Consider the following 108797-nt stretch of genomic DNA (forward strand, 5'->3'; position numbering starts at 1 on the left):
AGCAGCAACCTTGCTGGTCTTGTCTGCCCAGGCTCGTCGTATTGTTGAGCTACTAGCAGCCTTGCCAGAAGACGAGCTCGGTTATCTCGAATTAGAACGCATCGTTCGTACCATTTATGAGCCGGCCCCTTTGGAGTACCAGGCTGCCCAGGCCCATCATTTGCCTCTCGTCCATCAGGCCGGTGCTGTCGTAGGCCCCGTGGACAAGCTTGTCTGGTGGGACTTTTTTGAAAGAGAGCCTGACTATTTTTTCTCGCGCTGGTACCCCGCAGAGCTTAAGGAGCTGGCTAAATTTGGCGTTCAGCTAGAAGGACCTGACCAACAGAACCAACGTTTGGTGGCTCAGCGAAAACGGCCCTTGCTATGGACCAAAAAGCAACTTATCCTCTGCCAGCCTGATTTTTGCGAAGGCCAGGCAGTAACACCTCATCCTCTCTTAGGTGACCTCATGGCTGCTTTTGGGGAAGATCTTTCCGCCATCAGCATTCATCTCGACAAAGATACCACCGCCACCGCCTGGTCAGCAGCCTTTCAATTGCCCGCCTTCACCACATTACAACCACAACCACTGGCCAAGCCCCAGCCCTTCTTGCGGGTAAAAGACAGCCTACGCGGGCGAGAAGCTGAAACCCCAACCAGCCTTGAGCGCTTGCTGTACTATCCTTACCAGTGGGTATTCCGCCATCATATCAAACTGCGGCAATCCAGTATACTGAGTGTTGTACAAGACAACCGCCTGTTGGGAAATTTAGCTCATCGCTTGCTGGAAAAGCTATTGGCACAATCGTTTAAGCAATGGTCAAAAAATGACCTTGATACTTGGATTCAGCGAGAAATACCGCCGCTTCTCGAAAAAGAAGGTGCTACGCTACTGCTTTATGGGCGCGAACCTGAGCGCATTGCATTTACCAAGCAGATGAAATACGCCGCTTGGAGCCTGATCAATCTTATCAAAGAAAACAAATGAGAGGTACTGGCAACAGAAGCCGTCGTTCAAGGAACCATTAACGATTTACCCATCAATGGTCGTGCTGACTTGGTATTAAAAAGAGGTGAAGAACGAGCGATTATAGACCTCAAGTGGCGGGGAAAGGCTCGACATACCAATCTCTTGAGCAGCGGGGAAGATATTCAATTAGCATTGTACGCAAAGCTTTTGGAACCAGCTTCTACCTGGGCACACACCGCCTATTTTATCATTGAAAAAGGACAACTACTAGTACGTAACACGCGTGCTTTCAGCGGTGTACAGCCAGTACTCGACGAATTAGATCACGAAGGAGTATACGAAGCATTACTGGAAAAAATCAACGCTACCTACCAGTGGAGATTACAGCAACTCGAAAACGGGGAGGTAGAAATCCGTTGTGAATACACCCACCAAGACTTGGAGGATCACTATGGCGAAGTCCTTTTGGAATTATTGGAAATGAAAACGACGGACGCCTTTTTTGATGACTACCAGGTCTTGATCGGTGCGCTTTCTTAGAATACTAAACAGCCCTTGCCAGAAAAGTGGTTTGTTCTCTCAAAAAGTCCTCGTAATAATACAAATAGGTCTCGTAATATTGCTTATTGTTATTTAAATAGTGCAATCTCTCCAGCGTCGATGATTGATGGAAGGTCGTCTTGTCACGCCCTTTTGTACGATTTTCCTCTGCAAACATCTCTTGAGCCTCTACAATCATTTTCGAAGTTTCAAAAGAAACTTCAATAATATCGATCAAACTCCAATTTGCATAAACAGCATGTGCTGTTCTTGAGGCTTCTATGTTATTAGACTTGGTATTTGTCCAGGTTTCGAGTGCTCTTTTGGTAATCTCCAACTCCCTAAGCAGGTTATCCGAAAATGCTTTGAAATGAGTATTGCATACAAGTTGGAGCAAAGGACTTAGCTTATCGAGTTCTTCTATACTATTCGCCAGTGTCTGAGTAATTTGGCAAGATTGATCAGAAGACAATTTTCTTACCGCGCCTAAACGCACCCATTTTTTGGTGGCAACAATTTTTACGATTGCAGTGGACAAAAAAGTTATTCCAGGAAAAAGATCACTAACGTTAATATCTATTTCGATGCTTTGAGAAACATCCTGAAAATCTAATAACTGAGTGATTTGAACGGCTCCGAAGTCTTTTAATAGCGGAGGGTGGCTTGTTGTAAACTGATAAGTGAGCATGTGTGTAGGTCTGTATGTGTTGTTACTAAGGCATTTACAATATAGCAACTTTAGCTTAAATGGCGCTTTAGTGTGCTTTGTAAAGGAACTATACCAAAACAAATTCCTACTGTTAATGTCATCCTATCCCTAAAAGGTAAGTGATTAGTAATTTTTTTTCCACTTATTTATCTCTACAATAAAAAAGGCAACTGGTAAAGTACCAACTGCCTGCATAAAGCCTTGGCAGCCGTAAGCTTTATAGAAAGCATACTACCTCAAAGGCCACGGCTTCCCCGCCGTTCTTTTTCTTCTGGCACGGTCAGGAAAGTTAGTTCTTTGTCCAACCAACCATCCAGATTTCCATACCAATCCATATGTGGAGAAACACTATTGCAACCTCCGGCCTTGGGAGCACACTGGGTTTTTTCCCAGTGATAAAGACAAGCCGGACAACGTCCGCCGGTCGAAAAAACATCCCAAGTATGACCACAATGGCATTTCCAATGTTCTTTTCCATCAGGGTGCCATCCACAGCTTGGACAGCTGACCTCTTGATCAACGTTTTTCATGTGATATCGTATTTCGTTTCTGCTCTGCTTGGGTACCTGGTTGCCTATCAAAGAGATAGGCTAACGGTTTCTTAGTATTAATTTACGGGAATCCTCAGAAATAGTTCCAAAAACGAATAACGATTTTCTGAAAAACCTTTTAAAGAGGATGTAGTGCTGCATAATAGATCAGGTACCACTCTTGTCCTCCCAGGCGAGAAAAACGGCGTTCCATACCGTACTGTCCGTTTTGATGAATAATCCTTTCAATAACCAGATCATCTCCTAATCTTGTAAACTCCGACCGAAAACTGCTGCTCGCGTCGAAGCTGCGATGTATTTGCCAATCTTCTTTTTCCCAACGAAAATTAATGCTGTGATCTTCAGGTCGGGAGGACACTCCCTGCAGAGGAAACTGGATATGCACCAACTGGTACTCGCTATCCGAATGAAACAATTGATAAAACACCTCAAAGTCGGGTAACTCCTCTCTTGTCTCTTCCTCTTCCGATTGCGGCTGTGTATCTTGGCAAGCAGTATGCAGCAAACCAAGAACTGTTAACAAAAGTAGTACGCGGAAATAGTTCATAAAAACAAATCACTTCAATGTTAGGAATGGCGATTAAATAAATAGTGTTTTTGATGAGAATGAATTTTGGTACTGAACGAGGCAAAAAACGTAGGCGATGCAGCGCATCAGCGAGGCTTTTTAACGAAGTGCAGTGTCAAAATTCATTCATTAAGAATGCTGATTTATTTATTCAACATTCCTTAGAGGATATTCTTGCTCCCATTCCAGTAAACATTCCAACAAGGATGCTTCGCTAGGTTGGCGGGCAATTCTATACTCTTTAACGGCTGCCTCTGAAAAAGTTACAGCAGTGGTGTTTCCTATCCCTATTAATCGTTGAGTAGGCTGTATGGCATAGCATTGCCTATAAGCCTCAAAATTGAGTGGACTGGTGAAGATCAAATAATCTGCCGGCCCTAACTCAAAGTCCTTAAGTGGCTGATTATCATAAACAATGAGCGCTTGACATGACGTATTTTCACCAAGCAATTTCTCTACAGAAGCCCGCGATTTGCGTGCTTGTACAAAGACGACACTTTCTTGTTGAATAATTTTTCGGAATTCTTTGGCTGTAGCTATTGGATCTCCATTTCCGCTAAAATCAGGAGAGTATCCATGCGCTTTTAAACTTCGCGCTGCACTAGCTCCTAAACAGGCTAGCAACTGGCCTTTTCGGAGTGACTGCTGTTGTAGAAACATCTCTACTCCTTTAGCACTATAAAAAAAAAGCCAGGAAGCCACGGGTACGTCTTCCACTTTGACTGGTGTAAATTGAAGCAAGGATTGCGCTTCCAATGTCCACCCTTCTTCTGACCGAAGTTGGTGAAATGGACTCGCTGGCTTTAATTTTCGTGAAAGAAATACCCGTGGCACTGATTATGCTGTTTATTCTTCTTCCAATGAAGCTATCGCATCTTCTGCTTCTATGAGCTGAACATTAGTAGCAATAAACTGCTTGTCTTCATTTTTATCGAGGGTGAATTCTACTTTATCTCCCACAAGTAGATCATTAAAATCTAATTCCTTTACACTTGTATAGTGAAAGAAAAGATTATTCGGTGGGAATTTAATGAAGCCATAACCATTTTTCAAGCTTAGAATTTCACTATTATGAACCTCGCCTACATCACCATCGTACTCTTCTTCCCTTGGCTCGGGAGCATCATCGTTTTCTGATTCAAATACCGGATGATTGCGCCTTTTGCTCTCCCCTGGTACAAAAATATTAGTAATTAATGGGTCATTACGCCGCAGGCGATTATCAATAATTTCGTGCATCGGTACTGGGTACGACGACTCTTCGAGTAAGTCCTGTGAGGTTCTCGTCACCATAGTTTTACCCATATCGTTTGTAAACTCAAAATCCCATGAAAGAATCATTACCCGAGTTCCTAACGTATTGAGCTTGCGTACCAGTGGTAAAAAATCCCCATCACTGGCAATTAAAACAACTACATCAAAGTGCTTGTAAACAGCATTTTCATAAGCCTCCAAAGCTAACCAAACGTCGATACCTTTTTCTTCCCGACGGCCATTTGTGTTTTTTAACGGCAGGTAGTGTGTTGTTACACCTGCGGACATTAAAATATCGTCAAAAACCCGATCCCAATAAAGTACCGCTCCACGTTGATGGGCTTCCTGAGCACTCAGCCGACCTCGGAAATAGTGAGCATCTACAATGTGGCAAACCTCCGCTGAGCTTTGCTCTCTATCCGCTACTTCTTGCTTTATAAACTTATGCAACCCAGTGATACTCAGTCGTCTTTGTCGAGGATGATCGTAGTTATAGTAATTACTTACATGTAAAAAATAATTCCCGTCATAGAAGACGCCGATTTTAGTCATTTTACTTTGCATACCTTAGTTACTAACTTTTATATTTTTATTAAAATATAGGTTTTCCATTACTCCTTTGCAAAAAGCAATTAGCCTTTCAGTGACTTTATCGCTTCTTCAGCCAACTCAAAACGAGTACTTGAAGACAACCGAACTTGTTTGAGCGGAGCCGTCGCCGTTTCTGCATAAGCTGCCCAAAGATGATAATTTCCTTCGTGATCCTTCGTGCAATATGCCCCTAATGGCAAATGGCAACCACCATCTAGTAATTTCAACACTCTCCGCTCCACATTCGTACAATCCGCTACCTCTTGCTTGTGCAACGCCCGTAATTGGCGGCGTAATTCTTTATCACTCTCCCGAACCTGGAAGGCCAAAACCCCTTGGGCAGGTGCAGGAATAAATTCTTTAGGGTCAAATTTTATCACATCAAATTCACTTAAATCCAGTTCCAGCCGAGTAATACCAGCACCAGCAAGAATAATCGCATCAAATTGCCCCTGACGAAGCTTATCGATACGCGTCGGAACGTTACCTCTAATATCTTTAAGCACCAAGTCCGAACGAAAATGCAATAATTGTGCCTTACGCCGAGCCGAAGATGTGCCAACCACAGCTCCTGTCTCCAGTTGTAATAATTTATTCGTGACACTCACCTCCTTACGAATGAGCAGCCAATCCGTAGGGTCTTCCCGGTAGGAAACGGCTGTAATAACCAAGCCTTCAGGTGAAGTTGTAGGAAGATCTTTCATAGAATGAACCGCAAGATCAACCTCTTCGCTTAGCAGTGCGTCCTCAATTTCCTTGGTAAAAAAGCCTTTACCTTCAATTTTATCAAAACTTAAGTCCTGAATTTTATCTCCTTTTGTTTTGATAATATTAATACTAGCACTCAATCCTATTTTTGCTAATTCGGCCTGTAGATAATTGGCCTGCCACAGTGCTAGCTTACTTCCTCTGGTACCTATCCTTACTTCCCTTTTCAATTTTTTGCGGCAAATATACATAAAACAAACCTTCTTAGGTGATTTTCTATTGGTAACAAAGCAAAGCCTTTATACCTTTGCACCCATGCAATTATCAGCAAAAGAACTAGCCGGCATTCTCGGTGCCGAAATAGAAGGAGACGCAACCGTACAGGTAAACCGTCCCGCAAAGATCGAAGAGGGGGAACCCGGGTCTATCAGCTTTTTGGCTAATCCCAAATACGAAGCTTATCTCTACAGCACGGAAGCCTCCATTGTAGTAGTTAGCAAAGATTTCGTTGCTCGCGAATCTTACACCCCTACCCTACTACGAGTAGAAAAGGTTTACGAGTCATTTGCTCGCTTATTGTCTTTTTACGACCAAGCGGTACAAGCACGCCCGGAAGGAATAGCCCCCGAAGCCTATATCGACCCTACTGCCGAAGTAGCTGACTCTGCTGTCATTGGTCGGTTTACAACCATTGAACGAGGAGCAGTTATTGGTCCCAATGTGGTTATTTTCGACCAGGTCTTCGTAGGAGCAAATGCGCGTATTGGAGCAGGGAGTATCCTGTTTCCAGGTGTACGGGTCTTGCATCAATGTGAATTAGGGGAGCACTGTGTACTGCACGCTAATGTCGTCATCGGCAGTGACGGCTTTGGCTTTGCGCCTGATGAACAAGGGGTTTATCAAAAAGTCCCTCAAGTAGGCAAGGTGATCCTTGACGACCGGGTAGATGTAGGTGCCAATACCTCTATCGATCGCGCAACGATGGGTGTCACAAGAATTGGAGAGGGCGTAAAACTCGACAATCTCGTACAAATTGGACATAATGTTGAGATCGGTGCGCATACCGTCATCGCAGCTCAAACAGGTGTAGCTGGCAGTACTAAAATCGGCAAACACTGTCGAATTGGTGGCCAGGTAGGCTTTGTGGGCCACGTCAATATTGCTGACGGCACCCAAATCCAGGCACAAAGCGGAATCGCTGGTCCCATTGAAGAACCCAACCAAGCTTGGTTCGGCTCACCCGCCATTCCCTACCGTGATTATATCCGCTCTTATGCCGTTTTCAAGAAGTTGCCAGGCCTCTATAGACAACTGCATCGACTAGAGCAAGAGGTAGAAGCCTTGCGTAATCGCGATAAATAAGTAATAAAAAGTTATCTTTGCGCGATATTTTCAGCGGAGAAACTTTTATGAAGCAACAAACAATACAGCAGGCCACTAGCCTTGAAGGCGTTGGACTGCATTCCGGATCAGCCGTAAAACTTACCTTTCAACCCGCAGGTGCCGACCATGGCATCAAATTTCAGCGGATGGATTTAGAAGGTGAGCCTGTCGTCCATGCCGATATCAGCCGGGTCGTGAGCACCGACCGTAGTACCACGATTAAATCGGGGGAAGCCAGCATCAGTACTGTCGAGCACGTCCTTTCGGCGCTCGCCGGTTTATCAATTGACAATGTCCTTATTCAGATCAACGGACCTGAAGTGCCTATCCTCGACGGAAGTGCAATTCAATTCGTCAATGCGCTGAAAGAGGCCGGTGTTGTTGAACAGGATGCTGATCGCGAGTATTTTGTTGTTGAAGAACCCATCGTTTATCGCGACGAAGCGACTGGCACCGAGCTTATGGCTTTACCTCATGATGGTTTTGAAGTGGTTACTTTGATTGATTTTGGTTCGCCTGTCCTCGGGCAGCAATACGCCACGCTTCAAGACATTACTGCTTTTGAAACTGATATTGCTCCTTGCCGTACGTTTGTATTTCTCCGCGAATTAGAGATGCTTTTTGAGCACAACCTTATCAAGGGTGGAGATTTGGACAATGCTATTGTCATTGCAGACAACGAGGTTCCTCAAGAACAGCTCGACAAACTTGCCCAAAAGCTGGGTCGCCCTCGTGTAGCCTTTGATGGCAAGGGTATCCTCAACAACCTAGAGCTACACTTCCAGAATGAACCGGCTCGTCACAAGTTACTGGATGTTTTAGGTGACACCACTTTGCTGGGCCGCCCCATTAAAGGAAGGATTCTAGCCACAAAACCCGGCCACAAAGCCAATGTTGCTTTTACTAAACTGCTTAAGCAAAGCTTCCTTAAGCAACGAAAATTGCGAGGCAAACCCAAGTACGATCCTAATGCTGAACCAGTATTTGATTCTGTGAAAATTGCAGAATGGTTGCCTCATCGCTACCCTTTCCTGTTAGTAGACAAAGTCATTGAGCTGGATGAAAAAAAGGTCGTTGGTGTAAAAAATATTACCTTTAACGAACAGTTTTTTCAAGGACATTTCCCGCAGAATCCAGTAATGCCTGGTGTGCTTCAAATTGAAGCTATGGCACAAACAGGAGGAATACTGGCCTTGTCAACAGTAGAGGACCCTGGTAACTGGGACACTTACTTTATGAAAATTGAAAATGCAAAATTCAAGCATAAAGTGGTTCCCGGAGACACCATACTCTTTAAGATGGAGCTTATGGCTCCCATTCGTCGTGGTATTTGCCAAATGCAGGGAACAGCTTACGTAGGCGACAAGATCGTGTCTGAAGCTGAATTGACTGCTCAAATCGTTAAGCGCCCTGGAGATGAATAGTAGCTACAAACAACATACCATTGTGCACCCTGATGCACAGGTGGGTAAAAATGTCACCATTGGGCCTTTTACCTTTATTGATAAAGATGTCGTCATTGGTGATGATACCTGGATAGGCCCTAACGTGACCATCTTTTCCGGAGCTCGCATCGGCAAAGGTGTACAGATTCATCCCGGAGCCGTCGTATCTGGCACTCCGCAGGATCTGAAATTCAATGGAGAGGTTACCACTGCTGAAATCGGCGATGGAACCATTGTCCGGGAATATGTCACCATCAATCGAGGAACTTCTTATGCCAACAAAACGGTCGTTGGCAAAAATTGCCTCCTGATGGCCTATGCTCATATTGCCCACGACTGTATCCTCGGTGATCACGTTATTTTAGCCAATAATGTAACCCTCGCCGGACACGTGGAGATTCAAGACTGGGCCATTTTAGAAGGGTTAGCAGCTGTACAGCAGTTTACCCGTATTGGACAGCATAGCTTCATTGCAGGTGGCTCTCTCGTTCGCAAGAGCGTCCCCCCTTATGTGCGGGCTGCCCGCGAGCCATTGAGCTACGTTGGCGTAAACAAAGTCGGCTTATCGCGCCGCAACTTCTCACAAGAGCAAATCAATAACATTCACGATATCTATCGGATAATGTTCGTCAAGGGCTACAACCTTTCCAATGCACTGGACGAGGTCGAGTCCACCATCGGACCTAGTGTAGAAAAGGACAATATCCTCGATTTTATCCGCTCTTCCCAAAAAACGGGTATCCTCCGTGGCTTTAACCAGATCAACGGCAGCGAATTGTATGAAGATTGAGTTAGCTGGCGTCGGAAAACGCTACCGACGCGAATGGATTCTACGTCAAATTGACCTTCAACTCACCTCCGGTGGCCGCTATGCTGTCACCGGCCCAAATGGGTCAGGAAAGTCTACCCTGCTAAAAATGCTATCCGGCCACTTGACGCCGAGTAAGGGTACTATCCGCTTCAGCCATCAGGATAAACCTGTCCCCGTCGCAGAAGTCTACGAACATCTGGCTTTCGCGGCTCCCTATATTGAGCTTATCGAGGAATTTTCACTACTGGAGGCCATCCATTTTCACGAGCGCTTTCGACCACTCTTACCTGGCCTTACTATCGATGGTCTAATAGAACGCCTGGGATTGGAACGCGCTCGCAACCGCCCCGTAGCACAGTTTTCTAGTGGCATGAAACAGCGTCTTAAGCTCGCGCTCGCATGCTGTACCCGCGCTAATTTCCTCCTCCTTGACGAACCTACCACCAACCTTGATGCGCAAGGCATTGCCTGGTATCATTCACTATTAGAAGAATACGTTGGTGACCGCCTCCTGATCATTGCCTCCAATGTAGCCGATGATTACCGGATGTGTACGGGGGAGATTGATATTTTGGCGTATAAGGGTCGAATGAAAGCATAAATAGAAGATCTGCTACTAAAGGTTTTCTTATTGAAAACAAAGGTAAAATGAAACATTTATCATTAATTATCACCTTACCTTTTCTCTTTCTAAGTTTATTAGATGCCCAAGGTCTATCTTCTGTAATCGTTGAGTTTCCCGAACAACCTGAATTTCTTATAGCCGAAAGCAGTATTCAATATCAAAATGCTCAAATAGGCTTTCTTTCTTTTGATTTTTACTTTTCTATAAACAACCCCAATCGTAATCCGATTTTCTTAGGTAAAACTGATAGTAATGGTACGCCCATTGCAGCCTATCGTTTTCAAGTAGAGGACGATGAAGTTGGTTTCTTTGAAGCCACAGATTATAGATATAAGAATGCGCTACATGTATTCCAAGCTAAACGCAATGACCAACCCGGTGAAACAGTGGGTAATGTGCTCATTATGTTTAATGAAAACACCAATCAATTGTGGGCAAAAACATTGAGCCCACCTGCGGGGTTCAATTTAATTCATGGCTTATACGCCGATGGGGATAATGGAGATATCCTTACAGCCAGAGAAGACCCCGAACCCACTGACCGAGGATTTTTACGCCTGAGCAAATTAGATTTTTTCACGCAGACCGATCACTGGAATTTCAAATACCGCACACTCTCCAACCAGGGTATAAATTTGGATTATAGTTGCATTGATATTGAAGCTACGGGAAACAACTATCATGTTCTCGCATCAGAAAAGCTCCTGACTGTTACCAAAGGTATCTTACTAAAGTTAGATCAAGAAGGAAATATACAAACTACACTCCGATCACCCGAACTTCATCGTTTTAACAATATTGCCACAGACCCTAACACCGGAGATTTATACCTCATCGGCGACTTGAATATCGAAAACACTAATGGTGTTTTTGAAGATGGCTTCCTGGTCAAACTATCGCTAAACTATGAAGTAATTTGGGCTAAACGAATAGCCGATGAATCGGCCAGCAACAGTAGAACCCTGGATTTGGAAGTCTTTCCTAATGGCGAAATCGCTGTCTTATTTTTAGCAAGCGATCGTGGCTACAGTTTTTTGCGCTTTGCCTCAGATGGAACCGAACTAGAGCAACTGACACTGCCTCTTCCTACCTCAGATTTTGCAATTGCTGATAATGATAATTTATTTTACGTAGACAATGACACCCTACGTAGAACCCCTGATGAATTGGTGAATCGCCCTACTATTACCCGTCTTACTCAAAATCCAACTGCTGACAACTGTATGCTGACTCCTTCTTGTCTCATTATTGAGGATGTTAATATAGCTTTTGAATCGGTACAGTGGTTTCAGGAAGTTATTCCTTCTTTACCCGACTACCAAATCTCGGCCACTCCTATTCCCATCGTCACTTACCCCAAGTGTATCTCTACACCTCTAAATCCTAGTCTTTTCACTTTACCAGATACGATCTGTATAGGAACAGAAGTTACTCCAGGTGGATTACAAAATCATCTGGCTCTGGAAGTCGTTTGGCGTATTATTGGTCCACAAACAGACACGACCATTACTGCCTTCACTTTCAATTATGAGTTCAATATTTCTGGTACTTTCACAGTAAGGCAAATCTTGAGTCAACTTGGTTGCCAAGAAAGTTCGGAGTTATCACTTACGGTCATTACCAATAATTTAAGCCTTGATTTAGGCGATGATTTGCTGGTCTGTGATGATGACATAACACTACGCCCTAACACTCCAGACAACTTAACTTACCAATGGTCAACAGGTGCCAATACCCCTTATCTTGAAACCAGCACCGGCGATAGCTACCAGCTCCAGATTAGTGATGGCTACTGTTTCACCACTGACACTATCGATATTTCTTTTCTAAAAGATAGCCTTCCTCCTCCCTACCTTACTTTACCCTTCAGCGAGGCTGCTATTTGTCCGAGCCAACTACCTTATGCTTTGCAGCCAGCGAGTGATTACAGTTCGACTTTTTGGTTTCAGGATATTTCTGCTGCGGATAGTATTCTTTATTTGCCGCAGCTGGGCAACTATACGATTAGCACACAAGTAGAAAACTGTGTTTTTACTGCTAATTTCAGTCTTATTGCTCAGGACTGTGCGGCACCTGTCTATTTGCCCAACGTATTCAGTCCAAACAACGATGGCATTAATGATAGCATCACCCCACAAGGAAAGGATTTTACTGGCTTACGTTTTGAAATCTATGCCCGTTGGGGTGGCTTATTGCATGTAGCCAAAGCAGCCCCTTTTAATTGGGATGGAACATCCAACGGCCAAGCTTTAGCAACCGGTATTTATTTACAAGTCTTCACCTTCATCAACCAGCGTACAGGACAAGAAGAGCAGCTTGCTCAAGAAATAATTTTGCTACGCTAAAAAAGTATTCTTGCTTTTTTCAACCTCAAACAAAATCTCCGTTAACAAGCGAAAAAATTCCGTTTTTTTCCGAAAGTCTACAGTTTCCGTTACGGCCCCACCAGATACTTACAAATAGCCATTTTCTTTTATTTGATTTGTAAAATTCTTAATATCAGCAGATTAAGAGCACCCACCTCCTTTCTTCGAAAGTTTAGGCATAAATATGGTAGTAATATTAGCGAATAGAAAACTGTAGAGAACCCTCTAGCTTATTTAAACACTACGGTGAGATTTACCCAAAAACAGTATGAACAGAGGCACAGTTGTATTGCGCAGAAAATAAACTGCAATTTCTCTCAAGTTTTCCAAATAGCTAAAACGCTTAAAATGAAGCGCTTATTTAACTATTTGAAAAACAAAATTGCTTTTTATTTTCGTGCTGTTCTATACAAACCAAGCACTCCAGAACTAACACTTAGTCCATTCAAGAAGGGATTTCGCACCAAAATTTGTTGAGAAGCTCAAAATGAGTTTTTTGACCTTAACCGTATTTCTGCTTCGGCATTAATCAAACCTTTTTGAATGATATGGCAGTGGACAGGTACAAAGATATGTATCGTACAATCGATCTGGTAAGGAAAGAGTTTGTCAGCTTTCAACAGCTGGGAGCAGGGTTATCCTCAAGTTCTTGGGTAACGGATTTGCTGCACCAAAAGCTTGAAGGAACGCCTATTCGGGCTTATTTCCTTGCTAAAACGGCAGCATGGTTGAAAACCATCAACCCGGTAGGTCCGGCATTTCATTATGCTCGTCATGAACGGCTGTTCACAGCTCAACTCCCTTTTATTTTCGAAGTTGTCATTACCATCCAGTATCTCCACAATCAGATTCTTGATGGCAAATCTGGCGTCACCAACCGGGAAAAAATTTCCGAAAATATGCTGGCCGCCAACTTGCTCAAGGAGCAACTCTATCGGTATATTGCTACGCAACTACCTCGGCCTGCCCGCCAGTTAACCCACGAAGCCGTTCGCAAATGCTTTGAGCAGGTTGATCAAGGGCAGTACCTCGAACAACAATTCAATACCTACCAGGCTTTTGCTCAAGGGCAAGATGATTGGAAAAAAACGCTGCCTGCCGCCTGGGCCAAGGATTTAGATTTATCGGCTGTTGCTCCTTTTATAAACAAACTAAAAGCAGACTTACCAGCTATTCTACACGTACAGTTAGATATCTACTTTGCTCGAATCTACCTTACCTGTGCCAGCCTCTTTGTGGAAGCGAGCCGTTTGGTCGGACAACTTCTTCGTGTTTCGGCGACTAAAATGAAAGCGGTATTGAATTTCAGTGTCTGCTATGGCTTGATGCGGCAACTTGTCAATGACAATAGTGATTGGATCCCCAGTCATTTTGGCCTGGCTACCAAAACAAAGACAGCAGAGGATCATTTCAGCGATTTACGTAACGGGACGCTTACCCTCCCCGTTTTGTTTCTTCTTCCCGAAAGAAAGGACAGTTCTTTACTTCAGTTTTTAAATAAAAAAATGCGCTGGTCAGCAGCTTTCGAAGAAGCTGCCTTTACCGAAATATTGTCGTCGAATGCTATCTATAAGTCTATTCAGAACACCCGTATTCTGGCAGAATTAGCACTAGCCTATCTTCCCTTAAACAATCAAGCCGCAGCTTATTTGGCAGATTCTTGTGAAATTGTCCACTGGAACAAATTCCTCGCTCCCTGCCTGAATCACCCAGCGTACCAAGTCTATCGCAAAGGATATTATCGTCAGCGTACCCGCCGTTTGATTTTGCAGCTCCGCAAAGAACGTACAAGTGCTCAACAAGTACCTGGTTCCACATGGTGGCAAAAAGCGTGGAAATTTACGCCAGAAACGCCCTTGGCGGTTACTCGATTGGCGGCCGTTTTGCAACGACACCCGTCTAGTGAAATTGGTTAAATAGAAAATTAAATCTTGATAATTTTAGATTTTACATTTTATACTGAAGGTTCTGAAAGAAAAATCTGTATATATTTTCGCCACTCACTGCCGTTTTACTACCGTTTTCTCATACAGATTACTTAAATTTGTTTGTAGGGATAGTAATTGGAATACATAATAGCTAGGCAGTTTAGCATTTCTAAACCTGTTTTGGGCTACACATTTATGAGCAATGAGAGTGATCTTTATTACCACTCATCATTGCTCAGTATAGATATGCTTTGTTATGTCATTCGTATGCTATTACCCCCCCATAGTGTGAATCAGTAAATACATCCTTATGACTCAAGCGCCTACTATTCGCCCTGAACAGTTGGCCCCGCGGGAGGTCATCGCGTTCCCTCAGGTTGATGAGTTCTACGATATGCTACAATATCGTCTGAACATGATATCAAGTGGCTTCATCTTTCAGGGTCCATTCACTATTTTCATTAACGCCTTACCTCGTGAACGGACTACTTTCATTGATCGCTACTCCAATGTACCGCTGATTTATGCTGGCGTTCAACGGCAGCGAGATTTACTCTGTGAGTTAACGCTTAAGGAACAAATTCCTCACCTTGATGAACATTGGGATCACTTGGATCACACGGCACTGGATAGTGATACAGCCGTAGTGAGTTCACAGCTATACCAAGCCTTTAGCTCAGGTTCCTACGGTTTTGCAGATATTCCTAAGGTAGGAATGGGAACACTAAAGTCCTATTTTGCATCAATTCTGGAAGAAGACAACCCTAAGGTGCCTACTACCCGGCAACAGGCAGAATACCATATCCTCAAAGAGTTCTTCAATCTTGAAGAAGACCTTTACGTCTCTATCCCCCTTATTATGTTTGGGGAATTTGATGGAATCATGCACTTTGTTTACACGAAGAAGGATGATCTATTAAAACGTACTCGTTCCTTGGGGGGACTTATCCGTTCAGCCAGTGCTATGATCGAGACACAGGTTTTGGAATGGGATTTAGTGGGGCGTAACCCCGAGAAGTCAAAGGCAATCCTCATGCCGCTGGAAGAAGATTTCTACGAACACGTAAACAGGAATCCAATTCTAAGGGATTTACAATTCAAAGAATACTACCGAAAATACCTTGGTTTTTACCAAAAGCGTATTCGTTTTAATGATGACGTTATCCACAGTAAGGTTTATAGACCTTACCTAAAAGCGGCCATCACAGCCATCATGATCGACTCCTTTGCTCACAATGTTAGTGCGCATAGTTTGGTGGCCCTCAACTGGTGGTTTAAACAGCGTGCAGAAAACATTCGCTCTTTTCAGAAAACCCACCGCGATGAAGTAGCCGAAGTAGAAGATTTAGTTAGCACCTATTTACCCGAAGGCTATGATCGAGACCGCGTATTTGAGCTTATAAAACCTTGGGTAAAAGGTTCCTTTGTCCGCAATGCCGATCCAGATTACGACTTGGTAAATTTTTCGGGGCCGCTCGCACGCGAAATTCAGCCCCTCCTTAAGTTCCTAATGCAAAAAGGAGCCTTCTGGAGTGGTATCGCCCGTGACAATAACTTTGGTGGAGAATCAGCTACTGCCTTTGATGTATTGTGGAACGACTTTATCAACAACCCCCTTTATTTAGGAACAATCGCGAAATCGGAAGATATTCACCGCTTGCGATTTAGGGTCATTGTTTATGAACCTTTACAGCCCGGTGATATTCATCCTGCGCAGCCTGAAAATATCAAGAAAAAACCGCTGGTTGACGGTATCTTTGTAGAAGTCGATCTTAAGTACAAGCGCCCGGATATAAAAACCTACCCAACGGGTAAGAGTGGCTATCCAATTACACCGGAAGAATGCCTTTGTATAGAAACTTATCCAGAATTGGAAGAAATGAGCGACTTTGTTGCTCCCGGAGAGGATTATGTGAGAATTAAGGAGGCGCTAACAAATTGTCATTTATTTTTCCCTGGCGAAGTCGTCGGGCGTCATGCATTCTTTACACTTTTAGAAAACAAGATTAGAAATGTCAAGCACTTCAAAGGCGATGCCCTTAGGCAAATGCAGAACGGAGGCTTGGAGTTGTGCATCAGTTTCCAGGAAAAGCCTGTACGAAAAGGCCAACCAAATGATAAATCGCTCTATTCTGTAGGTATTTGGCTCAATGGCTTGGTGAATTTCCACACAAAAAGCGATCAACTTTTACCAGAAACTCGTCATGCTAACTTGAGTAAAGGCATCATGGACGAAGATTCGTTTGCACCACGGTTAGGAGGTAGCTCGCAGGACAAACTCTGTGCAGGTATGCTTTTTAACAACTTCTTCCTTCATGTCCAAAATGGTGATGGTAATGAACTACGGGACCGTAGTGAAGATACGGAACGAGACGAAGCTTTCTACCCCTGGATTATCCCCGTGGTCAGCCCCGTTGACAATATGCACGCTGATGTAGAATTCAACGCTAAAGCTCCCGACGAATGGGCCGGAATTAGAAACCGTTTCTCCATAAAAGAAGGTTACCTGAAAAAGTATTTCCACATTTGGAAAGCCGCCGATATTCACTGGGTGCATGGCCCCGAGGATACTGATTTTGTGTGGGACAACCTTGCGCGGTTTAAATTTGTAGGCTTACTTGCTCAAGGCAAAAAATTACAAGAACTTCTTTTCGACAAAGTACGCTCCAAGGGAGTATTAAGGGTCATTAATCGCCAGCTAAGTCCAGATTTAACAGGTGATCATGCTATCGTTGATGCCTACCAGTGTTGGATTAAAGCATGGATGGGTGAAGAAGCAGGCATCGTCAGACTTTTCGTTGACAATGCGGTCGTGGGTAAGTTTATTTACCAGCCTGAACAAGAAAACAGCCTAACGTATTACCCGGTATGGCAACTCCCCATAAAGGAGCAGACCACAGAGATTCTTAATGTACAGGATTTGCATATTGCCCACGGAGGAGATTCCGACAACAAACAATTACTGCGCTACCGTAGCCACGGTATATACGTCAAATATTTCCAATCAGAACTGGTCCCTAATCAACCACTCTCTATCAAAGCCCAGGCTCGTATGGCCGAGTTTTTTGAGGTATTAGCAAGCCGCATCTGTATTTTTGACAGCCGAGTTTACTACCGATTAGGCGATCCGGAGAAGCGTAAAACACTAGCTGATCAACTTCTGCTCCACGTTTTTGACGAGAGCAACCTGGAAGCAGGCAACAATGACTGGTTGGGCCATTGGGAAGGTCACAAAGAATGGATTATTAAAAGAAGTCATTTTCTCGTACTCCACCTTTCATTTATTGAGAAAATACTCCTTACCAAATACTCAGACAACCCCGATTTCAGAGACGAAAATATCGGGCTATTTATTCAAGAAGAAATCATGCCATTTGCCACTAATGAAGATGGGCAAGTACGTGACAACTTCATGCTCGTCATCACTACTGNCCGAGGTCGGACAAAGTGGTGGACACGTTTATCAGAAGAGGAAAGCTATAGCGCATATAGACGCTTTACTAACTTCAGGCCTGTAGAATCAATTATCTCCGCTATTGAAGATGCGATAAACCGCAAGGATGATATTGAAATAAAGCACAACCTGGTGAAGGTAATGTTCGGGTCGTAAATTGTTGCGTTGCTAGGAAATCATACTATGGGAATTACAAGAACAATCATTATCGTTTGGTCGTGGAAAGCTGCGGGCATTGGTGAAGGCGTCTGGCAAGTCGCCGGTTCTGCCAATGCTAACGACCTTGTCGTTTGCCGCGACTGGCCTGTATCACAGGAAGGAGATACACAAAACCTAGCTGTTCTAATCCGACAATACCTTCAGCAAGACGGAGAAGTAATGCTTTTCCTCCATCGCTACCATGGTTATTCACAAGAACACCTTAAGCAAATAATTCAGCAAGCTCCCGAAGGCCAGCAGGAACGTCTTCGGTGTTTCCTCTTTGGCGAAGGTGCTGATGCAATTTACCTGACCAGTAACTCCAAAGGGCTGCTAGGCACTTCGGGCACCTTCTCTGCTCAACTCAATCGTGATGGACAGCCTCTTGATGTTTCGGCCATTGCAGATGCAGAACGCCGCCTTCTTAAGAGTGCCCATTTTGACTATATCTGGGACATTTACCAGCTTGCTCTCCGTCGGAGAATCTTTGAATTCAAAGAAGACCTCTTCAATTGCCTTGGGCAATACTTGCCTCAAATGACCTTTGAGCCCGGGGAGTTATATCCCCTTCTACGCCTCCCGGAAAACAGGATGCTATTCCTACGTCTATTAAGTTTTGTTGGCCGTATTCGGAAAGGTTCGGATTTAGCTAATGAAATTCGTATATTTGAACGGAACAACAACAGAACACTCACCTTTGACGATTGCGGCATCCAGTTGGAAACTTCCTACGGGGCGTCAGCAGCGGAACAGTATGCACTACTCGCAGCCTATGTACTTCGTAATGTACTGGCTAAAGGTAATGCTGTATCATTACTGGAACTTCGTGAAAGGTTTGAAGAACTGTTAGAACAGATATCAGGATTAACTTATCATTCATGAAGATCGTGCTGTTGGTAGATGGTGGACGCCCTGCTCCTCAAGCTTTGACAGCTTATTGTGAAGCAGTAGGTTTTCGACTCATCAAAATCACCCCTACCGAGGGCGGTTGGCAAAAGCTGCTCCCCGAAGCCTTTGGAGTAATGTTATTACTACCCGCTTGGGGTAGTGGAGCTTATCTTGATTCGAGCTGTTTATGGCAGCATTTTCTGGCTGATCAATATCCGCACCTTCGTCTTCTGATGACTAGCTATGAACAAGTTGACTACGTTAATCACCTGGATTTACTCCGGCTAGCAGATTACGATGCAGCTTGGTGGCAACAAACCCAGGAAACACATATCACAGAAGAATTACCTTATTTTACGGGCATTGACCTTAGTGAAAAGCTAAAACGCTTTTTTGCAGGGCATGGAGACGACAGTGTTGTAGCTGTCTTGTCACGTATTCGCTTGGTTGTACAAATGGCCAGCAGAGAATTACAGAAAATGCAAACGCCTTATTCTGAAATTTATGCTGACCTGGTGAAACCAGCACAGTTAGCCAATAAATGGAGGGAATGGCGTAATCGTTGGATTAATTATTACCCTCTTTTTGAACACACTCCTTTGGCAGGAAAATTAGAGCAGATTGCTCTCTTAACGGAAGGAATGGAGCATTGGATGTTGGCAGGAGGGAAAGAACAAGAACCTTTAGCAAACGGAATGATTTTGCAAGTCTTAAACGACATGCGTGAACAGCTCCAGCAGATTGAAAAACAGTATGTCGTCCAAAAATTATCACATACTTATCGTTGATGACGATGCCGAATTTCACCAACAAATTCGGTATGCATTCCGGCGCCAGTTTTTATTCTCCGGAGCCATCAACGAAAAGCAACTTTTTGAAAAACTTAGCGGAGAAGGTCATTTTGATTTAATCCTGCTGGATCTTGTCTTGGATGATTCCGAAACTAAGAAGGGTTTAGATATTATTCCCCAGATAGCCCAACGCTATCCAAACATTCCTGTCATCATTGTCACCGCTGACCGGTCTATAGACACCGTCGTTCAGGCAATGAAGCAGGGAGCACGTAACTTTCTCGTTAAAGATGACTTTGATTACGACTATTGGGAGCAACAGTTCTCCGCTGTAATTGACGGTAGTAAGCTCAAACAAGAGAACCTGGTACTAAGGGCAGAAGTAGACCGCCGCCGAGCCCAGGAAAACGAAGCTTACCCCTTCATTGGGGAATCTACTCAGATTAAAGAAATTAAGCGCATTCTAAAACTGGTTTCAGAAGAACCTGATGTCACAGTACTGATTACTGGTGAAACAGGAACAGGTAAGGAGGTCGCTGCACGTTACCTACATGCCCACGGAGCTCGCAGTAAACAGCCTTTTCAGGCCGTCAACTTATCCGCTATACAGGATTCGCTCCTCGAGAGCACACTATTTGGCCATAAAAAGGGTGCCTTTACAGGTGCCTCCCGCGACATGGAGGGCTACTTTAGTCAAGCCAATACAGGAATTCTCATGTTGGATGAGATTGGCGATATTGACCAAAATATTCAAATCAAGCTTTTACGCTTCCTGGAAACAAAGCTGATCCGTCCGGTAGGCTCAGACCAGGATGTTCAGCTTGACGTACAAGTTGTTACTGCTACTCACCGTAACTTAACAGCGGCAGTAGCAGAAAGCCGGTTTCGAGCCGATTTATTCCAGCGCCTCAAAGCAATGGTGATAGAGCTTCCGCCACTTCGTTCACGTCGAGATGATATCCCTCTTCTGCTTTCTCATTATTTCGAGGTCGATGATCTACAGAAAGTCCTGACTACAGCAGCATTGGATGCTATGCTAAATTACAACTGGGTAGGTAACATCCGGGAGTTAAAAAACACTGTTAATTATGCCCAGTTGAGGGCTCGAATCCAAGATAAAAAACGAATCGACGAGCATTGTTTGCCTACAGAAATCACCAGTGAACAACCGGTCATTCCAGTAAGCTTTACGCAAAACAACAACACCTCCGGATCTGCACCTACAGACAATGCAGGAGAAACCCCTCACGCTGGACCTAAGAACATCGACGAAGAGCACGCACTAATAGATCTCGATCGTATCGAAAAACTGTTGATCCAGAAAAACAAGGTAAAAAAAGACGTCGCCATTGCCATTGGTTTGGAAAACACAGACAATTTGCGCTACCGGATTAAGAAACATTTTGAAAAACATCCCCATCTTTTTACTAACTTCCCTACGATAAGCCAAAGTTACCGGCGCATTGTCAAATAGAAGCTATCTAAGGTTTAGCTTCATGTAGAAATCTAGTGAAGTGGATACGGAATTGCAAAATCTCAAGCGGAAAGTTGACCGCTATCAGGAAGTATTAACCAACACTACTGCATATCGCAAAGTATGGGTGGAGGAATTAAGTCAAAAAATCCTGGATCAACTCAATTACATCATGGGGCAGGTAGAACTCGATGCTAAGGTTGAAGTACGCTCAGGGCTCGAAAACCTGGAAGCTATCGACCTCAGCCTGGGCACTGTCCGCTCAGGTATGTCTCAGCGAGTAAACGATGCCATTCAGCGCGATCTAATCAAGCACAACGGCTCCCTGGTCTATCAACAACTGTTTAATGGTAAGGTGATGGTGCTTATTCAGTACCCTCACATCGAAGGTTATGGTGAACCAAAGCCACCAAAAACCATTGCGATCTATCGACCTGAAGAATTAAAAGACCCTTATTTTATTCGTCACGTGGAAGAGTTCATGCAGGAAATCACCTTATGGGAAGATTACGACGACGAAGAGCCCTATCAACGTATCGGATTCCAGCTCAATTTTGGGCAAACAGAGGATGAGTAGGGGCAAAAAAAAGAGGACACTTTGCGGTGTCCTCACTAGCTAATCTTATTAGCTTTTGACTTCAAACGGGATAGTGATTTAGTCTTTGCGGACTAAATCAAAAAACTGAAAAGTACACTGGGATAGATTGGATTCTATGTTTTCTCAAAGCATGTCAATGCATGCATAAAAAAGGCAATTATTCTTATTACTACACTTCTGTAGTATACTATACTATATGTAAAAACCAGACCAACTTTTTACACGAAGCACCAATACGCTTACGCAAAAACACAACCATTTGACAATTAGGTGTTTACAAAATATTTTTATTCTAGAGAGGAGAACAAGAAAAGCACCAATAGACAAACAACCTATTCGTTTTTCGTTTATAAACGAAAAAAATTCGTTTGCGCAAGAAAACAGGGTGAGCATTAGGCAATAGCAGCTGTTCATTCCTTAGTCAAATATCATCATTCACTTTATCTTTCTAACGCTAGTACAATACCGCATCCAGTTCAACATCATGTTCTTCAACTGGAGCGGTCTCCACTATTTGGAAGGGAAAGGAAACTCCAATCTTCTTTGCAGACAGGTGCTCTGCAAGAAAGGTGTCATAATAACCGCCGCCATAGCCAACCCGGTATCCTTTTTTGTCAAACGCCAAACCTGCAACAACAATAAGGTCATAATTCCCCGTATACTCCTGAGCGTCTTTGGGATGATAAGTACCAAATACACCCGATTCCATGTTTTTCAAGTCGGTCAAAACCAAATTTTGCATTTGTCGCTTTTTGAGCGTCTTAGGCACTACGACAGTCAATCCGGCGTCTAATGCTCTTTGTAATAATGGGAGTACATTTATTTCTGAGCCCATCGTCAGGTAACTGTGAATAACCCGTGCTTTATTACTCAAAATGACTTCCCATAATTGCTCACATATGTTCTCGGAGTGAGCCTTGCGTACACTACGAGGTATTCCATCCCGCTGTTTGAGCATTTTTTTCCGGAGGTATTTTTTCTCTTCTTTCGCAACATCCATTTTTCAATTATTTCTTAGCCGTGCTATTTACATAAGCGGTTTCGTCTGAGTATTTTGATAGTAGCTAATTTTCATCTGAAACATTTCTGCCATTTTCCCTGCCCGCCACTTGGCTTCCGTTGCCTTTTCGCCAACAAAATATTCGTCCACTGTTTCAAAAAACAACTGTTTCCAACGGTCAAAATGAGCAGCCTCCACAGGTAGTTGAGCATGAGGAGGAAAGGGGCTACCATAGTAGGTGTGTTCCTTCAAAAGAACTGTTTGCCAAAAGCGGTACATCTTTTCTAGGTGTTCTCCCCAGCGGTCCTGAATGACCCTATTGAAAACCTCCCCCAGTAAGTCGTCCTGGCGAATCTTCTCGTAAAATGTATCTACAAGCATCCGTATGTCTTCTATGCTTGAAATATCTTTTATATCCTTCATTTATATTGGATGTTTTTGTCTGATTTATTGTTAAATAAGGATCAGGAAACAAGCAATCTCCGCAAAGGGAGTAGCAATATGTGTATATATTTTTTTGTAAACTCCCTAAACTACCTCTTCAAAAAAGCCAGCCCGCTGTGGAGTTCATTGGCCAAATCTTGCACTGTAGTTTCTTCAAGCATTTGTTTCAGATCATCCCTAATTGCTTTGAACTGGAAGTGCATTGGGCAAGGCTTGGATTCATTACAATTCTTCAGTCCCAAGCCACAGCCTCTGTAAATATCGCCACCATCAATGGCATCTACAATTTCACTTAATGTAATTATAGAAAGCTTGGATTTAGAGATTTCATACCCCCCCGTTGGCCCCTTTATTGAAAGGATTATTCCGTTTCGGGCTAATGATTGTAAGATTTTTCCCGTGAATGCCACAGGTGAATCAATTGCTTCAGCTACTTCCTTCAAGCTACTCCGCTGATCTTTTTCCGACAAGCGAGCAAGATGAATAGTTGCCCTTATACCGTATTCACACGCTTTTGAAAACATGTACTAAATTTTCGTAAAAGTAAAGAGAAAATACTTTTCGGACAAAAGTGTCTGCTATATTTTTTTTAGACGAACTCTTAACAGAAGTACACCCCTCAAAATAAAGTGATCGTCAGGTTAAGAAATTATCTCCCAAATTTTATCTTCACTATTGAGAGCCTCTTGGAGCTCTTCCATATTTTGGCAACCAATAAAGTACAGACCTCCATCTTTGGTCTCGATCATCAAGCCATTACGACCATCCAAAGAATAGAACTCCTCGTCAGTGAGCGTAGCTTTAGGCCTTTGCCACTTGGCGGAATTTGGCGTTTTGACTAAAGTACAGGATTCAATATCATCCCAGGCAATTTTCTTAGACGTCTCTGTGATGCTCTTAAATTGAAACTTGATCTTTTTATCTGTTATCTTAAGTTTATAGCGCAGGCTGGTTAGTAGCCACCAAATAGTGTATCCTATTCCGGCTGCCAGTATCAGGCACGCTATACTATAAACGACGGTAACATCAGACCTCCAGAAAATAGAAGCTGATCCATACAGAAGGCCAACTGTAGCCAAAGAGAGAAAACCAATAACGAACCAATCATGGAATTGCTGTTTTTCCTGATATAATTTCTTTGCCATTTTCATTGATTTTGGGTGCCCATTATTTCTCAGGCTATTTTATAAAAATAAACATTATCTAGAGGACAAACAAAAGGCGAGGGCAAATTAATAACAATTCCAAGAAGCTTAATATTTACTACTTTCTTCGATATTTTCCTGAAAGTATAATTTTCTATTTGTCCAATCGAATGCACAAAGATGGCCTAAGCCATTTTCTTTTTGCTGTGCTAAAAATGCTCCCCCATCAATATTGAGGACTTGCTTTTCGTCCAACTCCTCAAGTTGCTTTTCGATTTCATTCCTGGTTTGGGGGGTATGGCCATGAATGATTACCCTTTGCCCCAACCACTGATAATCAATATTCTTATACCAATCTCTGATCCAGATCAAATTCTCCTTGGAGTGAAACGGATTTTCATTACTAAAATCTAACCCGGCATGCACAGCAATAAAATCATCCTCTTCATGATAAAAAGGCAATTCATTACAGAAATCAAAGTATGATCTAGATAATTGTTCTAAACGTTCTATACCAAAGCTCATCTTCAAGACTTCGTCTGCCATATCTTTCCAACCTTTGACCGTCTCTGACAAGTAATCATGAATCAACATTTGCTCGTGATTACCCCGCAATGTCGTCAATGTAAACTCAGCACTTCCAAGTTTGATAACTCTATCAATAACGCCTTTTGAATGTGGGCCTCGATCAATATAGTCACCCAGTAAAATGAGATGATCGCCCTTTTTTAACGACAATTGTTCAAGCAGTTCATTAAGGGTATTTAGACAGCCGTGAATGTCACTAATGAATATCTTCCGAGGCATTTTACAAAGTGGTTAAGGGTTCACACTAATAAAGATTCAACAATCCTCTATTGCTTTACCCCCACCAACCGCGATAGGCTTAAAAAAAATCCCTACAGGCGTTTTTTATTGAGATTTCTTTAGCCTTAGGCTCTTGCTTAAAACACAAAAGCCCGATAATCTAACGATTATCAGGCTTCTGATTCTGTAGCGGAGGCAGGACTTGAACCTGCGACCTTCGGGTTATGAGCCCGACGAGCTACCAACTGCTCCACTCCGCGATATTAGACCTACAAAGCGCAGTTTTTGTACATTTACAAGTCTGCTGTTCCTCTGTGGGTTTGCAAATATAGGGGGATTTTAATTACTGCGCAAGCCCCTTCTTGAAAAAACCGTCTCTACAAACTGACATCAATCAACAAACAAGGCTCTAAACCACTACTAGACAGCCTATTGCTTAAAATTAAAAAATGCAATTATTTTATTTAACTACTACAATTTTACGTGTTGGAATAAGGTACTCCCCTACTTGAGCTTTTAGCCAATAGATTCCCGCAGGTAATTGTTCCATCTCTAAATCTACTTCTCCATAACCAGTTGGTAAAGAAAGTACGCCGGTTTGTAGCAGCTGGCCACCTGCCTGAAACAGTTGCCATTGCCCCTTTGCAGCAACAGGATGAGGAAGGCGAAACTGCAATTGCGTGCGTCCGAAATTAGGGTTTGGAACAACTCGTAGAGAGAATGCCTCTGCCCCTAGCGGCATTTCTGTACTTACGGGCTTCATATTCCGCTCCTGAAAAACAAGATCGTCCATATAAAACCCATCTGGATTAATATAGGTATCACTAACCATCAAAAAACGTAAACGCAGTTGATCGCCGTTTATTAAAAACGGTGTCAGATCTACTGATTCCTCTACCCATTCGTTTTGCTGTCCTTCCCAGAGGGGGCCATCGGTAGCTTGCGTATTCGACGCCGTTACCGTATAACGGCCACAAGCTGGAATCCATGAGCCTTCATTGACTTGAAACTGGAGTTGTGCCCAATCGTAAGAAGGTTCAATATTCCATTTCGCCCAAAAGTTCAGGCGGTATTCTTCAGCTTCTCCTACCGAAATTGGTTCATTTAAGGTAATTTGTGCATAGTGGCTGTTTGGGTAATTCGAATAAGGAGAATCAGTCAAGGAATTAGGGCCAGAAACAAAATCTTCGTTCGTTAAGCCCCAGTCCTCCTCTGTCGTCCACTGATCCAGCCCTGAAAAGTCTTCTTCATATACCACCGTATTTATATAGCCACCATAAACTTTACTCACGGTATCCCTCCGTACAAAGGAGCCATTGTCAATGGCCAGTTCAAACTGCAATTCGGTACCAGGAGCAATACTGCCAGTAATGTTTAGCGCAAAGCTATCTATGACAGCCTGGTTTTCTGCCAGATCAAAACTCAAAGGTTCTTCTACAACCTGGATTAAATCATTTTGCAAACTGGTCAGGCTCACGCTTAACGGACCATTTTCACGTCCAAATCGTTGTACTTCAAAACGCAAGAATTGGTAATCATCCTTTATTTCAATCTGGGTTGGATCAATTTGGGCGACACCCGCTACATGAGGGGTGTTTGCGGCCATAAGGTTCATCCACAAAGACGCTCTACTGTTGGGAATTATCGCTTCACGCACAGGCCAAAAACCACCATCGATGCCTTCGCCGCCGATTTCCGGAGTCATTGAAAAGATACGAGGCTTCTCTGTGGTTTCTCCGTACATCCAGTCATCAGAATCGCCATTAACGACGTAGCCTACTGTTTCTGAGCCTGTCCCTTTTATATAATCGTTCTGTATGGTCATTACCTTGCCCAGCGTGTTAAAGGTTGGTGCATCAACGGTAGGCGAATCACTGTACCCCCAGGGGTAAATCAGTAAATCCCCATAGGTGTGATAATTAAGCGCTACTATAAATTCATGCTCTTGGCAAAATGCTCTAACAGCCTGTGTCTCTGGTTCCGAAAACGCTTCCGTACCCCGATAAGTAGAAGAACTAGGGTTTGGCGACGACCCTTCATCATCGAATCCCCACTGATAGCCATAATTCCGATTGAGGTCCACCCCGGTAGAGCCATCATCATTATCGCGAAAATTCTTCCGCCACATCCCACCTCCATCTGGCTCAGTGGTTTCATTAAAAATATAACCATCAGGGTTTATACAAGGTAAAAAATACAACTCCGTATTGTCAACGAGGTAACGTACCTCTTGGTCACTTTCGTAGTTCTCCAACAAGTACCACATATAAAAGACCATTTGTGTCAAACTATTGGGTTCCCGGGCGTGATGCAATGCCGTGTACAGTACTTCAGGCTCTACAGATTCATCCGTATCCGGGTTATCACTAATACGCATCCAGTAGATTGGCCGCCCCTGATGAGAAACAATTGATGGCGAAACGATTCGTCGAGAAGTAATCAGATTAGGATAAAGCAAGCGCATCGAGTCCAGAATGTCCAACATTTCCTGGTAGCGGTAAAATCCAGCCATATCTCCCAGACGAAAATTACTTGGAATGGGATATTCCGTTACAGAACTATTGGAAACATCCGGACAACTAAGGTCTCCACCGCGAGCGTTATCCTGATAAACCTGACGGCGAACAGGGTCGCTGTAAAAGTCCTGCACATCTCGAATGAGTACTTCGTAAATGAATCCTGCCTCTGCTAGTCTGTTTAAATCCGCGCTGGAAAAATCATTGGTAAGATGCCGATGAGGGACGTATTCGCCGTGATCGGTTTCCACCCCTAGCGCACTCAATTCTTGGATGGTATGCCCTTCAAGGCGTACTCTCACCCGGTGGTAAGTATCCGTATTTTGGGCAAATAACAATTGTGTACTCAGGATGCAGAGCAAAAGAAGTAAGCTGCTATTATTCATGGCTTTGAAGTAGGATCTTAAAAATTCCGGCGACGAAACTACTACTTATTTTATTCGATTGCGAATGCTATCCGGGAGAATGTCGTATTCGCTGCGGTACTCCCCCGGAAAGCCGGAGTCGTGGTAGTGCTCATTCCGATGTATCGGAACTCACGGGAGTGCTCGCTACGCTCGCGGGGGGTCGATGCGCGAATGGTGGTGCTCGCTGCGCTCACGGGTTAGGCACTCAACTTCAACAAATAGCCTCTGGTAATCCCGTTTAAACCGCGAGCGCAGCGAGCACTAACACGAGGCGAAGCCGAGTACGCACCGTGAATCCCGAGTATCGGGATGAACACTAACCACGAGTGAAACGAGCACTCCCCACGAGGCTACGCCGAGTACCTTAAACCTCCTCGTCCTCTGGTGCCAGCTTGACTTTAAGGCCATCCATCTCATCTACCAATTTAAGTTGACAGCCCAAACGCGAATTATCCTCTACGAAGAAGGCCTGATCCAGCATATCTTCTTCGTCTTCCGACATCTTGTGGAGTTCATGATCCGTTAAGACGTAGCAATGACAAGTAGAACAGAGTGCCATCCCTCCACAAGTTCCCTTTACGGGGAGTTCATAAGCCTTACACAATTCCATGAGATTCATGTTCATGTCAGTAGGAGCTTCTAAAACATGCTCTTGATCAGCGCGGTCAATAACGGTTATCTTGATCATTATTATTACTTTGGGGCTGCAAAAATAAGGAAACCTATGAATAAAAGATATTTAGGGATGAGGAAACAAATACGCTACGCAAAGGGCGTAGCAAATTTTTCTTTAGACAAATCGGATTTTCCGCAGCATAGCGGGCTACGCAAGGAAAATCGGATGATGAATAAAGGAAGATTTGTAGTAAGGTGTGTAGCGTATTTTTTGCGAACTCCCTTAGTTCCTCTCTACCTTTTGGGGCTTTTACTTCTAACCAGCTGCCAAACCCACGGTGTACTCTCCAGTCCGTTGATTAAGGGCAGCACCTACCCAGCAGTGTCGCCGGAGAAGGTAGCTGTTTATGCTACCCCTAAAGCTCCAAAATCTTACGAAATAATTGCAGAACTGGTGGCCATGTGCGATGCGGGGCAGGACGCAGAAGTACCCATACGCATACTGAGGGAAGAAGCCGCAAAAATAGGCGCAGATGCAATCGTAAACCTCCGTTTGAATTTCGGCATGGGCTTCTGGATTACCGGCCTCAAGGCTACTGCAACAGCTGTAAAATATAATGACTAAAGCCAAACTTGTGAAAAACACTTCCACCTTTCCAGCAAAAATCCTATCACTGGGATCACTTTTTCTGCTTCCTTTCCTGTTTTCTGCCTGCAATCTTTATACCTGTTATCTCGAAACCGGAGCACAGGTTTATCCTCCTACCCAAGCGACAGACATCGAGCTCTACCTGACGACCCCAGACAAAGCGTATCTGGTAATCGGTACGGTAACAGCAAATGGCGCAGACGATAAAAGTGCCATCAACTATCTTAAGAAACGCGTTACTGAAATTGGTGCTGACGCGGTGATTCTCTTAAAGTTTGACAAGATGGCTTCCTATTCTCCCAGGGTAGATATTTCGGGAGTAGCGGTGAAGTTTGTGGGCAATCAATAACCCTGTCTTATTCTCCATCACCTACAATATCCAGTGGACGGTCAATACTCTCATCCAGTGAAATAAACGTCTCCGTACGCTGGATGCCCTGGATAGGCTGCACCTTGTCGTGGAGAACATCCCGCAAGTGGCCCGTATCCCGACAAACGATCTTAACAAAAATACTATAGACACCTGTCGTATAATGCGCACTCACTACTTCAGGAATTCGAGCAAGCTCTTTAGCAACCTGATCATAGAGTGAACTTTTATCAAGATATACCCCCAGAAAAGCAACTACATCATAACCTAGTTGTTCGTAGTTAACGGTCAGGTTATAACCTCGAACGATGCCAGCGTCTTCTAGCTTTTTCATCCTTACGTGAATGGTTCCACCCGAGACATAGAGCTCTTTGGCAATTTCAGTGTAAGGTTTCTTGGAATTCTGCATCAACAAGGAGAGAATTTTGCGGTCCAGATCGTCAATTTCCTTTTCTTTGCTCATTATAAAGTAAATTCTTCTTTAGAAAGGCGATGTCCTTAAGTCTTTAGGAGAAACAATATTCGTAATTTTTTGTATAAATTACATTACTTGCCCGATAACGTGATAAACGGGTAATTCAATTTTTACGCATGGATCCACAGGACAATTCCTTTTTTCGCAAAGTTAGCATTTGGTTGCCTCTTTTATTGGCAGGTGTATTAGCGCTAGGTATGTTTATAGGTTTGCGCTACCAAGCCGCTAGCGCTGCCAGTCAGGGTAGTGTCGAACTAGCCAAACTTCAACGTAATTTAGGGGGGCAAGGCAAGGTAGAAGAATTGCTCCGTTATATCGATGCAAAATACGTGGAGGAAGCAGATAAAGACGCTATTACCCGCAAAGCTATTGATGCAGTTATCAAGGAGCTTGACCCGCACTCCAATTATATCTCCTCTGAAGATTTAATTGCTATCAACGAGCAGCTGGAAGGCAACTTCGATGGCATTGGTGTAGAATTCATGATTCTGGATGATACGATTGTGGTCGTCAGTCCATTAGCCGGAGGGCCATCTGAAGCTGTGGGGATACGGGCTGGCGATAAAATCGTTACCATCGAAGATTCTATTGTAGCAGGAGTGGAACTCGCTACGCAAGATATATTTTCGCTCCTTCGCGGAGAAAAAGGCACCGAAGTCAATGTAGGCATCAAACGAGCAGGGCAAAAAGAATTGCTCAGTTTCAATATCACACGAGACAAAATCCCTGTACATAGCGTCGACGTTGCCGTAATGCTGGATGAAAAAACCGGCTTCATTAAAGTCAATCGTTTCAGTGCAACTACCTACGATGAATTTGTCCAGTCTTTGGAAAAACTGGTGGAAAAGAACGAGATGGTCGACTTGGTTATCGACCTTCGACACAATCCTGGTGGTTATTTGACGCAAGCGACCAACATGCTGAGCCAGCTGTTCCCTGAAAAAGGGAAACTTCTGGTATACACGGAGGGCCGTACCGTAAAAAGAACCGAATACAACACCAATGGCCGCCCTTTCTATAACATTGGCAAAGTGGTTATTTTGATTGACGAAGGCTCAGCCTCGGCCAGTGAAATTATGGCGGGAGCTGTTCAGGACCATGATCGCGGTGTGCTGGTGGGTCGCCGCTCTTTTGGGAAAGGTCTCGTTCAGGAACAATACCCTTTACGCGACGGCTCTGCTTTACGGCTTACCGTTGCTCGGTACTACACACCTTCTGGCAGATGCATCCAAAAAGATTATGAGGAAGAAGGCGCAGCTGCCTACGACCGGGATATGGAAGACCGTTTTACGAACGGCGAATTATCCGAGAAAGGAAACATAGAGATCGCTGATACAACTAAATTTTTCACCGACAATGGTTATATTGTTTATGGTGGTGGTGGCATTACACCCGATGTTTTCGTTCCTCTTGACACCTTCACCCTAAGGGAAGACTACCTCCGCTGGAGACAGTATACCGCAGGCTTTGTGTTCCGCTTCGTTGAACAAGAAGCAGGCTTAGCTGATCGCTATCAACTAAACGACTTTGTAAGTAGCTACCAGGTTCCTAACAACGTCTTCCAGGAATACATCCAGTATGCGCGTGAACAAGGCGAAGAATCCGCTATTCCGACCAACAATCGAGTTCTAAAAGAGCTTAATCGTTTCCTCAAGGCTCGGATCGCACGCCAGTTATATGGTAACGAAGGTTTCTTTGCCGTCTGGAACAAGGACGATGATATGATCCTGGAGGCGCTAAAGGTTTTAAAAACAGATGATCCGTTGGCTGCGGCGAGGAAAGAGTAGGTCTTGGTTGTTGGTTGTTAGATGGTTCTGGTCATCTTGAAAGAGAGACAAGCCAATTTCCGACTTCCGACTTTATAAAGGGTTAGATTCCGGTATTAGTTACCCTGTAAATATCGCCCATTCCATTGCCGGGGGTGTTCGCCATTTCCTGTAAAGTATTGATATTACTAATACTCAGCGTATCACGCTTTGTCATACGTTCGCTCGTAAAGTAGAAGGTATTCCTAGCTACATCTACAAATGGGCAATAATCAAGCTTTTCAGAATTGATCGACGGTCCCATGTTTTTGGCGGGCAGCCAAGCCCCATCTGTATTCTTTCTGGCAATATACAAGTCGCCACCACCAAGGTCATCCGGTCGACCATAGGAGCTAAAAATCAGCAAATCTTCGTCAGGACTCACATAGGCATTGAATTCGTAATAAAGGGAATTGATGGTACTATCTAAAACTTCGGCCCTTTGGTATTCACCATCAACAAACCTGGCAATATAAATATCTTCTCTACCAATACCCTCTTCTTTCGTGGCCGTAAAATACAGATTGCCACTCTTTGCCACAGAGGGGTAGAATTCGTCTCCAGCTGTATTGACATTTCCATTGAGAGGCACTGGCTCAGTCCAACCCTCTCCTTCTCGGTCGCTGTACCATATATTATAATCAGCCGCCGCTGAATCTTTCTGCAAGGGTCTATTGGAAGCAAAAAACAAGCGCTGGCCTTCATTCGCAAAGAAAGGTTCAATATCCTGGTAACGGCCCGAAATATTCAACACCTCAGCAGGCTGCCAATGCCCTTTTACCATTCCAATGCTTACCAAACAACGCTTACTTTGCTTGTAATCACCAAGGGTATAAATGATTTCTTCGCCAGAAGGGGAAATCGCAATATCCCGTTCATATAAGCCTGTAGATACCAGACCGCTAGCAAACAACTCCGGATTTTCTGGTGTGGCTGCCAACTGAATATTATCTATTTTCGGTTTGGAACAGCTACTGTTTAACAAACAAAACAGACTAACAATAAAGAAAGGATATTGCTTCATTTTCTTTAGTATAATTTTAAAAATCTACTCGACTTCTACCTCCTCCAATTCAATTCTTGAAAGAGTGTCCATTTGGCCAGCAGCAAAGAGTTCATCAAATGCCAACACATCTCTACGGGCTTCATCCAGCGGTTTGTAGTTGATGTAATCCTGAAAAATGACACCCTCTATCCGGCGGGAGTTATAGGCCTCACGGAACCGCGCACCACCGCCATTTACCAAGAAATTGTAAGCCAGGTAATTCAGCGTAAAATCATCGGTAGAAAACCAGTAAGCGTATTCATCCTCGAAATCTTCACCGCCGCCTTCTTCGCCAAAGGTCACCTTCAGCTCGTGATGTGGCCTCCCAAAAGCTTCCGTGACTCCGTGATATTCCACTTGTACAGCCGGATCTGTTAGAAAATAGGGCAGGAAAGCGAAATACATGACCGAGTTTAGAGAATTTGCATAAGCTGAGCTGTCTTTCGCTGTTAGCTCAGCAGGTTCCCCGTTAATCGTCCGCGTAAAAGTCTGTGAGCTTAGGGCATCTTTAATATCCTGTTCTTCTTTATCAACATAGCTTCTTTCATATAAAAATTCATGCCCTACTCGCGCTGCGGTATAAACTCTTTCGCGAAAAAAGAAGTGAACCAAGCTCGTATCCAATTCACCCCCTCCATGCTGAACAATAGATTGCTCCACGACCCAACGCGCAGTGTCTGTGATGACCGGATCAGCGGCTTTCATACTCGAAGCATCTTCGGCATTTGAACTACAAGCAGTCAGAAAAAGAAGCAAAGCAAAAAGGCTAAGGTATCGCATAATCATTTTTTTTAAAACCTATATCAGGATTAGGAATGATGTTGGAAATTAACCCGTGATGGTTTCTCAATCTCTATACCCTATACTAAAGGGCACAAAGCGTCCCGTATCCCTCTACTGGCTTTACTCCCCCCCAGAGAAATTGCCACACCAAGGTCCAAGTTACGCATTAAAGTTCGAGCAGACTTCTACTTCGCCTGCGGGATCGTTCGCTCCCACAGCGGTTCACCGTCTTTATCAAATATCTGTATCTGTAATTGGCGCTCTCCGTAAGGACCACTAAAATTGAGTAAGCCAAAATTTCGCGCCACGACCAAGGTCCCTTCATCACGAAACTGATTATGTTCTCCATCGCGGTTACTCCCAGAACCAGAGGTAAGTGGTGAAGCCGTCAAATCATAAACCGCATTGCCTTTTGCATTTACATAAGAGCTGAGTTCGGTATGGTGCCGGTCGCCTGTAAGAAAGATCACACCTTTGATGTTTTCTTCTTCAATTCGCGACAGCAAGTAAGACCGCTCTTCTGGTGCCAAGCGAATATAATTCTCATAAACGGGTTCCGTATTCAAAATCTGCCCGCCAGTAGCCACAAATTTAAAAGGAGCATTGCTGGCCACCAAGGCATCAATAAGCCATTCCAATTGGATTTCCCCGAAGTAAATCTGCTGACCATTCTGCATGTGGTTGGGTGTACGAAAATAGCGATTATCCATCAAGAAAAAATCCATATCTGCCCATTGAAATGCAGTAGTTATACCACCATGTGCATCTGGTAAACCCACACTTGGGTTACCCCAAAACAAGCGAAAAGCTTCAAGGGTCTTGTCCTTGTGAATATAACTGCGATCACTATCATTAGGCCCATAATCATGGTCATCCCAGATGGCATAATGGTGCGTACTAGCCAGCAATGGCTGAAGCTCTTTTACAGAACGGGTATGGGTATAACGCTTCATGATACCGGTGCGCGAATTCCAATCCACTTCTCGCAAATAGGTATTATCTCCCAGCCACAGCATCGCGTCTGGCTGGCGCTCATGGATGCGATTAAAGATGTCATAATCCCCACCATAAGCATTATCAGGTCGGTCGTATTTCGGTTCATTGATATAACTACAACTCCCCACAGCCACCGTAAAATCAGGCGGATCAGTACGCCACTGCCAAAGTTTCTGGGTCTGAAACTGCGTAGGATAAGGCAATGTAACGGCCTTCCCATTCAGGCGCAGTTCATAGGTGTAGTTGGTGCCAGGCTCTACAATATCAGCAATTAGCTTGGCTGTAAAAGCATCGGCCTTAGTAGTTGTTATCTTATCCGTCAGGCTCAATGCAGCCTTATTATCTTCCGTCCAGTAGGCAAATTGCACCTCGGCGGCCTCGGTCGTCTGCACCCATAGTACAACTTCCCGCATCTCAGAATAGCCCAGCATCGGGCCAGATTGCAACAGTGAATTTTGCGCCGTCAGCGGCAATACTATTACAATACTTAGCAAGAGTAAATAGCTTCTCATTCTTTTTTCTGTCAAGGTAAGTTTTTCGCTCCTTTTGGCCTATTGGTGAGGGTTAAATATCTATTAAGCTAATGGCCATGCCATCGTTTCTCGGTATCATTACCGGTGGACCTACTTCGTCTTGCTCTACCTGTGGTTCGGGATGCGCCGCGCTTCCGGATACGCCATGCGAACTGATTTTTGCCCCATTCGTATAAATACATTTGTAGCACAATACATTTATGCTTTTACATAAATAGAGGTCGACCACAGCCCAACAACACCTCTACTCTACCACCAAAGTCTGCACTGCCCCCGTAGCTACTTCCTCCAGCCAGTAGGTTCCTTTAAAGAGATTCGGTAACTGTAGGATTACCTCTCCCACATATAGCTCTGCCTGCATACGAAACACGGTCTGCCCTTGTGCATTATGCAGTTGCCACAGACCGTCAGTGACGGTGACATTCTTCAGACTTAAACTTGCCCCTGATCGGGCCGGATTCGGATACACCGACCATCCGGCTGTTGCTGTTCCCCAAAAAACAGTAGCCAGCCGCGAGTAGGAACGACTACCATCATAGTCCTCCTGTACTATTCGATAGGTATTCCATCCCGCACGGGGCGCATCATCGTAACTCCGATAGGTTTGTTTTGCTTCTGGCAACACCTGACCAAGGTCTACCCACCCCTTGCCTTCAGCGCGTTGCACCGTAAAACCAGCATTATTTTCCTCCTTGGTCGTCGACCAATCCAGGCGTATCCCGTCAGCTTCTTTCTGGGCAGTAAAGCTGGCCCACTCTACCGGAAGAGCAGTATTGTACTCCAATACAAAAAGTCCATCCAGTACATCCGTACCGATGATTCTGCCCGATGGTAAAAACGGATAAACACCCCAGCACCCTTTGTAACCATTATAGTTGGTACTCACTAAATCTGTATCATAATAACCTACCTGGACTACGTTTTCAGGGTTACTGATGTCAAAAATAGAGATACCATCATGATAATAGGACGCGATACACAAATCACCTACAATAAAAGGGTTATGAGGAATTGGGCCCCGAGGAGATGTCGTACTGTAGGGGTTGGCAACATTTAATAAATTAGAATAAAAATGACTGGTTGGTTCCAGGTCCTCCAAGTCACTAATATCCACAATCCCCAATGGACTACCATGTTTTTCGTCGGCATATACCAGCGTATTTCCGCTCACCCAACTGCTATGGTTAAAAACTTGAAAAGGATAATCTGTCAACACCCCTAGTTCTACAGGTGTCCCTGGGCCTTGGCCTTCAGGAGGGTCGGTGACAGGAGACATATCATAAATGTGTAGCCCATTCCCAAGATGGGAGCAATAGGCAATATTGTTATCGACGTAGACATCGTGAATATACCCGGCGGCAAAGTTGAGGTCAGCTATTAAAGAAGGACTAGCTGGATCTGCATTGAGGTCGTAAACAAGTAGATTATCCCCTGAATTAATACCTGCTACATAGAGAATCCCTTGCCCCTCGTCTACAAAAACATTATGGGCACGAGTGAATACGTCCGTTTGTTGATCAACTAGCGTCACCCTATTTGATCCTGTTCCGGTAATGCTAGCAAGGTCAAAGACAAGCAGACCTTCACTTGATGTCGATTCATCCGCAACACTATAAGCATTCGTGCCATAGGTTTTCATATCCCTCCATCGAGAGCTTCCTCCACCAGCAATAGCAGCAACTTCTACAATATTGCTAGGATCAGTGATTTCATAAAAATGTACCTTTTCTATAGATCCTACAATCGCAAACTCCCTCCCACTTACAGTATAACCCCAAATGTCATTATAAACCACCCCACCTAGATTTGGTAGAGAATTATCGTCCCATTGCCCCAACAAAGACATATTCACGGATTGTTGGGCCATCATGCTCATAAACATTCCTAAAAAAACAAATAATGTGCCTATCGTCCTCATTGTAGTAATTTTTTCCTGTGATGAAAAGATAAAAGGGATAGGTGATTGCGAATTTTATATTCTTTAAAGATAAAAAAGAAAAAATATTCCAAGAGTCGCTCTAGTCTAAACCGTATCTAGACCCGGCACTAAGTGGTTTGGGAATATTATCGCAACGTCATTTTCTGTTCTGATAAGGCGAAACCTCGAAGAAGCCGCGAAGCGAAACGTAGGCGAAGCCTAAGCTTCGGCGAGGCGTTTTCAACGCAGTCAGAGCTGAAAAGGACAAGTAAAAATGTCCCAAATCACTTAGTAACGGGTATATACTGATACTCTGGGCGTACCTCCGCCTAAGCGGCGGCGGCGCTACGTTACAGGGCTCACTACTCGTTCGGCCAGCTCTCCCGATTAAATCGGATCGCTGTCTGGCCTGCTGATAGCAGCCACCCTTCCACATCGCTTACGCGGGCCTCCCTAAAAGGTCATTCCCATCCCCAGATAAAACGGTAGATCAATGTCATTTTCATAGGTATAATACAGCTTAGGGTTATATCCTAACAGAAACAATATCCCCTCGTTTGACTGATAGCGAATCCCTAGTACTCCATTAATATCTGTATAGCTAATCTTGCCGAAAAAATTGATCGATGCCTCTACACCTACCTCTACAAGAATATTTTTACGCCCGATTAACTGCCCGATTTGGGGCATGATTTTATTGGTTCGAGGCGTACCATATTCGTGCTCGCCCAATACACCTCCATACCCAATGTTTACGATTGTTCTCCCCCAGCCTTTATCAAAAACAGACCGTTCATACTTCACATACAATATGCCTTGTCGCACAAAGCCACCATATACAGTATGCTTCGCCCCGGCGGTATCTGATTGACCATTAAGCGGCCCGATTGATACAAGGAGTAGCATCCAGATGATCGTTGTCTTCATTTGTTCTATCTATTTTGCAATAAAGATCATTGTACCTCTTCACCGACCCCTAAAGCACAGACAGAAGCCTCCAACTTTGATAGGGGCTTAATTGTTTCTCCAAAAAATCTGCGCCTAGAGCGATGGTGGATTAACGCCACAACCTTGCTTAAGCCAAAATTACTAAGCTATGACTGTTTACAATAAGATCAAATGGACACTGGGTATTTTATCCGTCTTTTTCATTATTCTGGCAACAAATCTAATCGACAGAAAGAATTTCAATATCGTAAAAAACTCCGTAGAAACGATCTACGCAGACCGCCTTTTAGCGCAAGACATACTATTGGATTTATCCAAACTGACTTGGGAAAAAGAATTGGCTCAAATAAAATACGAGCGTTCTCAATTTGAAAACAAAAATATTATCATCAATACGCGTATTGACGAATTGATAAACTTATTCGCTGTAACAAAACTAACGCCGAAGGAAAAGGTCATTTTTGAACAGCTAAAAAAGAATTTTATAAGCCTAAAAGAGTACGAACTTAACGAGATTGAACTGCCAAGTCCAAAATTTTCCGAGTACCTCGCTTTGGTCAAAGACAACCTTGACGACCTGTCAGAAATCCAGATAGAAGAAGGGAAAAGAGAATTATTTCAGAGTAAACGAGCCATAGCGTCAGTAGATTTATTCACCCATTTAGAGATATACGCTTTGATTATCATTGCCATCTTTATTCAAATAGTCGTCATGTACAACCCTAAAAAGGAAGGCAATAGTTAAAAAAACGAAGTGTTTTACAACACAATCAATAGCATTGTAAAACACTTCGCATCCAGGATATATACTTTACTTCTTCGCCATGAAGATACCATCCAGTGTGTCGCCATCAAAGGCTTCCGGGGTATTGCCATTGGTGTGTTCGTAGGCGGCGGTAAGGAATACGTTGCGAGCTGCACCATTCACCACCAGCGTAAGTATGAAGGTAAGGATACCTGCAAAAACACCTACACCAGGATGTATTACAAAACCTAGTAAAAATCCGGTAATGATGGCAATCACAATGCCCAGTAAAACGAAAAGTCCCAGGCTAAAACCAGCACCAATGGATTCGCCCCATCTCTCGCGGATCGTCCGGGAAGATCTTTTCAGTGCTTCGACCGGGCCAATATCTTCCGCAGCCAGGGTCGGGATCACAAAATAGGTAGCCAACGACCAGGCAAAGCCTAAAATACTAGAGGCAAAACTACCTATCCGTTCTTCAATGGCTTGAAGTACCAAGCCCACCGTAGCAGCCAATGCCGCCCAAGCCAGTATCTGTGGCGCGCGCGAAGCACTAAACGATATGCCATCACGAATGCTAGGTTCTTCACCAGCAAAAATGCGCCGCACGTTGAATACCAAAGCAACGTTGAAGAAGACGATTACAAAATAAGTAACCAGATAAAACACGAAAGCAACAATCCAAAAGACAACTTCCCCAACTTGTTCCATTCTATTAAAGATGGCTTCCATGGCTTCGAAGTTAAATGCAGCGAGACCTAGAAATGCGCCACCAAAAGAAAGTAGTACAGCAAGTAAAGCCGCACCGGAAAGTACAGGAAAGAGTAACAACTTGGGATGGGCACCAATTACTTCCAGGCTTTTAAGCCCTAATGTCCAACCACGGCCTAATCGATCAAAGATTCTCATGTTAGTGTTTTGCTAGGTGAATTTAAACAGGTTATCAATTTCTCTTAGAGCATATTTAGCGTCGCTGATCATGCTCTTACCCACTAAAGATAAGGAAAACCGCCTCACTCTCACCTTCATAAATCGATCAGCACAAATAGATTAACGACAAAGTCAATAAATCAAGGTAATACGACGATTGGTAGCCGTTGCTGATACAGCCCTTGGTCTGTTACCTGCCGGAGTTCACAAAACCAAAAACCGTTGCCCGGGAAGCTTAGAGGCAAACTGACTTCTCCTGTGCCTACTTCTATCTCCTGCTGTTGGAATATACGGCCCAATGGATCGTAATACCGTACCTGTAACAACCCTGCCTCGGCAGTCTGCAAACGCAGCTGTCCACTACCATGATTAGGATTAGGGAAAAAGGTTGCCGACAAATCACCAATCACTACCTCGCGGGTATTCACAATGCAATTTGCATCAGGTATCTCCTCGCAGTACAACCGCGAAGGCAAAGTACAATCGACAACAAAAGGATTGGGCTTACCATCTTGGTGCTGGGCAATCGCGAAAGTACGGGCCCATTCTACTGCATCCACGGGGTCTTGCTCGTGCCACTGGCAGAGCGTTGCCCGTTGGATATTGAAAAAATCAGGGGCATTGGCATTGGCTTCATCCCGATAGATGGTGTAGAAGTACATCAGAGCTCTTGCAATATTGCCCTTGAAAGATTCGCGAGGCTCAAAAGCTATATTCTGACGATATTCACTATAGGCATCCCTATTGTTAGCGGGCGGATTGCTAACTTCCTGGTTGAGGTAATACCAACTATCTGCCAGGGCATCAGAAACTTCTCCAAAAGGCAGACTCCCTCTATCTTGATTGACATCCACCCTGGTGGGGAAAAGGTGATGCATATCTGATTTAGCAGGCTCAGATGCTGCGCCGTTTGATTGGGGCCAGCTATGCTCTGTATTAATGCCTTGCCCATCTTGGTAGGCCGCCACCGTAGGGTCCGCACCAGGTGTAATGTACACCGGCCAGTCTGTGTAGACACAATATAAGCTGTCGTTTACCTTATCAATACTTCCAAAAAGAATATCACGAGCAGCACCATAACTTTGCACCGAACCCGGTGTAAAATTATCGATTACTGCTTCCAATAAATCCTGCCCCTCCAAATCCGAAAAGATCACCTCGTGATCCTGGGCTTCAACCTGCGTATTCAACAAAAGCAATAGCCCCAAAAGGCTCAGTAGATTTCTCATCTTATGATTTTGATTATCAGAAGAGCGTTATTTTTTCAACCGGTCTTCTGCAAATAATTCTACAGTAAATTCCAGCAGCTCAGGCCCACCTGCATGACCATGGCCTGGAATAACATGAATTGCTTCGGGGAATTTCTTTTGCACCCTTTCCACCGTATCTGACCATTTGCTCACAACAGCATCGTTTGTATTACCACGACCTGCACCAAGTGACTTTATCAAGCATCCACCAAAAAGTACTCCTTCCGTAGGTAAATAACTAACAATATTATCTACCGTGTGCCCAGGACCTGGTGCGTAATTAACGATTTGCTGATCACCTAACTTTATGACCTTCTTTCGGCGAAATTTCTTTTCTGGTGCGGTTGTCCCTTCAGCTTCGCACAAGGCTACTGTCTTTTTGCTGCCGTAGGTCAAAATACCTCGGGCTTGTACACTATCCAGGCCAGCAGTACAGTCTTCATGAAAATGATTGACCACCACTGCCTGCACCGTAATCCCTTGCTCTTTAGTCAAATAATCAAGGAGGCGGACAGTCGTTTTGGTGGTAACAGGGGTATCAAAAATAACACAAGTACTATCCACCATGTAAATCAACCCATTGGAACCAATTCTTCCATAACCTTCGAAAACTTTGAAAGAACGATGGATAAAAGTATTGTCGGTGAGGCGAATAAGCTGAATATCTTCCCCAATTTGTTGTACGGCAGGCTGTTGAGCATGCAATGCAGCACTACATCCAACAAGTACAAGTAAGAGCGTAAATAACTTATGCATTGGTCCCTTCGGTTTTGTAAGAAAAGAAAACAGAAAATGCCCTATTTTTTAGCGATGCAAAGTTAGGGATAAATACATCAACCTTACAGCTTCCTCCCATAATAGACCTGCCCACATATTTGCCCATTAATCTCTGCCACCTCTGGTAAGTGCGCCCAGCGATCAAATCCTTTCTTCTCCAACAAACGAATACTGGCAATATTGGTATCCATCGTAACGGCAAAGAGGTGACGAAAACCACGCCTGTGAGCCTCCTCCATTAAAAAATCTACCGTCGCACCACCTAATCCGCGTCGCTGCCAACGATTATCCAGGTAATAAGTAATCTCCACCAAACCTGCTAACGATTTCCGTTCAGGACGGTAAGCACTGAAGCAGCACCAGCCCACCACCGTTTGGTTATCCTCTATCATAAACACCGGCCATTTGGTGGGCGGATGTTTCGCCAACCAAGTAGTTCTTTCTGCAAGGTCTACAGGCTCAGTGTAAGCGTTCTGACCGCCCGATAGGATCGACTGATTCAAAATATCAGTGATGGCTGGCAAATCCGCTGTCTTAGCAAGTCGAAATAAAGGAGTGGACATTATTCTGAAGTTTTCAGCGCGGCGCGAATCTGCTTTAGATGATGTTCGCTGTGCCACGCAACTTTATCAAACTCTTCCTTCACGGTACGCAACCCTGTCTCGTTGTGAACATATTGCCGAGTACCCGCCAGCTCATAATGAGACGTTGCTAAATCAATAACCCCGCGACGCACCGAATGATAGATCGCCTGCTGTATACCCAAATCACGGTTAACATAATCCAGCTGATCAGCCCAGCAATCAGGGTCAAAACCCCATACCACTTGGCCCGGACGAGCGATACCTCGCCGAATTCGTTCGTACAAAACGGTTTCGGCATCTGTCAGATGGTGAAGCAATTGGCACACCGTCCATTTTCCCGGCGCATAAGTCTTCGCTAAATCAACTTCAGGAAATAAGAAGTAAGTTGCTACCTCTTCCGCCTGCGCCTCTAGAACAGCTAGGAGTTCCAACGTATTTTTATAACTAACTTCCATATATTAACGGCAGATAAGTGTTAGCACCGAATCATACCAGTTCACAAGTGCGATACGCTTTGCTAGTGATAAATCTACACAAGCTTCGGCGAGCTGGCTATTATTGAGGTAAGCTTGCCCACGCATAATGCGTAATTGAGCATCATTAGGAAAAGCAGTTACTGCTTCTGTCATTTTTGCGATGCCTTCTTCTATTTTTCCATCATTAAAAAGCACGGCACCAGCATCTGCTACTTCCCGGGCAGTGATAAAATCATCTACCTTTTGTGTACAAGTCGCTATTGTAGGTAAAAAGGATAAACTCAAATCGAAAGCAGCATTTACCTTACGTCCCTGGTAGGTAGCTGGCTCCCAATCTCCATAAGTTGAAGTAGCAGCATCTATAGCCGAATACCAGAAATCAAAACCGAGGTCATTAAAATCCGTCACATCTAGAATTCTTACATCTCCATCCGCTTCCACTAAGACTTGAATATCAATTTGGCCCATTTGGCAACTATCGTTCCCAGAGGTAGGGTAATCCAATGCGGTATCCAAATAAGTCTGAAGCGCTTCTGCACCTCCGTTAAAGTCGAGGGCTTTCTCAAATTCAGTATATACTGTATCTCGCCCAATAAGAATAAACGGGTCAGGGTCTTTGATTTTGAACCTTACGGGCAAATTGAATTGTACTCTTACTGCTTTTCCTTGCTGCTTGCCAGGGATCCAACGTAAGCTTTCTTCTTTCATTTGCAAAACAACGCCTAAGGCTGCGATACCAGTACCTCCTCCCAGATCACGCACTATTTGAGGCTGACTGATTCGCCCATCTGTTTCCACTACAAAAGTGACAACAGCTGTGCCTTGAATATTTTCATCAATAGCCTCTTGTGGATAAATCACTCTCTGGTAAACATATTCCAACATGGCCTGATTGGCACATTTTTGTTTGTAGACCAAGGTCGTATCTAATGCTTCGCAAGCTGCGGGGAAACGTGGCATCTGCTCTACTACTTTATAAATAGTGGTATCGGTTTGTGCATTTAGCAAACCGACCATCAACAGAAAACCAAACAAGAAGATATATTTGTACATAACAGTAAACAGCTTTTTATTTAGCTCAGCCACAAAGGTAGAAATAAGAACAATAAAAAAGCGGGGAGTACTGACGTTATCGCTAACGACTTACTTCCCGCTTTAGAGCTTGTTCAGCTGTAATAGTTAGGGCTATTTCTTAATAACCTTAAAGTCCCGCAAAATATAGTTCGGTGCCAATTGCGAAACGTTCCCTTCCCAGCGCTTGCTTACGACTAGCCGCTCCATCGGAGAGAACAAAAAGATAAGGGGCTGCTCATCGTAGACAATACGCTGAAACTCTTGATAAAGCTGATGTCTTTCCACAGGGTCAATGGTGACATTGATTTTCTCTATCAGCGCATCTGTTTCTGCATTACCAAACTGCCAGCGATTGCTACCCCGTGGCGTATTACTGGAGGTGTGCCAAAGTTGCATGAAGTCATCTAACAAATGGTTCCCCCCCGCACCATAACCATAAAGGGCATAGTTGCGACTGGCTAAATCTTCACCTACCATTACTCGCGGCTCGCGTGGTACAATTGTAATAGCAACACCCACCTGGCTCGCACCATCTTTCATAACTTCCGACAGCGTAGAAGCAAATATACTTCCCGGGTTCACCAAGTACTCCATCTCCATTTCTACCAACTCTCCGTTAATCATTTTATCACGAATACCATTGTCGTTAGTATCTTCCCATCCGGCCTCTGTGAGCAAAGCTTTGGCTTTTTCGATGTCCTTTCCTACCAACGACAAATCCTTATTGGCGTGTGCTTTCGATGGAGCCACTGGCCCGGGTACTGGTACTGCTAGCCCGGCAAAAGCGGCATCAATAATTATCTGTACATCTAATACATGCGCCAGCGCTCTACGTACGCGCTTGTCTTCTAGCAAAGGATTTTTATTATTCATCGCGACAAAGTAAAAATTGAAGGTCTCTGTCGTCAGGAAATCATAACGCTCCTTTAAAAATTCGTTTTCACGTAATTCTACAAAGGTGTTTGCGTCAAGCGTAGGTGCTACATCTATCAGTTCGTTTTTAAGCGCATTGGCAGCCGTTGTCTGATCTGGAATAATCCGAAAAACTACACTATCCGGATAAGCATGGAGGTAAGCGTGGCCGCCAGGTACTTTGTCCCCCCACCAATTCGGGTCACGAACCATACTTATATAATCACCATCTACCCATTCGCTGAACAAGTAGGGGCCTGTGCCTATCAACTTGCTAGCATCACGTGAAAAAGGTGCAGAACGAAATTGCTCTGCAAATTGCTGCATTGGAGCTTCTTCGGCCAGTGCCTCTCCATTGGCAATAAGGTCAGCGATCTGATAATCAGCCATCAAACCTTCGGGGTCGAAAATATGCTCTGGATAAATATTGGTTCCACTATAAGAGTCCTCTGCCAGAATGTACTTCTCTTTAGCAAAAACGGTAAACTTGCGAGGGTTCTCAGCATCAGGTACAACATCAGCCACAGCCAGGTAACTGTTCCGATGTGGTCCAGCCTCGGCAATATTAAGGTTAAAAAGGAGCTTAAAAGAGAAGATAACATCCTCTACCCGTAGTGGTTTCCCATCACTAAACGTCGCATATTCATTGAGCTCATAGGTATACTTCATACCTCCGGCATAAGCTCCATCTGTGATTTCCTCTATCACTGGCCGGCCAATAGCCAAGGCTGGCGTAGGCTCAAATGTTTCATGGTTATACTCTAGTAAAGGGAGGAATATTTCTTGGTAAACAGGTCTTGCGTAACCACTTACCGTCAAGTAAGGGTTTAGACGATCTGGCTCGGAAGCCAATCGCACGCGCAAGGTATTGTCATTGTTTTTAAATACTGGACCTGTTGGAGCTTCGTCAGAGCTGCCGCAACCATAGGTCAACGCTCCTGCCAATAGAAGAAACATTAGACTACTAAGGATATTCAGAAATCTGTTCATGTCTGGATGTTGTTGTGATTCGCCCCGAAAATACGAACTTTTTTTTTCGCAAGCCTGACAAATTAGCCAACCGACCGGATTAGGCAGCAAACAAGATTGTTAGACAGATGAACACACCACGGTAGTTGTTGTTTCACTTGCACCACATAACAACAAGAAATATGGCTATTGTTTTAATTGCCGGAGGTAGCGGACTAATAGGAATGCAGCTAAGTGAACTCCTCAGCCAGGAAGGGCATGAAGTGCGTCATTTTAGCCGATCTACCAAGCGTGATTCCCGCTATCCCACTTATCAGTGGAACGTACAGCAAGCAACCTACGACGAGGCTGCTTTTCGTGGAGTTACCCATGTCATCAATCTTGCCGGAGCAGGTATTGCTGATGCTCGTTGGACCGATCAGCGTAAACAACTAATTATTGATAGTCGTACCAAATCTACCCGTTTATTAAAAACAGGTATCGCGGCACATGGCCAAACTGTCAAGGCTTACTTAGCAGGAAGCGCTATTGGTTATTACGGAGACCGTAAGGGAATGCTCATTACAGAAGGTGACCCAGCAGGAAATGGTTTTCTTTCAAAATCAGTGTCTATTTGGGAGCAAGCTATTCAGGAAATACCCGACGAATTGAACATGCCAACCCTGATCGTTCGCACTGGTATTGTGCTTTCGCCAAAAGGGGGAGCACTCCAGAAAATGTTACTCCCACTAAACCTCTTTGTTTCTACTTATTTTGGCGACGGACAGCAATGGTACTCTTGGATACATATTGATGACATCTGCCGTATTTTTGTAAAAGGCGTAAACGACAACCAATTCAGAGGCGTGTACAATGGCGTAGCTCCCAACCCCGTAAGTAACAAAAAACTGGCGAAAGCGATAATTACGGCAAGTAAAAAGCCGGCTTTATTACTTCCAGCCCCAGCTTTCATACTACGCTTGGTCTTGGGTGAAATGTCGCACACTATCCTTGACAGCTGCAAAGTTTCTGCTGCAAAATTGGCTAAAAGCGGCTTCACTTTTAAGCACCCAGGCATTATCCCTGCTTTGCAAGACTTATTGGCGAAACGGTAGCCGCAATCGTATAATCGTACTGGTACGATTAGGCCATTACCTAACAAAAATCCCGAATCTCACGCTAGGCACGAAACTCGGGATCTTACTTTTGCTTTAAGCTGCGTAATTATTTACGAGCGAAAAACTTCTACTTCTTTGTTTTCTACAACCAGGTCGGTAAACTTCCCCTTAAAGCGGGTCGCCCGCACAATATGGTTATCAATCCAATGGTAGTTACCTCCTCTTGGTTTGCCCATTAATAGTCCGTGGTACCTAAAATCGTGCTTCTTGAGCCATTCTTCAGTAATAGCACGGTGCTCTTCTGTACGGGAAGTGAAAAAGGTAATAAAATGACCTTCCTCATACCACTTGTTACAGATTTTCAAAGCATCGGGATAAGGCAAGCAGGTGCCCATTCTTTCCGGCTCTTCGTTTGGGATATCATCACAAACGGTACCATCTATATCAATCAAGAAATTCTTTACGCCTTCTGGTAAAACTGGACTAATCGTGTCTCCTTTTTCGTTAAACGCTACTTCCAGTTCCTGTTTTTGATCAGCCATGATCTAAATTGTTTTCCTTTGGTTCAAAATGCAAAACTAGCAATTATTCAACGACTTAACTCTATGTAATGGTGCAAAATAAGTGTCGTTTTACGGCATCTAAGTGTATTTTTTACACACTCACGGCTCAGGAAGCACCATAAGTCAAAAAATCAGATCTGCTTTACGCCCCTCACTGCTGGTTTGGGAATGTTATTGCGCAAGAGGTTCTGTAAAGCCGTATTTATCTTTTCAGACGCTGGATTCAACTGTGTATTCACCTTACTGATGGCCGTATTATAAGCATCAACATCTTCCTGGGTCAACTGATCTCCTTTAGTTTTTACCCTCACCAAAGCGGGGTAATCTTCCCTCGCCAAAACCTGCAATACTTCAAGCTGTTCTACAGCAGCATCACGGTAACCGGTATCTCCATTATATGCACCAACTCTCTTCAACTCAGCAATTTCTTCCGTCGCTGCCTTTAATAACTGCTGGCGTAGTTGATCAATATTATCCGGGCTGTCTTTTTCCATTTCCAGGAGAAACCGGGCATTTAGCTTACCTACCCGAAAACTCCGAAGAAAAATATTCCGTTGGTATTCATTTAAGGCATTCAACTGCTGCGCTTCGGTTACGGAACCAGGTTCCATTTGCAATAAAATATTATTGGCTTGGGCAAACTGCTGCTGTGCCTCTAGCAGTTTAGCGCTGGCATCCGCCATTTTTCGCTCTGCTGCCGTCTGAGCTACCAAGTACTTTTCCATTTGTAAAAAACCATCCTGAGCATTTAGTTTAAGTGCTTCTACCTCTTGGAACCCTACCTCAAACAACTCTTCATAAGTCTTCAGGACCTCGACCATGGTTGATTTTAACCCCGCATCGGATTCAAAATCAGGCAATTGATCCATTTTCATCTGCGACTGCTGAACCTGTTCTAATAGTGCTAATCGTTTTTGAGCAATCACTTGTAGATCATCGCTGTGTACTGCGTACTGCAGGTATTCCATATTTTTTTGAGCCAGGCCACTATGTTCCTGATTGAAAAAATCGAAATAAACAGCAGGATTATCAATCTTCTGTTGAGCGTTTGCGCTAAAACTCCCTAGGCCGAATAGGCAAAGCATAAAAATTCGAAACATACACGAGTATTTTAACATGACATTTTTCTGTTTTATTAAACGAATTTAGTCCCTTTCAGTTGCGCCCCAGCTTTGATCTTTTCGATACACAACCCCTTTAAAAAGAGCGACAAGCTCTTCCGCTTCCCTTCTGATCTCTACTTGATAGTGGCCCAATCGCCTACCCAAGTGTTGCTCTTTAGCCGTAGCAACAAGAACGTCCCCTACCTGTACAGGCGCGAGGTGGTTAATCGCCGTATCAATGGAAACAGCATGCTGTCCTCGGCTGTTCGAAGCAAAAGCAAAAGCACTATCAGCAAAACTAAAACTAATTCCCCCATGTCCAATCCCAAAGCCATTAACCATTTCAGGGCGAACGACCATCTGAATACGACTAAACCCTGGCGCTATTTCTAACACCTCAATTCCCAACCAATTACTAAATGCATCTTTAGACAACATTTGCCTCACAATTTCTTCGGCTGACATTTTATGTTCCATGGCTGTTTTTACTTTTTCAGTCTTCAGAAAGAAGAAATAGTTTCTTCTCCGTTAACAAGTAGCTAAATGGTTTTTTAGGTTTTAATGCCTATTTTTAAAGGAAAGTCCTTAAATTAGATGACCCTGGCCTGTTTTTATCTCAAAGTACAGGCAGCGTCGGTGGTGTTTAAGGTATCTCTAACTAAAATGGTGTTTGTTCACCAAGACGTCAAATGACGGAAAAAGAGTTGATTAAAGGTTGCGTACGTGAGGACGTCCATTGCCAGAAGCAGTTATTTGAGCTGTACGCTGGCAAGATGATGGCCGTGTGCAAGCGCTATTCCCGACATCGACTCGAAGCCGAAGATATGCTTCAGGAAGCTTTTGTCAAAGTTTTTGACAATCTTGACAAATTTGCTTTTAAAGGTTCTTTCGAAGGTTGGATTCGCCGCATTGTAGTTAATACTGCACTAAAGCACAATCAACGAAAGTATTTTACAAATGAACAAATCGCCGTTGAGCATTTTCCAGAAACACCAATTCAACCCGTTGCTTACGCACAACTGGGGGAAGAAGAGCTTCTGAAAATGATCTCCCACTTACCTGAGGGTTATCGGGTAGTATTTAATCTGTATGCTATTGAAGGTTATAGCCACAAAGAAATTGCTGAGATGCTTGAAATTAAAGAAAGCACCTCTCGATCACAGCTGGTAAAAGCTCGGAAAATGCTACAAAACCAATTGGAAAAATTGCAACGCCTTGCCGTATGAGTAAGCGACATCCGCTAGACGAACTATTCAAGAATAACCTCCGGGATGCTTCCGCACCCGTGCCTGACAATATGTGGGAACGCATTGCCAAAGCACGTCAGCAGAAACGTCGCCGGATGATGGTCATCTGGAGTGCTACAGGTACTACTACATTAGGCTTGTTGGCTATCCTCCTAATGCCACTTTCTGCACCAGAACTTGGCCATTTCCCGCTGGAAGACACCAGCCTGTCTGCTAGCCCAACCTTGGCTAATCAGCTTTCTGACCAAGCTTCAGCGCCAATTCCCAACAGCGAGAATGCCGACGAACAGGTAAACACATCATTGGTTGTACCGGCAACAACGCCTACAATCAATCGTGGTCAAAATCAACAACGAACGACTACACCAGTAGTATCTAAAGTTGCTCATGTTCAAAAAGTCAACAAGGTAACTCCAGAAAACCAAGTAGCTAATGCCCTAGAACTACCTGCTACCAGTCAGGAACAGACGGTAGAGGTACTAGAAGAAAGCACCACCGACTTACAAGAAGACAACTCACTTCGTATTGCTGGACCTCACCAACGTCTTCGCAGCCAAGTGGTCGATATTCTGCCTGCTAAAAACTTAGCTTTTGCACAACAAACAGAACTAAAGCTTTTCACCAATCATGCCCCTCGATGTGCCCGCTTTGCTAATCCTTATTTCCGGTTAGACCTTGAAGTACTAGGTGGGCCAGCTTACGCTCAACAAACACTTCAGGCCAAGACGCCCGAAAGTATCAGCCACCTCAACAAACGCAAGGAAAGTGAGTCTTCTAGCATCTCCTATAGTGGTGGCTTCCGTTTAGCCGCAGTGTCTAATGTAGGGCTTAGTATGCGAACTGGCTTAATGTATACGGAGATCAATGATCGCTTTACATTTGAAGTAGGTAGCAGGATGGATGTCTCTACTATTTTTGGCCCTAATGGAGAAGTCATTGGTGTAGATACTATCTATACCGAAGCTTATAACGAACAGCATCGCAATCGTCTGCGCTTCATCGAAGTTCCCCTCCTCATCGGTTATGAAGAACAATGGGGTAAATTCCGGGTAGGTGTAAATGCGGGAGCATACCTTAATCTATATTTCGGGGCAAAAGGAGCAATCTACTCTCCTGCAACACAAGAACCAATTCAATTTGGCCAGCAAGGTGACCGGGATGTCTTACCTATCTTTGATCGGCGTGCTACAGCCGCTTGGTATGCAGGGATAAGTATCGCTTATAATCTGCACAGCCGCTATAGTTTAGTTGCTGAGCCTTATTTCAAATCCTATCCAAGAGCGCTAAGCAGCTCAGAATATGATTTACAACAAAACTACTGGATGACTGGCCTACAGCTGGGAATGAGAATGCGTTTGTAGGTTTACATTGGCCTGCTTAAATTACGTTGCAATTAGGTCTAGTTCCTATTTTTATGTTAAAGTGGCATCAATTCTGCCACCTTACACTTGCTATCCTGTATTCTTAGTAATTTGCGCAGCACAATCCAATCCAGTATGAAAATCAACCTTAGTCCTTTCTGGCGAGTACTACTTTTACTAAGTAGTACTCCGATATTCCTTATTGCTCAACCTACTATCCAGGATTGCCTAGGAGCCGTACCTGTCTGCCAGGATCTGTATTCAGAGAGCCAGTCTCCTTCTGGAGATGGTAATATCGGCAATGAAATTATTAATGGCGAAACCTGTACCGCTGGAGAGTTAAATTCCATTTGGTACGTTTTTACCGCCAATGAGGATGGAATGCTAGGCTTCTTAATTACGCCTAATAATTTCAATGATGATTACGACTGGGCACTTTTTGACCTTACCAATGGCGATTGTGATGACCTCACCGCATCTAATCTCGTAAGCTGTAATGCTGCTGGCGGCACAGGCTGCCATGGCCCAACCGGTTGTGCGGCTAGTGGTATTGGCAATTGGGTGCCAGGGGGATGTGGGGGTACTGGCCCCATCAATGCATTGGTGCCTATGAGTGCTGGTAACACCTACGTTCTCATGGTCAGCAACTGGACAGGATCTAATGATGGTTATAGCCTTGATTTTAGTGAAAGTACGGGTTTAGGTGTATTTGATCAAACTCCTCCGCTAGTCGAAGACATTACCCAACTGCCCGAAAGCTGTGGAGACGCTACCATTGATATCTCTTTCAATGAATTTTTACTCTGCAACAGTATCAATGATAATGCTTTCCAATTAGACGGCCCGGGAGGCCCCTATACGCTTGATGCCAGTTCTCCAGACTGTATTTCGGGGAGTAATCAGGCCAAGTCTTTTAGGCTAGCTATTTCTCCCCCCATACAGTCTATGGGCGATTACACGCTCACCATTGATCCGACTGGCCCTGGGGATTTACTCGACCTTTGCGACAATCAGGCAGAATCTTTTACTTTCAATTTTACCGTTGATGTACCTTTACCGGTAATAATTGACATAGGCCAAGACACTAGTCTGGTTTGCGCTGGCGACGAGCTCGTACTTGATGCCTCTTCCGGCGGCAATACCTTTCTTTGGGAGGATGGCTCCACCGACCCCACACTCATTGTCACCAACGAGGGAGTCTATAGTGTGACCGTTACCGATGATTGCGGTTTTGGAGAAGATGCCATTGAGGTTTTTGTACAACAATTTCCTCCTACCGTTAACTTTGGTGCTGATCAAATTATTTGCCCCGGAACTTCTCCATTGTTGGATGCCGATAATGGTGTAGCTTTCTACAACTGGCAAGACGGCAGTAGTGCTACTAACTATACCGTCACGACAACAGGCGATTATGCTGTTACTGTTGAAAATGGATGTGGTGTTGTGGAAGAAGCGATTAACATTACCTATGTACCGCCACTCAATCTAAATCTAGCGAATGAGTATGTACTCTGCCTTGGCGATACCCTCACGATTAATATAGAGCGCCCATTTGCAACCTATCAATGGTCAGATGGAAGCACACTACCTCAACGAGATATTACTGCCGACAATAATTTTTCGCTCACGGTGACAACCATTTGTGAAGTCTACGAAGCGGATTTTGCGGCCATTTTCCTTGTTGACCCAATGCTTGATCTGGGAGAAGATTTAATACTATGTCCCAATGACAGCCTCATCCTTGAGCCAGGTATTCCTGGTGCTACTTATTTATGGCAGGATGGAAGTACACAGGATCGTTTTGTTGTTACAACTCCCAATACCTACGGAGTAACCATTTCCACCGCCTGCAATGATCTCGTAGACTCGGTTGTTATCGATTACTTACTCCCCATTACCACAGAACTAGGGAGAGACACCTTCCTCTGCCCTGAGGATCCTTTCTTATTGGACGCGAGCACCGAAGTCCTCGCTGATTACCAATGGGAAAATGGCGCAAAAGAAGCACGCCGTCTGATCTTTGGGCCCGGAGATTACAGTATCACTGTCAGCTCTATTTGTGAAACCGTTATCGACACCATACAGATTGCCGAATGCGAGATATGTACCGTTTACATGCCCAATGTATTTAGCCCGAATAATGATGGTGTCAATGACCGACTGTTCCCTCAGAGTCACTGCTCTCTAGAAGCCTATGAGATGCAGGTATTTGATCGTTGGGGGAGTCAGGTTTACCAATCCTCCAACCCCAACGATGGTTGGAACGGTAAAATAAGAGGAGACTTGGCACGGCAAGGCACCTACGTTTGGATGATTCAATACACTGTGAGTGAAAATGGAATAGCAAGGAGCACAAGCCAACGCGGAGATGTTGTACTACTTCGTTAAGTAGACGATATTCTTAATTAGCATAAAGTAGAAAGGCAGCGGTTTCCGGAATGGAAGCGCTGCCTTTGTGTTTTAAATACTGGGCTGAATCAACGTTCTTCTCGTCTCAGAGGTTGAAAATTGAACATCAGCAATACCAGCAAAAGTATTCCTAAGATGATCATGGGGATAAAGATTATGAAGCACCTCTATCGAGAGCTACTTCGTTTTCAATGGATTATATTTCAGGGGGTAAATACATAACTAAAATAGCACATTTTTAGTTCCTTATCAATAGAAAAACTTTATTTAACTAGACAATAACAGGCCTTTAAACAACGAACCCCGAAACCTTCTGAGAAAGGCCTCGGGGCTTGCTGTCAATTAATCAACCTTGCTTACAAATCAGAAGCACCTTTGTTGGCTGCATTGAAACGCTCTGTAACTTCCTGCCAATTGATGACATTAAAGAAAGCGTTTACGTAGTCCGGACGACGATTCTGATAATTGAGGTAGTAGGCATGTTCCCAAACATCCAAGCCCAGGATTGGCGTCCCCTGCTGTTCAACGACATCCATCAAGGGATTATCCTGATTAGGGGTGGAAGTGATAAACAAGTGATCTGAACCACTCACACACAGCCATGCCCAACCAGAACCAAAACGAGTACCAGCTGCTGCCGAAAATTCTTCCTTAAATTTCGCAAAGCTGCCAAAATCACGGACAATAGCTTTATGAATATTCGTGCGGTCACTGGGCTCGCCTCCGCCATCGGGTGACATCACCTCCCAGAAGAGTTTGTGATTATAATAACCGCCACCGTTATTGCGCACAGCCATACTGTGTTTAGAAACGTGCACTAAAATTTCTTCAATCTTCATACCATCCAAGTCTGTACCTTCGATAGCTGCATTGAGCTTATTGGTATAACCGGCATGGTGCTTGGAGTAATGAATTTCCATTGTACGCGCATCAACATGTGGCTCTAATGCGTCGTAAGCGTAAGATAAATCTGGGAGCTGAAAGGCCATAGTGTACCTTTAATTTTGGTGTATAAAATTAGTTTCTTCTTTTCAAACAGTCATCTTAAGGTAATTGTTTAGTAGAACCTACGGCTAATGACACCCTTTGGTCTGTTCCCCGTTTTTCTGTAAACTAATTACTAAGACTAATCGTTTGTCCAGTAAAGATATTTCGCTTTTGGCATTCCTCCTTACTATTTGCAAGCTATAAGACGGCAACTATGTATAGAATTGCTTAAATTGCTAAGTAACATACTAAAGCTCCAAAATAGTTTTGTCCTCATCCACGCAATACCGCGACCTATGAAGAGAACGATAATCCGCTTACTCTCCCTGACTCTACTCCTTTTTTGTGTACCACCATCTGCTTGGGCTACTCACAATCGCGCTGGAGAAATCATTGTGGAGACCATCCCTGATGCTAACGGCAATTGTGGCCTAACCGTGAAGGCTACTATTATTACCTACACCAAAACCTCTAGTGTAGATGCTGATCGCGATTCTCTTACCATCTGCTGGGGCGATGACAACTGTGAACGAGTAGCAAGGATGAATGGCGCTGGCACCCCTCCTGAAGGCGAGCGACTCGAAAATGACATTAAGTTCAACATATACATGGCTACCCATACCTATACGGGGCCATCAAGATATACCATCAGTTTTGAGGACCCTAACCGAAATGCTGGGGTACTTAATGTAAACTTCCCTAATTCGGTTAGTATTCCGTTTTATGTCGAGAACGTTTTTTCTCTTTTCAACCCCGTCTTTTCGGGATGCAACAACTCTCCTGTCTTACAGGTCCCTCCTATAGACTTTGCCTGTACTGGCGAGGTTTTCACCCATAATCCTGGTGCTTACGACATTGACGGAGACAGTCTTTCTTACGAATTAGCGGTGCCCAAACAAGGGCCCAATGATCCCGTTCCCAATTTTTTCTTCCCCAATGGCATGTCCATTAATTCCTTAACGGGAGATTTAGTATGGGACACCCCTACTCAGGCTGGTGAATACAATATCGCTATCAATATTTATTCGTACCGTAATGGTCAGATCATCGACACCATGGTGCGGGATATGCAAATCATCGTCGAGGATTGTAGTAATGAACCGCCTTTGGTAGTTACCGAATTTGATGAAATATGCGTCATCGCTGGCACCACTATTGACTTCGATGTTATTGCTACTGCTCCTTTTACCGATACGGATCAAAGGGTAAGGCTTCTGGCTTACGGAGCTCCATTAAACACGAGTATTAGCCCTGCACAATTCACACCTCCATCCGAAGCGTATTTTGATGATCCATTGGTCAAAAACTTCCGCTGGGAAACCACCTGCGAGCATATCTCCAGTCAACCTTACAATGTGGTATTTAGGGCTGTAGACGATTTCCTCGGTGATACAACCGGGCTCGCCACCCTTAAAACAGTGAGAATAAAAGTTGTCGGACCACCTCCTGAAGATGTACAGGCTATTGCGGAAGGACCAGTCATCAACGTCAGTTGGGAGTCACCTTACATTTGTGAAGATGCCCAAGACGACTACTTCAGAGGATTCTCCGTCTGGCGGCGGATCAACTCAGATCAATCACCACTAGACACTTGTGTGACAGGCTTAGCTGGGCGTGGCTATACCAAAATATCCTCAGATACGATCCAGCAGATTGTGGATGGACGTTATTTCTTTGAAGACCGTAATGTAGAAAGAGGAAAGACGTATTGTTATCGGATACTCGCTAATTTTGCCCGACGCACTGCTAACGGTTTATTCTTCTATAACCCTGTAGAAAGTTTACCTTCCGAAGAATCTTGCGTGCAATTGGGAAGGGATGTCCCTCTACTGATCAAGGCAGATGTAGTAACCACTGACCTTAACAATGGTGTCATTGATGTTTGCTGGACCAAACCTGATCCTGCAGATTTGGATACCACCCTCAACATGGGCCCCTATACTTACGAATTATTACGCGCTCCTGGCCATACAGAGGATATCAATAACTTCACACCAATCAACAGTGTTACCGCTCCTACTTTTGCGCTGGCCACTGATACTTGTTTTACAGATATCAGCCTGAACACAGTAGATCAGCCGTACACTTACGTCATCAATTTTTATGTCAATGGAGAAACGATGCCTTTAGGAGCTAGTACCGTAGGAGGTTCGATCTATCTAAATGCGACACCGTCGGATAGAGTTAACACCCTTTTCTGGGATGAATTTGTCCCTTGGGAAAACTTCGAGTATACTATCTTCCGCGAAAACACGAGTGGTGGTTTGGATTCGTTGACTACCGTATCTGATCCGATATACCGCGACGAAGGCTTAATGAACTTGGTAGAATACTGTTATGTCATCAGAAGTGCTGGCACTTATAATATTGATGGTGTTCCATCTCCACTAATTAACCGTTCGCAACGGGTATGCAGTACACCATTCGATAATGTTCCTCCTTGTCCACCAGCCTTAACGGTTACAAACCTGTGTGATTTCAGCGAAAGCTGTGATGACATAGAAGTATTGGAAAACAACCTCGTTTGGGAAAGCGCCCTAACCCTTTGTCCGGAATTTGAAGATGTAGACAGTTATAACATCTACTATGCTCCTGTCGTCAATGCTCCTTTCAGTTTGATCGCTACAGTTGATGATCCTAACATCCTTGAGTTTATCCACCAACCTGGTGGTACAATAGCAGGTTGTTATGCAGTCACAGCCGTGGATACGGTGGGTAATGAAAGCGCGCAAAGCAACATCGTTTGCGTGGACAATTGTCCCGTTTACGAACTGCCCAATGCTTTCACCCCAAATTCCGATGGCCAGAATGACTTATTTGTCCCTACACGTTCCTGCTTTATCGCTGAGGTAGAATTCCAAGTATACAACCGCTGGGGTGGCCTCGTTTTTGAAACCAAAGATCCGGCACTCAACTGGGATGGTACCAATATGAAGGGCGATGCCCTCGAATCAGGGACTTACTTCTATCGATGTCGAATATTCGAGCAACGCGTGGAAGGTATACTCCCTGTCCCCGAGCTATTGAGTGGCTATATTGAGTTATTGAAAGGGGCGCCGTAGGATACTAATATAAGTTGAACCTTCTCCTCAGGGGAGGGATAGCGGACACTTTTCAATGTGCGAGGTGCGAGGTGCGAGGTGCGAGGTGCGAGGTGCGAAAGGTCTATTCCTCAAAGAAGACTGACATAGAATTTTATTTTTCTTAAAAAAACTGTGTTAATCCGTCTCATCCGCTTGATCTGTGTTCTATCTTAATTAACTGCTAGGAGTTAGTTGTTAGTGGTAATCGACTACCATAAACAGCAATCAAATATTGAGCTAACAAGTAGGTAAACATAATGGCAAAACGGGCACCAGCAATCGGTTCACCAAACTTATTCAGCGCAATCAAAGTATCTGATAACACGAAGAGCAACACACCTCCAAAGAAACCCCAGAAGATATTTGACGAAGTACGTCCATAAAGGTTTGCTGCCGCGATAGCCATAGCAACGATGGCTGTGGCATATACTCCCACAGGCAGGCGCATTGGCCCAGGAATACCTGCCCATAAGGTCGTCAAAATCCAAACGAGGTAGCCTAAAAAGAGTATAGCAATCCAGGGTTTGCGGAATATTATTCCTTCTCTCACCTTTGGGTACGTCCATAGTGCGTAAGTATAGCACAATTGGGCTAGCAGAAAACTGCCCAACCCTAATAAAAAGAAGACTTCCAATCGCGGACCGTGCTCTACGAACATCAAAAGGGTATCTCCTCCTACAGAAAAGGCTAAGCCCAGCAACAAGAATTTAGAAAAGCGGGAAGTATTATTCCCTGTCGTTCTCCAAAACCAAAAAGCCAATATGCTAACCAACAATGGCTTGGTAAGTAGGATCAGCCACTCTATTTGCAGTTCTTCCACTCCCAAATGAACTACACTAAGCAAAACATAAAATAAAAGTAGGATACGATTTGGCATATTACTCCAGTTTGATTCTTATGGGCAAATTAAATTGTACCCGAACAGCTTCGCCTTTTTGCTTACCGGGAATAAAGTTAGGCATGGTTTTCACTAACTCCAGTGCAACCAAATCTATTCTTTCTTCCAAAGGCCTTACAACTCTAGCGTTGGTAATTACGCCATCAGTTTCAACGACAAAAGTAACAACAATGACCCCTTCCGGACCAGTGTATCCCTGAGGCAACCTTATACGGCTGTAAATATTTCTCAACAAGGCTGTTTGGGCGCATTGTTTACGTTCATTTAAACTCTGCTCTGCTTCGCAGCCAGGAAACCGGGGCATTTCTTCAGCGACCTTAAAAATAGGCTTTTCATCTTCGGAGGCATTTGATACATCAGCACTCTCCGCTTTTTGAGTATAACCTCGAACATTGGCCGGAGGCACTTCTGAAATCACCTCTACTTGTTCCAATTCACATTCCTCTACACCATCTGTAAAAATACAGGTTTTCCAAAGTTCTCCATTTTCGCGATAGTAATACCAACGGCCAGCCTCCTGCCCTTCGGTATAGCGGCCAGTGATTTCAACTTGTCCATTCGCGTAAAAAGTCTTCCAAGTTCCTTCTAATACCTTCTTGCGGCGATCGGCATAGGTAATCATTTCTCGGAGTGGGTGCTCGGAATTATCATAAAACTTTTCGATGTATAAATCGTAAGCTGTTCGTTCAAAGGTATATCCTTCCTTTGCTACCAAAACGGTGCTTCCCCGCTTAATGTATTCCTTGTAAGTGGTCGCCCAGTAGGCTGTTTGGGCATTAAGAGAAAAAGCCAATACCAGAATAAAGAGCGTCGTTAAAAAGCGCATTTTTTATTTTTTTTTCAGAAAGAATATTAAAGTCGGCTCAAAATAAAGAAATTAGGGAAACCTATAGATAAAAATGCAACACCTAAAAGAAGTTGGCGACTACTACGAGGCGCTCGCACCAGTGTATGACCAGGATCGTTTTGGCAATACTTACGGTCAATTTATTCATCAACAGGAAGAGGAAATACTCCAGCAATTCATTGGTAAACCACAGGGTAACGAGCTCCGACTTGACCTGGGTTGTGGTACTGGTCGATTATTACATTTTGGCACACACGGCCTGGATTATAGTCAAGCCATGATTGATGAAGCTCGCAAAAAACATCCTACCAAAGTACTTCAGCAGGGCAGCGCGCTGGCTATCCCTCATTTTACGAAAAAGTTCTCCAGCGTATTTTCTTTTCACCTGTTAATGCATCTCGCCGAGAGGGATATTCCGAAAGTATTTACAGAAGTAGATCGTATTCTAGATACAAAAGGAGTCTTTGTTTTTGACATCCCTTCTGCCAAACGTAGGCAACTCACTAGTTATCAAGCACAAAATTGGCATGCAGCACAATCATTATCCATTAATGACCTAAAACGTATCCTCGGAGGTCGTTGGCAGGTCGTTGATTCTCAAGGTGTGCTTTTCCTTCCCATCCACCGTTTTCCAAATTGGTTACGCCAGCCTGTCCGCTGGTTAGACAGCCTCCTTTGCCGGTCTCCATGGAAAGAATATGCATCCTACCTCGTGATCAAAATTCAAAAAGTATGAGATGGCTCAAAGATCAGATACCCCGCAATTGGCGATTAGCTGCGCAATTACTAAAACGGCAAGTCCTAGATCAGCAAGCAGAACGAGAAGGGTTGTTTGCAACAGCGACCGACCAACATCCCAGCTATTCTTATGCTCTTGAACAACAACAATCCATTCGCCCAGGGAAGCATTTAGCGAATAAGCTGCATAACCTCCGCCTTGGAAGTGCTGCGATTAGCCCTATCCTGATCCAGCCTGGCCAGGTATTTTCTTTTTGGCGAAGCGTAGGGGCCCCAACATTAGAAAGAGGGTTTCTTGCAAGTAGAAATCTAGTCCAAGGAAAATTAGTCCCCGAAGCAGGCGGCGGCCTTTGTCAGCTTTCAGGTATCCTTTACCTATTGGCACTAAGAGCTGGCATACAAATCATCGAACGCCACCATCATTCCGTAGACATTTACGCCGAACCTGAACGGTTTTGCCCTTTGGGTGCTGATGCGACCGTTGTTTATGGTTATAAAGATTTGCGACTCAAAAACAACCTTACAACTCCCTTAACTTTCCAGTTGACGGTTTCCGATGAAAAATTGACCGCAAAACTGGTGGCAACCTCAAGGTTAACAGACTACCCTCTTGATTTTGTACGAAAACAAGAAGGAGAAAAAACAGTCGTAAACACCGTGAGAAAGGAAGGCAACCAAAATAAGGTCATCGCTACCTCCTATTACCTGTAACCTTCCCTGTTAATTTCCTTAACCCCCATTTAAACATATCCTAAACCTACTAAAATGCTTGTATAAAGGTCATTGATCATCAATATTTGTATGATCGCTAACCCTAGTACAAGCGCTTATGAAAACGTACCTGCTATTTCTCTCTTTGTTTTGCATGCCGCTATTTCTTCCAGCCCAGGAAGTATTATTGTTTGATGACACCCCTTCAAAAACAGTCGTTTATCGCTATTCTCAACTTAACGGGCCATCTGCACCAGCCTTACAGCAAATTTTCCGTTTACTACAGCCACGTCAACCACAGCAGGCCGCGCTCGATGTCTACTATCGTTACCAGCTCCGCATTTTGGAGGGCACCAATACGCTAAAGAATTGTATCCAATGGGAGGCCGTAGAAGCCGACCGAGCACCTCGTCCTTTTGGTTTTACCTTTGAAGATTTACTGGCCCCAAGTGGTGCCACCTATAACCTGGAACTACTTGCCGATGAAGAGGTTGTTGCCACCAAATGTATAGAACAGGTCTTTGGACAAACGCTACCAGGCTATACTTTTGACTTTTCAGAAATAGAAGGTGGTGTATTTTACACCCTCCGTATTAGTGACCTTACCTTTAAGTATAGTAGCCGTCATGTGCAGGCCGTTCAGCAAAGGATGCGTGCGATTGACCAATACTTCATTGCTAACGATAAATTGACTGCACTTCATCATTCCCTGACCGCTTTTCGGCAGCTTGAACCTCAGCCACAGCAGCTAGACAGTTACCGCCAACAATTGCAGAACTACGAAGAACAATTAAGAAAAATTTGTGCCAATCCATTCTGGAATATCCTTGCCTTAGACACGCCTGACGCACACGACCCTGACCAAATCAAGGCTAAGCAACTGACTTGCCAAGAGGAAGTATACGCCTGGAAAAGCTGGCTGAATGAGCTGACCGTCAATTTACACATCCTCTATTTCGAACAAGGAGTTACTGCCTATCAAAATGGTCAGCTACACCATGCACGAGAAGCTTTTCATGCGTCTTTGCGTAGCAATGATTGCTATGCTCCCAGCCATTATTTCCTCGCAGTGTTAGATTTTGAGCAAGGCAAAGTAGAAGATGCTGCTCAGCGAATTCGCCTCGTACTCAATCGTTACAATCCTGATCCTAACACTAGAGAAGACGCTAGCCATTTGGCCAGTGGTATTGTTCGTTTTTATTTAGATGCCGGACAAGACGCAGTAGCCCTAAGGCGCTATCCGGAAGGAGTAGCAGCTTACCAGCAGGCACTCGCTTTTAGTGAAAGCATAAAGGGTTTCCACTTTGGGCAAGCCGAGGCGCGTAGCAGGATGCAAGAAGCCTACTACCTTGATTTTCACGACCAAGTGGACCAAGTGGTTTACACCCAAAAAGCGGGGCAGTACCAACGGGCATTAGAGCAGCTCAGTGAAGCTTTGGAATTCCAGGAACGCTTTCGCGTCAACAGTACAGTTGATACAGAAAGCCTCGCACGCGGAATCGTCAACGATTTGCACCAAGAACAGCTGGCTGAAATCCGGAGTTACCGCTATCAAGGGGAATGGGATCAGGCGTTGTCCGCTGTCGCTTCCGCCGAAAAGCTACTACAAGCCTATCCAGGGATGGTAGATCAACCACAGCAACTGGCTCAGGAAAAGCAGCAAGTTCTTCTGGGAAAACACCAAAAGATGGTCGCTTCTGCGGAAGCCATGATACAACAGCAGCGTTTTGATCAAGCGCTCACAGAAGCAGAAGCTAGCCTTCAATTTGTACGGACTTATCAGTTAGGCAACAGTCAGGAAAGAGAAAGTCAGCGCCTTATCACCAGGATACAACAATATCGTTATGATCGTTTTGTACGTGGTGGCGAGCGTGCACAACAGGAAGGCAACTACACGAGTGCATTGGAGCAATACCAACGAGCGCAAGCTCTTGAACAACAAGTAGCAACGCTTTTACCAAAAATCGGACTTGCTCAACAAATAAAAACGACAGCACTGTTGGAAGCAGAGCGGATCTATCAATCGGTGCTCCGCCAATCCGCTGATGACAACGAGCAATTAGCACAAGCCAAAGAACAGGTACAATCCTTAGCCAACCGTTTTAACATCATACGGGAAGCACAACTTGTGGGCATCATTGGCCAACTCAATGAGCAGCAGTGTACCAATGCCCGTGATTTACTCCTTCCTCGTGAAGAGGATCAATTGGCAGACGAGTTGCAAGCAAGTGATTACCTCGCTGCGCGGGCGACGCTCTCTCGTATAGACGCTTTACATAAAGCCTATCCAGATTGCGCTTTGAATGATGCCAGTCTACAAATGAATCAACAGATCGTTACAGTATGTGCCGCTTACCAAGAGGCCATTCAGGCAGCAGAAACTGCCGAACATCAACAGCAATTTAGCAGGGCTATTGAGTATTATGTTACTGCTAAAGACAATTACGCTGATGCAAATGTACAAGCTCGCTTGGCACCACATCCGGCATTGAACCTTTACGCTTACATTAACGATCACGATAATTACCGGATGCCACTAGCGGGTGCACATTTCTACCTCGATCAGCGCGAGCATGACCGTTCTTTGGAACTGCTAAACTTAATGATTGATCGTGGTATTGAACAGCGTCAAACGGAAGGCCTTCAATTGCGACTAGGAAGTGCGCTGGCCGTCCGTCATTATGTGGCCAGTGCAAACTGGAAGGAGACCTTCTATAGCTTTGTAGCCAAGAAAGATCGTAAAGCATACAAGCCGCTTTATCGTTCATTTCGGAAGCAGTGGAGACGGATGGCTTGAGGATAAGTCGGTTGGTAACTTTCGACAAAAGCCGAAAGTTACCGACTAAGCTTACTCCCTCACTGGCGCCAGCCAGCGTTTGGCTTCTTGCAGGCTCATCCCTTTACGCTGTGCATAGTCTTCTACCTGATCAGCTTGTACTCCTTTGACAGGAAAATAACGTGCTTCGGGGTGTGCAAAATACCATCCACTCACGCTGGCCGCCGGATACATAGCATAACTTTCCGTAAGGCGAATACCAATATGTTCCTCTACAGAAAGTAGTTCCCAAAGAAGCCCTTTTTCGGTGTGTTCTGGACAGGCAGGATAACCAGGTGCTGGGCGAATGCCTTGATATTTTTCGCCAATAAGTGCATCGTTATCGAGTTCTTCTTCTTCCTGAGCGTAGCCCCATAACTTACGACGAACACGAGCGTGCATCATTTCCGCAGCAGCTTCTGCTAAACGATCCGCCAAGGCTTTAAGGAGAATAGCATTGTAGTCATCGTGATCCGCTTCGAAACGAGCAATATGGGCTTCAATACCGATACCAGCAGTGACGGCAAAGGCCCCTAAATAATCTGATTTGCCACTAGACTTTGGTGCCAAATAATCAGTTAAACAGAGATTGGGGCGCCCTACTGCTTTTTTGGCTTGTTGCCGCAGGTGATGTAAAGTTGTTATTACTTGATCTGCATTGGCAGGATCGTAAACCTCAATATCGTCATCATTGATCACATTGGCAGGAAAGAGGCCGACAACCGCTTTGGCCTGAAGCCACTTCTCGTCAATAATTTGCCGCAGCATGGAGCGAGCATCATTGTAAAGGCGTTTTGCTTCTGCACCTACAATCTCATCTTCGAGAATAGCAGGGAACTTGCCCGCCAACTGCCAGGAAGCGAAGAAAGGTGTCCAATCAATATAATTACTGAGTTCTTCCAGGTCAATATTGGCAAACACTTGTACTCCTGTTTCCTTAGGAGCTATTGGCGTGTAAGCCTCCCAATCCAACTGAAGTTTATTGGCACGAGCTTCTGTGATAGGCAAGTATTTTTTGTGGCTGGTTCGCCCGGCTCGCTGATCTCTAATCTGCTGATAGGATGCCTGGGTATCCAGTACAAAGTTACTGCGTAAGTTTTCATCCTCGCCCAACAGTGAACTGACTACAGCTACTGCTCTTGAAGCATCTAGCACATGAATAACGGGGCCACTGTACTCAGGCTCGACCTTCACTGCCGTATGTGTTTTAGACGTTGTTGCACCGCCAATAAGCAAAGGCATTTTGAATTCCAAACGTTCCATTTCCTGCGCGAGGAAAACCATTTCATCCAAGCTTGGCGTAATCAAACCACTGAGGCCAATTACATCCACACTGTGTTCGCGGGCAGCTTTCAAAATGAGGTTCGCAGGGACCATTACTCCGAGGTCAACAATATCGTAATTATTACAAGCCAGCACAACACCGACGATGTTCTTACCGATATCATGCACATCGCCTTTCACTGTTGCCAACAAAATTTTCCCCTTCGAGCTTTTTGCACCTTCGGTCTTTTCAGCTTCAATAAAGGGTGTGAGGTGTGCCACCGATTTTTTCATTACGCGGGCACTTTTCACGACCTGTGGCAAGAACATTTTACCGGCACCAAAAAGGTCACCGACAATATTCATACCATCCATCAAGGGGCCTTCAATAACATGTAATGGCCTATCATAGGCTAGGCGAGCTTCTTCTGTATCTTCAATAATGTACTCTGTAATTCCTCTTACCAAGGCGTGACTCAAGCGTTCCTGCACGGTACCTTCTCGCCAAGCTAGATCTCGCACGACCTGTCGGCCACCATCTCCTTTTACACTTTCTGCGAAATCGGTTAACCGTTCGGTAGCATCCTCTCTGCGATTAAAGAGGACATCTTCTACCCTGGTAAGCAGTTCCGCAGGAATCTCTTCGTATACTTCAATCATGCCTGCATTGACGATCCCCATGTCCATTCCTGCTCGGATAGCATGATAGAGGAAAGCGGCGTGCATGGCTTCGCGTACAACATTGTTTCCCCGATAGGAAAACGAAACATTACTTACTCCTCCACTGACCTTAGCTCCTGGGCAACGTTCCTTGATTTGGCGGGTAGCTTCGATAAAATTGATGGCGTACTCATTGTGTTCTTCGATGCCCGTGGCAACCGCAAAAATATTGGGATCGAAAATGATATCCTGGGGTAAGAAACCTACCTTATCTACCAGGATTCGGTAGGCACGTTCGCAGATGTTCACTTTCCGCTCGATGGTATCGGCCTGTCCATCTTCATCAAAGGCCATTACCACGGCTGCTGCACCATATCGTCTCACTAGGTTGGCTTGCCTAATAAATTCAGTTTCGCCCTCTTTCATACTGATAGAATTGACGATACACTTTCCTTGAACTGTTTTAAGGCCAGCTTCGATGACGTCCCACTTGGAGGAGTCGATCATAATAGGGAGCTTGGCGATATCGGGTTCAGCCATTACCAGGTGGAGGAACTTCACCATTGCGGCTTTACTATCCAGCAGGCCTTCGTCCATATTGATATCAATAACCTGCGCACCTCCTTCCACCTGATGACGAGCTACATCCAAGGCAGCAGTGAGGTCTCCTTCCTTGATCAGACGAGCAAATTTCTTAGACCCGGTGACGTTGGTTCGTTCTCCTACATTAACAAAGTTGGTATTAGGACGAATGATGAGGGGCTCTAGTCCGCTCAGCATAGTGTATTCAGAAGGAGCCGCAGGTTTTCGGGTGGGCAGATCGGCTACTCCGGTAGCCATGGCAGCGATATGCTCGGGGGTAGTGCCGCAACATCCGCCAATAAGGTTGACGAATCCACTAGCGGCAAAATCGCGAATATATGCCTTCATCACTTCAGGGTCCTGATCGTACTCTCCAAATTCATTGGGTAAACCAGCATTCGGATAAGCGTGGACAAAACAGGATGCTACCTTTGAAAGAGCCTGTAAATGAGGCCGCATTTCTTCAGCACCAAGGGCACAGTTGAGACCAATACAAAGTGGCTGAGCGTGCATGACCGATATCCAAAAGGCTTCTACTGTTTGGCCCGAAAGTGTCCGACCACTGGCATCGGTAATGGTGCCTGAGATAATGATGGGCCAGCGCTGGTTCCGTTCTGCAAAGATGGTCTCCAGTGCAAAGAGTGCTGCTTTGGCATTGAGGGTATCAAAAATAGTTTCTACCAACAGCAAGTCTGCACCACCATCTAGTAAACCATTGATTTGCTCGCTGTAAGAAGCGACAACTTCATCAAAAGTAACAGCACGATAGCCGGGATCATTTACATCGGGAGAAAGAGACAAGGTCTTATTCAGTGGCCCTATAGCCCCTGCTACAAAACGGGGTTTAGCCGGGTTTTGGGTCGTATAATCAGTTGTGGCATTCTTAGCCAATGTAGCGGCGGCTTTATTTAGCTCATATACGTAGGCTTCGGTACCATAATCTGCTTGTGAGATACTCGTGGAATTGAAGGTATTGGTTTCCAGAATATCGGCTCCAGCCTCCAGGTAAGCCCGATGAATTTCTTCCACAATGGCCGGTTGGCTTAGGCAGAGGATGTCATTATTACCCTTCATATCCTGCCCCCAATCTGCAAAACGAGTGCCTCGGTAGCCATTTTCATCCAACTTATAACGTTGAATCATGGTTCCCATCGCACCGTCAAGGACTAAAATTCGTTCTTTTAGTGAATCAGTAATATCTTTCATAGCAGGAAACAGTAATAATTAGTAACTTTATGGCGAATTTCAGGTCCAACTTTATCAGGAGTTAAACTCTGGTAAAGTTGTCAAACAAAGGTAAGGCAGAATGGGTTGATAAAAGTCACCTTCTGGAAACATTAAAAAAAATTACCTTTGTATGCAACTAGATTAGGTCTAAGTCGTATATAGACTTAGCTTTAAATAGTAGGTCAAAAGAGAAATTTTAAGAGCAACGACCCTACTTGAGCTTTGAGAGGTTATGGAGCGCCCACTATTATACCCTTTCGCTGGGCGCTCCCACATTTTGTTTTTTTTGCGAACGAACAATCCCATGTTAAAAAGAAGCTTACCCTTACTAGGCCTTTCTATCTTTTTGCTAGCTGCATGTGCTAATGAAAAGACTGCCGACCCGTTGGACGTAACGCTACAGCGTACGATGCGTAGACTTTCTCCTGACCAAAGTCTCGATTATTACAAAGTTCCTCATCACGAAGATTTAGAAAATATTCCCGCTGGCATTGGTAATACACTTACCCATGAAAAAGTGATATTGGGTAAAATGCTCTTTTTTGAGACTGCTCTGGGAATTGATGCCGTTAATGAATCAGGGATGCAGACGTATTCTTGTTCCACTTGCCATGTTCCTGAAGCCGGATTTACGCCTGGCGCTAGCCAAGGCATTGCCGATGGTGCTGAAGGTTTTGGCATCAACGGAGAAGGACGAGGAATGCGTGACGACTATACCGAAGATCAAATTGATGCCCAAGGAGCCCGCCCACTGAGTATGGTGGGTGTTGCTTACGTACAAAACTCTATGTGGGCCGGCCGATTTGGTGCACGATTCAATAACGAAGGAACAGAACACCTCTGGGGAGTAACTGACCCTACAACAGAGGTTAACCATACTGGTCTTGACGGACTGGAAGCACAAAACATCGAAGGTACTCATACTCACCGGATGCGGGTAGATGATTATATTCTGGATGAACTAGGCTATCGTGAGATGTTTGATGCGGCTTTTTATGACTGGCCTGAAAATGCTCGTTATGGAAGAGAAGCATTGAGCTTTGCTCTTTCTGCTTATATTCGTACGCTCATGCCTTACGAAGCGCCTTATCAGGAGTGGCTTCGTGGCGATGAAGACGCAATGGATGAACAAATGAAGCGGGGAGCACTATTGTTTTTCAGTGATGCTGGTTGTTATCGCTGTCATAATGGCCCTGTTCTGAACGGAAATATTTTTCAAGCAATAGGTGTCAATGATCTTTGTGATGTAGGCGGTCTCGCAACCGGAGAAGATGACGAACGTAACCTCGGCCGCGGAGGGTTTACGCTTAGAGATGAAGACATGTACGCCTTCAAAGTGCCTCAGCTCTACAATCTTAAAAAAGCTGGTTTTTATTTTCATGGAAGTAGCCATACTTCCCTGCGCTCTGTCGTAGAATACTTCAATAATGGGGTACCTGAAAATCCACGTGTGGATCCTTCTTATATTTCTCCTTTCTTCCACCCACTTAACCTTTCAGAGAAAGAAGTGGAAGATCTTACCCATTTTATCACCCATGGTTTGTATGATCCTAACCTGAGTCGGTATGCTCCAGAGGAGGTGCTTTCTGGCAATTGCTTCCCTAATAATGATGAATTATCACAGCAGGATCTAGGGTGTAACTAGGGTGCGGTTTTGGTGCGGAGTATGGCTCCTTACCTTTCGTGCGGGGTGCGGAGTGCGGAGTGCGACTTTTGGTGCGGGGTTTTATTGTTCTTCAAGACAGATTATAGAATCAGCGTTTTTTTAGTTCTCACGGGTATACTTAGCAGTAAGACATTCTCTTGTAAGAAAAATTAAAGCTTATGCTAAGGATTCTACTTTTGCGCCTATTGATTATCCTTTTCTCGGTTATTGGGCTTCTTTTTACATGGATTCTTGGGTTCGGGTTAATGAACTACAGCGTAGGAGACCATATCAAATGGTCAAACCATCTGCCCGTTTTCCTTGCCGTGATCGGAAGCTTCTTATTTGCTGTTATCCTTGGGAATAAGCTCAGAGAAGTGCTACGTATCTCTCAATAGATCAATATTACCTGCACTGCATGTATGTCTCCCACTCTGGAGCGAAGTCGTGGATAAAATCGAAGATTATTTTTTGGTATTCAATGGGTCTAACGAAAACGTTGTTGCCATGAGAAGCACCCCAATCAAGGTGATAAAAGCGATATCTCCCGGAAGGCAAAGCAGCTGCAACCTTGACCGACTGAGTAGATGCCGTTTCCGTATCCGCCTGTGAATGAAGCAGGAGTACTGGTTCTGAAATGGCTTTTGCTTTTAACAGTGGGCTGGCTGCGGAGGCATCCGTGCCTGTACGCCAACTGACGATCGTCCAAACGGTGAGCTTCATCCAGGTGACCCAGCTGCCGTATATGCGTTCCGCCCGCTCAAAGACGGCGGATTCCCAATCTTGGAAACTAGACTCGGCGATGATGAAGGCCACGTCTTCTTTGTCTGCACCAGCCTGAAGTACTGTTGACCCTCCCCAGGATTCGCCCATCCAGGCAATTTGTGTCGCAGGCAAGCCACTTTTTTCTTTCAACCAAGCCGTAAGTACGAGAAGGTCTTCGGCCTCTTTGGCGCCGCCTGTTGCATAGGTGCCACCACTGGCTCCGTGGGCACGATGATCATAAAGTAAGATGTCACAGCCACAATTATAAAGGAAGGATGCGTATTTAGCCATACTGAGTCGGGTGCTACCATAACCATGAGAGATAATGAAAGCACAGCGGGACGTATCCTGGGTAAAATAAGTACCAGTCAGCTGTAAGTCATTGGCCACCTTGACGGTAATTTCTTCTCCGAGCGGGAGTTTTTGTCGGAAGGTATCAATATCAATCCCCGCGCGAGCCTGCATCAGGTTGCGTACTTCTGCATTCGTTCGGCGAGGTGGGTAAACAACGAGGCTTGATAAATAATAGGCCAAGCCTAGATATGCGATGATGACAAAAAGCAGGAGGCCTAGAATAAGTTTTTTCATGGAGGGCTAGTTTATTTTTCGCTTCACGGCTATTACGTGACTCATTTAGAGCAAACGTATCAAAAATTACATAATGGAACACAGATTAAACGGATTAAACAGGATTACCTTGTGGTGATGACCTGCGGTGATCGTCACTGCGTTCCTCGGAGTTGTCGTTCCTCCTCAGAGTTTTCACAGGCTTATTTTTTTAAACAGTGTCGATCCGATCCGTTTAACCCGTTCGATCTGTGGCCCATCCTACCCTAAGGGATCGGCGAAGAAGCTGCGACATTAAGCGCCTGTTGGGGATGGCTTGCGCAAGCTGCCTGGAGGGTGCGAACGCAGTGAGGAGCCGCGCCCCATAAAAGGGCGGGGCGGAGCAAAGCGAACCCCGGAAGGGAGCGACCCGTTAGGGATGCGCCCAAAAAAGTACTAAGTACGTCGTAGAGGGTATAGGGATTAGCGTCCCTTAAAGCATGTGACATATCCTCTGCTGCCAAAAACAGGTAAAGTGAAGCCTTTTATTGCTTGATAAACTTGATGATTTCAGGTTGCTTGTTGGGCAAAGTGTATCGGAGATAGTAGGCTCCTGCGGGTAAGTGTTGGACGGGAATCTGGGTGTTTTTTGAGAACGCTGTAAAGGACTGGATTAACTGACCATGGGCGCTCCAGATTTCTATTTCCAGTTGGCCTTTATTGGCATAAGGACTTTGTAGGTTGAGTTCATTTTGTACAGGATTGGGCCAAATATGGAGTGGAAGAACCGAGGGTGCGCTGGTGGTACCAACCACAAAATCGAAGGGGTTGCCGCAAGGTGATTGTTCAGCAAAGCGGGCATAGTTGAGGATACGAAAACGAAAGCCTCCAATGGTCGTATTCTGGTAGTAAGGCCCACTGTAGAATGCGAAAAAATCATCGCCGGGTAGGGCATCAAACAAGGGGATGGCGCAGGCTTCATTCCCTAAAATAAAGGGCGCTCCCAAGCGTTTGGCGGGTTGCTCACAAAAATAGCGACTCCCTAAGGTCAGTACTTGCCACAGGTCAGGAAGGTTGGCATCGGCGATGAGCTCGCCGGGCTGTTTATCGAGATAACTCAGCTGCTCCCAAGGCAAAAAAAGCGTATCTGGCTCAGCGTAAAGAAAGACCGTATCTGTGTTGGCAGCAGGCCCCGACTGGTAGACTTTCTGATCGCTGGAAAACGCAAAATAACGAATGGTATTGCCGCTGAGCCAGCCAGCACCTGTGAGGGTGTTTATTTTTTCGCGATACTCATGATAAAAAGCGTCCTCAGAAAGGGTGGTATTGACGGTGAGGAGGTGTAGTTCATCATCCGCTTGCAATTGAAAAATACTTTGCCGGTCAGGGTTTTGGAGACCTACCTGGGGGGTACTCATACCAACCAGATCAATACGCCCGGTGGAAGTGCCCAACCAGTGGAGAAATACACCTTGAACCAAGCCGTAATTGCGGCTGATCTGCAAAGGAGGCTCTTCATAGAGTGGCACGAGTTGCCCGTTTTCTTCTTTGGTATAGAGCCCAATGGTTTTGACAGAATCCATTAAGCCCAATACGCTGGCCCACTCCAGGTTATCTACTTTTGCGTAAATGGAGTCGTTGCCATCAACGGTAGCTAGCCAAGAAGACCCCAATAAGGACCCAGGGAAAAGTTGTAGCCACGAGGGCTCTTCGTCTGAGCCAAGGTTTAGGGATGTTTGCCCTACCGACTGGCATATTTCACTACCGATAAAGGCAGGTACTTTAGTGAGGCAGGAGGAGTCTCCGCTGGGAATATCTGGCTGTAGTGATTCGTACATTACCTGGCAGGCCGCTCCGCCCAAGCGAATGCCAAGAAGGGGCGAAGTGTAGTCCGTGACAGGAAGATCGTGTCCGTATAGATACTGTACTCCTGGACGAAATAGCTGGTAGGCATATTGGGCGCAAGCACAATTGATGAAGAAGAAACTTACAAAAATGATCATCAATAAACGCATAGGGCAGGATTTGGGGAATAATTATACCCGTTATGCAATGATTTAGGATATGCTCAACCGCTGCGTGCCGGATATATACTTCACCAAGCCGAAATTGGTGAATTTTGTCTTGGCGAAGTATAGCGACGCCGGATAAATAACTGTCAGATTTCCAAGGAGTGATTTTGGCTTTACTCTTCGTTGAAGAACCGCCTCCCTTAGCTATGGCTAAGGTCGGGAACCTTCGCCTCGATTAAAGTCAAAATCGCTGACCTATTAAACCCGACACTTATTTATCCGGCGTCGCATAGTTATACGTTAAGTAGATCGTGCTTGTTGCGAAAATTGGCAAGGATGATCCTAGCACTAGCCCTTTACAGCCTCTATCGCGAACACCATAGGGAGCTTCCCTTCAAAATCTTTTATTTGAAATCCGTTTTCTGTTTTAACCGTTTTGGCGAAACAATCGTAAGGAGAGTAATCGTGCTCTGAGAAATGAGTAATCGTTAGTCCAGCATTGATGAGTGCCTGAATAACATCTGCCAGGCTATGATTCCAATAAGCTGAAGCATGTACTTTTTCATCTTCGGGAGCCGCATAAGAACCCTGGCTATCCTCGATGTAGGCAGCGCGGTTGAAGTAAGGATATTGAAAATGGGTGAATTCATCATCGAACATCCAAACCACCGGGTGAAACTCGGCGAATACAAAACGTGCTCCGGGTTTCAGGAATTTGGCGATCAACTGGCCCCAGCGAGAAAGCTCGGGGAGCCAGCCGATGGTTCCGTAGGAAGAGAAGATCAAATCGTAGGATTGCTGTAAATGTTCGTCGATAGCCAATACATTGCTACGGATAAAAGTAGCAGGCAAGCCGGTCTGTTCCTTTAGTAGATTGGCTTTTTCGATAGCAACATCCGACAGGTCTATACCGGTAACGATGGCTCCCATACGAGCGAGCGAAAGGGTATCTTGGCCAAAGTGGCACATAAGATGAAGTGCTTGCTGGTTGCTAAGGTCGGTACCAAGAATGTCGAGTTCGATGGCATTTAACGAATTTCGTCCAGCGAGAAAACTGGGGTTGTCGTAAAATTCGGAATCGAAATGCTGCTCTGCGCGGTGGTTCCAAAAATTGCGGTTGATAGCTAGGTAGTCAGACATGGGTTTATATTTTAATTCGCTTTGCTCGATATACCGTAAAAATAAAGGAAGANTTCCTCTTGACAGGAATCTTTATTTGTTTTATTTTAAAAAACACAAAACTTTTTATTATTTTTACACCAGAGAAGTTATTCTGACCGATTACTTCTCACAATCAGAGGTCACTACCCCTGCATGGTCAGCAGGAATTTCAGCGGTTTGTTTTTTTTATGCTGGATGCTCTCTCTTCGGGAGCATGTGGAGGAGGTATGCCTGTACTCACCGAATGGTGAAAAGGGCGATACGGCGACTCAGGCAGGGTGGGACCCCCAACCCTGGTTGGGGGAAATATAGCCGCTCTCCAAAAAACGCTCGAAAAGGCATCAGAACCCCCTTATTTTTTCAAAATTCCACCCTTACGTTTACCCGCACATTACGCCCTTCTTCATCGGCATAATACCGTAATCGGTTCAGGTAATCCCGATACCGCTCATTGAGCATATTCCTCACCTGTATACTCAGGTGCAAGGTATTACCCGACCAGCTCAGTGCGCCCCCTACACTTGCATCCAATAGAAAATAAGCGGGTGGCGGTGCCAGAAAATCCTGTGTAGACAATAATCGGGTTTGTTCAAACACGTAGCGCCCACCAAGGGTGACTTTTGGCTCCGTAAATTTCTTGACATCATCTCCTTGCCAGCTGACCTCCGATTGTATCCGATCGCTAGGCATATATACCAGAGGCTGTTCCCGGCTACGATCATAGCCTCTCACCATCGCGTATTGGGCTTGCCAATGCCAATGAGTGGCCCATTCATAGCGTGCGCTCACATCAACGCCTGCAAGGCGCGCATTCGTCTGTTGGTAGCCAAACACAGGGAAAGCTCCACGGATGGTTAGGCGCGTTTCTTCCTGAGGTTCCAGAAAAATAAAATCACTCACCAGCTGATAATAGGCTGTCGCTTCCAGCCAAAGGTCATCTGCCAACTGCAGGCTATTGGTCCAAATGCCTTTTACAGATAACTCAGGCTCCAATGCTGCATTGCCTTCCTCTATACTGGCTACGCCCTGGTGCAAGCCCTGACTATACAGCTCATTCACCTCTGGTGAACGGCGTACTGCGCCTATATTAAACTTACTCAACCAGGTTTTGCTAATTCTATATTGCCAGCCTGCTGACGCCGAATAATTATGAAAACGATGGCTGAAACGCTCCACTCGCCGCGGCAAATCCTGGGTGATCGTTGCTACCTCCATCGCAACAAAATCATAACGTCCCCCCAGTTGAAACGACTGCCGATCGTGGTGCAATTGCCATATAAAATACAAAGCTGGCAAATGACTATTATAATCAGGAATAAGCGGTAGAACGCCCGTCCCCGGCTGGTTATCATTCTCATTAAAACGGTATTGCATGCCTAATTTCTTAGTAGCATGCCCTGATTCATCCTGCCAATTCAAGTCAAAAAAGTGCGACTGCAAAGCCAGGTCTAGCGCTGCTTGGTCAGATCGGTCTCCACGACGTACATCAAATTCTTCCCGCCGGTTTAACTGCCCGGCGTAGGTAAACTCCAGCGAACGGTTAGCCTCTAAGTAGTACTTGCTCTTGTATTTCAGCAGATGATGCTGCACCCGTTGGCGGGGTTCTTCTAACTCATACGAAAAATCGGGCTGGGTAAAGAATGGCTCCTGTCTGCCAATAGCCGCGTCTAAATCCGTTGTATTGGCAATGTGTGCTCCTCTCAAAATCCCCAACTCCGTATTGAAATAACTGTAGTAAAGGGTATGAAACCAGTCTTCTTGAATCGTTTTTTGTAGCTGCAAGGCTACATTACGCTCACGCACCCCCGTATTGCGCAAAAAATAATCTGGTGTATGGTGATCTCCTCCTTGCTTAAAAGTCCCTATCACCCGCCAGTCGGCCCAGCTGCCTTTTTTCTCCAGGCGAGTAGATACGGTATGCTGCCGCCCATTACTTCCAAATACATACTGGGCCGCACCATGTAAGTGAGGATCTTGCGGAATATTCCCCGGCTCTACGAGTACTGCTCCGCCCAGCGTGTTGCCACCATAAGCCAGGCTTTCTACACCTTTGACAACCCTTATCTTATCGGCCGTAAAGGGGTCAATTTCCGGAGCATGATCTACGCCCCATTGCTGCCCAGCCTGAATGATGCCGTTATTCAATATCGCTATCCGGTTGCCGGTAAGGCCGTGTATAACGGGCTTCGCGACCCCGCTGCCATTGCGGATCACACTCAGGCCAGCAATATTCTCAATAAGATTCGCCAGGTTTTGCCCAGCACCTTGCTCCAATGCTTGCTTTCCCAGCGTCTCTTGGCTCTGGCCGGCGTTGCGCTGTTGTTGCCCTACCACTTCTACACTCTCCAAGAGCGCAGCCTGGTGCTCCAAGGCTATATTAAGTATCGTGTCTCCTCGCAACTCCAGAAAAACACGCTCCGGATGGCAACCCAGGTGGCTGATACTAAGGTGGTAGTCTCCAGCACAAAGGCCTTTCAACTCAAAACGACCATCATCATTTGTAGAACCCCCCTCCCCTATCTCTTCTATGTAGATATTCGCAAAAGCCAAAGGATAGTCTGGAGAGTTATCAAAAACCATCCCAGACAGGGTCAGCGAACAATCTTGCGCTTGTCCAGATTGCCCATAGAAAAAGCCCAGCAACAGGAGTAAGATAATTTTTTTCAATCCAAATCTATTTGAGATCAGAAGGAGTTGATGCCATTTTAGGCACCAACTCCTTGACCGAAAATTACTGTATTGTAATAGGAAAAACCACTTCGATATCCGTCTCACCACCAGCATTGGTAATGTCGCCGTCTTTCACACCTACAGCATCCTTACTAGGCTCGTGGCGAAGAATCACGGTCAAATCACCACTGCTACTTGCACCACAGGCATAGGTAGTAGCCAGGCCAAGAGGGTTACCGTCAGCATCCTGGTCAGCATAGCTCACCACAAGGTCCAGTCCTCCTGTTATTGAAAAGAAAAACTGGTGCTCTTCCTGTTCTTCTTCAATCTCTTCTGTTATGTCTTCCGCTGGGGTCTCACTCTCGTTTAGCAGCGTGATTGCAGCATCATAGGTCGTATTGGCAGCCAGTGTACCTCCCGTAATCGTTGGCGCTATTGCACCATCACCATCCGGATCAGAAAACACCAAACTTACCACATCACCACCGCCTTGGGGCGTCAGCTCAACTGTCAAAGTTGTAATCAATTCTTCCACAACAGGGACAAACACATCATCATCTTCACATGAAAAAAATACCGTCGCAACGGTCAAAAAAGCTAATACTGAAAATTTATGCAGAGACATATTATTGTTATTTAAAAGTTCATTTGGGGCCTCCCTCCCTAGGGTCGGGCGCTATGTTTCGTAGTTCGTTCTTCACTCAGCCCTACGGGCCTGCCCCTCAAACGGGGCAGCTACTGCACAGCGCTAGGCCGACCTAACAGATAGAGACTCACACAATCAAGCTGCCTAGCTTACCGCAGCAACCACATCGTAGCCGCGAAGCGAAACTTTAGACAGCTTCAATATAATTTTGACTTTAGACAGATAATTATAGCAAGATGAAGGAGCGTCAGTATTGCGCAGAAAACAAAATGCGATTTCTCTTAGGTTTTTCAAATAGTTAAAACACTTTAAATGAACCGTTTATTCAACTATTGTGAAAAAAAATCGCTTTTTATTTTCGTGCTGTTCCTTAGTCCTGCCTAAAGAAAAGAAGGAACACCAACGAGTACGCTTCCTCTACATACCATGTAAGTAGGAGCTACTTCAACTTGCTTTTACCACTTTAATGGGTAGAAAAGAAATCAGGCTGCAATAGGTGGGCCTCGGGCTGGCGCCATCTGAATAGCAGGTCGCTCATTTAGCCCCCGGTAGTAAAACCCTCTGAAAGAAGGTTGCTGGGGCGCATCGAGAAGCAATTGTTTTAAAGAAAAAGAAAGGGAAACCAATAAGGAGTGAGACCACTGGCATTCCTGCTCAGCATGACTCAAGTGTGTCGGGTGATCACATCCATCGGTTACACCTTCATGAAAAATGCTGCGATGACAGGCATCTGCTTCGTCAGCGGCGGTATGTTGCTCTTCCTGCTGATGACTATGTACCAGAGGATGATAAACCAACTGCTGAAACTGCCCCAACAAAAAAGGCAACAGGCAGCACCCTACAGCTACTAAGCGTAGAAAGGAAACACCAGCTCTATTTTGTTTTTGCAACATAATTGCAAATATAACATACCTGTTGAACTTTTGTTGCCTGGTGCAGAAAAAGTGCTACTCTTCGTGCCAAACCCCATCTGCCATCTTCTCTTCCTTTACAATCTCTTTCCAGGCTGCCCGTACATCCATCGTTGCTTCTGTTTTAAAAAATATATAGCCAGGGTCTCTCGCCAGTGGATGTTCGATACTATCGACAAAAATCATCTCTGCAAAGAAATTTGACGTTGGGTGCCATTCATCATAGACCTGCAATTGGTGGTCGAAGTCTACGTTTTGTGGTATCCACATCGTGAAACTGGAACTAAAGCTGAGGCATTCTGGCAAATCATATTCCTCGCGATGAAAATTCAGCACACCGGCCTGCCCATAATTATCCGCATAAAGCATGGTCTTGCTTTGTTGTTCGGGGGTAAGCTGGTGATAATAAGCAGCCACTTTAGCAGGCAATTCGTCCCAGCCGTGCATATCGGCAAAGTCTTGAGGCAGGGTGCGAATTACGCCATCCTCCCATCGCAAAGGGGTTGTGAGTCCATAATTATCTCTAAAGTAGGTGCAATAGGCTTGCATTTTTTCTACCGACATCACGGGTAACCCGTAAGGAATAATCGGTGCATTTAGCAACAGTATTACGGGTAGCAAGGTCCAGGTGTAGCGGCCCAACCAGCGTTCCCACATTACACCACCGGCTGCCAATAGCATACCATAAGCTCCAATCGTGTAATAGGCTTTACCGCTTAGCAGTAACAAAATGGTTAGTGTAAATAGGAAAGCCCACCCCAAAAGGCGGTAAGGTGCTAACCGCTTTACCCGAAAAAGAGCCCACAAGCCTACGCCCCAAACAATCACTCCGCTCCAATGAAACAGCAGCTGAGGCAGTAGAAAATCAGCGGTCGTCATGTACACCAATTGGGTTCGGGCCAATTCTTCCATGTGCCGAATCACCGGCCAGTCATAGCTGTATTGCCAATACAGATTTGGACCAGCGATTAATAAGGCTAAACCTACCGCTAAATAAGGATGTGGACTGAACAGTTGTTTTCTTTCCTTGCTAATGACAAAAGCGGCGGCCAGTGCCAGTAAAAAGAAAACGATAGAATACTTCGTCAGAAAGCCCAATCCAGCTACAAGCCCTAAAGCATACCAATGGCCCGATCCCTGGGATTTAATAATTTTGACCACCAGAAAAGCCGACAGCAACCAGCAAAATTGGTTGAAACTCACCGGCTGAAAAAGGTTATTGCTCCCCAAGTAAGCAGGCGACAACAAAAATGCGGCGCCGGCAACAAGCTGGGCTTGCTTGCGCCCTCCAAAGTCACGCGCCATTATTCCGACTATAAAAATCGATACTGCCCCCACCATAGCCGGCAAAAAACGAACAGCAAAAATAGTATCTCCCAGTAGTCCGCGAGCCACCTTACCCAGCACTGCAATCATTGGTGGTACCTCCAGGTAACCCCACGCCAGATGGTCACCTTCTGCCAAATAGAGGTACTCATCACGGTGTAAACCATAAAAATCGTGCGAATAGTAATGCAGCAATAACTTCAGAATAGCCAGGGCCAGCAAGCCTTGCCAAAAAAGCCGGGGAGTGGTACGCTGGGCGTCGGTCATGGTGTTTTTATTTTAAAGATAGCAAAGATGGCGTCGCACCCCTATGGAGATCGGTTTGATGGTTGATGGTTTGATGGTTTGTTGGTTAGATGGTTGTTTGTTAGATGGTTTGATGGTTTCGCTAGTAGCTTCAAGCGTATCTGAATCTAGCGTTTCCTATAGGCGGAATTTACGAATTTCAGCCGTCGCAAAACATGCCTAAACAACCTCGTGCATCAAGCCTCCCTTCCCCTTTCAAACACATCCCGAAACGAAGCCATTTTTGACAATGGGAAGGGCCGGGGATGGGGCTAAAGATCGGTTAGATGGTTGATGGTTGTTTGTTTGATGGTTGTTTGTTTGATGGTTGTTTGTTTGATGGTTGTTTGTTTGATGGTTTGATGGTTTCGCACAACAGAAACGTGGGAAATCAGAAACGTGCGAAAAGCAGGTCTTCTTCCAGGCCTAGCTGCGCTGTTAATTCTCCTTGCTTGTTCCAGGTGGCGGAATTGCCCGCTCCTACGAAATCATCTGCAGGGCCGACATTATTGACCATCAAAACGGGGATGGCGTTTTCGCGGGCGATGGTAGCTAATCGCTGGTGTACATTGGCTACTCCGCTCGCTGATTTGGCCACGCTGGCCAGGTATATTTCGGCCCCTTGCGCCATTGCTTCGTCAGTATGCTCAAGGATGGAAAGTTCATAACAAATTGCGAAGGCTACCTTTCTACCATTTACCAATAGGCTCGCAAAATTCTGCCCGCTCACAAAATACGCTTCTTCATCTTGGTGCAAGTACTTTTTGGAATACACCTGCCGCGCTGCCATTGGCTGAAACAGTAGCAGGCTGATACAAACACCAGCTTCCTGCTGGGTAGGCACACCCACGCCAATCACCATTCGGTAATGGTCACTGAGCTGCTGAAAAATATTCAACCTGGGGTCATCTTCGCCAAAGGCCAGTTCCCTGGCCAGTGTGGGCTCATACCCGGTAAGCGACAATTCCGGAAAGATGATCATTGACGACGCCTCGTTGGCAGCCCGTTTAATGAATCCCAAGTGTTTACGCAGGTTTGCCTCCACATTGCCTGGTACCGATTGTATTTGAGCTAGTGCTATTTTCATGTTATTCGGCCTGCACAATGGCTTGGCACACTTCTTCCCTGAAATCTTCCTGGCACATTTCTGCTCCTATTTCCTCTGCTTTGTTTTTAAAAGCCTGAATATTTACCAACTCCAATATTTTTGGTTCCAGTTTTTTGACGGTTATCGCCCCAATTGCGATTCCTTCGGGGCCAGCGCCTTTTTGAGCGATGATTTTATTCCACACAAACTGATCGATGATATGAGGTATAATCAAGCTTGCACAGCCATACTTCAGCGCCATGTGTGTTGTACCTGAACCACCATGATGAACGACGCCATAAATTTTGGGTAAAACCCAATCGTAAGGAATTCCGGAAACAAAGTGAATGTGTTCACAGGAATAGTTATCGGGTTTCACCAAGCCCCCAGCAGCTGTATTTATAATCGCAGGAATACCGTTCCGCTCAAGGATTTCCAGGATCAGTTGCGTTTTTTCTGCCGGTGCTGGGTTGAGCATACTCCCGAAAGTAACGAGCAAGGTTTTGGGATGCTTGGCCAAGAAATCATTCAAGGCTTCGTCGGGTTGCCAATTCACGGTTTTATCCCTTTCGTGGTAGCCCAGCACTTTGATATTGGATGGCCAATAATCAGGTCTTTCGAAAAGCGTTGGCGAAATTGTATAGATGGCATTATTCGTAAAAAGAGAATGCTGTATCTGCTTTTGGCTAATTCTCTTGGTGCTATCTAACCATTGCAAAGAATTCATGATCGTCTTTACCAAGCCGTAATTAGCCAGCCTATAAGTCAACTTGTTGAAAAAAGGTCCAAAATCTTTATTAAATGCTACGTGAGCATGGTTTTTCACATAGTGCAGGTAGGGCACTGGGCTTATCAAGGTTGTCTTTCCCGGGTGTTTCAAACTCCAGATAACCGGGTAAATCACTTTCCCATTGTGAACAATATAGTCCGGAACTACTTGCTCTACGTATTCGTATTGCTTACGAACCATCTCCCGATTGATGTCTTTTTGTTGGAGGGCCAGCTTCACAAAAGCCACCAATTTTTTCAAGATTGAGCCACCGCTGCCCATCGCCGTACGGCCAACTTCACTTTCTAACATCTCAATAAATCTAGACCCCAGCGATCCAAATTCGAAACCGGAATCTTCTGCCAGCCCTCGGAATTGTTCAGGGAAAAGGCAAAAAACCTGATGCCCCTTTTCTCTTAAAATCTCTCCAACAGCCAGCAAAGGCTCCATGTCTCCACGGGTTCCGATTGATGTTACTATTATTTTCATTTGCTGGATACTAATTCCTTCAATCCATCAATAAACAAGGCCAATTTTTCTATGGATACATGATCCATTATTACCACCTTAAACCAACCAGGGTTTAAATGATTGTCAGGAATTAGTCCAAACTTTTGAGCTATATCGTGATTCAGAAAATGAGCCCTTATGGTTATTATGTTAGACATAGGGTTTCGATAATACGCAACCTTCAGTTCTTCCAATTGCTTACATAGCCAATCTGCTCTTTTTTGCAGGATGAATATCTTTTCGTGCCAACCGTATGGGCCATTTTTTGATAAAATCATCCAAACGGCAATCGCATTGGCTCCTGATCTACTTCCTATCAAGGTAAAATCTTCTCCCTCTACATAGCTGGCTTCTTGCGTATTTACGTTTTCGATAAACCCTTTTCTGATCAGGAATATCCCGGTACCATAAGGCGACTGGGCCATTTTATGCGCATCAAGCGTAAAGGACGTTATCGCTGGATTTTGGAACGTCAGTAAGCTGTCTTCGTTGGTAAAGGGGTAATAAAACCCTCCATAAGCACCATCCACATGAAGCTTAAATTCACATGATAACTTCTCTAAGGAAGATGTCAGCACTTCTACATTATCCACAGAACCAAACATGGTTGTCATCATATTACAGATGACAATGAAATACTTTTTACCCTCGCTTTTTGCTTTCTGTAAGGTCTCCTCTACGGCTGCAGCACTAATTGCCCTTGTCTCCTCCTCAACTGCTATTTTATAAATGCCTAATGACAATAAATTGGCAGCTTTATCCATCGAGTAATGGCTATCCTCGCTACATACAATCGCTATCTCCTCCTGTTTTGCTGAAAATTTCCGCTTATAATAGTTTCTATAAACCCAGATGGCCTGGATGTTGGCTTCTGTCCCTCCGGATGCTACGTAGCCATCTTGTTCTCCATAATTCCCTTTTAAGATATCGACGGCACAGATTTCAATCAATTCCTTTTCAATCGCATGTGTGCCTTCAAAAAAGGGCTCTGATTTCCCCAACGTATGACAACCGATATGATTGGGATTCTTGACCAGCGCATACATAAATGGCGCTTCTTTCAGGAAAGAAGCATCTTGGTTGAATACTTTATCATCCAGATAAGAAGCGGGCACGCCAAGGGCTCCTTCTTTATCATAATTGATGTTCTTCTCCAGCGCATCGAACACCGTTTTCTTTATTTCTTCCTGAGATTTTATCGTCCAAATTTTCGGCATCTTTCTTTATTGAATTTTCTATAGCAATGCGTAAATTTAACGATTAGTATTGCGCAGAAAATAAAGTGCGATTAGCTTCGCTGCTTCTTCGAGGTTTCTTTAAGTTTTCCAAATAGTTAAAACGCTTAAAATGAAGCGCTTATTCAACTATTATGAAAAACAAAATCGCTTTTTATTTTCGTGCTGTTCCTTAGCTTCCGGGACGTCTACTCTATTATCTATTACTTTTTCCTCATCCACAAAACCCACTCCCATAAGAGTAAATATACTCGGGGTTCCAATTATTCTCTTTGCCTAAAATCATTCTTGGATAACTTTCTCCTTTTTGTAATCCTTGCTTTTCTAGCCAATTGACTCCCTCCTGGTTCTCCATGGGCAACATTGTTCTTTTTCCTTTTTTCGAGTGCTTCAATTTTAGGAGTTTAATGCCTGCTTGCGGATCGCGGGCTAAAACTAAGCCTCTGACAAAATCGGGGAGATAAAAGCCTAGTAGTTCGTTGTCATTGTTGAAATACCCAAATCCGTTTCCGTAGTATTTATTAATCAAATGTGCCCTGTCTTCGCCATTGGCTGCGTTATCGAGCTTACAGACACTTTCTAAATCTGATTTTTCCAAGACTCGAATTGGAGCTGGAAAGTCATAATCAGTGTCTACGACGGAATCAAAACAATGGTATTCTGTCATTTTTCTAAAACCATGCTTTTCGTAAATGCCTTCCCCCAGCTTAGTGGCAATTAACAACTGCGTTTCACACTTTTTGGCCTTGAGGAAATCAATGAGGAATTGTGTGATTTCAGAACCGAAGCCCCGCCCCCGATAATTCGGGTCGACCATAATGTTTGCAAGCCAGCCAATCTTGCCTTTGAGGAAAACATTCCCTGTTCCCACTATCTTTTCTTCATTGACAAGAACGAACGCGAAGAGGAAGTCCTCGTTCAGGAAGTCTTTGAGGAACGCTTCGTAGTCAAAGTCCCAATCTATTGGAGGAAGGCGGTTTAGGCCGTTTATGTCGGATTGTTGTAATGCTCTAATCATTGTACCGTCTAGTTTGTAAATACTTGTTGGCAGATTACACCTTGGCAAGCTACAAACTTTTTACTGGTGAAATAATCCGTCGATAAGCGCATTTGTTAAATCGTGATAAAAATCCCAATCCTCTTTTTTCATTCCTTCATAACCTCTTAGCTGACAGGCCTTTGTAAAAACGTAACGTAAAGTTGAGCTATCTATCTCCTCCTTCAAGCTGTGGTCACTGGTTATTTGATGATACAAGGGGTCTAAAATGGTTTCAATAACCATTCTTTGCCTACAGTACAGTCCTTCCCAAATCACAGGGTAGAGTTTCTTAAGTTGCTCTAAGAATTGATAATTTTCTTGCGTAAAAAAAAGGATGTAGGCCCCTAGATATTTCAATCGTTCTTTGGGTGTATTCTCCATTTGCTTGCAGCAACTAGAAAGTTGATCATCAAAGGTAGAAGACAGGCTATTCGCAATCAATGAAAGCAAATTTTCTTTATTCTTGACGTATAGATACAGTGTTTTTTTGGATATGGCTAAGGCACGGGCAACATCATCCATTGAAACTGATTTGATTCCAATGTCTATGAATTGATCCGAAGCCTCTGCCACTATTTTCTCTAAATAACTCATTTCCCAGGATTTCTTATTTCCCTACGTGCTGCAAATAAGTCGCTATGGTTATTTTGTACTTTGTTTTTGCCTCAATCATTTTATCCAAAGCCTCGGTTTGCAAAGCCTTGGCTTCCAGCAATTCAGAAAGGGTTACGACACCACTATCAAAGCTAGTTTGATTAACGCGAAGATTTTCAGTTGCTTGTTCGATCCGCTCCTGCATGATTTGTATTTCCGCGTAGGCCTCCTTGAGGTCAGTCCACGACTTGGCCGTTCTAAGCTCAAGGAGATGTTTGGTATCCTCCAGCGTATTACGACTAATTTTTTCTTTTATTAATTGTTCTTCTAAGTCGTGTTTCCCCATCCAGACTGGAGTTAAAGGCACACTCACCGATGCAAACCCAAAGGCATTTACAGCACTGGTTTGCTCTTCAAATTGGGTTAAAAAGAAAGCATTGACTCCGACGGCGACGGTAGGTTTATAATCTGCATTCTTCAGTTTTGACTGAAGAGCCTGCACCTCGACAGATTTCTCCAAAAGGCGTACTTCTGGTAAATTTGAAAGATAGCCGGCACCTACCTGTAGGTAAAAAGCAGGTGATTCAAAATTATCCAAATGGTCAAGAAGGAAAAGGGTAGAATCGAAATCTTCTCCGATAGTATTACAAAATTGCATCAAGGCCAGTGCTTTGCCGTTCTGCAATTTATTTTCATTAAGTGCTAATTGACTTTGCTCGAGTTTCAGTTTATAGACATCGTTCCGTATCGTCAATCCTGCTTTATAGGCATCATCAACCTGGACAGACAATCGATCCAGGAGTTCGCGGAATCCGTCGATCGTCTTTTGCTTTTCCTGAAGGGCGACAATTTGCCAATATTGTTGTTCGGTCGTCAGCCTCATCTCATTTTCGGCCATGTATTTTTGTTCCTCTCGTATGGCTACTCCTACATCTGCTAGTTCATTTCCCACCTTGATTTTTCCGCCTGTGTAAATAGGCTGTGAAGCACTCAAGGAAGCTACGCCTAATTTTTGCAACAGCCCAATTTGAGACGGAGGTGTATAGGCAAATTGAGTAGCAGAAGCGAGGTTAGCCGGGTTGCCATCATAAACAGGCAGATTGCCACCAGGGCTACTAATTTCGAGTAAAGGGTCGATTGCATGCATGACTACACCATCAAAATTTACTTGCGGGTAGTAATAGGCTGCGGCTTTCTGCTTTACTACATTCGCCGCTTCAACTTCAAGTTCACTATTCGTTATATTCACACTACTTTCCATCGCCTTCGCAATAGCTGTTGTCAGGCTCATTTCAACTTGACTTTTAGCAGGATAAAAAGCCAATAGTAAGGCTGCAACAACAAGGTAAGTAGATGATATTATTCTATTTCTCATGCTTTTGCTAATTCTGTTTTTTGAAAAAATTGTTGATAAAGGACAGGTAATATGTAAAGGGTCAAGGCCATGGAAACCAAAAGCCCAAAGCATACCACAGCCCCTAGTGGGCCCCACAGTGTCGAGCCACTCATAATCATAGGAACAACGCCTATGGCTGCTGCAAAAGAGGTAAGGAAAATAGGGCGCATTCGTCGTTTTCCAGCGGCCATTGCCGCTTGTTGTACAGACATCCCTTTCTTATGTCGTAACTCTTCCGCATAATCGACAAGTATTATCCCATTGCGAACCACAATGCCCATCAGGCTCATAACTCCTAACGAAGCCGTCATCCCAAAGGCATAGCCTGTAATCAAAATACCCAAAGCCGCTCCCAAAATGCTCAACGGCATGGTGGTCATAATCAGTAATGCATGCCGAAGTGTTTTGAACTGAAAGAGGAGAATGAAAAATATCAAAACGATGCCAACACCAAGTGCTTTACCAATAGGAATGTAATTTTCAATTTCGCCTTCTTCTTCACCTCCATATTCGAAATGTAATGCTGACTGGTCCGAAATGGCTTTGATTTGAGGTTTCAACTCCCCTAACACGCGATATGGCAAAGCCGATCTCTGTACATCAGCCCTTACCGTAATCGTTCTGATTCCATTTCTGCGGATGATTTCTCCCTCTGTCCAATCAGTCGTTAAGGAAGCAACTTGGCGTAATGGTATGGGCATCAAAAGAAAAGGGGAGCTCACTAACTGATTCTGGAGATCTCCAAATTCGTCTCTCTGCTGCGGCGCGTTAATCACCTTAACATTGACAGGGTAGTCGCCTTCCCAAACCGTACCGACCGGAATACCTGAAAAACCTGATGCTACTGATGCGGCAATGGAACCTCTGGTCAGTCCTACTCTATTAGCTTGTTCGTCATTTACATTTACTCTTATTCCTTGTCGAGGTTCTACGTAATCTGTACGCGCCCAAATGACCTTCTCATTTTGTTCCATCACATTTTTCACCTCTTGAGCAGCAAGTCTCAAAGCTTGAATATCATCTCCAGCTATGCGAACCTCAATAGGTGCCTTGCTGGCCATCATATCCAGCTGCTTCATTCGTACATAAGCATTGGGGAAATAATTGCGATATTCTTGCTCATACTCCTCCAATAATTCCACTGCATGGAGCTCTGTTTGGGTATTAACAACCAATTGAGCATAATTTTTAGCCGGAAAATTAGGGGCATAAGTTGTATGAAACCTTGGTGAGCTTTCGCCAATGAAAGTAGCAACATTTTTCACTCGTTCTTTATCACCCAACAGCATTGCGGTAAGGCTGTCTGCAACAAAAGCGGTTTGGTCTAAAGTACTGCCTTCGGGCAGGTAAATCTCAACGGCAAATTGGTTTCGCTCGACTTTAGGAAACAGTTGCCGTGGAACAAAACTCAGGATATAAGCTCCCAATGCCACCGATGCTATGCCTGAAAAAACGGTCAACCAAGGCATTTTGAAGGCCCATTCTATGGTCCTGTCATAAGCAGCCTGCAATAAATTTAAGGGGGAAAATTTCGGCTCCTCTTCAGGCCCTTTATGAATTCCTTCTTTTATGAAGAAAAAGTTCAAATAGGGAACAAGCAACACTGCCACCAATAACGATATACCTAGCGCCAAACCAATAGTCACAGGAAGTGACCCTACAAAATCGCCCGTTTGCCCAGAAAGGAATATCGGCATTGGAACATAGGTAGCTGCAATACACAAGGTCGCGGCAAATACAGGAACAAAAAGCTCTTTAGCACTCAAAATGGCAGCTTGCCATCGATCAAGGCCATCGTCCAATTTTTCTACGTAGTTGTCAATAACCACGATCGCATTATCTACTACCATTCCTAAAACGACAATTAAGCCTGCTAGTGAAACAGTATGCAGCTCTACGCCTAGTAGAAAGAGTAGCCCTATCGAGATGAAAATGGATATTGGTATGGTAATACCAGAAACGACAGCAACCCTAAATGGGAGAAAAAGCATAATAACTACGATCACAGCAGCAATAGCGATGAAAAACTCTTTCAAAAAGTGCTGAATAGCATGATCCACCGCTTCAGGCATATCGGCTATTTTGTGGACCTCAATATCCGCAGGAATTTGTGTCGCTATTTTCTCTAAGCTCTCATCGATGTCTTTTCCAAACTGCACAATGTTGTTGCCCGTCTGCATCTCAAGAGAAATCAATAAACAAGAGGCACCATTATTCTTAATATAAGAATCAGGCTCTTCAAATTCTCTTTTTACTTCTGCAACATCCTTCAACCGAATCAAATTGCCTGCAGGATCGGAATAGACAATTTGGTTTTTAATCTCATTTTCAGACTGAAAACTGGTGGGGATATGTATAGGAGTGATCAACTCCCCATTATCAACTTCACCTGAATAATACACCCCACTCTCCAATTGCATAGTTGCCAAAACAGTCGTCATATTGACGCCATAGCGAGCCAGCTTGTTTTGGTCAAAATTGATGGTGATCTGCTCGTTTTGTAAACCATAGTGCTTTACCTTGGATACGGTCGGTATTTTTCGCAGTTCAGTTTCAATGGTTTTCAGGTTTTTTTCAAGCTCTTTCTTATTCTTACTCTTTGATTCAATCGTCAATAACATCGCAGCCGTGTCCCCAAAGTCATTATTGGCCACTAATGCCAATACCTGCGAGGGTAGCTGAGATTTTAATTGATTAAGTCCAAATTTGATTTTATCCCAGAAGGCGTCAGGGTCTTTTACATTGTCGTTTACCTCTACAAAAACAATCAGCATACCTTCCTTGGAGATAGAGTAGGTTTTCTCTCGTTTCACTTCCTTGTAGGAATATAAAAACTCTTCTACCTTTTGGGTCAACTGCTCTTCCACCTGCGTGGAGGTCGCACCTGGGTAAACCCCTATAACCAACCCCTGACGAATCGTAAATTCAGGAAACTCATTTCTTGGCATTGCCATTAGCGCATACAAGCCAAAGACAAACAGTACTCCTGTGAGGATAATGGCTATTTGCTTATGCTTCATAGCCAACTCGATGATATTGGAATTCTCTTTTTTCATGTTACTTGACTGGGTTTACAATGTTTACGACAGAGCCTGTTGTTAATTTGTGTTGACCGCTGGTGACGACTAGCTCTCCTTCTGGTAAGTTGTTTACAATGACCTGGTTTCCTACCAAATCAATGGTTTCAACTAGCTGCGTCATTACCGTACTATCATGGAGCACATATACAAACTGTTGCCCCCTAGCATTTCGCTGTAGTGCTTTGTTAGAAATGGCTACACCTTCAATATTTTTGGTGCTGGCAATACGTACATTGCAAACCATGCCTGGTTTTAATTTCCAGCCTTCATTTGACACCGCTATTTTCACGGGATAGGTATGAGAAACCGGGTTTGCTACCACACCAATGCGCTGAATCGCCCCTACCCTCGTTTCGCCTAGAGCAGCTATCTCGATGGTTGCCGATTGCCCATTCTGAAGTTTCCCAACCTCATTTTCGGGTACGGGAATGTTGACATATACCGTATTNATATCCAATAATTCAAATGCCATTGCACTGGGGAGTACATTCATTCCAGGCTCAATGCTTTTATTGCCAATCACTCCGGATTTTGGCGCATACAAGGCCGAGTCTTCTATCCTTCTCTGAGCCATCTTCGCGGCCGTTTTAGCTTGAGCGAGACCTGTTTCTACCTCTACCCACCTTATTGCAGGCAGTGTCCCATTCTCATACATGGGCTTCATACGGTCATACGCATCTTGTGCCTGTGCCTGCTGATGCTGGGCCAGCTCATACGAGTTTTGGGAATTGGAGGCATCAAGTTTAGCCAACAACTGCCCTTTTTTAACCTGCTGCCCTTCTTCAACCAGTATCTCCACCACTGTTCCTGGTGACTTGAAACTCAAGGGGGTATTTTGTTTAGCTTCAACTAAACCACTGTACTGTAAAGAACTGAGGCCAGCATACAGTGTGGCCTTTTCTACTTCTACATTTTGTCTTACCCTATTTACAGGTTCAGCTGACCGATCATGCTCTTGCTTGCAGCCTGTACTGAGCAATAAAATAAGCGGGATGAAGTATTGGAATTTCATTGTATTATTTAGATTTATCGTCCAATTTAGTTTTTTGGTCGAATTTTGGTCAAAAAAAAGGTCATCTCAGACCGTTTAGTAAAATGTTGATCATTAAATCGGTTTTCACCTCCATATTTTTGATTTTCTTCTGTATAAAAACCTCCATTTCTAATCCTCTTATTGCCGTAAGGAAAATCTCAGCAGTCAATTGCTCTTTATCTCCAGCAATACTATTGCCACTTATGCTCCCTGATTCCACCCCTCTGTGTAAGATTGATTTAATGAGTAAAACCTCTGAATCATCAAATAAAAATCGTACCCTTTTAAAATAATTACTGAAGCCAAAGTGATGCAAATCATTCTCAATGAGAAACTGATACTTTGCTTGTTTCTCCTCTAGGATATCTATTTTAGTCGTTATGTACACCTTCAACTTGGCATTAAATTCATGCTCCTGATCTACCGCATTTTTACATCTCTGAAAAAACTCTTTCATCTCTTCCTCAACCACTGCATCAAGTATTTCTTCTTTATTCTTGAAGTAGTAATACAAGGTACTTTTCCCTTTATTAGCTGCTTTGGCAATATCCTGCATCGTTACTTTTTGAATACCAAATTGCTGAATCAAGCCTCGTGCAGTTTCAATTATTTCAGACTTTACTTGCTCTTCATTGACCATACTATTTCGACTTTAGGGTATATCTTGAGTGTTAATGCGAAGCAAAGATAGGCGGTCACTACATAGAGTGCAAGTTTTTCGACCAAAAAAGTTTTTTGGTCGAAAAACTACATATCAATACTAGCTAAAAAAGCGATATCGTATACACACAAAGTACTGCTACCAAACCTCACTCCTCATCACTTCACCACCACCGGCAATACCTTGCCATCTTCCGTGCGTATCAAGTAACTGCCAGCAGGCAAGGCGCTGATGTCCCAGGCTACCGTGCGTTCCCGGAGGGTGATGCTTTGCAACGGCTTACCCGCCGTAGTATAGAGCACCAACTGCTGGGGCAAAGACAGATTACCACAGTCTATCCAGACGGTGGAAGTGGCCGGATTGGGGTACAACTGTATCGGCGTAGCTCCTGCTATATCAGTAGTTGACGTGAGGCTAATGGTCACCTCTTCGCAATACTGATTACTCCCCCAGTCGTTGGTGGCCGTTAGGCAAACGGTGTAATTGCCTTCCGCCAAATAAGTGTGCATTGGGTTTTGCTCGGTGCTGGTATTGCCATCGCCAAAGTCCCAAAGCCAGCTTTCGGGGTTGTTGCTAGAGGCATCCGTAAAGGTAGCTTCCAGCGCTGTTGTGTTGTGGCTAAAAGCCGCTGCGGGGGTGAAATTGGGCAGCGTTTCTACCATAATATTCCCAATTGTATTGGTAATAATAGGTGGGTTAAAATCGAAGTAGATGCCAGCTGTATTTTCAATGACCGTGCCTTCCAACAAGCCGGGGAGGGCGGAAATCTCAAACTGTACGAAACCATGACTCCCCGGCTCATTGATCGTGCTATCAGGCAACAGAATATCTCTAAAATGGAACTCTAAAAGACCATCATCATGCAACGTTGCTTCGTAAGGGTGACTGCTGCTGCCAGGGGTAAAGGTTGCCCAGTCAAGGTCTTCTGAAAGCTGGTCGCGTAGGACAATATTGAAAGCCGTATCGGTACCTGTATTCTGGAAACGCAGGGTGTACATCAGCTTTTCATCAAACAGGGTGTAGTTCTCGGTAAAGGGTAGCTGTTCTGAACGATTGGGATAAACTTGCTTATCGTTGGGGTCGTAAGCACAGTTGATGATCGAGAAAAAGTCGAAGGTTTCTGCCGTTAAAGGCTGGCCTACTTCATCATAAGGAATCACGCCAGCATCCATGACCAGGGTTGACCCAATAAACTCTACACCCGCAATGGTCATCATCATTTCTACCGAACGGCTCGCTCCTGGATACAGCTGGCTGAAGTCCCAGAAAAGGGTGTCACCAACCATACTACTCGGCTCGGGTGAGGCCGACACAAAAGTCGCTAAATCACTCAACACCAAGTATACCTGACCGTCGAAGGCCCAACAGCCGTCATTGCGGTAGTTAAGCCAAAAAGGTACGGTAAAACCACAGCGTGTAGGCGCAGAAGCCATCGTCACTGCCGCGTCCGCCACCTGGGTATTCGGGCTTACGCCAAAACGGAGGCTGTCGATATTGGTGACACCATCAAAGGTTATCTCGTAGGCTTCTGGAGTGGTAGATAAAGTCCAGCAATCATCGAGCTGTGGACTAATCGTATAAGTGTCAGCAGGGCCATAAATATTGAATTGCCCTTCGTTATTGGCAAAAACGGCTAGTGCTTCGGGTACTACCGTGATGGGAATACGGCCAATACCTAGTTCGTCTTCGTTTTGCTCTCCATTGGCGTCCAGGTCGTAGAATACCGTACCGGAGATGCTCACGTCATTGGCCAGATTATAGGCAACAAATAGACGGTTGGTGCTGGAAAACGGCGAGTCGGCGTTGCTTCCTACAATGTCCCAATCACCGTCGTTTTCCATATCTACCAGCTCAAAATGTCGGACCTTATTCGGGGTACCTTCGATAGGAGCAGGATCGGCGAAGGTGCCGTCTTCCAATCCCCGCATGATTTGCATCGGGTAATCGCTATAAGTGGAAGCAATAATGTCTTTTCGGCCATCGAGGTCAAAATCCTCAATGGCAAATTTCTCTAGCGGAGGCTGACCTTCGTAAATATCCTGCTGGGTACCGAATTGATTGTTTCCTAAGTTCGGAAACCACGCAATCTCGTTAACTCCGCCAAAAGCTCCTTCGTTAGAGGCCACCAAATCAAGCATTCCATCGCCATTCATATCTACGGCTTGTGCATGCATGCCTGAGAGGAAACTACTGGTAATTTCTTGTAATGCCGTAAAATTGCCATTACTGGTGTGTTCCATCCACACCAAACTGGCGTCGCCTCGCTTGCAAACAATGATCTCTATTTGGTCGTCCTCATCGAAATCGGTGACCAGGATATCCAATATCGCCGTTTGCTCAGAGAGGAGTATAGTTTGTTCTAAAAAAACACCATCATCGTTACGTACCCAGCCTACGGAAGCGTTAGGATTAGAGCCCGTACCGGAATTTGCCCACAGCATATCCAGATCACCGTCTTTATCCATGTCTACCAGCTCTAGCTCACGTTGGTTATAGAACCAAGTGGCAAAAAAAGGAGTAGCCGTAAAGTTTCCATCACTATCCTGTAGGTAAAAGCAAAAATCTGCATAGCTACTATTATCACCTATCACATTACCGCCAAGGATATCAGGAAAACCATCGTTATTGATGTCAACTACGGCAATACTTGATGGTCTGTAATTGTGCCTGCGTGCGAGGAGGCGCGGCTGCGAAAACTGCGCCCCTTCATTTCTGAGCCAAACGAGTGCATCCGAACCATCGGAGCCCACTACTACGTCTAGCAAGCCATCCTGATCAATATCAGCTACCTCCGGAGCACTCATATTGTAAGCTCCCATCGTAATCAAAGCCGGTGGAGCATGCTGCCCACCTCCTGTAGAGGGTCGCCAGAGTACATTCTGCTTCGTAGGACTCGTGCTACTAACTACATAAAGGATATCAGGAAAACCGTCGTTATTCAAGTCGGGGGTATCTACCGCGCGGAGATAGGCCGCGAAGCGTTCCAGTTCAATAGGATCGCCAAAATTGCCATCGCCATCATTGGCTACCCAGTCCATCTCATCGAGGCCGTGACAAGACACAAGGTCCATATCTCCATCCAAGTCCATATCAACAGCATGCACGTAGGCATGCCGGCCAAAGCTCATCAAAGTATCTACCAGCTCGAAATTACCAGCGCCCAGATTACGGTACCAGACCAAGCCGGCCCCCGTTTCTTCGTCTTCCTGGTTGTTGGCGCAAATAATATCTGGCAAGTTGTCGCCATCCAGGTCGGCGGTAGTGACGCTCTGGGGCCCATCATGAATCGTTTCGATTTCGCGATAAGCGGAGAAGATTTCGTTGCCCAAATTTTCGTGCCAAGCCAGGCGGTCGCTAAATAGTGCAGTCACGATAATATCCAGATCACCATCATCGTCGAGGTCTTCTGCATGGACGGAAGTTGTGGTGGCGTGCGCAGAGGATACCAGGCGAGGAGTGCCAAAGCTTCCATTGCCATTACCGCGCAACCAGCGTACTTCGTCCGTCGTGGAAACCACTATATCGAGGTCGCCATCGGCATTAAAATCGGCCAAGTAGTTATCGATGACTGTGGCACCAGGACTATACAATACAGTAGCCGGCCCCATCTCTCCATCACCCAGATTGAGGTGAATGCCCAGGCCGGCAGCATTGGCGGTATAAATCAAGTCTTCATCGCCGTCGTTATCTACATCGCCGACCGTAAGGGAGCGGTAGTCTATGCCCGAAGTAGCAATAACATGCTGCTTGGAGAAGCTGCCGTCTTCTCGTTGCTCCAACCAAAAAAGGCGTTGATCCGTACCACAGATAACATCCATGTCTCCGTCATTATCGACATCTGACGCAATGGTGTATTGGGTATCTCCGACTGGCTCAAAGAGATCGACAATGGGAGCCAACTGCTGTGCAGGCAATAGCAGTGAAAAAATAAGCGTACAAACGATAGCGTATAAAAACCTAAACATAGGGTAGAAATTAATTGGGGTGCAAAGATAGGGTATACAGGTTTTTATTGCATTACGGCGAAAAAGGTAACCAAGCGGGTAATAAATGTATCCCGCTGGTCCCCTGACCAGCAATCAGCATTAACACATTTTTACGCTGGTCGGGGGACCAGCAAGACAGGGCATCGTAGTCTAGGGACTACGACGAGCCTACAGTCAAAACACGTAAATGCGCGCCAACCGTAGATCGCACTGGTACGATTGGCGCAAAAATCCGCGCGCAAGGCAGGGCCTGAAGCTCGGGGCGCGGAGCGACCAAGGACAATGGGATGGGCCGGAGCGATAGCGACCGACAGCCCGGTGCCGATCCCGTGCCGACTTTTCTAGTCGGGACGGGAGATGGCATGGCCCCTAAAACAACAACCTGCTTGCCTAATACCTGTAAGCAATAGCATTGATATTCATGCCAGCCCCTACGGAAGCGAGCAAAATAAGGTCGCCTTTGTTCAATTCGTGTTTTTCCTCACTGGTACCACGGCGGATTTGATCGAGCAGCGTGGGGACTGTGGAAACGGAACTGTTGCCCAACTTGTGAATACTCATGGGCATGATGCCTTCCGGAATTTCACGCTCGCGGTAGAGGCGAAAGAGGCGCTTTATTATTTCGCGATCCATTTTTTCATTGGCCTGATGAATTAGAATTTTACTGACATCATGAATACCTACCCCCGCTTTATCAAGGCAAGATTTCATCGCCTGGGGTACCTTGGTGAGGGCAAATTCGTAAATTTTGCGGCCATGCATCTTGATATACCGCACACTGGGGTCTGCGTCCTCCGTATTGCCTGCTCCCATAAACAAGTAATTGACTTCGTCTACGGCCCAGGTTCCCATTTCCATTCCGATGATGCCTTCTTGTTTTTCTCCATCTACGAGTTCAAGTACGCAAGCGCCGGCACCATCCGCGAAGATCATGGAGTCGCGATCGTGTTTATCCACCACGCGAGAGAGGGTTTCGGTAGCCACCACCAGGCATTTTTTGGCCATTCCAGCTCTCATAAAAGCTGCGGCCTGAATGACGCCCTGTATCCAGCCAGGGCAACCAAACAACACATCGGAGGCCACACAAGCGGGATTTTTTATCCCTAAAGCATGCTTGACCCGCGAAGCAAGACTAGGTAATACATCCGTTTGAATAGTATTTGCTTTTACATCGCCGAAGTTGTGTGCGACGATAATCTGGTCTAAGGTTTCTGGGTCTATTCCCGCGTCTTCAATCGCCAAGCGTGCGGCCAAGGCTCCGATATCCGAAGCTACCAGGTTGTCTTCCACATAGCGGCGTTCTTCAATCCCGGTGATTGCTTTGAATTTTTCTGCGATCTCAGAATGCGATGCTTCAAAAGCGGTCCCTCTTTCGTCAAAAAACTTATTGGTGGCAAAATCCTGGTTGGTAACAATGTGATTTGGGATGTAACTTCCTGTTCCCGTAATCATTAAGTTGGAGGTCTTCATGAAATTGATATTTTCTTAAAGCCCTGACAATTTTTGTAATCAAGTCCTTCGAGCGAGAACAAAAATTGTCAGAGAAGGTCTGTAAAAAAAATACTTAGTTTTTCAAAAGCTGGACAACACCTGCCCCTGAATTCGTAGCGATTCTTGCCACATAAACGCCTTTGGCCAATTTGGTTGCATCAATGGTCACCGTATTGCTATCAGGACGTAGCACAAACAATAGCTTGCCTTGGACGTCAAAGATTTCTACGGAAGTAATGTTGTCGTTTTCAGTATTAATGGTCCACTGAGCATTGGAAGGATTGGGAAATACACTTAGCCCTTCCAAGCTATAATCAGACGTTCCCGAGATGTCGCCGTCAAACTCAACATCATCAAAATAGTAGGTTTTTTCTCCGGCAGCGGCACCTGTCGTGCCAAAATTGAAGAAAATAGAGGCCTTGTTATAAACCCAGCCATTACCTAAACCAACGCTTAACGTTTCTGTTCCGGGAGCTTCATTGGCAAAATCAAACTCTAAGGTTTCCCACTGTCCTGCGATGGTGGTATTGGTTTCGGTTTCGCAGGTATGGGTAGGATCATTGGAGTCTTCCACTTTCAATCGTACAGGAATGCCCGCATCAGGCGACCATACCCTCACCGTCATTTTTGAGTCTATCAGTGTCAGCGGAATATTGGTGGCGAATCCTGCCGCCGTACCAATGGTTGTTCCCGCCGAAGATCCCGCCATATTGTCTTTTAGGACTTCTACAACGGTATTATCAGGATCGGTAGGATCAGTTGCCAAGAACGACTGATTACCTTCAAAAGGGATCACGGTGTAATTAACATTCGGGTCTTCAAATGTCACCGGCAAATCAAGCTGAGCGCCGCCGAATATTTGTTCTACATCATCGAAAAGGAAGGTAGAAGTAGCAGAGCCATCTCCGACATTGCCAAAGTCAAACATAAATACGAGAAAATCAAAATTAGCGGGAGTGCCCGTAAAATCCCAGACCAGGGTTTCCCACTCATTTGAAACAGTGGTTTGGACGTCTCGCTCGGTAGCACCGACTCCTTCTAATTTGAACTTAACCGTGGTGCCAACAGGAGCCGTGGTAAACACTTTCATAGAAAGGGTATTCAAGGTCGTGAAATCCAGATTTGCTGCTAATTGTATTTTACTACCCGCAAAAACAGCACCACCATCGCGGATAATTTGTGCAACCGTCGCACTGGTATTGATACCATTCATCTGGGGGTTTGGAAGTACAGTTGCTGTCCCTCCATCAAAATCGACAAAATCCGCAGTGACGATGTCGGCCTCGAAATCAAAGGGTAAAGATTGAGCGTTCACCACCGAAAAGGCGAATAGCAGCAGAAGTAATGTAAATTGCTTCATAATTTTTTGTTTAGTAATGCACTTTAAAATAATATAGTAAATATAACCTATTCAAGACACCATCTCTCCTCCCGTGCTCTTGTATGCCCTTGGCCCATGTTTTCTTATATGATATAATACGACGCTTAAGTTGGTAGCAAATCACATTTTATTCCTCCTTTTGTCAACAATTCCTACTTTTGCACAAAATTTACAACCCCTCCTATGGTTTCAATAGACGGCCTCACGGTAGCCTTTTCTGATCGGGCACTTTTTGATAATATTTCTTTTGTCATCAACGAAAATGACAAGATCGCGTTGATGGGCAAAAATGGTGCTGGGAAATCTACCCTGATGAAGATCATCGCGGGGGTTCAAAAGGCCAATAAGGGAAACATCAACAAGGCGGAGCGGACGACCATCGCTTATTTGCCTCAGCACCTGCTGACAGAAGATGATTGCACCGTTGCAGAAGAAGCTGCCAAGGCCTACCATGAATACTTTTCCCTCAAAGAGCAGTTGGAACAACTGAACCAGGAGATGGGGGAACGCACGGATTACGAATCCGACAGCTACATGGAGCTTATTGCGAAGGCCACCGACGTGGGAGAGCTTTTTTACAACCTGGAGGAAGTCAATCATGCTGCGGAGGTAGAAAAAGCCTTGCTCGGCTTGGGCTTCAAAAGAGAAGACCTCAATCGCCCCACCAGTGAGTTTTCCGGCGGTTGGCGGATGCGTATCGAATTGGCTAAAATTCTTTTACAAAAGCCTGATGTAATCCTGCTGGATGAGCCTACCAACCACATTGATATCGAATCGGTTGTTTGGCTGGAAGATTTTTTGGTAAATAAAGCCAATGCCGTAGTGGTCATCTCTCACGACAAAGCTTTTATTGACAATATTACCAATCGCACTATTGAGTTAACGCTTGGAAAAATCTACGATTACAAAGCCAACTACTCCCACTATTTAGTCTTGCGGGAAGATCGGCGGGAGAGTCAGCTCAAAGCTTTCAAAGAGCAGCAGAAATGGATCGCAGAGCAAGAACGCTTTGTGGAAAGATTTAAGGGAACCTACTCCAAGACAAACCAAGTATCTTCTGTAGAAAAAATGCTGGAAAAACTGGAAATCATCGAAGTAGATGACGTTGATACTTCTTCGTTGAAATTGAGGTTTCCTCCAGCACCAAGGTCGGGCGACTACCCTTTGATCGTAAAAGATCTCTCCAAGTCTTATGGCGATTACGCGGTATTTAAGGATGCCAATTTGACGATTTCGCGCGGCGAGAAAGTAGCATTTGTAGGACGGAACGGCGAAGGAAAATCAACAATGATCAAAGCCATCATGGAAGAGATCGACGTGGAAGGGACCTGCAAAATTGGTCACAACATAGAGATCGGCTATTTCGCCCAAAACCAGGCTTCGCTGTTGGATGAAAAAGCGACCGTATTCGAAACCGTCGATGAAGTCGCCAAGGGCGACATTCGCACCAAGCTAAAGGGCATCCTTGGCGGATTCATGTTTCACGGCGATGATATTGACAAAAAAGTATCGGTCCTCTCTGGCGGAGAAAAAACCAGGTTGGCGATGGTCAAGCTGCTGCTAGAGCCCGTCAATCTCCTCATTCTGGATGAGCCGACTAACCACTTGGATCTTCGTTCCAAAGACGTTTTGAAAGAAGCGCTACTTGATTACGAAGGCACCTTAATCCTCGTTTCTCACGACCGTGATTTCTTAAAAGGACTCGCGCATAAAGTATTCGAGTTTAAAGACAAGCGCGTCATCGAGCATTTCGAAACCATCGATGATTTCCTGGAACGCAACAAAGCGGAGAGTATGAGGGAGTTGAATTTGTAAATTTGGCTATTGTGCTTTTCGCCCAACAGCATTTGAGTGTAGGCATAGCCCAATTCTTTTCTGCTGGTATAAGCGCATTTTCCATCGCCTGCACAATTTCTAATCTCGCCTTCTTTTACCTAATTATTCTTCTGCAACAATATCAAATTCGCCATCCGTACGAACGTAAATAGTGCTTTCTTCTGTACTTGAGGAGATTCTATGAATAGACGCCCCTTCTGAACTAAATGAACTTCCTGGCGCTAGACTTTGCGCCGCTGCCTCTTTACTTATTTTATAGGCGGGTTCTCCTTGGATAACAACAGCTCGGAATGCTCCGTTTTTGGTATGAATTTCGCCTTTAAAGTCGGCTGGGAGCTGAAGTAGTTTTCCGCTTAAACCTTCGCTTTCATCCTCCCAAAGAAAAGCGATTTTAGCATCACTTTTGTTCCATGAAACCGTCGAAGCATCTAACCAAACGATATTCGATTCATCCACATTAATCGGCCTTTCGCCATTGTCAGAAGCTTCTTCTATTGGTTTAACAAGGTAAGGTCCGCTGCTTATTTCTACATAAGCAATGTTCTCCTCTCCTTTTGCGGCAGTAATGTGTGACTCCCCTGCTGGTTGTGTCCAGAATGAGCCTGCTGGCATCCACATTTTTTCGGCCGCTGGGTCATCATTATGGATCATACCTTTAATGACAAATGCCCTATAAGTGACATTATGAATGTGCGGTGGTGATGAGAACCCATCAACAAATTTCGCTAAGAATCCCGTTGCTACAGTTCCTTTTCTATCACCCCAGATTGTTCCTGCTTGGGGGGCTTTGATCACCACGTGCTGGGTTTAGCTTTTCCCATTCTATATCGGCTGCTAATACAACTTCGTTGGTTGATTCTACCTGAGTTTCGGTTTGAATACTTTCTGACTTAGCCGCTTCTTGGGGTTCAGAGCAAGCTGTCATTGAGCTTGCAATTAATAGTGTGAAAAATATTTTTGCTTTTATCATTTTTTTGGGGAGCTAAATTAAATCGTTTGGTACTATCTGTTGAGGTGTAGCTTGGACTTTAGTCCGAGTGGTGAATACAAGCCTTTACGCCCGGACTAAAGTCCAGGTTACATTTTTCGACCAAACGATTTCATCAAATTTTTTTTTGGTCTGTAACTACCTAGTAATTGGGCTAAAATAAAAGGCCATTCTTTGTCTTAAGAAACACAAATTCACTGAACGTTACTTCCAGGTTTTCAGTCACTTATCAGTGGATTTGTGTTTCCAAAGAATGGCAATCTATTTTTTCACGCCTCCCTAGGTAGTTACCAATTTTATTGGTGACTAAATTATGGTAAAAACTTCTTCTTCTGGTAACCTTGATTTGGGTGTTTTATCGGTACTATTGAAATCACTTTCTGTTCTGTAACCAACAGCAACCGCTGCAACCGCAGTAAACCCTTTCTCTCTAAGCCCAAATTCCTCATCTAAAGCTTTAACGTCTATTCCTTCCATCGGTAAGGCATCAATTCCCAATGTAGCTATGCCCAATAAAAAATTACCGATATTCAGATATACTTGTTTTTCCATCCAATGCGGCAAATCCTTCAAATCGTACTTATGAATATCGGCGAAAGCATTTCTGCCTCCATTCATCATTTGTTTTACCTCATCGTTTGGATATCTGCCGTCTTTGTCCTCTACCTCTAGCAAATGCTCCATGTAATCTTCGTCAACAGTTACTCTGGAACAGAAAAGAACAACATGTGAAGCGTTCAATACCTTAGGCTCATTAAATTGAAAAAAGCCTTGCGTACCTTTTGCTATTCTTGCCTTTCCTTCCTTTGTATCTGCAATGATAAAATGCCATGGTTGAAGGTTAGTACTTGAAGGACTCATCCGGAGTAGTGCCTTAACCTTATCAAGGTCATCAGCTGACAATTTTTTATTCGGATCAAAATCTTTGGTGGAGTATCTCCAGTTCAATGCTTCTTTTAAGTTCATTACTTGTTTTTAAATCAAACTATACTATTTATAGTTGCAAAACTAAGTATAGTAATCTATCTTTGCAATAACGGTCAAAAAGGATAGTTTAAAAAACTTGACAGATGCATACATTTAATGGAAAAGAATACCCCTGTTGTGCTAGTTTAACGATGGGTGTAATTGGCGGAAAATGGAAAACAGTCATCTTGTTCCACTTGATGAATAAAACCTTGCGCTATAATGAGCTAAGAAAGGAAATGCCCACGGTTACAGAACGTACTTTGAGCTTGCAGTTAAAAAAACTAGAAGAAGATGGAATTATTAAAAGGAAGGTTTACACTTCAAAACCACCACTAAAAGTGGAATATTCCTTAACTGAGCTTGGAGAAACGTTGATTCCTTTGCTAAAAGCTATTGCAAATTGGGGAGACTACGTTGTTGCAAACCATTCGCAGCAGGAACAAGCCCCAAAACATGAGGCTCATTCTTGATATACCCGGTACTGAGGGGTTTAGAATAAAAACTTATTGACTCTATTTAGAGCATATAATAGAACTTGCTATCACTCATAAATGTCAAACTCCTGTGATATCGATTTCATTAAACCTTCATTTGCAAAGTCTTCATCCGTAAGCGTAGATAACTTTTCCAGATAAAGGTCGAACTGTCCATTTTTGAAAATAGAGAGCATTTTACCTCCTTTTTCACAACGGGCGGCATGCCAAACATCGGGCGGCACGGTAATCGTATCCCCCGGTTTAGCAACAATAGTTTCATCGTCAAAAATGAGTTCTACTTCTCCTTCTAGTACGTAAAACACTTCCGTCATTATCTTATGATGATGCCGAGCTAAATAAAATCCAGGCTTTAAAGTATCTTCTACAAAGCACAACTCGCCATTGGTTCTATTGGACGAAAGCTTTATAAAACAGTGGTCTTGGGAGTAGTTGTAATTTTCACCTTCTCCGTTTCGAATGATTTCCTTCTTGTTCATCTTTGTTGTTTTAATTGATTGAAGTTCTTCTGCCTTTTCGCCTTGCAATCAGTTTCTCTTTTATAAACGGTATTCTAAGAATAAACCCTACCCCTACAATTACCGCATAAATCATCCAGGTTTTTTCTAAAATAGCTACGTGTAACAAGCTTAGAAAAATCGCCGCATAAGCAAAGCTTTGCAACTTCTTCCAATTTGTTTTCAGTAATTTCATTGACCTCCTGTTGGAGGTAAAAAACAATGGAATCAATATCAAAATGGCGATAAAACCTGCGATATAATTGAATTGTGCAAAGGTTTCTAAAAACCCCTCTGCCCAAATAAATATGGCAAAGTGTAGGAAGCTCCATACGGCAGTAGCGATCCCCATGGCTTGCCTCACAAAAAGATTGGTAACCCCAAACAGAATAAAAAACGGGGTGCAAGTTAATACGGCGGTCATCCACCTAATGGCAAACTCTCCCGAAACGTGATATAGCATTTCTAAGGTCGTTCTCCCTCCTTCACCAGCACCTTCCGCTAGGCTAATTGACAAACCATTGGAGAGATCAATATTCACCATACTAAAAATGACAAACATTGGCAATATGGCCAGAATCGCAACAATCACCCAGCCGTAGTTTCTTTTGATAAAATCCATATTATTGCTTTTTAACTGTAATTATGACAACTCTACCCTCATATTTAGGCCGTAATTCATACCTTGATTTTTGAGCTACCGCACTTAAAAACGCCTGGCTGGCTGCCATATCAGCATTATCAACATAAATCACGGTATTTCCATGAAAACTAGGTTCAAGCATTTGAAACAAAGGCAGGTATAAATCTTTCCAACCATCCAGCAACAGCAAATCTATTGGATCATTATGATTTTTCAACGTCTCTAATGCATCGCCAACCCTTACTTCAATCAGGTCATTCACCCCTGCTTTTTTGAAGTTTTCAATTGCCTTTTTAGCTTTAGATTCAATTAATTCCGTCGTAATAATCCTGCCTCCGGTTTCCATCACACCTTGTGCCAAAAACAGGGTAGAAATACCGAATGAAGTTCCAAACTCAATGATGTTTCTAATGTTGCTTTTCTTGATAAGTCGCTTCAAGTCCTCTCCTTGTTCTTTCGAAATAGAGAGATAGGCGTCTTTAAAATCTGATGGTTCTATAGGCCTCAATAGACTTTTCGCAGCCCCCTTCATCATTTTAATATAATCGAACTTAGCATCATTATAGAGTTCAGCTAAGGTGGTTTCTATGCTATCTTTTTCTAACGTTTCCATATTTTTTTGATCAGCGCGAGCGTGACCCCAAATCCTCTAAAAGCGAAAAAACGGGATCACTTCCACTTTTTAGTTCCTAATTAGAATTTTCCGTTATCATTTTTTCGGTCTGACTCTGCCGGGATTGATGCAATCACGTCCCAATGCTCTACAATAAGCCCATTCTCCAGCCTGAATAGATCATAAAAAGCAGTAGCGTCTCCTTTCCCAAACTTCCCTTCACTCATGGTCAATACGAAATTCCCTTGTCCTAATACTTTATGAAGCTGGGTATATTCCATGACCAGACCATTCTCTGCAAAATATTTCATTGCGGCTCCGAATCCATCAAGGCCATCAGCAACAGCGGGGTTGTGCTGCAAATATTTATTTGGATTGATATAGCTTGTGAGTTTATCCATCTGGTGCCCCAAAAGAACATCCTCAACGAAAGCTCTTACCGTAGCTTTGTTGGCATCCGTCTTATCTAAATCGGCAACCTCGGTAGCGCCATCAAATTGAGTTCTTCCACTTGGGTTAGGCTTTTGCGTTTCTAATAGATTATCCCAATGCTCTACTATTTGCCCATCCTCAAAACGAAATACATCAAAACCAGCTTTAGGGCCAAAAAAGTCATATTCCGTATGAGTAAATACGTAATCGCCATCTTCAAAAGCACGAATCACATTCGCCTTAAAACCTTGTGGTGGCGCATGTTGCATCACTTCTCCAAAACCTTCCAAACCGTCTCCGACGGATAAATTATGCTGTATGTACTTATTGGGATTGATGTAAGAAATTGGTGTTTGATCCCCCGTATTAAAGCTATTTAACAGCGCTACAACTTTCCCTTTGTTTGATAGCTCGCTCTTCATTGTTTGAATACTTTTGCTACTAGAGCAACAAATTAAAAACAAACTTAAAAGTGCTAATACACCAAAACATCCCTTTAAATAATTCATCATTCTGATGTTTAAAACATGGTGATTTAATACTACAAAGGTATGGTGGCCCTATAGCGATATCACTATCAAAATGATGACAAAAATGATCAAAGTGTAACCAGCAACTATAATCGCTGCCTAAATTTGAGTGGCGTTGTATTCGTATTTTTTTTAAAAAACTTAGTCATATTGGCCGGTTCCTCGAAGCCTGTCTTATAGCTTATTTCTTTGACCGACAGAGAAGTGGAGACCAGGTAGCGTTTGATTTCTATAATTACAAAATCATCAATAAAAGCTTTAACGGTTTTGCCTGTCAACTTTTTTACAATATCATTCAGAAACTTATAAGAAATCAACAATTCAGAAGCATAAAATCTTGAGCTCCTAGTGTTTACATACTCCCTTTCGAGCATATCCTTGAAGGTACTAAATGTCTCCAACCACTGCGTTTTGGCTCCACCTATTGACTGAACTTCTTTTGATCGCTCTGCTCTGAGTAACAAAACATGAAGCAGGGTACGTAACATCTCAGATTTAGCAAAATCACTTGGAAAGACATACTCATCATACAACTTATTTGCTATATCAACAAAGCTGTCTTGCTCCATTTCTCTTTGATGAATTACAGGTGTTTCAATATGGTAATTGAATAACCGGTTCAATTTAAGATTATCGGACAAGAAATGGTATTTATCCATAAACGAGCTGCTAAAAACAATACTAAAGCCTTCCGCATCCAGCAGCTCTTTGGTAAAATGGTGCACCTGGTTTTTGGCTATAAAAAGTGCACTTCCTTCTGTTAATTCATAGGACTTAAAATCCACAAAATGGGAATAGAAACCTTTGGTAATAATCAGAATAAGGTAGAACTCAATTTTGTGTGCCGCAAATGGATTATGACCTATTGAATCATTTAGCTTGCTGGAGAGTTGTGAGAGTTTCATCACCTCTATATCAAGGCTTTTATACCTATTGAATAATATTTTAGGAATTTCTTTTTCCATCTGAATAGAACGTAAGGGCTTATTAGAATCTGTTTATTTAAAGCTTATTGGGATAAGCTCACTTGCCATATTAATCCCCACTTTCTCTCAATCTCTCCATTGCTGCTTTTTCTTTTTCCGACAGTTCAATCAGTAATTCAGAGGCTTTACTTATATCGAATTTGCGATTAAAAAGTCGTACGATATTCGGCTTTTAATGCTTTCGTAAAAAGTCGTTTTATCCATTAGATAAATGTCTGAATTTATCGCCCCCACTTGCGGATATACTTCATCGATGTTTCCTACTCTGCTGCCGCCTACTGCATGTATTAATGGAATAGCAGCTTCATTCGTAACAGGTTTTTTAACCGTCGTGGTCAATATATGGTCAGCGCCGTTCTCAAAGGCCGCGTGAACTAAGTTATAGCCTAATAGCAACGTTAGCTTCCTATTCCCCTTCAAAAAAGCCATCTGTTCCAGATACGAGATATTGCTCTGCTCTAATTTAGTTAAATCTACCGACCACTTGACCGTTTTTCGTTTTTCCCAGAGCTCACTTTGTTTAACCAGTTCATTGGGCAACATGATACCAAAACCGACAACTTCACCAGAAGCGATTGCCGTGAAGCAAATGCCATGACTTATGTAGAATTTGTACGTTTCTATATCTGTTCCCAATAAAAAACCACCTTGTTGGGTATGGTCGTTTTGAGTACTAAGGGGAAGGCGCTCTTTAATACGAATAAAGTGCTTGGCATCTTCAAGTGTTGATTTTCTAATCCTTGGATTCATCTATTATTCTCGGTCCTTTTATTTGTTGAAAAATAGCGCTGAACAAGCTCCAGGTATTCTGATTTTTGTCGGCAAAATCTTTTGGCAAAGTAGTCCTCTTTTCAGGAAGTTCATACCACGGTATATTAGGATGTTGATGATGAGTAGCGTGCTCATTAAAGTTCATCAAGACCCAAGAGAAAAACGGCAATCGATTCACCGACCTGACATTGAACCTTACCTGATCCCCCACCGTCGTATCGTAGTGAAAAATGTAGACGAATAGCGACAATATCCAGGCAAATGCGATCATCGGGTAACCCATCGTCCATAAATAGACCTCCCAACCAAAGAAGAAGTATACCGCTAAATGCAAGCCAACTCCCAAACTAAAAAGCAGAATGGATTGGAACTGGTCTTTTAAAGTCCAACCCTCAAAAGCGGGTGATATTTTTCTTGCCCACCTTGGTGGAATAAAAAGAAACAAAATGACCGACACCAGTGAATGAATAAACAATCCACCAAAAAACACACTGATATACCAAAGGACGTGATAATATATCTTCTTTAAAAGGGATGGATTTTTTGTGGTAAAGGTGTCTAATGCCGAAGTGTGATTGTCTTTGCGGTTGAAGCCATGATGAAACAGGTGTATCTTTCTGTAAACCGTGATCGGCGTCATCAATGGCAATAAAATGATACTTCCCACAATATCGTTCGCCGTCTTACTCGCTATAAATAGTTTTCTATGAGACGCCTCATGCCCCACGATGTAGAACCTATAAAACCAAAACCCTTGGAAGAGGGCAGTACAGACAAATAACACTTTCGCCAACGCATCATGCTGTAATGGATGCCGATGAATATACGTTGCCCAAAAACATAGTCCGATAAAAACTAGGATGGTCTCTACGACTAGTTTTATATTTCTTTTTGTGTTCATTTTTGAGCTATGACTACGCTTTAAAGATACTATTCGTAAGGAGAAACATACTGCTGCCTTTTCAACAAGCCTATTATCCTAATCCTGTTGTGCCTTTGGAGTAAAATGGGGTAAATGTTTATCAGCAATTGGTTGTTTAGCATTCTTCTTGATATTTGCTGCCCTGTCCGCAGCTAGAGTTTTATGTCTTCTTAATGTAAGGGAATTTAAAAGTCCTTTCCTGCTCGGACTATTGAACAAAAAACATTTTGGTTACTGTTACTCCTCCATCACTCAATTGCACGAAATATCCCCCACTACTTAACCCTTGGTAATGTAGATTAAGATAATTCAGGCCCACAACTACCAACTCTGTTTGACGACTAATTAAACGGCCGTCAATATCGTAAAGGAAAACTTCACACTCTCCGGCCGTATTGAATACATGATCGATATTTACACGCCCATCTCGCGTAGGATTAGGATATAGCTGAAACGGGACTATTGTTTCCGAAGCGACTTCTATTTTGCTAACAACTTGATTATTTATATATAAATCAGATACTGGCATAAAAGGCGAGGAGAATGATCCTACCATAACTAAGTCTTCATCCGTATCACCATCAATATCAGCAAACGCTAAAGAGCCATGATCAATACTGACAAAAGGATGTTCAACTACTTCGCTGAAATTGCCGGCACCATCATTTAGATACAAATATGTACCAAAATTCTCATTACTGATCCCTACAATTAACAAATCTATATCACCATCTAAATCTATATCTGAAAATGCTAGATCGCATTCATTTACATGAACGAAAGGTGTATCTTCAACCGTCACATAGCCTGATAAATCCTTTCGATATAATATGGTTTTACGACCAGCAACAGTCTGACCAGCTATAAGTATATCAAGATCATTGTCATTATCAATGTCAGCTATAGCAACCGCACCATCCTTCATACCTAGAAATGGAGAATCCTCTACTTCAATAAATTCGCCGTCGCCATTATTTATATATAACTTGCTAATCTCCGAACCTCCATTGGCAACGTAAACGTCCGACCAATTACAGGTCCTTCCCCTGCGATTCCCACACCGCCGACGGTAGTAGCAGCGGTAGTTCCGACATTTTCGTCTCCGCGATGCGGTTCAGCGTATCGGTCAGCCACTCGTAGGGGTTGATGTTTTGTTCCTTGCACGAAGCTACAAAGCTGTATATCATGGCTGCTCGCTGGGCGGCTTGGTGACTGCCGGCGAAAAGGTAATTCTTGCGCCCCAGGGCCAGGGGGCGAATCTTGTTTTCGATATGATTATTGTCGATTAGTAG

Annotated in this window: 92 protein-coding genes, 1 tRNA gene and 2 pseudogenes (1 of these 95 only partly in view); 28 read left to right on the forward strand and 67 right to left on the reverse strand. The window is 44.3% G+C overall.

Going from position 1 to position 108797, the window contains the following annotated elements:
• Nucleotides 1-967, forward strand: partial view of a hypothetical protein gene (locus A3EU_RS0106250; RefSeq protein ID WP_020535278.1) — the 3' end only. The gene continues 1220 nt to the left of window position 1, outside the view; 967 of the gene's 2187 nt are visible here — the last part of the coding sequence; its start codon lies off the left edge, out of view; the stop codon is at nt 965-967.
• 36 nt (nt 968-1003) lie between these two features.
• Nucleotides 1004-1489, forward strand: coding sequence for a PD-(D/E)XK nuclease family protein (locus A3EU_RS0106255; protein WP_425412652.1), 486 nt, complete (start codon nt 1004-1006; stop codon nt 1487-1489).
• 4 nt (nt 1490-1493) lie between these two features.
• On the opposite strand, the gene A3EU_RS0106260 is transcribed toward A3EU_RS0106255, so the two are convergent.
• The 6 genes from A3EU_RS0106260 to hemC form a co-directional block, all read right to left on the reverse strand.
• Nucleotides 1494-2177 (reverse strand): hypothetical protein, encoded by a 684-nt coding sequence (locus A3EU_RS0106260; RefSeq protein ID WP_020535280.1) that lies wholly within the window; start codon nt 2175-2177, stop codon nt 1494-1496.
• Nucleotides 2178-2434: 257 nt separating this feature from the next.
• Entirely contained in the window at nt 2435-2728 is a 294-nt protein-coding gene (locus A3EU_RS0106265; protein WP_211213902.1) for a hypothetical protein, read from the reverse strand.
• Between the two features lie 139 nt (nt 2729-2867).
• Nucleotides 2868-3296 (reverse strand): hypothetical protein, encoded by a 429-nt coding sequence (locus A3EU_RS0106270; protein WP_020535282.1) that lies wholly within the window; start codon nt 3294-3296, stop codon nt 2868-2870.
• 168 nt (nt 3297-3464) lie between these two features.
• A complete protein-coding gene (locus A3EU_RS0106275) occupies nt 3465-4151 on the reverse strand; it encodes a uroporphyrinogen-III synthase (RefSeq protein WP_083937279.1) in 687 nt (228 codons plus the stop codon).
• A gap of 12 nt (nt 4152-4163) precedes the next feature.
• Nucleotides 4164-5135, reverse strand: a complete 972-nt coding sequence (locus tag A3EU_RS0106280; RefSeq protein WP_020535283.1) for an NYN domain-containing protein — start codon at nt 5133-5135, stop codon at nt 4164-4166.
• A gap of 68 nt (nt 5136-5203) precedes the next feature.
• Nucleotides 5204-6100: a hydroxymethylbilane synthase gene (hemC, locus tag A3EU_RS0106285; RefSeq protein WP_026211251.1), complete on the reverse strand. Its 897-nt coding sequence runs from the start codon at nt 6098-6100 to the stop codon at nt 5204-5206.
• Between the two features lie 85 nt (nt 6101-6185).
• On the opposite strand from hemC, the gene lpxD reads away from it, so the two are divergent.
• From lpxD to A3EU_RS0106340, 10 genes are all read left to right on the forward strand, one after another.
• Nucleotides 6186-7232, forward strand: coding sequence for a UDP-3-O-(3-hydroxymyristoyl)glucosamine N-acyltransferase (gene lpxD / locus A3EU_RS0106290; RefSeq protein ID WP_026211252.1), 1047 nt, complete (start codon nt 6186-6188; stop codon nt 7230-7232).
• A 47-nt stretch (nt 7233-7279) separates the two neighbouring features.
• Nucleotides 7280-8677, forward strand: coding sequence for a bifunctional UDP-3-O-[3-hydroxymyristoyl] N-acetylglucosamine deacetylase/3-hydroxyacyl-ACP dehydratase (locus A3EU_RS0106295; protein ID WP_044085530.1), 1398 nt, complete (start codon nt 7280-7282; stop codon nt 8675-8677).
• Nucleotides 8670-9488, forward strand: a complete 819-nt coding sequence (gene lpxA, locus A3EU_RS0106300) for an acyl-ACP--UDP-N-acetylglucosamine O-acyltransferase (protein WP_020535286.1) — start codon at nt 8670-8672, stop codon at nt 9486-9488. The genes A3EU_RS0106295 and lpxA overlap by 8 nt, the downstream gene beginning before the upstream one ends.
• Entirely contained in the window at nt 9478-10110 is a 633-nt protein-coding gene (locus tag A3EU_RS0106305) for an ABC transporter ATP-binding protein (RefSeq protein ID WP_020535287.1), read from the forward strand. Before lpxA ends, A3EU_RS0106305 begins: the two co-directional genes overlap by 11 nt.
• Before the next feature lie 47 nt (nt 10111-10157).
• Complete coding sequence (locus A3EU_RS0106310) at nt 10158-12479, forward strand: T9SS C-terminal target domain-containing protein (protein ID WP_020535288.1); 2322 nt, start codon at nt 10158-10160, stop codon at nt 12477-12479.
• 593 nt (nt 12480-13072) lie between these two features.
• Nucleotides 13073-14416: an isoprenoid biosynthesis enzyme family protein gene (locus A3EU_RS0106315; protein WP_156825678.1), complete on the forward strand. Its 1344-nt coding sequence runs from the start codon at nt 13073-13075 to the stop codon at nt 14414-14416.
• Nucleotides 14417-18065: 3649 nt separating this feature from the next.
• Nucleotides 18066-18962 carry a hypothetical protein gene (locus tag A3EU_RS0106325; protein ID WP_020535291.1) on the forward strand — a complete coding sequence of 299 codons (897 nt, stop codon included), beginning with the start codon at nt 18066-18068 and terminating at the stop codon, nt 18960-18962.
• Nucleotides 18959-19756 carry a hypothetical protein gene (locus A3EU_RS0106330; RefSeq protein WP_020535292.1) on the forward strand — a complete coding sequence of 266 codons (798 nt, stop codon included), beginning with the start codon at nt 18959-18961 and terminating at the stop codon, nt 19754-19756. The genes A3EU_RS0106325 and A3EU_RS0106330 overlap by 4 nt, the downstream gene beginning before the upstream one ends.
• Nucleotides 19722-21233: a sigma-54-dependent transcriptional regulator gene (locus A3EU_RS29560; RefSeq protein WP_020535293.1), complete on the forward strand. Its 1512-nt coding sequence runs from the start codon at nt 19722-19724 to the stop codon at nt 21231-21233. Before A3EU_RS0106330 ends, A3EU_RS29560 begins: the two co-directional genes overlap by 35 nt.
• A gap of 40 nt (nt 21234-21273) precedes the next feature.
• Nucleotides 21274-21810, forward strand: coding sequence for a hypothetical protein (locus A3EU_RS0106340; protein WP_020535294.1), 537 nt, complete (start codon nt 21274-21276; stop codon nt 21808-21810).
• A gap of 475 nt (nt 21811-22285) precedes the next feature.
• On the opposite strand, the gene A3EU_RS29565 is transcribed toward A3EU_RS0106340, so the two are convergent.
• The 8 genes from A3EU_RS29565 to A3EU_RS0106380 form a co-directional block, all read right to left on the reverse strand.
• Nucleotides 22286-22831, reverse strand: coding sequence for a 5-formyltetrahydrofolate cyclo-ligase (locus A3EU_RS29565; RefSeq protein WP_020535295.1), 546 nt, complete (start codon nt 22829-22831; stop codon nt 22286-22288).
• A gap of 27 nt (nt 22832-22858) precedes the next feature.
• Nucleotides 22859-23254 carry a group III truncated hemoglobin gene (locus tag A3EU_RS0106350; RefSeq protein WP_020535296.1) on the reverse strand — a complete coding sequence of 132 codons (396 nt, stop codon included), beginning with the start codon at nt 23252-23254 and terminating at the stop codon, nt 22859-22861.
• A gap of 110 nt (nt 23255-23364) precedes the next feature.
• Complete coding sequence (locus tag A3EU_RS0106355) at nt 23365-23799, reverse strand: RrF2 family transcriptional regulator (RefSeq protein ID WP_020535297.1); 435 nt, start codon at nt 23797-23799, stop codon at nt 23365-23367.
• A 117-nt stretch (nt 23800-23916) separates the two neighbouring features.
• Nucleotides 23917-24420: a hypothetical protein gene (locus A3EU_RS0106360; RefSeq protein ID WP_020535298.1), complete on the reverse strand. Its 504-nt coding sequence runs from the start codon at nt 24418-24420 to the stop codon at nt 23917-23919.
• Nucleotides 24421-24528: 108 nt separating this feature from the next.
• On the reverse strand, nt 24529-25227 hold the full coding sequence (locus tag A3EU_RS0106365) for a metallophosphoesterase family protein (RefSeq protein ID WP_020535299.1): 699 nt from the start codon (nt 25225-25227) through the stop codon (nt 24529-24531).
• 187 nt (nt 25228-25414) lie between these two features.
• Nucleotides 25415-25487: transfer RNA gene (locus tag A3EU_RS0106370), tRNA-Met, on the reverse strand.
• Between the two features lie 200 nt (nt 25488-25687).
• The gene (locus A3EU_RS32560) at nt 25688-28129 is read right to left on the reverse strand and encodes a M14 family metallopeptidase (RefSeq protein WP_020535300.1); all 2442 of its coding nucleotides are present in this window, start codon (nt 28127-28129) and stop codon (nt 25688-25690) included.
• 385 nt (nt 28130-28514) lie between these two features.
• Entirely contained in the window at nt 28515-28838 is a 324-nt protein-coding gene (locus A3EU_RS0106380) for a 2Fe-2S iron-sulfur cluster-binding protein (RefSeq protein WP_020535301.1), read from the reverse strand.
• A 36-nt stretch (nt 28839-28874) separates the two neighbouring features.
• Between A3EU_RS0106380 and A3EU_RS0106385 the strand changes: the two genes are divergently transcribed.
• Together A3EU_RS0106385 and A3EU_RS0106390 are read left to right on the forward strand one after the other, a co-directional pair.
• Complete coding sequence (locus tag A3EU_RS0106385; protein ID WP_020535302.1) at nt 28875-29390, forward strand: YbjQ family protein; 516 nt, start codon at nt 28875-28877, stop codon at nt 29388-29390.
• A gap of 10 nt (nt 29391-29400) precedes the next feature.
• Entirely contained in the window at nt 29401-29763 is a 363-nt protein-coding gene (locus A3EU_RS0106390; protein ID WP_156825679.1) for a hypothetical protein, read from the forward strand.
• 7 nt (nt 29764-29770) lie between these two features.
• Here the strand turns inward: A3EU_RS0106390 and A3EU_RS0106395 are convergent, their stop codons facing one another.
• The gene (locus A3EU_RS0106395) at nt 29771-30247 is read right to left on the reverse strand and encodes an Lrp/AsnC ligand binding domain-containing protein (protein ID WP_020535304.1); all 477 of its coding nucleotides are present in this window, start codon (nt 30245-30247) and stop codon (nt 29771-29773) included.
• 128 nt (nt 30248-30375) lie between these two features.
• Between A3EU_RS0106395 and A3EU_RS0106400 the strand changes: the two genes are divergently transcribed.
• Nucleotides 30376-32046 carry a S41 family peptidase gene (locus tag A3EU_RS0106400; protein ID WP_020535305.1) on the forward strand — a complete coding sequence of 557 codons (1671 nt, stop codon included), beginning with the start codon at nt 30376-30378 and terminating at the stop codon, nt 32044-32046.
• A gap of 82 nt (nt 32047-32128) precedes the next feature.
• On the opposite strand, the gene A3EU_RS0106405 is transcribed toward A3EU_RS0106400, so the two are convergent.
• The 5 genes from A3EU_RS0106405 to A3EU_RS0106425 all read right to left on the reverse strand — a co-directional run bounded on the left by A3EU_RS0106405 (nt 32129) and on the right by A3EU_RS0106425 (nt 38266).
• Nucleotides 32129-33088: a TolB family protein gene (locus tag A3EU_RS0106405; RefSeq protein WP_020535306.1), complete on the reverse strand. Its 960-nt coding sequence runs from the start codon at nt 33086-33088 to the stop codon at nt 32129-32131.
• Nucleotides 33089-33112: 24 nt separating this feature from the next.
• On the reverse strand, nt 33113-33889 hold the full coding sequence (locus A3EU_RS0106410) for a DUF6503 family protein (protein ID WP_020535307.1): 777 nt from the start codon (nt 33887-33889) through the stop codon (nt 33113-33115).
• Between the two features lie 188 nt (nt 33890-34077).
• Nucleotides 34078-35400, reverse strand: a complete 1323-nt coding sequence (locus tag A3EU_RS0106415; protein ID WP_020535308.1) for an alkaline phosphatase D family protein — start codon at nt 35398-35400, stop codon at nt 34078-34080.
• Between the two features lie 265 nt (nt 35401-35665).
• Entirely contained in the window at nt 35666-37339 is a 1674-nt protein-coding gene (locus A3EU_RS0106420) for a choice-of-anchor B family protein (protein ID WP_026211253.1), read from the reverse strand.
• 453 nt (nt 37340-37792) lie between these two features.
• Nucleotides 37793-38266 carry a hypothetical protein gene (locus A3EU_RS0106425; protein ID WP_020535310.1) on the reverse strand — a complete coding sequence of 158 codons (474 nt, stop codon included), beginning with the start codon at nt 38264-38266 and terminating at the stop codon, nt 37793-37795.
• Nucleotides 38267-38435: 169 nt separating this feature from the next.
• On the opposite strand from A3EU_RS0106425, the gene A3EU_RS0106430 reads away from it, so the two are divergent.
• A complete protein-coding gene (locus A3EU_RS0106430; RefSeq protein ID WP_020535311.1) occupies nt 38436-39032 on the forward strand; it encodes an MCP four helix bundle domain-containing protein in 597 nt (198 codons plus the stop codon).
• 66 nt (nt 39033-39098) lie between these two features.
• On the opposite strand, the gene A3EU_RS29575 is transcribed toward A3EU_RS0106430, so the two are convergent.
• From A3EU_RS29575 to A3EU_RS0106470, 7 genes are all read right to left on the reverse strand, one after another.
• The gene (locus A3EU_RS29575) at nt 39099-39941 is read right to left on the reverse strand and encodes a DUF6159 family protein (protein WP_020535312.1); all 843 of its coding nucleotides are present in this window, start codon (nt 39939-39941) and stop codon (nt 39099-39101) included.
• Nucleotides 39942-40102: 161 nt separating this feature from the next.
• Nucleotides 40103-41191 (reverse strand): endonuclease, encoded by a 1089-nt coding sequence (locus A3EU_RS29580; protein ID WP_020535313.1) that lies wholly within the window; start codon nt 41189-41191, stop codon nt 40103-40105.
• Nucleotides 41192-41218: 27 nt separating this feature from the next.
• Nucleotides 41219-41968, reverse strand: coding sequence for a subclass B1 metallo-beta-lactamase (bla, locus tag A3EU_RS0106445; protein WP_020535314.1), 750 nt, complete (start codon nt 41966-41968; stop codon nt 41219-41221).
• Nucleotides 41969-42051: 83 nt separating this feature from the next.
• Nucleotides 42052-42552, reverse strand: coding sequence for a GNAT family N-acetyltransferase (locus tag A3EU_RS0106455; RefSeq protein WP_020535316.1), 501 nt, complete (start codon nt 42550-42552; stop codon nt 42052-42054).
• Nucleotides 42552-43028: a DinB family protein gene (locus tag A3EU_RS0106460; RefSeq protein ID WP_020535317.1), complete on the reverse strand. Its 477-nt coding sequence runs from the start codon at nt 43026-43028 to the stop codon at nt 42552-42554. Before A3EU_RS0106460 ends, A3EU_RS0106455 begins: the two co-directional genes overlap by 1 nt.
• A 3-nt stretch (nt 43029-43031) precedes the next feature.
• Complete coding sequence (locus A3EU_RS32565) at nt 43032-44102, reverse strand: energy transducer TonB (RefSeq protein ID WP_020535318.1); 1071 nt, start codon at nt 44100-44102, stop codon at nt 43032-43034.
• 132 nt (nt 44103-44234) lie between these two features.
• Complete coding sequence (locus A3EU_RS0106470) at nt 44235-46025, reverse strand: ABC transporter substrate-binding protein (RefSeq protein WP_020535319.1); 1791 nt, start codon at nt 46023-46025, stop codon at nt 44235-44237.
• A gap of 161 nt (nt 46026-46186) precedes the next feature.
• Here A3EU_RS0106470 and A3EU_RS0106475 point away from each other — a divergent pair, with 161 nt between their 5' ends.
• Complete coding sequence (locus A3EU_RS0106475; protein ID WP_020535320.1) at nt 46187-47098, forward strand: TIGR01777 family oxidoreductase; 912 nt, start codon at nt 46187-46189, stop codon at nt 47096-47098.
• 113 nt (nt 47099-47211) lie between these two features.
• Here A3EU_RS0106475 and A3EU_RS0106480 read toward each other — a convergent pair whose 3' ends face one another.
• From A3EU_RS0106480 to paaI, 3 genes are all read right to left on the reverse strand, one after another.
• Entirely contained in the window at nt 47212-47643 is a 432-nt protein-coding gene (locus tag A3EU_RS0106480) for an HAD family hydrolase (protein WP_020535321.1), read from the reverse strand.
• 152 nt (nt 47644-47795) lie between these two features.
• The gene (locus A3EU_RS0106485) at nt 47796-48764 is read right to left on the reverse strand and encodes an LIC11966 family surface protein (RefSeq protein ID WP_020535322.1); all 969 of its coding nucleotides are present in this window, start codon (nt 48762-48764) and stop codon (nt 47796-47798) included.
• Between the two features lie 45 nt (nt 48765-48809).
• Nucleotides 48810-49244, reverse strand: coding sequence for a hydroxyphenylacetyl-CoA thioesterase PaaI (paaI, locus tag A3EU_RS0106490; protein WP_020535323.1), 435 nt, complete (start codon nt 49242-49244; stop codon nt 48810-48812).
• A 212-nt stretch (nt 49245-49456) separates the two neighbouring features.
• Here paaI and A3EU_RS0106495 point away from each other — a divergent pair, with 212 nt between their 5' ends.
• From A3EU_RS0106495 to A3EU_RS0106505, 3 genes are all read left to right on the forward strand, one after another.
• A complete protein-coding gene (locus A3EU_RS0106495; protein ID WP_020535324.1) occupies nt 49457-49993 on the forward strand; it encodes an RNA polymerase sigma factor in 537 nt (178 codons plus the stop codon).
• Nucleotides 49990-51375: a hypothetical protein gene (locus A3EU_RS0106500; protein WP_020535325.1), complete on the forward strand. Its 1386-nt coding sequence runs from the start codon at nt 49990-49992 to the stop codon at nt 51373-51375. The genes A3EU_RS0106495 and A3EU_RS0106500 overlap by 4 nt, the downstream gene beginning before the upstream one ends.
• A 135-nt stretch (nt 51376-51510) precedes the next feature.
• Nucleotides 51511-53763: a T9SS C-terminal target domain-containing protein gene (locus A3EU_RS0106505; protein ID WP_020535326.1), complete on the forward strand. Its 2253-nt coding sequence runs from the start codon at nt 51511-51513 to the stop codon at nt 53761-53763.
• A 377-nt stretch (nt 53764-54140) separates the two neighbouring features.
• Here the strand turns inward: A3EU_RS0106505 and A3EU_RS0106510 are convergent, their stop codons facing one another.
• Nucleotides 54141-54773 (reverse strand): superoxide dismutase, encoded by a 633-nt coding sequence (locus tag A3EU_RS0106510; protein WP_020535327.1) that lies wholly within the window; start codon nt 54771-54773, stop codon nt 54141-54143.
• A gap of 294 nt (nt 54774-55067) precedes the next feature.
• On the opposite strand from A3EU_RS0106510, the gene A3EU_RS0106515 reads away from it, so the two are divergent.
• On the forward strand, nt 55068-57833 hold the full coding sequence (locus A3EU_RS0106515) for a T9SS type B sorting domain-containing protein (protein WP_020535328.1): 2766 nt from the start codon (nt 55068-55070) through the stop codon (nt 57831-57833).
• 202 nt (nt 57834-58035) lie between these two features.
• On the opposite strand, the gene A3EU_RS0106520 is transcribed toward A3EU_RS0106515, so the two are convergent.
• Both A3EU_RS0106520 and A3EU_RS32570 read right to left on the reverse strand, forming a co-directional pair.
• Nucleotides 58036-58731, reverse strand: a complete 696-nt coding sequence (locus tag A3EU_RS0106520; RefSeq protein ID WP_020535329.1) for a lysoplasmalogenase — start codon at nt 58729-58731, stop codon at nt 58036-58038.
• Nucleotide 58732: 1 nt separating this feature from the next.
• Nucleotides 58733-59578 carry an energy transducer TonB gene (locus A3EU_RS32570; protein ID WP_020535330.1) on the reverse strand — a complete coding sequence of 282 codons (846 nt, stop codon included), beginning with the start codon at nt 59576-59578 and terminating at the stop codon, nt 58733-58735.
• Nucleotides 59579-59651: 73 nt separating this feature from the next.
• Between A3EU_RS32570 and A3EU_RS0106530 the strand changes: the two genes are divergently transcribed.
• The 3 genes from A3EU_RS0106530 (at nt 59652) to A3EU_RS0106540 (ending at nt 63845) form a co-directional block, all read left to right on the forward strand.
• Entirely contained in the window at nt 59652-60335 is a 684-nt protein-coding gene (locus tag A3EU_RS0106530) for a class I SAM-dependent DNA methyltransferase (protein ID WP_020535331.1), read from the forward strand.
• Nucleotides 60332-61048 (forward strand): VanW family protein, encoded by a 717-nt coding sequence (locus A3EU_RS0106535; protein WP_020535332.1) that lies wholly within the window; start codon nt 60332-60334, stop codon nt 61046-61048. The genes A3EU_RS0106530 and A3EU_RS0106535 overlap by 4 nt, the downstream gene beginning before the upstream one ends.
• Nucleotides 61049-61166: 118 nt before the next feature.
• Entirely contained in the window at nt 61167-63845 is a 2679-nt protein-coding gene (locus A3EU_RS0106540) for a hypothetical protein (protein ID WP_156825680.1), read from the forward strand.
• Nucleotides 63846-63896: 51 nt separating this feature from the next.
• Here the strand turns inward: A3EU_RS0106540 and metH are convergent, their stop codons facing one another.
• Nucleotides 63897-67574, reverse strand: a complete 3678-nt coding sequence (metH, locus tag A3EU_RS0106545) for a methionine synthase (RefSeq protein ID WP_020535334.1) — start codon at nt 67572-67574, stop codon at nt 63897-63899.
• 325 nt (nt 67575-67899) lie between these two features.
• Between metH and A3EU_RS0106550 the strand changes: the two genes are divergently transcribed.
• Both A3EU_RS0106550 and A3EU_RS0106555 read left to right on the forward strand, forming a co-directional pair.
• Nucleotides 67900-69240, forward strand: coding sequence for a cytochrome-c peroxidase (locus A3EU_RS0106550; protein WP_026211256.1), 1341 nt, complete (start codon nt 67900-67902; stop codon nt 69238-69240).
• A 179-nt stretch (nt 69241-69419) separates the two neighbouring features.
• Nucleotides 69420-69638 (forward strand): hypothetical protein, encoded by a 219-nt coding sequence (locus A3EU_RS0106555; protein ID WP_020535336.1) that lies wholly within the window; start codon nt 69420-69422, stop codon nt 69636-69638.
• A gap of 7 nt (nt 69639-69645) precedes the next feature.
• Here the strand turns inward: A3EU_RS0106555 and A3EU_RS0106560 are convergent, their stop codons facing one another.
• From A3EU_RS0106560 to A3EU_RS0106650, 19 genes are all read right to left on the reverse strand, one after another.
• Nucleotides 69646-70593, reverse strand: a complete 948-nt coding sequence (locus tag A3EU_RS0106560; protein WP_020535337.1) for an alpha/beta hydrolase — start codon at nt 70591-70593, stop codon at nt 69646-69648.
• 503 nt (nt 70594-71096) lie between these two features.
• Entirely contained in the window at nt 71097-72566 is a 1470-nt protein-coding gene (locus A3EU_RS0106565) for a T9SS type A sorting domain-containing protein (protein WP_020535338.1), read from the reverse strand.
• A gap of 345 nt (nt 72567-72911) precedes the next feature.
• The gene (locus A3EU_RS0106570; protein WP_020535339.1) at nt 72912-73703 is read right to left on the reverse strand and encodes a class I SAM-dependent methyltransferase; all 792 of its coding nucleotides are present in this window, start codon (nt 73701-73703) and stop codon (nt 72912-72914) included.
• 381 nt (nt 73704-74084) lie between these two features.
• Nucleotides 74085-76391, reverse strand: coding sequence for a TonB-dependent receptor (locus A3EU_RS0106575; protein ID WP_020535340.1), 2307 nt, complete (start codon nt 76389-76391; stop codon nt 74085-74087).
• Nucleotides 76392-76455: 64 nt separating this feature from the next.
• Nucleotides 76456-77019 carry a hypothetical protein gene (locus A3EU_RS0106580; protein WP_020535341.1) on the reverse strand — a complete coding sequence of 188 codons (564 nt, stop codon included), beginning with the start codon at nt 77017-77019 and terminating at the stop codon, nt 76456-76458.
• Nucleotides 77020-77522: 503 nt separating this feature from the next.
• Nucleotides 77523-77933, reverse strand: coding sequence for a hypothetical protein (locus tag A3EU_RS0106585; protein ID WP_020535342.1), 411 nt, complete (start codon nt 77931-77933; stop codon nt 77523-77525).
• 54 nt (nt 77934-77987) lie between these two features.
• The gene (locus A3EU_RS0106590; protein WP_020535343.1) at nt 77988-79544 is read right to left on the reverse strand and encodes an ArnT family glycosyltransferase; all 1557 of its coding nucleotides are present in this window, start codon (nt 79542-79544) and stop codon (nt 77988-77990) included.
• Nucleotides 79545-79953: 409 nt separating this feature from the next.
• The gene (locus A3EU_RS0106595; protein ID WP_020535344.1) at nt 79954-80649 is read right to left on the reverse strand and encodes a carbon-nitrogen hydrolase family protein; all 696 of its coding nucleotides are present in this window, start codon (nt 80647-80649) and stop codon (nt 79954-79956) included.
• A gap of 1 nt (nt 80650) precedes the next feature.
• Nucleotides 80651-81907: a glycosyltransferase gene (locus A3EU_RS0106600; protein ID WP_044085524.1), complete on the reverse strand. Its 1257-nt coding sequence runs from the start codon at nt 81905-81907 to the stop codon at nt 80651-80653.
• Nucleotides 81904-83145, reverse strand: coding sequence for a pyridoxal phosphate-dependent decarboxylase family protein (locus tag A3EU_RS0106605; protein ID WP_020535346.1), 1242 nt, complete (start codon nt 83143-83145; stop codon nt 81904-81906). The genes A3EU_RS0106600 and A3EU_RS0106605 overlap by 4 nt, the downstream gene beginning before the upstream one ends.
• Nucleotides 83146-83377: 232 nt before the next feature.
• Nucleotides 83378-84181 carry a GNAT family N-acetyltransferase gene (locus A3EU_RS0106610; RefSeq protein ID WP_020535347.1) on the reverse strand — a complete coding sequence of 268 codons (804 nt, stop codon included), beginning with the start codon at nt 84179-84181 and terminating at the stop codon, nt 83378-83380.
• A gap of 60 nt (nt 84182-84241) precedes the next feature.
• A complete protein-coding gene (locus tag A3EU_RS0106615) occupies nt 84242-84796 on the reverse strand; it encodes a TetR/AcrR family transcriptional regulator (protein ID WP_020535348.1) in 555 nt (184 codons plus the stop codon).
• A 13-nt stretch (nt 84797-84809) separates the two neighbouring features.
• Nucleotides 84810-86171, reverse strand: coding sequence for a TolC family protein (locus tag A3EU_RS0106620; protein ID WP_020535349.1), 1362 nt, complete (start codon nt 86169-86171; stop codon nt 84810-84812).
• Entirely contained in the window at nt 86168-89248 is a 3081-nt protein-coding gene (locus tag A3EU_RS0106625) for an efflux RND transporter permease subunit (protein ID WP_020535350.1), read from the reverse strand. The genes A3EU_RS0106620 and A3EU_RS0106625 overlap by 4 nt, the downstream gene beginning before the upstream one ends.
• 1 nt (nt 89249) lies before the next feature.
• Nucleotides 89250-90284 carry an efflux RND transporter periplasmic adaptor subunit gene (locus A3EU_RS29595; protein ID WP_020535351.1) on the reverse strand — a complete coding sequence of 345 codons (1035 nt, stop codon included), beginning with the start codon at nt 90282-90284 and terminating at the stop codon, nt 89250-89252.
• A 61-nt stretch (nt 90285-90345) separates the two neighbouring features.
• Nucleotides 90346-90945, reverse strand: a complete 600-nt coding sequence (locus A3EU_RS0106635; protein WP_020535352.1) for a TetR/AcrR family transcriptional regulator — start codon at nt 90943-90945, stop codon at nt 90346-90348.
• Nucleotides 90946-91124: 179 nt separating this feature from the next.
• Nucleotides 91125-94931, reverse strand: coding sequence for an FG-GAP-like repeat-containing protein (locus tag A3EU_RS0106640; protein WP_020535353.1), 3807 nt, complete (start codon nt 94929-94931; stop codon nt 91125-91127).
• Between the two features lie 411 nt (nt 94932-95342).
• A complete protein-coding gene (locus tag A3EU_RS0106645) occupies nt 95343-96422 on the reverse strand; it encodes a 3-oxoacyl-ACP synthase III family protein (protein ID WP_020535354.1) in 1080 nt (359 codons plus the stop codon).
• A gap of 94 nt (nt 96423-96516) precedes the next feature.
• The gene (locus tag A3EU_RS0106650; protein WP_020535355.1) at nt 96517-97803 is read right to left on the reverse strand and encodes a T9SS type A sorting domain-containing protein; all 1287 of its coding nucleotides are present in this window, start codon (nt 97801-97803) and stop codon (nt 96517-96519) included.
• Nucleotides 97804-98007: 204 nt separating this feature from the next.
• On the opposite strand from A3EU_RS0106650, the gene A3EU_RS0106655 reads away from it, so the two are divergent.
• Nucleotides 98008-99639, forward strand: a complete 1632-nt coding sequence (locus A3EU_RS0106655) for an ABC-F family ATP-binding cassette domain-containing protein (RefSeq protein ID WP_020535356.1) — start codon at nt 98008-98010, stop codon at nt 99637-99639.
• 1 nt (nt 99640) lies between these two features.
• Here A3EU_RS0106655 and A3EU_RS35460 read toward each other — a convergent pair.
• The 4 genes and pseudogenes from A3EU_RS35460 to nfsB form a co-directional block, all read right to left on the reverse strand.
• A pseudogene (locus A3EU_RS35460) lies at nt 99641-99758 on the reverse strand (SDR family NAD(P)-dependent oxidoreductase); the annotation flags it as partial.
• Between the two features lie 4 nt (nt 99759-99762).
• Entirely contained in the window at nt 99763-100455 is a 693-nt protein-coding gene (locus tag A3EU_RS29600; RefSeq protein WP_211213903.1) for a DUF4437 domain-containing protein, read from the reverse strand.
• On the reverse strand, nt 100418-100630 hold the full coding sequence (locus A3EU_RS34770) for a hypothetical protein (protein ID WP_211213904.1): 213 nt from the start codon (nt 100628-100630) through the stop codon (nt 100418-100420). Before A3EU_RS34770 ends, A3EU_RS29600 begins: the two co-directional genes overlap by 38 nt.
• 324 nt (nt 100631-100954) lie before the next feature.
• On the reverse strand, nt 100955-101614 hold the full coding sequence (gene nfsB, locus A3EU_RS0106665) for an oxygen-insensitive NAD(P)H nitroreductase (protein ID WP_020535359.1): 660 nt from the start codon (nt 101612-101614) through the stop codon (nt 100955-100957).
• Between the two features lie 104 nt (nt 101615-101718).
• On the opposite strand from nfsB, the gene A3EU_RS29605 reads away from it, so the two are divergent.
• On the forward strand, nt 101719-102087 hold the full coding sequence (locus tag A3EU_RS29605; RefSeq protein WP_020535360.1) for a winged helix-turn-helix transcriptional regulator: 369 nt from the start codon (nt 101719-101721) through the stop codon (nt 102085-102087).
• A gap of 71 nt (nt 102088-102158) precedes the next feature.
• Here A3EU_RS29605 and A3EU_RS0106675 read toward each other — a convergent pair whose 3' ends face one another.
• The 10 genes and pseudogenes from A3EU_RS0106675 to A3EU_RS34775 all read right to left on the reverse strand — a co-directional run.
• Nucleotides 102159-102590: a cupin domain-containing protein gene (locus A3EU_RS0106675; protein ID WP_020535361.1), complete on the reverse strand. Its 432-nt coding sequence runs from the start codon at nt 102588-102590 to the stop codon at nt 102159-102161.
• Nucleotides 102591-102600: 10 nt separating this feature from the next.
• Complete coding sequence (locus A3EU_RS0106680) at nt 102601-103230, reverse strand: hypothetical protein (protein ID WP_020535362.1); 630 nt, start codon at nt 103228-103230, stop codon at nt 102601-102603.
• Between the two features lies 1 nt (nt 103231).
• A complete protein-coding gene (locus A3EU_RS0106685; protein WP_020535363.1) occupies nt 103232-103864 on the reverse strand; it encodes an O-methyltransferase in 633 nt (210 codons plus the stop codon).
• Between the two features lie 80 nt (nt 103865-103944).
• Nucleotides 103945-104805: a nuclear transport factor 2 family protein gene (locus tag A3EU_RS0106690; RefSeq protein WP_020535364.1), complete on the reverse strand. Its 861-nt coding sequence runs from the start codon at nt 104803-104805 to the stop codon at nt 103945-103947.
• 107 nt (nt 104806-104912) lie between these two features.
• A complete protein-coding gene (locus A3EU_RS0106695) occupies nt 104913-105791 on the reverse strand; it encodes an AraC family transcriptional regulator (RefSeq protein WP_020535365.1) in 879 nt (292 codons plus the stop codon).
• A gap of 150 nt (nt 105792-105941) precedes the next feature.
• Entirely contained in the window at nt 105942-106562 is a 621-nt protein-coding gene (locus A3EU_RS0106700; RefSeq protein ID WP_020535366.1) for a hypothetical protein, read from the reverse strand.
• Nucleotides 106546-107484 (reverse strand): fatty acid desaturase family protein, encoded by a 939-nt coding sequence (locus A3EU_RS0106705; RefSeq protein WP_020535367.1) that lies wholly within the window; start codon nt 107482-107484, stop codon nt 106546-106548. The genes A3EU_RS0106700 and A3EU_RS0106705 overlap by 17 nt, the downstream gene beginning before the upstream one ends.
• Before the next feature lie 229 nt (nt 107485-107713).
• Nucleotides 107714-108061, reverse strand: coding sequence for a T9SS type A sorting domain-containing protein (locus tag A3EU_RS35240; protein WP_342670965.1), 348 nt, complete (start codon nt 108059-108061; stop codon nt 107714-107716).
• Nucleotides 108062-108073: 12 nt separating this feature from the next.
• Nucleotides 108074-108523 (reverse strand): annotated as a pseudogene (locus A3EU_RS35245) (FG-GAP-like repeat-containing protein); the annotation flags it as partial.
• 13 nt (nt 108524-108536) lie between these two features.
• A partial coding sequence (locus A3EU_RS34775; RefSeq protein ID WP_020535369.1) for a transposase domain-containing protein occupies nt 108537-108797 on the reverse strand: 261 nt, incomplete at its 5' end.

This window comes from Lewinella cohaerens DSM 23179 (assembly GCF_000379805.1).
Taxonomy (GTDB): domain Bacteria; phylum Bacteroidota; class Bacteroidia; order Chitinophagales; family Saprospiraceae; genus Lewinella; species Lewinella cohaerens.

Coding starts and splice junctions, on each gene's coding strand:
- A3EU_RS0106560 (WP_020535337.1), bottom strand. CDS start 70,593: ATGAAAAAACTTATTCTAGGCCTCCTGCTTTTTGTCATCATCGCATAT.
- A3EU_RS0106685 (WP_020535363.1), bottom strand. CDS start 103,864: ATGGAAACGTTAGAAAAAGATAGCATAGAAACCACCTTAGCTGAACTC.
- A3EU_RS0106675 (WP_020535361.1), bottom strand. CDS start 102,590: ATGAACAAGAAGGAAATCATTCGAAACGGAGAAGGTGAAAATTACAAC.
- A3EU_RS0106590 (WP_020535343.1), bottom strand. CDS start 79,544: ATGACCGACGCCCAGCGTACCACTCCCCGGCTTTTTTGGCAAGGCTTG.
- A3EU_RS0106295 (WP_044085530.1), top strand. CDS start 7,280: ATGAAGCAACAAACAATACAGCAGGCCACTAGCCTTGAAGGCGTTGGA.
- A3EU_RS0106470 (WP_020535319.1), bottom strand. CDS start 46,025: ATGAACAGATTTCTGAATATCCTTAGTAGTCTAATGTTTCTTCTATTG.
- A3EU_RS0106625 (WP_020535350.1), bottom strand. CDS start 89,248: ATGAAAAAAGAGAATTCCAATATCATCGAGTTGGCTATGAAGCATAAG.
- A3EU_RS0106415 (WP_020535308.1), bottom strand. CDS start 35,400: ATGAGAAGCTATTTACTCTTGCTAAGTATTGTAATAGTATTGCCGCTG.
- A3EU_RS0106485 (WP_020535322.1), bottom strand. CDS start 48,764: ATGTTTCGAATTTTTATGCTTTGCCTATTCGGCCTAGGGAGTTTTAGC.
- bla (WP_020535314.1), bottom strand. CDS start 41,968: ATGCATAAGTTATTTACGCTCTTACTTGTACTTGTTGGATGTAGTGCT.
- A3EU_RS34770 (WP_211213904.1), bottom strand. CDS start 100,630: ATGATAAAAGCAAAAATATTTTTCACACTATTAATTGCAAGCTCAATG.
- A3EU_RS0106410 (WP_020535307.1), bottom strand. CDS start 33,889: ATGCGATACCTTAGCCTTTTTGCTTTGCTTCTTTTTCTGACTGCTTGT.
- A3EU_RS0106260 (WP_020535280.1), bottom strand. CDS start 2,177: ATGCTCACTTATCAGTTTACAACAAGCCACCCTCCGCTATTAAAAGAC.
- metH (WP_020535334.1), bottom strand. CDS start 67,574: ATGAAAGATATTACTGATTCACTAAAAGAACGAATTTTAGTCCTTGAC.
- A3EU_RS0106350 (WP_020535296.1), bottom strand. CDS start 23,254: ATGAAGGATATAAAAGATATTTCAAGCATAGAAGACATACGGATGCTT.
- A3EU_RS32560 (WP_020535300.1), bottom strand. CDS start 28,129: ATGAATAATAGCAGCTTACTTCTTTTGCTCTGCATCCTGAGTACACAA.
- A3EU_RS0106280 (WP_020535283.1), bottom strand. CDS start 5,135: ATGCAAAGTAAAATGACTAAAATCGGCGTCTTCTATGACGGGAATTAT.
- A3EU_RS0106690 (WP_020535364.1), bottom strand. CDS start 104,805: ATGAATTATTTAAAGGGATGTTTTGGTGTATTAGCACTTTTAAGTTTG.
- A3EU_RS0106380 (WP_020535301.1), bottom strand. CDS start 28,838: ATGATCAAGATAACCGTTATTGACCGCGCTGATCAAGAGCATGTTTTA.
- A3EU_RS0106605 (WP_020535346.1), bottom strand. CDS start 83,145: ATGCCGAAAATTTGGACGATAAAATCTCAGGAAGAAATAAAGAAAACG.
- A3EU_RS0106540 (WP_156825680.1), top strand. CDS start 61,167: ATGAAAACGTACCTGCTATTTCTCTCTTTGTTTTGCATGCCGCTATTT.
- A3EU_RS0106400 (WP_020535305.1), top strand. CDS start 30,376: ATGGATCCACAGGACAATTCCTTTTTTCGCAAAGTTAGCATTTGGTTG.
- A3EU_RS0106535 (WP_020535332.1), top strand. CDS start 60,332: ATGAGATGGCTCAAAGATCAGATACCCCGCAATTGGCGATTAGCTGCG.
- A3EU_RS0106520 (WP_020535329.1), bottom strand. CDS start 58,731: ATGCCAAATCGTATCCTACTTTTATTTTATGTTTTGCTTAGTGTAGTT.
- A3EU_RS0106600 (WP_044085524.1), bottom strand. CDS start 81,907: ATGAAAATAATAGTAACATCAATCGGAACCCGTGGAGACATGGAGCCT.
- A3EU_RS0106595 (WP_020535344.1), bottom strand. CDS start 80,649: ATGAAAATAGCACTAGCTCAAATACAATCGGTACCAGGCAATGTGGAG.
- lpxD (WP_026211252.1), top strand. CDS start 6,186: ATGCAATTATCAGCAAAAGAACTAGCCGGCATTCTCGGTGCCGAAATA.
- A3EU_RS0106695 (WP_020535365.1), bottom strand. CDS start 105,791: ATGGAAAAAGAAATTCCTAAAATATTATTCAATAGGTATAAAAGCCTT.
- nfsB (WP_020535359.1), bottom strand. CDS start 101,614: ATGAACTTAAAAGAAGCATTGAACTGGAGATACTCCACCAAAGATTTT.
- A3EU_RS0106395 (WP_020535304.1), bottom strand. CDS start 30,247: ATGAGCAAAGAAAAGGAAATTGACGATCTGGACCGCAAAATTCTCTCC.
- A3EU_RS0106585 (WP_020535342.1), bottom strand. CDS start 77,933: ATGTTGCAAAAACAAAATAGAGCTGGTGTTTCCTTTCTACGCTTAGTA.
- A3EU_RS0106475 (WP_020535320.1), top strand. CDS start 46,187: ATGGCTATTGTTTTAATTGCCGGAGGTAGCGGACTAATAGGAATGCAG.
- A3EU_RS0106455 (WP_020535316.1), bottom strand. CDS start 42,552: ATGTCCACTCCTTTATTTCGACTTGCTAAGACAGCGGATTTGCCAGCC.
- A3EU_RS0106460 (WP_020535317.1), bottom strand. CDS start 43,028: ATGGAAGTTAGTTATAAAAATACGTTGGAACTCCTAGCTGTTCTAGAG.
- A3EU_RS0106640 (WP_020535353.1), bottom strand. CDS start 94,931: ATGTTTAGGTTTTTATACGCTATCGTTTGTACGCTTATTTTTTCACTG.
- A3EU_RS0106360 (WP_020535298.1), bottom strand. CDS start 24,420: ATGGCAAAGAAATTATATCAGGAAAAACAGCAATTCCATGATTGGTTC.
- A3EU_RS29605 (WP_020535360.1), top strand. CDS start 101,719: ATGCATACATTTAATGGAAAAGAATACCCCTGTTGTGCTAGTTTAACG.
- A3EU_RS32570 (WP_020535330.1), bottom strand. CDS start 59,578: ATGCGCTTTTTAACGACGCTCTTTATTCTGGTATTGGCTTTTTCTCTT.
- A3EU_RS0106425 (WP_020535310.1), bottom strand. CDS start 38,266: ATGAAGACAACGATCATCTGGATGCTACTCCTTGTATCAATCGGGCCG.
- A3EU_RS0106480 (WP_020535321.1), bottom strand. CDS start 47,643: ATGGCTGATCAAAAACAGGAACTGGAAGTAGCGTTTAACGAAAAAGGA.
- A3EU_RS0106610 (WP_020535347.1), bottom strand. CDS start 84,181: ATGATTAGAGCATTACAACAATCCGACATAAACGGCCTAAACCGCCTT.
- A3EU_RS0106550 (WP_026211256.1), top strand. CDS start 67,900: ATGTTAAAAAGAAGCTTACCCTTACTAGGCCTTTCTATCTTTTTGCTA.
- A3EU_RS29580 (WP_020535313.1), bottom strand. CDS start 41,191: ATGAGAAATCTACTGAGCCTTTTGGGGCTATTGCTTTTGTTGAATACG.
- A3EU_RS0106620 (WP_020535349.1), bottom strand. CDS start 86,171: ATGAGAAATAGAATAATATCATCTACTTACCTTGTTGTTGCAGCCTTA.
- A3EU_RS0106355 (WP_020535297.1), bottom strand. CDS start 23,799: ATGTTTTCAAAAGCGTGTGAATACGGTATAAGGGCAACTATTCATCTT.
- A3EU_RS0106705 (WP_020535367.1), bottom strand. CDS start 107,484: ATGAACACAAAAAGAAATATAAAACTAGTCGTAGAGACCATCCTAGTT.
- paaI (WP_020535323.1), bottom strand. CDS start 49,244: ATGGAACATAAAATGTCAGCCGAAGAAATTGTGAGGCAAATGTTGTCT.
- A3EU_RS29565 (WP_020535295.1), bottom strand. CDS start 22,831: ATGGATGTTGCGAAAGAAGAGAAAAAATACCTCCGGAAAAAAATGCTC.
- A3EU_RS0106500 (WP_020535325.1), top strand. CDS start 49,990: ATGAGTAAGCGACATCCGCTAGACGAACTATTCAAGAATAACCTCCGG.
- A3EU_RS0106325 (WP_020535291.1), top strand. CDS start 18,066: ATGGGAATTACAAGAACAATCATTATCGTTTGGTCGTGGAAAGCTGCG.
- A3EU_RS0106420 (WP_026211253.1), bottom strand. CDS start 37,339: ATGAGGACGATAGGCACATTATTTGTTTTTTTAGGAATGTTTATGAGC.
- A3EU_RS0106565 (WP_020535338.1), bottom strand. CDS start 72,566: ATGCGTTTATTGATGATCATTTTTGTAAGTTTCTTCTTCATCAATTGT.
- A3EU_RS0106530 (WP_020535331.1), top strand. CDS start 59,652: ATGCAACACCTAAAAGAAGTTGGCGACTACTACGAGGCGCTCGCACCA.
- A3EU_RS32565 (WP_020535318.1), bottom strand. CDS start 44,102: ATGTACAAATATATCTTCTTGTTTGGTTTTCTGTTGATGGTCGGTTTG.
- A3EU_RS0106700 (WP_020535366.1), bottom strand. CDS start 106,562: ATGAATCCAAGGATTAGAAAATCAACACTTGAAGATGCCAAGCACTTT.
- lpxA (WP_020535286.1), top strand. CDS start 8,670: ATGAATAGTAGCTACAAACAACATACCATTGTGCACCCTGATGCACAG.
- A3EU_RS0106430 (WP_020535311.1), top strand. CDS start 38,436: ATGACTGTTTACAATAAGATCAAATGGACACTGGGTATTTTATCCGTC.
- A3EU_RS0106270 (WP_020535282.1), bottom strand. CDS start 3,296: ATGAACTATTTCCGCGTACTACTTTTGTTAACAGTTCTTGGTTTGCTG.
- A3EU_RS0106680 (WP_020535362.1), bottom strand. CDS start 103,230: ATGGATTTTATCAAAAGAAACTACGGCTGGGTGATTGTTGCGATTCTG.
- A3EU_RS0106385 (WP_020535302.1), top strand. CDS start 28,875: ATGAATAAAAGATATTTAGGGATGAGGAAACAAATACGCTACGCAAAG.
- A3EU_RS0106645 (WP_020535354.1), bottom strand. CDS start 96,422: ATGAAGACCTCCAACTTAATGATTACGGGAACAGGAAGTTACATCCCA.
- A3EU_RS0106615 (WP_020535348.1), bottom strand. CDS start 84,796: ATGAGTTATTTAGAGAAAATAGTGGCAGAGGCTTCGGATCAATTCATA.
- A3EU_RS0106570 (WP_020535339.1), bottom strand. CDS start 73,703: ATGTCTGACTACCTAGCTATCAACCGCAATTTTTGGAACCACCGCGCA.
- A3EU_RS29560 (WP_020535293.1), top strand. CDS start 19,722: ATGTCGTCCAAAAATTATCACATACTTATCGTTGATGACGATGCCGAA.
- A3EU_RS0106515 (WP_020535328.1), top strand. CDS start 55,068: ATGAAGAGAACGATAATCCGCTTACTCTCCCTGACTCTACTCCTTTTT.
- A3EU_RS0106305 (WP_020535287.1), top strand. CDS start 9,478: ATGAAGATTGAGTTAGCTGGCGTCGGAAAACGCTACCGACGCGAATGG.
- A3EU_RS0106265 (WP_211213902.1), bottom strand. CDS start 2,728: ATGAAAAACGTTGATCAAGAGGTCAGCTGTCCAAGCTGTGGATGGCAC.
- A3EU_RS0106495 (WP_020535324.1), top strand. CDS start 49,457: ATGACGGAAAAAGAGTTGATTAAAGGTTGCGTACGTGAGGACGTCCAT.
- A3EU_RS0106365 (WP_020535299.1), bottom strand. CDS start 25,227: ATGCCTCGGAAGATATTCATTAGTGACATTCACGGCTGTCTAAATACC.
- A3EU_RS0106580 (WP_020535341.1), bottom strand. CDS start 77,019: ATGTCTCTGCATAAATTTTCAGTATTAGCTTTTTTGACCGTTGCGACG.
- A3EU_RS0106315 (WP_156825678.1), top strand. CDS start 13,073: ATGTATCGTACAATCGATCTGGTAAGGAAAGAGTTTGTCAGCTTTCAA.
- A3EU_RS29575 (WP_020535312.1), bottom strand. CDS start 39,941: ATGAGAATCTTTGATCGATTAGGCCGTGGTTGGACATTAGGGCTTAAA.
- A3EU_RS0106655 (WP_020535356.1), top strand. CDS start 98,008: ATGGTTTCAATAGACGGCCTCACGGTAGCCTTTTCTGATCGGGCACTT.
- A3EU_RS0106505 (WP_020535326.1), top strand. CDS start 51,511: ATGAAAATCAACCTTAGTCCTTTCTGGCGAGTACTACTTTTACTAAGT.
- A3EU_RS0106330 (WP_020535292.1), top strand. CDS start 18,959: ATGAAGATCGTGCTGTTGGTAGATGGTGGACGCCCTGCTCCTCAAGCT.
- A3EU_RS0106405 (WP_020535306.1), bottom strand. CDS start 33,088: ATGAAGCAATATCCTTTCTTTATTGTTAGTCTGTTTTGTTTGTTAAAC.
- A3EU_RS0106650 (WP_020535355.1), bottom strand. CDS start 97,803: ATGAAGCAATTTACATTACTTCTGCTGCTATTCGCCTTTTCGGTGGTG.
- A3EU_RS0106310 (WP_020535288.1), top strand. CDS start 10,158: ATGAAACATTTATCATTAATTATCACCTTACCTTTTCTCTTTCTAAGT.
- A3EU_RS0106635 (WP_020535352.1), bottom strand. CDS start 90,945: ATGGTCAATGAAGAGCAAGTAAAGTCTGAAATAATTGAAACTGCACGA.
- A3EU_RS35240 (WP_342670965.1), bottom strand. CDS start 108,061: ATGGTAGGATCATTCTCCTCGCCTTTTATGCCAGTATCTGATTTATAT.
- A3EU_RS0106510 (WP_020535327.1), bottom strand. CDS start 54,773: ATGGCCTTTCAGCTCCCAGATTTATCTTACGCTTACGACGCATTAGAG.
- A3EU_RS0106555 (WP_020535336.1), top strand. CDS start 69,420: ATGCTAAGGATTCTACTTTTGCGCCTATTGATTATCCTTTTCTCGGTT.